Here is a 98,657-nt window from a genome sequence, read left to right on the forward strand (position 1 = left end):
TTTATCCGAATACCGCTTCTGCTTATTCTTACATTAGGCAGAATGCTGTGTCAGTGTCGGATTATAAACTGGATTTTGGATTGCAATATACGCAAGAATTTAACAAAAAACATTCAGCCACTATCGGAGCAGTATATTCTCCGAAGCATAAACTGAATAATGATTATACAGTAACGACGCAAGCTAGCTCAACTGTCAGTCAGGATTGGGATGCTACGCTTGAATTGCCTAATACTTTTGGCGTCGGCTTTACATATAACTATGACAAACGCTTGACTGTCGGTCTGGATTATAGTTTGCAGCAATGGTCAAAAACAAAGTTTGGCGTAAATACATCGGATGATGCTGTACGTGAAGATTTTGATGAAACATACACGTATTGCGACCGTCATAAAATATCAGTGGGTGCGGAATATATTCCCAATTTGATTGGACGTTCCTATTTATCCCACATCAAATATCGTTTGGGAGCTTATTATACGACTCCGTATTATAAGATTGGCGGTAAAGACGCAGCCCGCGAATATGGCGTAACAGCCGGTTTCGGTCTGCCTGTGCCTCGTTCCCGTTCCATCCTTAGCATCAGCGGACAGTTTGTTCGTGTAAGTGGACAGGAATCGACCTTTGTAAACGAAAATATCTTCCGCGTTAGCATCGGATTGACGTTCAACGAACGTTGGTTCTTCAAACGCAGAGTAGAGTAATTGAAATGAATGTAAGAAGAGAAAGAATAGACGACTATAATAATAACAACTAAAATTTAGATACAATGAAAATTAAAACGCTTGTGGCTATGTTGTTCCTTTCGGCAGGGGCAACCACTGTGGTAGCACAGGATGCGACTAACTGTAATTCGAACAGTAGTATCTCGCATGAAGCTGTGCGTGCAGGTAACTTTAAAGATGCGTATACTCCTTGGAAAGCTGTGTTGGAAAACTGCCCGACGCTTCGTTTCTATACTTTTACTGACGGATATAAAATTCTGAAAGGCTTGATGGGACAAATCAAGGATAGGAATAATCCGGAATATCAGAAATATTTTGATGAACTGATGAATACGCATGATTTGCGTATCAAATACACAGATGAGTTCTTGGCTAAAGGTACAAAAGTGTCTTCTGCTGATGAAGCTCTGGGTATCAAAGCTGTAGATTACATCGCTTTCGCTCCGAAAATTGATGTTAATCAGGCTTATCAATGGTTGAGCCAGTCGGTAAATGCAGTAAAAGCTGAATCTGCTGCCGCTACTATCTTCTATTTCCTGCAAATGTCTTTGGATAAACTGAAAACAGATCCTAACCATAAGGAACAATTCATTCAGGATTATCTGGCTGCTTCTGAATATGCTGATGCTGCTATTGCTGCTGAAACGAACGAAGCAAAGAAGAAAAACTTGCAAGGTATCAAAGATAATCTGGTTGCTTTGTTTGTAAACAGCGGAACGGCTGATTGCGAATCACTGCAAAACATCTATGGACCGAAAGTAGAAGCTAACCAAACAGATCTGGCTTACTTGAAGAAAGTAATCGACATCATGAAAATGATGAGATGTACGGAAAGCGAAGCTTATCAACAGGCTGCTTTCTATGTGTACAAGATAGAACCTAGTGCAGATGCCGCTACCGGATGTGCTTACCAGGCATTTAAGAAAGGTGACATCGACGGTGCTGTCAAATTCTTCGACGAAGCCATTGGATTGGAAACTGACAACGTGAAGAAAGCTGAAAAAGCATACGCTGCCGCAGCGGTATTGGCTTCTGCTAAAAAACTGTCTCAAGCAAGAGCATATTGTCAGAAAGCTATCGGGTTCAACGAAAACTATGGTGCTCCATATATCCTGATTGCCAATCTGTATGCAATGAGTCCTAACTGGAGCGACGAGTCAGCTTTGAACAAGTGTACTTACTTTGCAGTAATCGACAAACTGCAACGTGCAAAACAAGTAGATCCGAGCGTAGCTGAAGAAGCTAACAGCTTGATCGGTAGATATTCTGGTCATACTCCACAAGCTAAAGACCTGTTTATGTTAGGTTACAAGCAAGGCGACCGCATCACTATCGGCGGTTGGATAGGAGAGACTACAACGATTAGATAACCGTATGTTGCGAAAACGAAGAAACCGTTTATTGCATAAAAGCATGAGCATAACAATCACCTTCGGGGTGGTTGTTATGCTTCTTTTATTATCTTCCTGTGGCGGAAAACAGAAAGCTATGGGAGAGGCTATCACAGAACGTGATTCTCTTCCGGTGATGACCACATTGGGAGTTACTACCCTTATTTCCGATTCCGGAGTGACACGTTATAGGGTGAACACGGAAGAGTGGATGATGTACGACCGTAAAAAGCCTTCGTATTGGGCGTTTGAAAAAGGTGTGTATATGGAGCAGTTCGACTCTATCTTTAATGTAGAAGCCAGTATTAAAGCAGATACTGCCTATTATTATGACAAAGAAAGGCTTTGGAAGCTGATAGGGAATGTGGATATACAGAACCGCAAAGGAGAGCGTTTTAATACCGAACTGCTCTACTGGAATGAGGCCACTCAAAAAGTGTATTCCGACAAGTTTATACGTATTCAGCAACCGGACAGAATTATCACAGGACACGGCTTCGACTCGAACCAGCAAATGACTATATATACCATTCGTAATATTGAAGGTATTTTCTATGTGGACGAGGAAGCGAGTAGCGGTCCGCCCCAACCGGAAACAAAAGCACTGCCGGATTCAGTGAATAAAGATGCTGCGAAATAGGCGAAGTCATATCATTGTACCGTACCTCGTAAATCGTCTGATCGTAAATCAAAACTTATGAATATTTATATCTCTCTAATTATCACCATGGTCTTTTCCGCTTTCTTTTCAGGAGTGGAGATTGCCTTTGTGTCGGTAGACAAACTGCGTTTTGAGATGGAACGCAAGGGGGGAATTACGTCCCGCATCCTTTCTATCTTCTTCAAGAACCCGAATGAATTTATCTCTACCATGTTGGTGGGGAATAATATCGCACTAGTCATCTATGGTATTCTGATGGCACAGATTATCGGCGACAATCTGCTGGCGGGATTCATTGACAATCATTTCCTGATGGTGTTGGCGCAGACCGTTATTTCTACCCTGATTATCCTGGTGACCGGAGAGTTTTTGCCGAAAACAATCTTCAAAATCAATCCCAATCTGGTCTTGAATGTTTTTGCCATTCCGCTTATTGTTTGTTATGTGGTTCTCTATCCCATCTCCAAATTAGCCTCCGGCTTGTCTTGTATCTTCCTTCGCCTCTTTGGAATGAAAGTTAATAAGGATGCGTCCGACAGAGCTTTTGGAAAAGTCGACCTGGACTATTTCGTACAAAGCAGCATTGATAATGCCGAAAATGAAGAAGAGCTGGACACGGAAGTGAAAATCTTCCAGAACGCCCTCGACTTCTCGAACATAAAAATCCGCGACTGCATCGTTCCCCGTACCGAAGTGGTGGCTGTCGATCTGACTACCTCGCTGGACGAGCTGAAAAGCCGCTTCATAGAATCCGGAATCTCCAAGATAATCGTGTATGACGGGAATATCGACAACGTAGTCGGCTATATCCATTCGTCGGAAATGTTCCGTGCCCCGAAAAACTGGCATGAGAATGTGAAACAAGTGCCGATTGTGCCCGAAACCATGTCCGCCCATAAACTGATGAAACTCTTCATGCAGCAAAAGAAAACGATTGCCGTAGTGGTGGATGAATTTGGCGGTACGTCCGGCATCGTGTCTCTGGAAGACCTCGTTGAAGAAATCTTTGGAGATATAGAAGACGAACACGATAACACTTCCTATATCAGCAAGCAAATCGACGAACGCGAGTATGTGTTGTCCGCCCGCCTGGAGATAGAAAAAGTCAATGAGACGTACGGACTCGACTTGCCCGAGTCGGATGATTATCTGACAGTAGGAGGGTTGATCCTGAACCAATATCAGAGCTTCCCGAAGTTGCATGAAGTGGTCCGGGTAGGACGTTATCAATTCAAGATAATTAAGGTCACAGCGACAAAAATAGAACTCGTGCGATTAAAAGTCTTGGAATAATGACGATAATCAAGAAATTTTTAGCCAATAAATAGATGCATATTAGCATTTTTTGTATCTTCGTGCGCTAAAACGACAAAAGAAAGAAATAATAATAAACATAAATCGTATTAATCAAAATGGCAACGTTACAAAACATTAGGTCGAAAGGACCTCTATTGGTGATTGTTATCGGCTTGGCGCTGTTTGCTTTCATTGCGGGTGACGCATGGAAGGTGATGCAGCCGCATCAGGCACATGACGTAGGTGAGGTGAACGGAGACGCTCTTTCCGCTCAAGAGTATCAGAATTTGGTAGAAGAATATACCGAAGTGGTGAAACTCATGCGTGGGGTGACCGCCTTGAATGACGAACAAACCAATCAGGTGCGCGATGAAGTATGGCGTTCCTACGTAAACAATAAACTGATCGAAAAAGAAGCAAAAGCACTGGGACTGACTGTTTCTGCTGCTGAAATCCAGGACATCCTGAAAGCAGGCGTTCATCCTTTGTTGAGACAAACTCCTTTCCAGAATCCGCAAACAGGAAACTTCGACAAGGATATGTTGAACAAGTTCCTCGTGGAATATGCCAAGATGAGCGAATCACAAATGCCGGCACAGTATGCTGAACAATACAATAACATGTATAAATACTGGTCTTTCATTCAGAAAACTCTGATCGAGAGCCGTCTGGCAGAAAAGTATCAGGCATTGGTATCTAAAGCTCTTCTTTCCAATCCGGTGGAAGCACAGGACGCTTTCGACGCAAGAGTGAACCAGTACAACGTGTTGATGGCTGGTATTCCTTACTCTTCTGTAGTGGACTCTACAATCGTAGTGAAAGAATCGGAACTGAAAGACTTGTATAACAAGAAGAAAGAACAATTCAAGCAATATCAGGAAACTCGTGACATCAAGTACATTGATGTACAAGTGACTGCAAGTGCTGAAGACAGAGCTGCTATCCAGAAAGAAGTGGACGAAGCTACTGAACAGTTGGCTACTACTACGGAAGATTATACTTCTTTCATCCGCTCGACTGGCTCGGAAGCTCCTTATGTAGACTTGTTCTATAACAAAACAGCTTTCCCGTCAGATGTAGTTGCCCGTTTGGACTCTGCTTCGGTAGGTACTATTTATGGTCCTTACTATAACGGTGCCGACAATACAATCAACTCTTTCAAAATTGTAGCTAAAGCTGCTGCTGCCGACTCTGTCGAATTCCGTCAGATTCAGGTATACGCAGAAGATGCTGTGAAGACAAAGACATTGGCTGACAGTATCTACAACGCGATCAAAGGTGGTGCTAACTTTGCTGACCTGGCAAAGAAATATGGTCAGACTGGTGATGCAAACTGGCTAACTTCTGCACAGTACGAAGGTGCACAGATAGACGGTGATAACCTGAAATTTATCTCTGCTATCAACAATGCAGGTGTAAACGAACTGGTGAACTTGCCGATGGGACAAGCAAACGTAATTCTTCAGGTGACTAACAAGAAATCTGTAAAAGACAAATATAAAGTAGCTGTTATCAAACGTGAAGTAGAGTTCAGCAAAGAAACTTACAACCGTGCTTATAATGATTTCAGCCAGTTTATCGCAGCTAATCCGAGTGTAGAAAAGATGGTAGCTAACGCTGAAGAAGCCGGTTACAGACTGCTCGACAGAATGGATTTGAGTAGCTCTGAACACAATATCGGTGGTGTAAGAGGCACAAAAGAAGCGTTGAGATGGGCGTTTGATAAAGCAAAACCGGGTGATGTTTCCGGCTTGTACGAATGTGGCGAAAGCGATCACATGATGGTAGTAGGTCTGGTAGGCATTAAGCCGGAAGGATATCGTCCGTTGAAAGCAGTACAGGATCAGTTGAGAGCTGAAATCGTAAAAGATAAGAAAGCTGAAAAGATTATGGCTGACATGAAAGCTGCCAATGCAACTTCATTCAACCAGTACAAAGAGATGACTAATGCAGTCAGCGACTCTTTGAAGATGGTTACTTTTGCAGCTCCTGCATACGTATCAGCATTGCGCAGCAGCGAACCGCTGGTAGGTGCTTATGCTTCTGCAGCTGAAGTAAATCAGTTGAGCGCTCCTATCAAAGGTAATGCCGGAGTATTTGTATTGCAGGTATACGGCAAGGACAAACTGAACGAAACATTCGACGCAAAAGCAGAAGAAGCTACGCTGACTAACATGCACGCACGTTTTGCCAGCCGTCTGATGAATGATTTGTATCTGAAAGCAAACGTAAAAGATACACGCTTCTTGTTCTTCTAAACAAGTAGCAAGTAATAGATATTAGGCACGGATTACACGGATTTACGCGGTTTAAACTTTTGAGGGAACCGCGAAACCCGTGTAATCCGTGCCTTTTTTGTGGTCGTTTTTTTTGTTTATGGTCTTTGTTATCTGATTAAATTTCCATATCTTGCCAATCTTTATCAATTGGCTTTGCAAAATACTTCATTAACTAATACGAATCTATATTATGACTAAACAACTAGCCCAGTATTCAGTTCCCGCTGAAAATTCACGTGTTATCCGTGTATTCCTTTCGTCAACGTTCAGAGACATGGAGATGGAACGTTCTGCATTAGTCAAACTCTTTAAGGGTTTGCAAGTGAAGGCTGCCAGCCGTGGTGCCACCATTTCATTGGTTGATTTGCGTTGGGGAATCACAGAAGAAGATGCGAAAAGCGGCAAGGTTGTTGAAATATGCCTGAAAGAGATCGTTAACTCCCGGCCTTTCTTCATTGGTATGGTAGGCGACCGCTATGGATGGTGTCCCAGTTATGAAGATTTATCTCAAACTCTCAATGACAGCTTGGAATATCGTTGGATAGAAGATGACTTGAATCACCATTTGAGTGTGACGGAAATTGAAATGCAGTTTGGTGTACTGCGCAATCCCAATCCGTTACATGCCTATTTTTATATAAAACAGTCGGCAGATGATGAACTGTCTTGCCCTGAAGAGGAGTCTCTTAAATTGAAACGTCTGAAAGAGAGTATTTTGCAACAGGATCGTTATCCTGTGCAAGAGTATGATTCGCCCGATCAGTTGTGTAACCTTGTGGAAGCTGCTTTCACGGAATTGCTTGAACGGGAGTTTCCGGATGTACTGACCGTTGAAGATAATCAAGCATTGCAAGAACAACTGACGCGCAATGAACTCTTATTCAATTATCACCCAATACCTGAAGCAGATCAGGCGTTTACTGATTTTTTGGCGGCGGATGAACAGAGGTGTCTGGTGGTAACGGGCGGTTGCGGTCTTGGCAAGAGTGCTTTGTTGGCTCATTGGAGCGATTTGGTGAACAATGATATGCCGATGATTCCTATCTATCATCGCTTGGATAGTACTACATTGTCTTCTTATCCGGAAACGTTGGCGAGAATGTTAGCTTCTAAATGCCAGAACGCACTCAAGCATCAATCTTTGGGTGAAGAAAATTTGTTCGCGGCGGAAGTCTCAAAAGAACTGGACTCGACCCAAAGCACTGCCAAATCCATCATGGACGCCGTGAAAAACTCGGTTTTGATGGGAGATGCTGGCTTGAACACTTTTTCAGGGAACACACTTCGAAACCTCAAGGAGATTGAAGAAGATTTGAATTCTATCCAAAAGTTCAGTCAGTTGTGGAGTGCGCTGGGTGCATCAAGATACCCTATCATTCTGTTGATTGATGACATCAGTTATCTGAATCCGACTGAAGCATCCCTGTTTTCTTTATTTGCATCTATTCCCCCGAACGTGAAAGTCGTGTTGAGCTTTTCTGCGTCATCCACTGCCTACCTGCCCTTTGTTCAGAATGGCTACGCTCATTTCCAGTTGAATGGCTTTTCGCAGGCGGATGCCAAGTCGTTCTCAAAGCAATATTTGTCTACTTACTCCAAGGCTTTGTCCGCACAACAGGAAGATATTCTTGCTTCGTGGGTGCTGGCTAAACAACCGCGCTGTTTAAGTGTATTGCTCAACGAGCTGGTTTCGTTCGGTCAGTACGATGCTCTCAATGAATATATGAGTGGATATTGCCGGCTCAATGAGGTTGGGCAATTCTATGACAGTGTGTTACGGCGTTTGTCGGCTGATTATGGTTTCGAAGAGATTGGAAGAACGCTTCTGATGCTTTCACTTACTTTAGAAGGATTTACCGAAGATGAAGTGAAGAGCATGGCAGACATTAATCAGATACTTTGGTCGCAGTTGAGAGTGGAAATGAGCAGCTGGCTCACCAACAAAGGAGGACGATATTGCATTGGTGACACACAAATGGTAGAGGCGATCGAACGCTATTTCGCTCAAGATGACGAATGTATAGATGATAGTCGCCATGAAATTATTTCCGCTCTGCTGGATGAGGAAGAGATCCTTTCCCATCCGTTGACTTTTGCCGATTATAACTATCGCATGAAACAGTTCTGCTACCATGATTCGTATCGCTATAAAGTGGAGATTACCTATCAATGCTATAAGATGCAAGAATGGGATATATTGAAGGATTGGATTTGTGATGTGGAGATTTTCGAGATTCTGTATCGCACGAATCGTTCTCTGTTGGAAGATAGCTGGAAGGCGATCATGAACGACAATCCTGAAGTTACGCCTGAAGTCTATGCCGAATTGGACTTTGATGAGATCGATTCTTTTTTAATTCCTGTCATTGCTAATGATATGGCTACTTTCTTGAGCAGTTCTTTCCATCTGACGAAGGCGGCGGCTGCTGTGAGTGAGAAGAGTATGGAAGGTGCTGCCATGCCACTCATTGCCAAGTCGGTATTGAAGATGAATGAGGGATGCCGCTATGCCCGTAATGAAGAGTACGAAACGGCATGCGACTGTTTCCTGAAAGCATTGGTGATGCAGGAAAACATAGTACCGACTCCGGAACTGGAGATTGCCAACACCTGCCGAAATCTAGCTCTGGCATATTACTACAATGAGCAATACAATGAAGCAGTGACCTATCTGAATAGGGCGCTTGATTATCATGCGGCTTCTGCTGATGAGAAGAGTCAGGCAGAAGTCATTGAACTTTCCGAATATCTGGCTTATTGTGATTACTATAAGGATGAGGAAGAGAGTGCTGCCGAGAAATTCCGGAAAGTAGCTGAAATGCACGAGTCGTTGAATGGCAGGCTGTCCGGTGGAGTGGCTAAATGTTTGCGTATGCAGGGTAAATGTCTTTATTATATCAAACGATACGATGAAGCATGGATGCTGATGAATCAGGCGTTGGACATTGCTATACAGATAGATAGTAAAAAACAGATCGTCGCTTGTCATAAACAGTTGTATTATCTGTGCAGGGAATTCAAACGGATGATGAATGAACGTGGCGATGAGCAGGCATCTACTTTATTCTTCCGTGAGTCTCTTCTGCATGAAATGTATTTCAGCGAAAAACCGCGTCTGGCGGAACTGACTGTTCGCTACGAGGCATTGAGATGTGATATTATGCAGCAGTATTACATGAATAAAGACTATGATAACGTGATTCGTATTGCAACGTCTTTGGATTTTCACGATGATGCTGACCCTAATGCTTCCTGTCTGGTATATTATTACAAAGCACAGGCTTATGTGAAGTTGGAGAATTATCCAATGGCGAAAGAGGCTTTCTTCAGAGAGCTTGAACTGCGAAAGAAGTATTTGGGATGGGAGGAAGAAGATACGATTCTGGCTTGTCAGAACTTAGGGGTTTTGCACAGCTTTTGTAATGAACGGGAAGAGGCGCTGGCTTGTTTCCGTGAGGCGTACGGTCATGAAGTGAAAAAGAATGGCGAGGATTCTGAAATGGCGCAAAAGCTACTTCAATATATCAGCGTGGTTGAATCATAACGGAGGCATACTTCCCTTTTTTGTTAACTTTTACATTCCTGCTATACGGAAATCGACTTTATTTCCTTACATTTGCAGATATAAACTATCAACAGAAAGAAGAATGTCTAAATATCCCCTTTTAGGAATGACTCTTGTAGAGCTTCAATCATTGACAAAAAGACTGGGTATGCCCGGCTTTGCTGCCAAGCAGATTGCATCCTGGCTTTACGAAAAGAAGGTAGCCTCGATTGATGATATGACTAATTTGTCATTGAAACACCGGGAGTTGCTCAAGCAGAACTATGAGGTGGGAGCGGAAGCTCCGGTAGATGAAATGCGCTCTGTAGATGGTACGGTGAAGTATCTTTATAAAGTGGGTGAGAACCATTTTGTAGAGTCGGTTTATATACCGGATGATGACCGGGCAACGTTGTGCGTGTCGTCACAAGTAGGTTGCAAGATGAACTGTAAGTTCTGTATGACCGGCAAACAGGGGTATACGGCTAACCTGACCGCCAGCCAGATCATGAACCAGATTCATTCGCTGCCGGAACGGGACAAACTGACTAATGTCGTAATGATGGGAATGGGCGAGCCGCTCGATAACCTGGATGAGGTATTGAAGGCATTGGAACTACTGACCGCTACCTACGGTTACGCATGGAGTCCGAAGCGTATCACGCTTTCTACTGTCGGGCTACGGAAAGGATTGCAGCGTTTTATCGAAGAAAATGACTGTCACCTTGCCATCAGCCTTCACTCGCCGCTGACCGTTCAGCGTGCTGAATTAATGCCGGCGGAAAAGGCGTTTTCAATCACCGAAATGGTGGAACTGTTAAAAAACTATGATTTTAGTAAACAACGTCGACTTTCGTTTGAATATATTGTTTTTAAAGGGCTCAATGATTCGCAGGTCTATGCCAAAGAGTTGCTGAAACTTCTTCGCGGGCTGGATTGCAGGGTGAATCTGATTCGTTTTCATGCCATACCGGGGGTAGACCTCGAGGGAGCGGACATGGATACGATGACCCGTTTTCGTGATTATCTGACGTCACACGGACTTTTCACCACTATCCGTTCATCCAGAGGCGAAGATATTTTTGCCGCTTGCGGTATGCTGTCGACAGCGAAACAGGAGAAAAATAATGAAAGTTAATATATAAAACCGAACATCATGAAAAAGTACTCTTTTATTTTATGCATCGCTTTGGTAGCCTTTGTCGTTGCATCTTGTGGTCTGAAAGGAAATCACACCTCTAGTGGTCGTGCTTACGAGCTTTTGGTTGTAGTAGATCACGGTGTTTGGGATCGTGCTGCCGGAAGGGCTTTACATGATGCGCTCGATGCTGATATGCCCGGTTTGCCGCAGTCGGAACCTTCTTTCCGGATTATGTATACTTCACCGAAAGATTATGATTCTACGCTGAAGTTGATACGTAACATTATTATTGTAGATATACAGGATATATATACGAAAGCCTCGTTCAAATATGCGAAGGACGTGTATGCCAATCCGCAGATGATATTGACTATCCAGGCTCCGAACGAAGAAGAGTTTGAGAAGTTTGTGGAAGAGAACAAAAAGACGATTGTCGACTTCTTTACCCGTGCGGAAATGAACCGTCAGATTACGTTCCTGGAAGGGAAACACAGTAATTTCATTTCGCAGAAAGTGGACAGTTTGTTCGGATGCGACATCTGGGTGGATGCCGAACTGGCTAATTCAAAGACCGGGGATGATTTCTTCTGGGCTTCTACCAACACAGGTACTGCCGACCGTAACTTTGTGATGTACTCTTATCCGTACACTGACAAGGATACGTTTACCAAAGAATATTTTGTGCACAAACGTGATTCCGTGATGAAAGCCAATATTCCCGGATTCAAGGAGGGCGTTTATATGTCGACCGATAGTTTGTTGACCGATGTCCGTCCGATCAATGTGCAGAACAGCTACACAATGGAAGCACGTGGCCTGTGGCGTATGAAGGGCGACTTTATGGGTGGTCCGTATGTGTCTCATACTCGTCTGGACGAGAAAAACCAACGAATTATTACAGCAGAAATATTTGTTTATTCACCTGATAAAATGAAACGCAACCTGGTACGCCAGATGGAAGCATCTCTGTATACACTGAAACTTCCGAATGAAGTTCAGCAGAATCAGATTCCATTGGGAGAGGCATCTAAGGAAGCGGAACAAACTAATAAATAAAAACATGGAAGATAACAAGATAAGGATAGGTATCACCCAAGGAGATATTAACGGGGTGGGCTATGAGGTGATTCTTAAGACATTTTCCGACCCTACGATGTTGGAACTATGTACTCCGATCATTTATGGCTCACCGAAAGTAGCGGCTTATCATCGCAAAGCGCTGGATATACAGGCCAATTTTAGCATTGTCAACTCTGCTACCGAAGCGGGGTACAACCGTTTGAGTGTGGTGAACTGTACGGATGATGAAGTGAAAGTGGAATTTTCCAAACCCGACCCCGAAGCCGGTAAAGCTGCGCTGGGGGCTTTGGAACGTGCCATCGAAGAATATCGCGAAGGGTTGATAGACGTTATCGTAACAGCTCCGATCAATAAACATACGATTCAGTCGGAAGAGTTCTCCTTCCCCGGACATACGGAATATATCGAAGAACGTCTGGGCAATGGTGATAAGTCATTGATGATTTTGATGAAGAATGACTTCCGGGTGGCTTTGGTTACGACACATATCCCTGTCAGAGAGATCGCGACTACGATTACCAAAGAACTGATTCAGGAGAAACTGATGATATTCCACCGTTGCCTGAAACAGGATTTCGGTATCGGCGCTCCGCGTATTGCGGTGCTCTCTCTCAATCCTCATGCCGGAGACGGTGGTTTGTTGGGAATGGAAGAGCAGGAAGTGATTATCCCTGCCATGAAAGAAATGGAAGAGAAAGGAATCCTTTGCTACGGTCCTTATGCGGCCGACGGCTTTATGGGTTCAGGCAATTATACTCATTTTGACGGTATCCTGGCGATGTATCACGATCAGGGGCTGGCTCCGTTCAAGGCCTTGGCTATGGAAGACGGGGTGAACTATACAGCAGGCCTGCCGGTAGTACGTACTTCTCCGGCTCATGGAACGGCATACGATATTGCAGGCAAGGGAGTGGCTTGTGAAGATTCTTTCCGTCAGGCAATCTATGTTGCCATCGACGTGTTCCGTAATCGTCAGCGGGAAAAAGTGGCTCGTGCCAATCCGTTGCGTAAACAGTATTACGAGAAACGTGACGATAGTGATAAACTGAAGCTGGATACAGTAGACGAAGATTAAAAACGAGTGATGACGAGAGCAGAGATACAACAAGTGAAACAGCGTTTCGGTATTATTGGAAATACCGAAGCATTGTCGCGCGCCATAGATGTTGCCATTCAGGTAGCTCCTACCGATTTGTCTGTGCTGATTACCGGAGAAAGTGGAGTCGGAAAAGAAAGTTTTCCGCAGATTATTCATCAATATAGCCGGAGGAAGCACGGACAGTATATTGCTGTCAACTGTGGCGCTATTCCGGAAGGTACGATTGATTCCGAACTGTTCGGACATGAGAAAGGTGCGTTTACCGGTGCGATTGGCGAACGGAAAGGGTACTTTGGCGAAGCCGACGGCGGTACTATTTTTCTTGATGAAGTAGGGGAGTTGCCGATGTCTACCCAGGCACGTTTGCTCCGTGTACTGGAGAGTGGCGAGTTTATGAAAGTAGGTTCGTCCAAAGTACAAAAAACGGATGTGCGTGTGGTGGCAGCTACCAACGTCAATCTTTCACAAGCGATTGCAGAAGGACGTTTCCGTGAAGATTTATATTACCGGTTGAATACGGTGCCTATCCAGATACCGCCTTTGCGTGAACGTGGTGACGATGTACTCTTGTTGTTCCGTAAGTTTTCCGCAGACTTTGCAGAGAAATACCGGATGCCTGCTATTCAGTTGACGGAGGATGCGAAGAAAGAGTTGTTGGCTTACCCGTGGCCCGGAAACGTGCGCCAGTTGAAGAACATCACCGAGCAAATATCTATCATTGAAACCAACAGGGAGATCTCTGCTGCTATCTTGCAGAATTATCTTCCCGCACAAAATACGCAACGTCTTCCCGCGCTGATGGGAACGCGTGAGAGTAAAGGCTTTGAGAGCGAACGGGAGATTCTTTATTCCGTTCTGTTCGATATGCGCCAGGAAGTGGCGGAGCTGAAGAAGATGGTGCACAACCTGATGGCGGAACGTGCCGGACAGGTGGGGCAGGTAGGACAAATGGGAACGGTGGTTACTACTCCGGTAGTGACGGCGCATCAACCTTCGGTACCTGCTATCATTCACACCATGCAGCCCACGGTTTGCAAGGATGATGATGACATACAAGACACGGAAGAATATGTAGAAGAATCTCCTTTGTCACTGGACGAAGTGGAGAAAGAAATGATACGCAAAGCACTTGAGAGGCATCATGGAAAGCGGAAGAGTGCGGCCAAGGACTTGAATATTTCCGAGCGTACACTCTATAGAAAAATAAAAGAATATGAATTGGATTAAGAAAATAATACGCCCTTTGTTACTGTTCGGCTTGCCGTTGGTAGTCATTGCGTGCACTGTTTCCTATAAGTTTAACGGATCGTCTATCAATTATGATAAGGTAAAGACCATTTCGATAGCCGACTTCCCGATCAAGTCGGAGTATGTATATGCTCCGTTAGCAACCAAATTCAATGAGGACCTGAAAGATATCTTCATCCGGCAGACCCGTCTGCAACTGCTCAAGCCGAATCAGAATGCGGACTTGCAGATTGACGGAGAAATCACAGGATACAATCAGTACAACCAGGCAGTATCTGCCGACGGTTACTCTTCGGAGACGAAGTTGACTATTACCGTCAATGTACGTTTTGTCAACAACACCAATCATGCCGAAGACTTTGAACAACAGTTTTCTGCGTTCCGTACCTACGACTCTAGCCAGTTGCTGACTGCCGTACAGGACGGATTGATTGCTGAAATGTCTAAAGAGATCACCGACCAAATTTTTAATGCAACTGTAGCAAACTGGTAATATAAATGACTTCTGTTAACTTTCAACAATGGATTCAGCATCCCGAGACGCTGAATAGGGATACTTTGTACGAACTGCGCAATCTTCTTGCGAGGTATCCGTATTTTCAGTCACTTCGTCTGCTGTATCTGAAGAATCTGTATATTCTCCATGATATTAGTTTCGGTGGAGAACTGCGGAAAGCAGTTCTTTACATTGCAGACAGACGGCAGTTGTTCCGGTTGATTGAAGGTGACCGCTATGATGTGCAGGCACGGAAAAAGGGAGTACCTCTCACGGAGGTACTGAAAGACGAACCGTCCGTAGACCGCACATTAGCATTGATCGACGCTTTCTTGTCCACAGTACCCGAAGAGGTGACTGCCCGGACCAGCTTCGACTATTCGATGGATTACACCTCTTATCTTTTGGAGGAGACTCCGGCCACGGAACAGTCGGCCGAAGAAACGCCCAAACTCAAAGGCTACGAACTGATTGACGACTTTATAGAAAAGAGCGAGAGCGACTCTCCCCTCTGCATGAAACCTTTAAGAGAAGAAATGCCATCTTCGCCAACCTCTTCGGACGAACTTACCGAAGAAGAAACGATGAAGGAAGAAGAGGAAGATGACAGCTGTTTTACGGAAACTTTGGCAAAAATCTATGTTAAACAGCAACGATATTCAAAAGCTCTTGAAATAATTAAAAAATTAAGCTTGAAATATCCAAAAAAAAATGCTTACTTTGCAGACCAAATCAGATTTTTGGAGAAATTGATTATTAACGCTAATTCAAAATAACTAAAAATGTACTTATTATTCGTTATCTTAATGGTTATTGCAGCCTTGTTGATGTGTTTCATCGTGCTGATTCAGAACTCAAAAGGAGGCGGACTTGCTTCTGGTTTCTCTTCATCTAACGCCATCATGGGCGTGCGCAAGACTACAGATTTTCTGGAAAAAGCAACATGGGGCTTAGCTATCTTCATGGTGGTAATGAGCATTGCTACTGCTTATGTAGTTCCTCGCTCTGCTGTTGCTAAAGACGCAGTGTTGGAACAGGCACAGAAAGAACAACAGACTAACCCGTATAACTTACCCGCAGGTACGGCTGCGCCACAAACTGAAGCTCCTGCTACCAATGCACCTGCTACAGAAACTCCGGCACCGGCTGCTGAAACTCCTGCTCCTGCAGCAGAGTAATTCACTCTGTCGTCAGGTAAGACTTTGGGGTAAAACCATTAATGGGAAGGTGCAGACGGATGCTGCATTTCTTTGATATTTAAGTGCGGATTACGCAGATTACACGGATTTTCAATGTTCCGCGTGGTCAGTGTAATCCGCACTTAACTTTTTCTTGTAAAAACAATCTCTTTGTGATAGAAACAAACGAGATTTAACTACCTTTGTTGGCTGTATAAGATTATTAACTACTTTTTTAAATATAACAATGACAGAACATTTGAAACAGAAATTGAATGACTCCGCCGTACTCCGATGGAGTGTTCTAGCATTGGTCGCATTTACTATGCTATGCGGCTATTTCCTCACCGACGTAATGTCTCCTCTAAAACCCATGCTTGAGAAAGAACTACTATGGGACAGTCTTGATTATGGTTTCTTCACAAGCGCTTACGGGTGGTTTAATGTATTCCTATTGATGCTGATTTTCGGTGGTATCATTTTGGATAAGATGGGAGTTCGTTTCACCGGAATGGGGGCTTGCTTATTGATGGTGTTTGGTTGTGGATTGAAATACTATGCGATTTCTACTACTTTTCCGGAAGGTGCCATGCTCTTCGGATTCAAAACACAGGTAACCCTGGCTGCATTGGGGTATGCTATCTTCGGTGTAGGTGTGGAAATTGCCGGTATCACAGTTTCCAAGATTATCGTGAAATGGTTCAAGGGTAAGGAAATGGCGTTGGCTATGGGACTTGAAATGGCTACGGCACGTATCGGAACAACTCTGGCAATGGTGCTCACGGTTCCTTTGGCCGACTTTTTCGGATCTACGGATGAGAGTGGCACATTTCATACCAATATTCCTGCTCCGATTTTGTTTTGTCTGATTATGTTGTGCGTGGGTACGATTGCTTTCTTCCTTTATACTTTCTATGATAAGAAGTTGGATGCTTCTTTGGATGCAGAGGGATTGGAACCGGAAGAGCCGTTCCGTATGAAAGATATTGTGTATATCATTACCAATAAAGGATTCTGGCTGATTGCATTACTATGTGTATTGTTCTACTCGGCTGTATTCCCCTTTATCAAGTATGCTGCCGACTTGATGGTGCAGAAGTATAATGTAGATCCGAAGTTGGCGGGAACGATTCCCGGATTGTTGCCGATTGGTGCGATTATCCTGACTCCGTTGTTCGGCTCGCTTTATGACCGTATCGGTAAGGGAGCCACATTGATGATAATCGGATCAGTGATGCTTATTTTTGTGCATACGATGTTTGCTCTGCCTATACTGAATATATGGTGGTTTGCTACTATCATCATGATTATATTGGGATTTGCCTTCTCGTTGGTGCCTTCAGCTATGTGGCCGTCTGTTCCGAAGATTATTCCGGAAAAACAGTTGGGTACCGCATATGCATTGATTTTCTGGGTACAGAACTGGGGATTGATGGGTGTTCCTTTGTTGATCGGATGGGTGTTGAATACTTATTGCAAAGGTCCGGTAGTAGATGGTGCACAGACTTATGACTACACGTTGCCGATGGCTATTTTTGCTCTCTTTGGTGTGCTTGCTCTGATTGTGGCTTTGATGTTAAAGGCAGAGAACAAGAAGAAGGGATACGGTCTGGAAGAGGCGAATATCCAAAAGTAACTAGGAAATTCAATACCTAAAGTGACAAAGGAATTTTGTATCAAGGTGTAAACAGAAGAGTATCAGTATGAATACTCTGAAATAAAAAATAAGAAGTATGGCTGCCAAAGAGAAAATCAACCTGTTAGAGGTCATTCCCTGTCGCAGTGAACATATTACAGCAGAAAGGGAAGGGGAGACAATTGTGCTCTCCTTTCCCCGTTTTAAATATCCGTGGATGCAACGCTTCCTTGTGCCGAAAGGAATGTCGAAAGAACTTCATGTGAAATTGGAAGAACACGGTACGGCTGTATGGGAACTGATAGATGGAAAACGCAATGTTCGTGAGATTATAGAAAAACTCGCAGACCACTTTCAAAATGAAGAGGGCTACGAGTCGCGTGTGTCGGCTTATCTTTCTCAAATGCAGAAAGATGGATTTATAAAACTGGTGATACCAGTCGTATATAGGAACTTATTATTATTTATTTGATAAATACAGCCCAAAGTATGACGGCAATTGCTATCAGGACCCCCATGATAATAAGCGTTCCCCAAACAAAATAATTGCTGTCTTTCTCTTTCTTTTTCTCCGAGTCGTGGATGATACGCTCCATTTCTTCGGGAGTGGTGTTAGGTAGTGGATAAGGTTCGTTTGCACGGTTTAGATGCTTCAACTTATCGTTAGCACGTTCACGACGTAGGCGGGAAGCTTCCCGTCCCTCTTTTATTCGGCGTATCATGTCGAATGCATGTCCTTCACCAACCATATTCTTTGTTTTTTAGAAGTTCACTTCCTCGTTTTTCTATTTCCCTTCTTCTCTGTCCACTTTGAGCAATCCTCCCGTATTCGGATCAAAATAAACTTTGATGGTAGAATTCTTGTTGAACAAAACCGGAGCCAGATATTCTATCACACCGAATTGGGTAATAGGAAGCTCACCTTCGTAAAGTTTCTTTTTACCGTCAGTCAGTGTAACCATAGCTTGTCCGGGGACGTTGTAGGCGATTCCATCCAAATCTTTCTTCTTCTTATCGTCTTCCTGTGGTATCTTGACCGATTTCAGGTCTTTCAGACTGATATAAAACGGAGTTCCTGCCAAATCATTGTTGGCAACTACACCTAACTTCTTCGAGAAGCGGAAAGCAACTTCATTGTTGAATTCCTTGTCAGGGGTAAGGCGGACAGTGAATGTTCTCTCTTCTTTGTTGCAGGTGCCGGAGAACATTTGCGTCATGGCTTCTTCCTGTGCATTCAGATTGTCGAGCATAATCTTAAGCTGTGCTCCGTCTGAAGGCATATTATCAGCCTGTCCGCGCAATAAGGCATTTTTGCTTTCGCGGATGTTATAGATCTCTTTAGCCACCAGCTCGGCCATCTTAGCGGTGGAACTAGCCATCAGAATCTCTTCGGTCAGGAATTCGCGAGGATTCGCTTTCTTTTGGAGGACTGCGGGGGCGGGAGCAGCTTTTTTGCCTGCACTGCTATTGCTGTAAGGAACATTGATCGTTTTCACAATGCCATCCTCTGTCAGTTCCATGAGCGGTGCTACTGTCTTATCCTTCAATTTTACGAAATACGTAGTTTCGCTGTTGGGCACACCTACGGATTTCACTTTTACGCTAGCCAGTTCCCAGTACTCTTCAGGGTCGGCGGAGACGTTGGTCAGTCGTAGGTAACGATCAGCATATTTGCTGAATTCTCCCGGAGTATAGTTGACTTTGTTGGCTTTTATTTCAAGTTCTATTTGGGTTTTGGGAAGACTGTAAACCACTCCATAGTCTTTTCCTCGGGTAACCCCTGTCAGTACTTCGGTTTGTGCATAGGCGGACGTTGTCATAAGTAGTCCTGCTGCTATAATCAACTTTTTCATATTCGGTTCTTTTTAACTGGTTTTGAAAACAAAGTTAATGAAGTTATTGAAAAAAGGGTAAGTTCTTAACTTTTATTCGCTTACAAGTCGCCATGCTGTCGGCAGACAGGTGATAATATCGCTTGCGATCATTCCGATCATTCCTTGCTTCTTTTGAGCGACATCGCCCGCCAATCCGTGAATGTAAGTGCCGATTTTAGCGGCTTCCTCGGTGGGGTAACCTTGGGCAAGCAGTGCCAGGATTACTCCGGTCAGTACGTCACCGCTACCTCCGGTTGCCATTCCCGGATTTCCGGTTGGGTTGAAGAAACATTTACCTTCGGGGGTGATGATGGCGGAGTAGGCTCCTTTTAAAATAATGTGAACATGGGCGGCACGGGCCAGTTCGCAAGCCTTCATCAGACGTTCGTAAGAGTCCTGGCATTTGCCGGTCAGACGTTCCAGTTCTTTCGGATGCGGGGTGAGGATGGAACCCTTCGGCAGGTGGGTAAGGGTATGGCGGTGGTTGGCAAGGATATTAAGTGCGTCGGCATCCACTACAACAGGAGTCTGGCAATGTTCCAGTTGCTCCAATAAAGCAGCTTCCGTTTCCTCGTTTCGTCCCAGTCCCGGACCGATGCCGACTGCTTGATAGTCGTCCGTGTCGGTAGGTACGGCAAAACAGGTTTCGTTGATGTCGGTTTCTACGATTGCTTCGGGTATGGAGGTCTGCAAGATGTCGTTGTTGCACATTGGTGCATGAACAGTCAGCAACCCTACTCCCGAACGGAGGCAGGCGCGGGCAGCGAGAACAGAGGCTCCTGCCATTCCTTTTGAACCGGCAATCAATAGTGCATGACCGAAGTTTCCCTTGTGGGCAAACTGTTTGCGTGGCTTGATGAGTGAACGGATTTGCTCTATTTCCAACATTTCGTAGTTCGTTTCCATCTCTTCAATGCCGTCTTCGCTCAATTGGATATCCAACAATTCCCATTCTCCGACAAATTCCGTGTTCTCTGCGAAAAGAAAGGCGAGCTTCGGCAGTTGCAGACTGAAAGTTACGTCGGCACGGATAATATTAGCTTTTACGTTGAATGTATTTTCTTCTCCCATCAGTCCGGAAGGAATGTCGATGGCTACTACCATAGCAGGGGAGGAATTGATGTATTTCACTACGGCAGCGAATCCGCCGCTCAACGGTTTGTTCAGGCCTGAACCGAATAATCCGTCGATTACCAGATGGTCGGGCGTCAGGGCGGGAGGTACGAATTGGGTACTGATTTCGTGGAATTTTACTTCTTCCATCATTTCTACCAATTCTTTATTGGTCTGGCAGTCGGGTGAAAGTTCTCCTTTCGTGTTGAAGAGAAATACCTCGATTTTATATCCTTTTTCAGCCATCATGCGGGCTACGGCGAGAGCGTCTCCGCCATTATTCCCCGGTCCGGCAAAGATAGTGACCGGCGTTTCCGTATTCCATCTGTCTGTGATGGCTTTTGTTAATACGGTTGCTGCACGTTCCATCAGATCGATTGATGTAATAGGTTCGTTCTCAATGGTATAAGCGTCCAATTTCTTGATACTGCTGCTTGGAAATATTTTCATTGCGATGTTCTTTTAGTTTTCGGATTACAAATGTACATGATTCTTCTGACTTTTCCCGTTTGTTGTGGGAAGAAAACCATAATTGCAACTTTTAATTCATCATTAGTTCTATCTTTGGGTCAGAGAAATATCTGCTTTTGAACTATTAAGTGTTAGAATAACTCCGCCAAAAAATAATTCAATGCAGCACCATTATGAACTTACTTTTATTTCTCCTGAAAAAGATTTCTTCATTTCATTTCTCATATTCTCATTGTTTTTCGATAAACGAAAGCTAATCAAATAGATATCTTATGAGAAACACTTTTTCGAAACGGTATTTCTCATAAGTTCTCCCATATTTTGGCTCAAAAGCCACCTTATTCTCATAGTATTTCAGGGTATTTCTCATAGTCAAAAGCCATTTGTTCTTCCTTTTTTCTTTCAGCCTGCCTTATTTTTATCAGGAAATGAAGCTACTATTTAGATAAAATAGTGGCTTTTTGCTTGAAGATGCTCATTGGTCTCGATTGTCCCATATATTGTGGGAAAGTTTTCCTTCAATATACGGGAATACTTTCCCACAAAATAAGGGAATACTTTCCCAAGCCTTAGGGAATCTTTTCCCACAATATGTGGAACTAAGACACTGTGTATGGAAGCAAGCAAAAGGAATACATAGTTTTATTTATTCAATGTCAGCTTCCGGCACACTACACTATGAGAAATGAAGCAAAATCCGGGTTATTTTGCGAAGAAACTATGAGAAATGCCTGTTTTTAAATCATTTCTCATAGTCTATCTTATTAGTTTACTGCCACTTGTTTCTTATTTATGAGAATATGAGAAATGAAAAATCTTTTTCTGTAGAGGCGCTGATGGAAATTGTGTTTAGTTTATCGCCATACCTTCTTAAACAAATTTTTAATGCGGTTCCCCTTATTAAGCCTTTGATTATTTGCCGTTTCCGATAAAAATGTTATCTTTGGAGATAGATAATGTGCATCACATCATTTTCCAGTGCTCACAATGAAAATGAATTAAAATCTAAATAACGGATTGTTTAATCTTCTAAAGTTTGCATGATGGAAAAGACAAAAATTGGCTTGAATGCCGGGAAAGTATGGCGCATCTTAAATGAAAAAGGTGAACTTTCAATGTTCGATTTGTGCCGTGAATTAAGTTTGACGTTTGAAGACGTAGCTCTTGCTATTGGTTGGCTGGCCCGAGAAGACAAGATCTTTTTGAGGAAAAGAGAAGGAATGCTTTTTGCCAGTATCGAAAATGTCGAATTTACTTTTGGCTAAGGTGGTAGCTAACCTACATTTAAGATGGATCTCCACTTTATTATTTACACTGCTAAAAAGTAATGAAGTGGATCAGTAGGATTTTTTATGCTCGTTTTTACTATTCCCCCTATTATTCTGTTTGATAAGAGAAGCATCTAATCTACTTTTTCTGTACCTTTGCACCCCATAAACTACTAAACACATAAATTCATGAGTGCATTGAAAGGGCATCCGAAAGGCCTTTATTTGATTTTCGCGACAAGCACGGCAGAACGTTTCAGTTATTACGGTATGCGTGCGATCTTTATTCTTTTCCTGACGCAGGCATTATTGTTTGACAAAGAAGCGGCAGCATCCATCTATGGCAGCTATACCGGACTAGTTTATTTAACCCCGTTGATTGGCGGATACATTGCCGATAAATATTGGGGAATCCGTCGCTCCGTGTTTTGGGGAGCGGTAATGATGGCAGTCGGACAATTCCTGATGTTTATGAGTGCCTCCACTTTAGATAATACGAACCTTGCCCACTGGATGATGTATGGTGGACTCGGCTTCCTGATTCTAGGCAATGGTTGCTTCAAACCCACTGTCTCTTCTCTGGTAGGTCAGCTCTACGAACCCGGAGACAGGCGGCTGGATGCTGCATACACCATTTTTTATATGGGAGTGAATGTAGGCTCTTTTGCTGCTCCTTTGATTTGTGGTTATCTGGGTGATACCGGTGATCCGCATGACTTTAAATGGGGATTTCTTGCAGCCGGAATCATGACACTGTTCACCGTTGTTCTTTTCGAGACTCAAAAGAATAAATATCTTTTTTCTCCTTCCGGAGAACCGATTGGTATTATCCCCGATGCTAAACGTGAAAAGAAAGAAGACAAGGCCGACCATATCTCACACCCAAAGATGGACAAACGTACCAAAGTACGTAATACCCTTGTAATCACAATTCTTACCATTGCTTTAATAGCCTTCTTTAACTATGCATTTGAAGGCGATTGGGTGAGTATCGGCATTTTTACCGCCTGCATTGTTTTCCCTGTTCTGATCCTGTTAGACGGTTCATTGACCAAAATAGAACGCAGCCGTATTTTCGTTATCTATATAGTAGCCTTCTTTGTCATCTTCTTCTGGGCAGCCTACGAACAGGCGGGAGCTTCTTTAACTCTTTTTGCGTCTGAACAGACGAATCGTGACATTTTCGGTTGGGAAATGCCGGCTTCATGGTTTCAATCCTTCAATCCACTGTTTGTAGTTGTCCTGGCATATATCATGCCGGGTGTATGGGGTTTCCTGAACAAACGAAAGATGGAACCCGCTTCTCCTACCAAACAAGCGATTGGTTTGTTACTCCTTTCTTTAGGTTATCTTTTCATCTGTTTCGGAGTGAAAGATGCAGTTCCCGGAGTGAAAGTGAGCATGATTTGGCTGACAGGACTTTACTTTATTCATACCATGGGTGAAATAGCTTTGTCGCCTATCGGACTTTCAATGGTAAATAAATTGAGTCCGCTGCGTTTCGCCTCCCTGATGATGGGAATCTGGTATCTGTCTACTGCCACAGCCAATAAATTTGCGGGAATGTTGAGCGGGCTCTATCCGGAAGCCGGAAAAGTGAAGTCAATCTTTGGTTATCAGATTGCTACCATGTATGATTTCTTTATGGTATTCGTCGTAATGTCCGGTGTTGCTTCGTTGATTCTGTTCCTTCTCTCAAAGAAATTACAGAAGATGATGCACGGGGTAGAATAAAAAATCGTATTTTTGCAAGGTTATTTTTAAATTACCGGTTATGGATACCATTCAGATAAAAGACAAATTGTTTACCGTTTCCATTAAGGAACAAGAAATTCAGAAAGAAGTGATTCGCGTAGCGAACGAAATTAACCGCGATTTAGCAGGTAAGAATCCGCTTTTCCTTAGTGTGTTGAACGGTTCGTTCATGTTTACCGCTGATTTATTGAAGCATATCACCATCCCTTGTGAAATCTCATTTGTGAAGTTGGCGTCTTATCAGGGCATCACTTCCACCGGAGTGATTAAAGAGGTAATCGGCCTGAATGAAGACATTGCCGGACGTACCATTGTGATCGTAGAAGATATCGTAGACACAGGACTGACGATGCAGCGACTGCTCGAAACATTAGGTACACGCAATCCCGAAGCTATTCATATCGCTTCTCTGTTGGTGAAACCTGAAAAGCTCAAGGTAAACCTCAACATTGAATATGTAGCGATGGAAATCCCGAACGACTTTATCGTAGGTTACGGACTGGATTATGATGGTTTCGGACGTAATTATCCCGATATTTATACAGTAGTAGATTAATATTAAATAGGTACCAGTTTAAATGGTAAATAGTAAATCGTTAAATTGTAAATAACAAAATGTTGAACATCGTAATTTTCGGTGCTCCGGGTTCAGGAAAAGGAACACAGAGCGAACGTATCGTAGAAAAGTATGGAATCAATCACATCTCGACAGGAGATGTATTGCGTGCTGAAATCAAGAATGGCACAGAACTGGGTAAAACAGCTAAAGGTTACATCGACCAAGGTCAATTGATTCCTGATGAATTAATGATTGATATTCTGGCAAGCGTATTCGACAGCTTCAAAGATAGCAAAGGTGTAATTTTCGACGGTTTCCCAAGAACAATTGCACAAGCAGAAGCATTAAAGAAAATGTTGGCAGAAAGAGGACAGGACGTTTCTGTAATGGTTGACTTGGATGTTCCGGAAGAAGAACTGATGATACGTCTCATTAAACGTGGCAAGGATTCCGGTCGTGCTGATGATAACGAAGAAACAATCAAGAAACGTCTGCATGTATATCATTCACAGACTGCTCCACTGATCGACTGGTACAAGAACGAAAAGAAATACCAACACATCAACGGCTTGGGTACTATGGAAGGTATCTTCGCTGAAATCTGCGAAGCAGTAGATAAATTGTAATAATACAATATTATAAATAAATAAGTCAGTAGCCGGAGTGTTCTAATTAACTGCTCTAACTACTGACTACTTTAACTTTTAAAAAAAATATGGCTGAATCGAATTTTGTTGATTACGTAAAGATATACTGTCGCTCGGGTAAGGGCGGAAGAGGCTCTACGCACATGAGGCGCGAGAAATATTGTCCTAACGGAGGTCCCGACGGGGGCGATGGTGGAAGAGGAGGTCATATCATCTTGCGCGGTAACCGTAATTACTGGACATTGCTGCACTTGAAGTATGACCGTCATGCAATGGCCGGTCATGGTGAATCGGGGAGCAAAGGACGTAGCTTCGGAAAAGACGGTGCGGATAAAATAATAGAAGTACCCTGCGGAACGGTAGTTTATAATGCCGAGACAGGGGAGTATCTTTGTGACGTAACAGAAGACGGACAGGAAGTGATTTTGCTCAAAGGCGGTCGCGGCGGTCAGGGTAACTGGCATTTCAAGACGGCCACCCGTCAGGCTCCGCGTTTTGCGCAGCCGGGAGAGCCGATGCAGGAAATGACCGTTATCATGGAGCTGAAACTGCTTGCCGATGTCGGTCTGGTAGGTTTCCCGAATGCGGGAAAGTCAACTTTGCTTTCTTCCATTTCGGCTGCCAAACCGAAAATTGCCGATTACCCGTTTACTACACTCGAACCCAACTTGGGCATCGTTTCCTATCACGGTGGAAAATCCTTTGTGATGGCGGACATACCAGGTATTATCGAAGGTGCCAGTCAGGGAAAAGGTTTGGGACTGCGTTTCTTGCGTCATATCGAGCGTAATTCATTACTGCTGTTTATGGTTCCGGCAGACAGCGACGACATTCGTAAAGAATACGAAGTCTTGCTGAACGAACTGCGTACCTTCAATCCTGAAATGTTGGACAAGCAACGTGTGCTGGCCATCACCAAGAGCGATATGCTCGATCAGGAGTTGATGGACGAGATTGAACCTACATTGCCGGAAGGCATTCCACATGTATTCATATCTTCTGTTTCCGGTTTGGGCATCTCGGTATTGAAAGACATCCTTTGGGAAGAACTGAACAAGGAAAGCAATAAGATAGAGGACATCGTTCACCGTCCGAAAGACGTGACCCGTCTGCAACAGGAACTCAAAGACATGGGCGAAGATGAAGACATCGTTTATGAATATGAGGAAGATGGCGACGATGATATCGATTATGAGTACGAAGAAGATTGGGAAGAAGAATGATTTCTCTTACAAAACATAACGAGTTGAAGGGATATAAGTCATTAGATGCATATCCCGAAGTAGCTCATTTCGTAACTACACGTCACGGAGGTATAAGCACCGGAGCTTACGGCTCTTTCAACTGTTCGCCTTATACCAACGACTCATGTGTGAACGTCAATCGCAATCAGAACTGGTTGTTTCAGTGCATGAATCATCAGATAAAGGAATTATTTATTCCTGAACAGAGTCATGGTTGCGCCAGTCTGATTATCAATGAATCATTTTTTAAAGAATCATTGGAAAGGAGACGGCTACTTCTGCGAGGAATGGATGCTTTGATAACGAATGTGCCGGGATATTGCGTTTGTGTCACGACAGCGGATTGTGTTCCTGTATTGCTGTACGACAAAAAACAACACGTTGTGGCTGCCGTTCATGCCGGATGGAAGGGAACGGTGAAGCATATTGTCAGTCATGTGATGGACAACATGACTCAAAAGTTCGGGACGCAAGGCGAAGATGTAATAGCTTGCATCGGGCCGAGCATTTCGCTCGAATCATTTGAAGTAGGCGATGAAGTGTATGATGCTTTTGAAGAAAGCGGTTTCGATATGTCTCTTATTTCTATGAAGAAGAAGGAGACAGGCAAATATCATATTGATTTGTGGGAAGCCAACCGGATTGAATTACTGAATCGCAGAGTGCCTGCAGAGCAGATAGAAGTGGCTGGAATCTGTACCTATATTCATCATGATGAATTCTTCTCCGCACGTAGATTGGGAATAGATTCCGGTCGTATATTGTCGGGAATAATGATTAGAAAGTAATAATTAGTGTCCGTAATCGCAGGACGCTGATGATTGGTTTATGATAAGTTATGTTTGAAATAAAAGTATCTAAAGAAATAAAAGACGCATGCCCGGTTTTTGCCGGAGCCGCCGTGTATGCTGCGGTGAAGAATACTGCTTACAGCGAAGGGCTTTGGCAGGAAATCAATGCTTTTGCCGGGCAACTGACTTCCACTACACAGATGGAAGACATCAAACATCAACCTGTTATCTTTGCTACCCGTGAGGCTTATAAGCGTTGTGGCAAAGATCCCGGACGTTATCGCCCGTCAGCCGAAGCTCTACGCCGCCGCTTGATGCGTGGAATCCCGTTATATCAGATTGATACGTTGGTAGACCTTATTAACCTTGTGTCTCTTCGTACGGGACATTCGATCGGTGGTTTTGACGCGGACAAGATACAAGGTACGCGCCTTGAACTCGGTATCGGCAAAGCAGGAGAACGGTTTGAAGGTATCGGACGCGGTGTATTGAATATCGAAGGACTACCTGTATATCGCGATTCTTTCGGAGGAATCGGAACCCCGACAAGCGATCATGAACGTACGAAAATGGATCTCGGAACCACTCATATCCTAGCCATAGTCAATGGTTATAACGGAAAAGAAGGTTTGCGAGAAGCTGCTGAAATGATACAGACCTTATTAAGAAACTATACAGAATCGGATGGAGGCGAAATCGTATTCTTCGAATAATTAGAATGAGTGCTCTAAGAAAAAAGACATGAAAAACATACTTATCTTACTGACAGTTTTATTATTGCCACTGACTGCTGACGGGCAGGATAAACCTTCCTTCTCTGCCCGCGAAATGGCTGATGTACGGGTAGCTACTCCCGGATTATTTGCTAAAAGCAATCATATCTATCTGCATTTGGATTCTCTGAAAGACCATGAATATGCTTTCCCATTACCCGGAGGAAAAGTAATCTCTGCCTATGGAACTCGCGGAGGACATTCGGGAACAGACATTAAGACCTGTGCAAAAGATACGATTCGTGCTGCTTTTGATGGAGTGGTGCGTATGTCGAAACCCTATTATGCCTATGGCAATATCGTTGTAATCCGTCACGCTAACGGATTAGAAACACTTTATAGCCACAATTTCAAGAATCTGGTTAAAGCTGGTGATGTCGTAAAAGCCGGACAAGCTATCGGGCTGACAGGACGTACCGGTCGTGCCACTACCGAACATGTACACTTCGAAACCCGTATTAACGGGCAACATTTTAATCCGAATCTCATTTTTGACTTAAAAGAGAGAACATTGCGGAAAGAATGTATCAAGTGTACCAAGAACGGGAATAAAATCGTTGTGAAGACTCAAATTCCTGACAATCGGATTGCTCAAAATAAAAAGTAAAGGGCTATCAGTAGTTGATGAATAGCCGGGAGATTATGACAAATTATGGCACAAATTTTATGCAGACCGGCTTGTCTACTTTTATATCCTGCTGTACATCTGTTAATAGTCCTGTATCTGTATCTCTTTCATAAACTTGTATCACATTGCTATCTCTGCAAGCAACCAACAAGTATTTGCCATTAGGCGTGATGATGAAATTGCGTGGATGAATCCCTGTCAGTTGGTAGCCTGCTTTCGCCAACATTCCGTTATCCGGGTGAATACTGAATATGGCAATACCATCTGCTTTCAAACGATTGCTGGCATACAGGAATTTTCCATCCGGGCTGATATGAATGTCAGCACTTCCTTGTGCGTTTACCGTATCGGCAGCGATTGTCTGGATCTCTTTTAAATCTCCGTCTTTGTATTCAAAAGCGATTACTGTGCCCGATAACTCATTAATCAGATAGGCGTAATGACCGTTTGGCGAGAAAGTCAGATGGCGGGGACCCGAACCGGCTTTCACTTTAAAGGCAGCAGGCGATCCTTCTTTCAGAAATGCTTCCTTATTTTCTGCATTTGCAGCTGGGTTAATGATAAACTTATGTATTTGATCTGTACCCAAGTCATCGGCAAACAAGTATTTACCATCCGGAGTGATACGGACACAATGCAAATGCGGTTTCTCTTGTCTTTCCTTGTTTACTCCCGTACCTTTGAATTGTATAATATCGGAAGCGGGTAGGAGCGAGCCATCTTTTGCGATAGGGAAAACGGAGATGCTGCCGCCACTGTAGTTGGCGGTTATCACATTATTTCCACTGGCGATGATATAACAGGGATCTTCACCTCCCGTTTGCTGTGAATTTAATAGTTGCAAAGTACCTTTTTCTTTATTGAAGGCAAATGCATTGGCGGCAGCTTGCGTACTATTGAATTCACTGACTGCATAGACGAATTTCCCGTCGGCAGATGGAACAAGATAAGAAGGATTTTCAATTTCCGTTTCACTTAACGGAGTAGCAGTCCCGTCTTCTTCATTGAAGCGGTAGCTATATATCCCTTTACTGGTTCCTGATGTGTAAGTACCCACCAACATGGTTAGTTCGTTTTCTGTTATATCGGTTGTTTCCATAGGAGTCTTTTTTTTAGAAGTACAGCCACTGATGCTGATTCCGAATATGCAAACAGCGGCAAATGCTTTGAATATAGATGTTTTAGATAGATATGTCTTAATCATAAGTAGCTTATTATTGGTTGATTTTTCATGATGCTTTTTCACCTTAAATATAAAATAGCTCCGTAAAGATAGTGCTTTGATATAATATTTGCTAACGTCTTCTCGTAAATTAGAAAACATTTCCTATCTTTGCACTCTTGGAAAGCGTTCTAAACAATCGCTATTCTGTACGAATAAAAATTTGGGGTTGACTGGATTTGACAGCGGGCAGAAATGGTAGGTAAGCATGCAGTGGGTCGGTAATTTCCACTTAAATATCAGTTATCAAAATTTTATCTGGCGAAACTAATTACGCTCTTGCTGCTTAATCGAATCACAGTAGATTAGCTTAATCCAGGCACTAGGTGCCAGGACGAGACATCACTCGGAAGCTGTTGCTCCGAAGCATTCCGGTTCAGTGGTGCAGTTACATCGGGGATAGTCAAAGGCGGCCTCGCACTTTTGATGAAACTTTAGAGGATAAGGCAGGAATTGATGGCTTTGGTTCTGTTCCTGCACGAAAATTTAGGCAAAGATAAGCATGTAGAAAGCTTATGATTTCCTCGTTTGGACGAGGGTTCGATTCCCTCCAGCTCCACAATAAATGCTGATTTTAAGTATTTTATGAGATTTGCGCCCCGCTTTACATCCTAATAATGTAAAGCGGGGTGTTTTTGTTTTTTAGTATATGGCTTTTGGATAGCCTCTTTTTATTATGGAGTCATAAATGAAGCACTCCCACCTCGCGAACCATTTATTTTTATATCCGTATCAGGCAATAATCTTTTAGTACGCTCTATTCCCTCTTTAGTAATCTTTCCATATAAATTCAACGATCCGATTTTAGTCTTTGATATTTCATCAGGTATATCAATTGTGTCGATAAACTGGATATCCAACCTTTTTATTTCTTTGAGCTCCAACAGTACAGCCGGAAATTCTTTTACTCTGATATTGATGCCGCTTCCCCAACCATCCTTTTGAGCATCAGCACTCAATTTACTTTTTAATCCCTCCTTATTAACATCTTTCTTCCTGACCATCCAACCAATTTGCGGTCGCAGAGCAAAAGTCTTGCTGTTTTGTTCTAATCCAATGAAACCTGCCCAAAATTCTAATGGAGTTTCTTTGACAGCGTCGCCATATACTTCCTGATACTTTACATCTACCTTCACTATCTCATCAGGGAGACAATTTTTGCCTTCCAGCTGTTTCAGATTATTTCTTTTCCCTTCCTTATCATAAGGGAAAAACTTCACGATCCATCCATCAATAATGTTTGGGGCTCCGTATCGTTTCTGTGAATGATATTTAAACATGTTGCGCCAAAAGTCCTTATTGACTTCTCCTTTAGATGCTTTGACAAATTCTTCCAAAAGAGGTTCCAGTTCTGAAATCCACCAATCGAGTTTGTATTCTTTCAACCCTCTGGCTTTGTGCAGTAGTTTTTCCCAGTCCTCCGGTGTTCCTTCGAGAGTTATTTCAGGTATTCCACAGACAATGCGTATGATGATAAACTCAAAGTAAGGTTTTACAGCCTCCATGATTGTTATTTCGGAAGCAACTTTCTCTAAAGAGGTAGTCGTTGAAAAATTGCAGGTGAGCAGTTCGGTCAGATGCTTACCGGCGTATTGGGATATTTGTTCTGTAAATTGCGGAAAGATTTTCTCCCACGAAAGAGTAGGGTCTTCCAATTTTTTGTCTTCTCTTACAATTAAGGATAGTTTGCCGGAGAAATCAACAAGTTCATTTCTCATAGATTCCTGATTGGCATTGATATGGCGTGCAAATCCCTGGCTGATTAATAGCCAAATTATGTCCGGGGACAACACGAATGGCCTGTGATCTGCATAAGCCTGATACATACCGTTGAAAAAAGAATTAGGACCAAAAGAAACGAGACTGTCGGGAGATTCGCTCTTTGCAATGATATGATAAGGAACCTTGATATTCTTCTCTTTTATCTCATAAGGCTCTATGTTCATATCTGATAATATAAGACTTTCGTAAATTGCATTCGGGGAGTGTAGATGAAGTAATTCTTCAGGCTTTGAAAGCTTTTCGACCTTAAAAGTGATTCCATTTTGAGCGAATGTGGAAACACTGCAAAATATGAATAAGCAAAATAATGTGTTTTTCATAATCTTAAAGAGTTGTATGGTGGCACAAACTTATTAACTACCTCTATATTTTGAATAGACGATATGCAAATATAATATAATAAGAACTGTCTTTGACAAGATATTGAATGTTTTTTTGGCTTATATCTATAAAAATCATAAGCATATTATTTCTTGAACCGATAAGCAGGATTTATTCGGGAATTTATAGTAAGTTTGCTCTGCTAATCCTAAACAATGATGCAGAGAAAGATTATACATATCGACATGGATGCCTTCTATGCCTCTGTAGAACAGCGTGATAATCCAGAACTTCGTGGCAAGCCTTTAGCGGTAGGTCATGCAGAAGAGCGGGGAGTTGTGGCTGCTGCCAGCTATGAAGCCCGGCGTTACGGTGTCCGTTCCGCCATGGCTTCGCAAAAGGCGAAACGTCTTTGTCCCCAACTCATTTTTGTACCTGGCAGGATGGATGTTTATAAATCCGTTTCCCGTCAGATACATGAGATTTTCCACGAATATACGGATATCATCGAACCTCTGTCTCTGGATGAAGCTTTTCTGGATGTCACAGAAAATAAGAAAGATATTTCCCTGGCTGTGGATATAGCAAAGGAAATAAAGCAGAAGATTCGGGAGCAGCTCAACCTTGTTGCGTCTGCCGGAGTTTCTTATAATAAGTTTCTGGCTAAAATAGCTTCGGACTATCGCAAACCGGACGGCTTATGTACCATTCATCCGGAACAGGCCCTTGATTTTATCGCCCGTCTTCCTATCGAATCTTTTTGGGGAGTGGGTCCGGTGACTGCAAAGAAGATGCATTTACTTGGCATCCACAATGGACTTCAACTACGGAAATGCTCTCTTGAAATGCTGATAGCACATTTCGGAAAAGCCGGCGCACTGTATTATGAGTGCTCACGAGGAATTGACGAACGCCCTGTCGAAGCAATTCGTATCCGTAAATCCATTGGCTGCGAACGTACATTGGAACGTGATATTTCAGCCCGTTCATCGGTCATTATCGAACTATACCATGTGGCGGTAGAGCTGATTGAACGTCTTCAGCGAAAAGACTTCAAAGGCAACACGCTTACCCTGAAAATCAAGTTTCATGATTTTAGCCAGATAACCCGAAGCCTTACTCAATCGCAGGAACTCACCACCTTAGACCGGGTACTCCCACTTGCAAAAGAATTGCTTAAAAGCGTCGAATTTGAGCAACATCCAATCCGGCTCATCGGTCTTTCCGTCTCCAATCCAAAAGAGGAAGCCGATGAACAACACGGTGTCTGGGAACAGTTGAGTTTTGAATTTAGCGATTGGGATTGAAGGCGAAGAGGAAGAAATAGAGGAATGAAGAGTAAAGAATAGGGGATGAAAAAGAAGAGAATCAAAGAATGAAAAAAGAAAGAGGATAGAATATCCAAACAGATACTTTGTCTGAAGTAAAACAGATACTCTATTTGAAATAAAATAGAGCCTTTATTTGCCCTAAACAGAGCCTCTGTTTGGAATAAATAGAACCTCTATTTTCTCCAAAGGAAGCCTCTGTTTTCTAAAACTGTATCTTTGTTTTTCCGAAATGAAAACCCGGTTTCCGTGTGACTTAATTTGTTTTTATAGTGACTTAAATTGTTTCTACAATGACCTAATTTGTTTTTATAATGACTTAAAAGCCTAAAATATAGCAATTAAGAGTACTATTTTTGAACTATGTACTTTTTTGTCATCAGGTTCGTATGATTTACTCACCTCATTTTTTATCAGATACGTTATCTTTGCAATACTTAAATGAATGAAAATACCATGAATCGAATGAAACATTTATTTTGTGTTCTTTTACTAGCAGCTTTAGGAAGTTTTTCTTTCAAGGCAAACGCTTACACCGAACGCAATATGCTGCAAAAAGCGGTAGACAAAACTACGTTGAAAAACGTGTTGGTAATGAAACAAGCATGGGTGCCTTATCCTGCTTATACAGATCGCGCCGCCTGGGATTCTTTGATGGGCCCCAATAAGCAACGCCTCATCGAAGCCGGCGAAAAACTCCTCGACTATAAATGGCAACTGATACCTGCCACCGCTTATCTGGAATACGAACGCAGCGGTAACCGTAAAATAATGGAAGTCCCTTATGACGCCAACCGCCAGGCACTTAACGCCTTGATGCTCGCCGAACTGGCCGAAGGAAAAGGGCGTTTTATCGACCAATTACTGAACGGAGCATATATGAGCTGCGAAATGAATTCATGGGTTCTATCCGCACACTTGCCCCGTCAGAGCAGCAAACGTTCACTTCCCGACTTCCGCGAACAGATTATCGACCTCGGTTCAGGCGGATACGGAGCTTTAATGGCTTGGGTACACTATTTCTTCCGCAAACCATTCGACAAAATCAATCCTGTGGTATCTTTGCAAATGCGTAAAGCAATCAAAGAACGTATTCTCGATCCGTATATGAACGACGACGAAATGTGGTGGATGGCTTTTAACTGGAAACCGGGAGAAATCATCAATAACTGGAATCCCTGGTGTAACTCCAATGCCCTGCAATGTTTCTTACTGATGGAGAACAATAAGGATAAGTTGGCGAAAGCTGTTTATCGCTCCATGCAGTCAGTCGATAAGTTTATCAACTTCGTGAAATCCGATGGTGCCTGTGAGGAGGGAACCTCTTACTGGGGACATGCCGCCGGAAAGCTCTATGACTATTTGCAGATACTCTCTGATGGCACAGGCGGTAGACTGTCTCTGTTCAATGAACCGATGATTCGCCGGATGGGAGAATATATGTCCCGCTCATACGTGGGCAATGGTTGGGTGGTGAATTTTGCTGATGCATCGGCACAAGGCGGGGGCGATCCTTTGTTAATCTATCGCTTCGGTAAAGCTGTAAACAGCGATGAAATGATGCACTTTGCCGCATACCTGTTGAATGGAAGAAAACCGTATGCTACCATGGGAAACGATGCTTTTCGTTCGCTTCAATCTCTACTTTGCTGTAATGAGCTGGCAAAAGCAACTCCGAAACATGATATGCCGGATGTAACCTGGTATCCCGAAACGGAATTCTGTTATATGAAGAATAAGAACGGTATGTTTGTTGCCGCTAAAGGCGGATTTAATAACGAAAGTCATAACCACAACGATGTAGGAACCTTTTCTTTATATGTAAATACAATTCCTGTGATAATTGATGCCGGTGTAGGTACATATACCAAACAGACGTTCGGCAAGGACCGCTATACCATCTGGACCATGCAGAGCAACTATCATAACTTGCCGATGATTAACGGAGTACCGCAGAAATTCGGGCAGGAGTATAAAGCTACCAATACCGTTTGCAATGAGAAGAAACGGATGTTCTCTACGGATATAGCTACTGCTTATCCGGCAGAAGCGAAAGTGAAAAGCTGGGTTCGCTCTTATGCTCTTGATGATAAAAAACTTATTATTGGTGATATTTATACGTTGGATGAGGCTATTGCTCCTAATCAAATGAACTTTTTAACTTGGGGCAATGTGACTTTCCCGTCAGCCGGAAAAATCCGCATCGAAGTAAAGGGACAAAAGGTAGAAATGAACTATCCGTCGCAGTTTAAAGCCGAACTGGAAACAATCAAACTGGATGATCCGCGCCTGTCTAACGTATGGGGAAAAGAGATTTACCGCATCACACTAAAGACTGAAGAAAAGAAAGTGACTGGTAAATATGGATTTGTTATTCAACAAGTGAAGTAGGATGAAATAGATTTTTAAAGCTAGAAAAAATAAAGTATAAACAATTAAATCACAGTAAGATGAAAAAAGTATTATTTGCCGGGCTTTTGGTCCTTGCAGGAGTAAGCGTAAGTGCGCAGAACCTGATAAAAAACGAAAAATTCGCCACTGAAGTAAAGACTAAAGTGACTAATGCCAACAAAGCTACCGCAGGAGAGTGGTTTATCATGAATAATGAAGCTGACGGCGTAACTACTATTGCCTGGGAAGAAACAGGAGATGCCAAATATCCGAATGCAATGAAATTGGATAACTCCGGTGCCGAAAAGAATCTCTCTTGGTATAAAGCTTTCCTGGGACAACGTATTACCGATGGTTTGGACAAAGGTATCTATGTTCTTACTTTCTATGCAAAGGCTAAAGAAGCAGGAACTCCAGTCAGTGTATACATCAAGCAGACCAATGAGGAAAAGAACGATAATGGCAAGTACAATACTACTTTCTTCATGCGTAGAGACTATGACGCAGATGCTCAACCAAATGCTTCGGGCGCACAATACAATTTTAAAATTAAAGATGCCGGTAAATGGACTAAAGTAGTGGTTTATTATGATATGGGACAAGTGGTAAATGCTATTAGCAGCAAGAAAGCAAATGCTAACTTGGAAGTGTCTGATACAGACGATGATGCTGCTATTCTGAAAGATTGTTATGTGGCTATTCTTTCCCAGAACAAAGGTGGCGTTGTAGAAATCAGCGACGTGACATTGAAGAAGAAATAAAGAGCAAAGGATTTAATATAGTAGGTTAACAAAAAAATAGGGCAGTGAAGTAGTGATACTTCGTTGCCCTATTTTTTTTGTTATATGAATATAATGGAGAGTTCCGAATAAATAAATGTATGAAACAGTCAATCTCCCTTCGGGACTGATTTCATGCGATTTATTGAATTCCGAGTTTCTTCTTCAGTTCCTTAGGCAGAGAATCTTTGTGTACCATCACACAGATTGTTTTAGCACGTACATAGCTTTCAGACATATTCAGATAACCTCCGGATTTGTTGCTTTCCGCTCCCCAGGAATTCTTGGTGATATAATATTTAGTACCATTCTGATCTTTCACAATACCGGTGATGTGCATCAGGTGGTCGTCAGTTGTCACAAACTTCTCGTAACCATCCTGACGGATTTCCGGTGTTACGTTGATTTCCGGATAAGGATGCTCAAACTTGAACACTTCGTCCATTCGTTGATATTTTGGCATTTTCTCAAAACGGGCACGGTCAGTAGTCGAGTAATCTTTCACATCCTCCACTTGCGGGTTAATGGCGATTCCGTTCTTGAAAGAGAAACCCTGTTCGCTTACGTCACCGTCCCAACATACGGTATATCCTTTGTTCAGTGCATAGTCGATAACCCCGATCAGTTCGTCCAACGGAAGATTATACATCGGCTGGTTTTCCCAGTTGTCGGGAACTTCAGGTGAGAATGTCTCATAATAAGGCTTGTGAGTGAAACTAGTCAACTCAACGTAATCATCCATATTCAATCCCAGACTTTCAGTGAAAGATTGAGGAGTATATTCTTTTCCTTTATAAGTGAATTTTTCGGGAAGCTTGCCCAGATAAATGTCGAACAGATTATTAATAAGTGCATCAAATTGCGGAGTACGCTTTTTAGATTCAATATTTGCGTCTACCAATGCTTTGAGGTAGCGTGACAATGCTCCGTGATTGTGGTCTTTGTTATCGCCCAGCAATCCGGTGTACACTTCTTCCGGAACGATTCCCGCTTTCTTATAAGCGTTTTTGAAAGTGTGTGCCAAACTTCCTTCACCGATACTTCCTTTACCACGACGGAGATAATTGTCCTCCATCTGATTCATGTACTTTTGGCGGACGATAAACATTTCCGAGAGATCATATTCTCCTTTTCCCATTCGGAGCAGTTCCGACTCCATGAAAGAAGCGGTGGCAAAGCACCAGCAGGTTCCTGTGGAACCCTGATCTTTAACAGGCGTTGCTTGGTGGGATACAACGGTTGTGAACTCATAACCGGGTGTTTGTGCAAAAGAGGTTACGACCAATAATAGGAGCGCAACCGACATAAATAGCTTTTTCATAATGTGTTTTATTATCTTTCTTCTGCAAATGTATAAAAAAAGCGAAGATACTCGAAAGTTCCTCGCTCTATTTATTATAATTAGTGTGTTTATTTACATGGCAACCTGCTGTGACAGCAGTTTTTGAAGTTTACCGTTTAATGTTTGGCACATGGCACCATTTCCCATTGCTTGATAGCGTTTAATACGGTACTGTAACATCATAATTTTTTCATTTGCATTCTTTTTCATAATTTGTTTCCTCTTTTTTTGCCCTCCACGTTTTGAAGAGCGGTTTTACATCTTGTTTTCTCTAATAACACTGCAAAGATACAAATTGTTTTCGAATTATATGCTGTAAAACATAAAAATCTTCTTTTTCTTTTGAATTTTCTTTTTATAAGGGTTCGAACACGGTCTATATTACAAACCTGTTACAAAATTCCCGGATTTTCCCATCAATGACAATATTATTCTTATCTATCACATTTTTATGTACTTATCTAGGTATTCAGAAAATATTCTTCTATTTTTGTCAGTCAGCAACCTTATTAATAGAATAAACCAAACACTTATATGAAAACATTCACCCATCTTTTGTGCGTCCTGATTTTGTCGATTGTACTGTTTGCTTGTAACAATGCTCACTTCCTCAAAGAAGAATCCTACCGGAATCAAGTAGTTCAAGACTTTGAGCAGAAAAAACAGGCACTTCCTCATGGAGATTTATTTGCGATCTTTGGTGATTCCGCTCTGTCAGTGTACGAGCGCGAAGCATTGATGTTTCTCTACGCTTATATGCCGATAGGGGATGTGACGGACTATCCGGGAGATTATTACTTGGAGAATGTCCGGCTGTCGAAGCAGACACGTGACGAGATGCCTTGGGGCAAAGAGATTCCCGATGAAGTGTTCCGTCATTTTGTTCTGCCGATCCGGGTGAATAACGAGAATCTGGATGATTCCCGTCGTGTGTTTTATGGTGAACTAAAAGACAGGGTGAAGGGGCTGCCGATGAAAGACGCGATATTAGAGGTGAACCACTGGTGTCACGAGAAAGTGGTCTATCGTCCGAGTGATGCGCGCACCAGCTCACCATTGGCATCTGTCAAAACAGCGTATGGACGTTGTGGCGAAGAGTCTACATTTACGGTGGCTGCGCTCCGGGCAGTCGGTATTCCGGCACGGCAAGTGTATACGCCCCGCTGGGCGCATACGGATGATAACCATGCTTGGGTGGAAGCATGGGCGGATGGACATTGGTACTTCTTTGGAGCTTGTGAACCGGAACCGGTTTTGAACCTGGGATGGTTTAATTCCCCTGCCAGTCGGGGAATGTTGATGCATACCAAGGTTTTCGGACGTTACAACGGTCCGGAAGAGATTATGCTTGAGACGCCGAATTATACAGAAATCAATGTGATTGATAATTATGCCCCTACTGCCAAAGCTATCGTAACGGTGACGGATGCCGACGGTCAACCGGTAGCAGATGCCAAAGTCGAATTTAAGATATACAATTATGCGGAGTTTTATACAGTAGCCACGAAATATACAGATGCAGAGGGGAAAGCCAGCCTGACTGCCGGTAAAGGAGATATGTTGGTTTGGGCATCCCGCAACGGACAATTTGGTTATGCCAAAATCTCATTTGGAAAAGATGATGCATTGCAACTCTCTTTAAATAGGAAAGAAGGTGAAGTCTATTCCTTGCCAATGGATCTTGTACCTCCGGTGGAAGGAGCGAATATTCCCGAAGTCACTCCCGAACAACGGGTGGAAAATGATCGGCGGATGGTGCAGGAAGATTCAATCCGCAATGCGTATGTAGCAACAATGATGACGGAAAAACAGGCCAAAGAGTGGATAGATAAACTATATGGAAATACCTTACAACCGGAAAAGAAAGAAAAATTAGTAAACTTCCTGGTTGCTTCGCGAGGAAACCACCAAACCTTGAAAGACTTCCTTTCAGCTATCCGAAAAGAGAAAGACGCTGTTTCATGGGAAGAAATACGGGCTATATGGATATTAGAGAGTCTTTCGGCTAAAGATCTCCGCGATGTAACTCTGGATGTATTGAATGATCATCTGCTGACTAATATCTCGGATTGGGAGAAGATAGAGGCTGATTTATTTAAAAGAATGTACCTCAATCCTCCTCGTATAGCCAATGAAATGTTGACTCCTTATAAAAAGGTACTTCGTGAAGCCATTGAAAAAACAGTGTACCAGTCTGTGCCCGATAGCATGAAACGTGATCCCAAAGTATTAATAGAATGGTGCAGAAAAGAGATTAAAATCAATAATGAACTGAATTCCCAACAGATTCCTATCTCTCCGATGGGAGTATGGAAAGCACGGGTGGCTGATGAAAAGTCGCGTGACATATTCTTTGTGGCAGCTTACCGGAGCATGGGATGGGCGTCCGCTGCCTGGATTGATGAAGTGACCGGAAAGGTGCAGATTCTAAATGAAGAATTTGCAAAGGAAGATGTCAACTTCGATACGGCAGAAGCTGCACAGTCTCGAAAGGGAGTATTGCAAGCTACTTATACTCCTATCCGCTCTGTGGAAGATCCTAAATATTATTCGCATTTCACTCTTTCCAAGTTTAAAAACGGCACATTCCAGTTGCTTAATTATGACGAAGGAGAGACGGATATGGGGGATGGAACTACCTGGCGTAATTTGTTAAAATATGGGAGAGAGCTTGATGAAGGCTATTATATGATGGTGACCGGAACTCGGTTGGCAAGTGGCGCGGTGCTTTCCAACAGTACATTTTTTACTATAGAACCCGGTAAGACAACCACCGTTGACCTTGTGATGCGTGAAAGCAAAGATCAGGTGCAAGTGATCGGCAATTTTAATTCGGAAGCGACCTATCGTCCGGTTGACAGCACTGAACAGTGGAGTATTCTGCAAACCTGTGGACGTGGCTATTTTATAGTAGCTGTGCTTGGAGTAGGGCAGGAACCTACCAATCATGCGCTAAGAGATATAGCCGCTTTGGGCAATGACTTCGAACAATGGGGGCGTAAGATGGTCTTTCTTTTTCCTTCGGAAGAACAATACAAGAAATTTAATGCCGACGAATTCAAAGGACTTCCGTCTACCATCACCTACGGTATTGATGTCGATGATAGCATCCGCAAAGAAATTGTACAGGCTATGAATTTAAACAATTCTATTCTGCCGGTGTTTATCATTGCAGATACATTTAATAGGGTAGTCTTTGTTTCTCAAGGATATACAATCGGTTTGGGTGAGCAATTGATGAAAGTTGTACATGGGTTATAGAAAAGAGGAGGTATACAATAATCGTTAATTCTTGCCCTTAATGCGTTTTTTCGGAAAAGAATGATTACGTTTGCAGCAAATTATGACTAAGTACATTTTTTGCATATTAGCATGTGCATTTCTGGTATTGGGATTTAGTAATGTTTCCAATAAAGAATTGCAGGGATTCCAGAAAAAAACTGAAACCTCGTCTAATGACATGCGATATGAAGCAGTGTCATGCTGTTGCGTTTCTTCTGCCGGCTTCGACAAGCCAGGTAAAGATTCTCATTCGCAGTTTGTTGACGAGACATCCACTTGTAATGTTAGTGACTGCATTTTTGACAATATCTCTTTTCCGAGAAGCATTGTTCCTTTCAAGAACCTGAAGTTCAATACCAATACTGTCATTATACAGATATTGAGCTCTCTGAATGTTATGCTTCCGGAGAATCGTTTGGGGCATACCGGCCTTGATGTCAATTACACTAAATATTCGTGTAAGTATTACGTCTATACATTGGCGCATATTCTCATTTAGACTATATTCTTATCTTTGGGTAAGGTGAGGTGCCTATTCAGATCCTCCATCTACCATCATTTCCTTTATTTATTATCTTAGTTTTATTCATGTTAACATGGAAAACAAAGAATGTATTTCCTATGACTTGGAACAAAGGACGGATATTGATGTGCCTGTCTTTAAGGATTAAAATATTGTGTTCCCGTTGTGAAACGGGAGTTACGTCGTATAAAAGCAAGGATATATACCGAAGTGGTTTCAGGCAAGTGTTATCCGCCGATTGCTTCTATATGGTGATGAGGAAGGCCCAATGGGATTAACTTTCATGTGTGTCTAAATTTTGTAATGGTTTTACCATTGGGCGCCTCTTCTTTTTTTGAATAAGATTATACAACCTAATTTTTTATATTACTATGATTCATTTATTACTATCTACTCTTGCGATGATGGGGCTTACGTTCCTCATCGGTTTTTTTGTCGCTGCGGTCATTAAGTTGATTGCCTATGCGGCCGATTCATTTGATTTTTATAGTTCTCACCGTTTGGAGCTACTCCGTTTGCGACGCTGGCGTCAGCATCGGCAAAAGGTGGAGAGATTAGTCCGACAGATTCCCATTGCAGATGAAGATGCTTTGGGAGATTTCCGTGAAGATTACAGTAAGGGGATCGATAGAAACTTTACTGGTTATTCCGGCTATTATCATGGCGTGAGTCCGGGAGCTTCTGAAAATAATCTGATGAATTATTATTATTCACAGGATACCCGCGAATTCTTTCTTCGGGAAGAAGAGCAGGCACATGTCAATAAGAAGAACTCAAAGAAACTTACTAACAACAAACAATAAAAGAAAACTAATTTATGGAAAATATAGATTTTGCTACCTTGTTTCAAGGTATTGGTACAATGATGGCAAGCGGATGGGTGCTTGCTTCTGCAAGAGTTTTTTTAGTACTTCTCGGTTTGTTACTGATCTATTTAGGCTGGAAAGGTATACTCGAACCGATGGTAATGATTCCGATGGGATTGGGAATGGTAGCTATCAACTGCGGAACCCTCATTATGCCCGACGGTACACTGGGTAATCTCTTTCTCGATCCGATGCTTTCAGATACAGATCAATTAATGAATACTATGCAGATAGATTTCCTGCAACCTGTTTATACCCTGACGTTTAGTAACGGGCTGATAGCTTGTTTTGTCTTTATGGGTATCGGGACGCTTCTAGATGTCGGCTTCCTGCTTCAGAAACCATTTGCAAGTATATTCCTGGCTTTGTGCGCAGAGCTGGGCACTTTTCTGACAGTACCTATTGCTTCTGCTCTTGGTCTGACTCTGAAAGAAAGTGCATCTGTGGCTATGGTGGGTGGAGCCGACGGACCAATGGTGTTGTTTACTTCGTTGGCATTGGCAAAGCATCTCTTTGTTCCTATTACGGTGGTTGCTTATCTTTATTTGGGCTTAACGTATGGAGGCTATCCTTACTTGGTAAAACTTTTGGTTCCCAAACGCTTCCGCGCTATTAAGATGGTGACAAAGAAAGCTCCGAAGAATTACGATGCTAAAGTGAAACTGGCTTTCTCTGCTGTTCTTTGTGCTATTCTCTGTTTCTTGTTCCCGGTAGCTTCTCCTTTGTTTTTCTCTTTGTTCCTAGGTGTTGCTGTTCGTGAGTCGGGTATGAAACATATCTATGATTTTGTGAGTGGTCCGTTGCTTTATGGTTCCACTTTTATGTTGGGCGTACTGCTCGGTGTACTTTGTGATGCACATCTGTTGCTCGATCCGAAGATCTTGAAACTATTAGTATTAGGTATTGTAGCATTATTACTTTCCGGTATCGGAGGAATAATCGGAGGATATATCATGTATATTATTAAACGGGGTAATTACAATCCGGTAATCGGTATTGCAGCTGTTAGCTGTGTACCCACTACCGCGAAGGTTGCACAAAAGATTGTAAGCAAAGATAATCCGGACTCATTTGTTCTGGGAGATGCTTTGGGAGCTAATATCTCGGGCGTAATTACTTCGGCTATTATTACTGGTATTTATATTACGATAATTCCATATTTATAAATAAAAGTATAGCAGTTTCTTGAGATACTGTTGGTAATGATGCAAAAAAGAAATGGTGAACAAAAGCTTGAAGGCTGTATGTTCACCATTTCTGTCTTGTATTAGTACTATTATGAGACGATATCTCATCCCTTGTCGCCATATTTATCCATGTAAAGCGGCATCAATCGTTTCTTTTACTCTTCGTATGGAAGTTACATTTCGTTCGTATTCGTTGATGTGTACCGTGCCTCCCATGGAGACGGCTTCATTTTTGAATATCATTTCGCTCTGAATACTTTCACGTGCCGAAAAATGAAACTCGTTGATTCCGGTTTCTGCGGCAATGCGCGCGATATTATTTTCATTTACTCCGCATCCGGCGAGTAATGTGATTCTTCCGGTAGCCTGTTTCTGTAACTCTTCTAAAAGGGGGATTCCCAGTTCAGCCGTAGGTTGCTGACCGGAAGTCAGAATACGGTTGCACCCCAGTTTGATGATCTGTTCCAATGCTCTCTGCGGGTTACGGCATACATCAAATGCCCGGTGAAAAGTCACAGATAGCCCTTGAGCAGCTTCCATTAGTTTCTGCATTGCTGGCAAGTCTACTTCACCCTCTGCTGTCAGGCAACCGAATACCACTCCGTCTGCCCCTAATTTTCGTGCAATTTCAATATCTTTCAGCATTGTCCGGATTTCGATATCCGAATACAGAAAATCTCCTCCACGAGGCCGGATAATAACGTGTAGTCGGGTATGAGTCAGTACTTCCCTTGCGATGGCGATCTCACCATAGGAGGGCGTTGTTCCACCTTCCGGTATTCCGGCACACAGTTCCACACGGTCTGCTCCACCTTTCTGTGCGGCCAGGCAACTTTCCACTGAATTGGTACAAATTTCAAATTGATACTTTCCCATAGTCGTGATATTAAAAAAGGGCGAATTTCTTCGCCCTTATATGAATCTTCTTTTGAATCGTTACGTTATTTAGCGAAACTTACCGCACGTGTTTCACGGATGACGGTAATCTTCACTTGTCCCGGGTAAGTCATTTCATCCTGGATCTTCTTGGCGATTTCACCTGACAGGCTTTCTGTCTGCTTGTCGTCAATCTTATCTGCACCAACGATAACGCGGAGTTCGCGTCCTGCCTGGATAGCATACGTCTTTGTTACACCCGGATAAGCCATTGCTAGCTGTTCGAGATCGTTCAGACGCTTGATATAAGCCTCTACGATTTCGCGGCGTGCCCCCGGACGTGCACCGGAGATGGCATCACATACTTGTACGATAGGAGCCAGCAGACTGGTCATTTCTGTTTCGTCATGGTGAGCACCGATAGCGTTGCAGATATCCGGTTTTTCTTTGTATTTCTCGGCAAGTTTCATACCCAGCAATGCGTGTGGCAATTCTGGTTCTTCATCAGGCACTTTACCAATATCATGCAGCAAACCTGCACGTTTTGCTTTCTTCGGGTTCAGTCCCAGTTCTGATGCCATCACAGCACAAAGATTGGCTGTTTCGCGTGCATGCTGCAACAAGTTCTGACCGTATGAAGAACGATATTTCATCTTACCGATGATACGGATCAATTCAGGATGCAGACCGTGGATACCCAAGTCGATGGTCGTACGTTTACCCGTTTCGATAATTTCTTCTTCCACCTGTTTGCGTACTTTAGCTACCACCTCTTCGATACGGGCCGGATGGATACGTCCGTCAGTCACAAGCTGATGCAGGGCCAAACGGGCAATTTCACGGCGAACCGGGTCGAAGGCAGAAAGAACGATTGCTTCCGGAGTATCGTCTACAACGATTTCAACACCGGTAGCAGCTTCCAGAGCACGGATATTACGTCCTTCACGTCCGATAATACGTCCCTTGATTTCATCCGATTCGATATGGAATACTGTAACAGAGTTTTCAATGGCAGTTTCCGTAGCCACCCGTTGGATAGACTGGATAACGATACGTTTGGCTTCTTTGCTGGCAGTTAATTTAGCATCATCCATAATGTCGTTGATGAATGATTGTGCCTGCGTTTTAGCTTCTTCTTTCAGTGATTCTACCAGGCGTTCTTTGGCCTCTTCGGCAGACAATCCGGAGATTGCTTCCAGTTTATCGATTTCCTGCTGTTGCAGTTTATCGAGTTCTTCTTTTTTCTTGTCAACAATCACAAGTTGCGCTTCCAGATTCTCTTTTACCGCTTCGGCTTCCATCTTTTTACGTTGGATTTCTTCCTGACGCTGGCTAAGTACCATTTCACGTTGCTTCAACTTGTTTTCCGCTTGCTGAATCTTCTGATTCCGCAATGCTACCTCCTTTTCAAGGTCTGCTTTCTTATTCAGGAATTTCTCCTTCACTTCCAGCAGCTTGTTTTTCTTAATTACTTCCGCTTCCGTCTCCGCTTCTTTCAGGACATTATCGTATTTGGATTTCAGTACATACCGGAATAGTATATATGAAAGGACTCCTCCTACGATGAAGCAAGCAATTGCTGTTGCTATTATTGCTATCATTCTACATTTAATTTAAGTATATAAATAAAAACGCACCGCCAAATATCAAAGCAATTATTTTTGCTTGGATATTGTGCAGTGCGTGGTTGTTTTATCTCTTATCAGCGAATAGCCAGTCGGGATTTATTCTTCCTTAAAATAATCCTCCAGCAATTCTGTCAGTTCTTTTACCTTCTCCACATAGGGGCTGGTATCATTACGTTGCATCAATTGCAGTCTCTCTAACGAGAACTGATAGGCTACCATGGCAATAATTTTTTCGGGTTCCAGATTTTTATAGACTTCCCGATACTTATTAAGCCTGATATTTACCTGCTTGGCGGCTTCCCGTACCATTTGTTCTTCCTCGCGGTTGATGGTTAACGGGTAGTTTGAGTCTGCTATCTGCAGGTTTATCTTTATTTTATCGTTCATACATCTTCTTCTTATTCATTCAACAAAGCGATGCATTTATCGACTTCACGCACTAATTTTGACAATCGCAGCTTCGTCTCTTTTACGTCGCTGCCGTTAAGGCTGATTGCCGTAGCTGTTTTTAGGTTTGTATAGCTGACTTCCAATTCATCGTATTGAGCTTGTACCTTCTCGTTTTTCAGCTTTTCATTTTCGAGAAGCTTCTTCAACTCGGCATTTTCACGCTTAAGTTCATCGTGCAAATAAATCAAATGCCGTAGTTGCGTTTCAAAGGAATTCAATAACTTTTTTTCTTCTTCTGTCATCACTACACCAAAATTGTACACAAAAATACGATTAACTCTGATATTACAAAAACTTTTCGGGAGAAAATGTTCTTTTTAGCCTAAATTAGCTATGAACGGAGGGGAAAGTAGAGTATTGCATAGGAAGCAAATACAGCCTGCTTATAATATTATGGTATATTTTAAATTAATGCGAATTAGTAATTGAAAATGAATTGTCATTCATTTTTGTACGATTCTGAATCATTACAAAATCGATTAAATTTTTCTACTGGGTATTTATTTTCAATCTTTCTATTTCTTCTTTCACCTTTTCTCTGTCTCTTCGATGAATAAGGAGTTTGCGGGTGAAGAGTAACAATTTCACCATCTCTTCACCTGTAGCGAGTAGTTTCAAAAATAGTTTCAAGGCTTGAAACAATCTGTTTCACACCGAGAAACACTTCGTTTCGCTACTTGAAACAAAGTGTTTCCCGCCTTGAAACTTTTAGTTTCAAACAAGGTTGAAACTAATTACGAAATAGCTTTACTAATTTTACTCAATGGTGGAATCTGGAGGCTGCAATTTGATTTGATTCACGATGAAGAGCAGGTGAAGGGGCGGCTATTCACCTACAAACTGCTTGTTTATCGGCCATACAGAAGAAAAGTGAAGGAGCTGGAAGAATTGGACGTATTATAGAGAAAGAGCATTGAATGATTCAAAACTATATAAATCTGAATTCTTCTTTTTTGTTGGTATCGTAAAAGATTACTATTCAGCAAACTTTTGTAACTTCGGTATGTTTTTCAGGAAAGTATTAAGATATAATATCTGGTAGATAAGTCATTAATATACCTCCAAACGTGGCGTCGATGCACGCATTTTGATTTCCGCATCCAACACGATTGAATGATTGGGAGATGCCGGATCTTTGATTTTCTCTAAAATAAGTTCGGCAGCTTTTTTCCCCATCTGGTACAAAGGCGGTTCTACTGTAGTCAATTTGGGATAGACTATGTTGGAAAGTTCAGTTCCTGAAAAACTGGCTACGGCGATTTCTTCGGGTATTTTTTTTCCAAGTTCCCTCAATCTGTTCATAGCTCCAATAGCCAATGTTTCCGTAAAAGCGAAAATAGCATTGAAAGGAATATTTCTTTCCACTAATATATCCGCTGCTTTTTTCCCTTCTTCAAAAGTCATACCGGTTTTTATCAGCATATTATTCTTATCAAAAGGAATCCCGAATTTAGCCAAAGCGTCTTTGTATCCTCTGACACGTTCTATGGAGTTGTAAATATCGTCCGGTCCCTGTATATGAACAATCTGTTTGCGTCCGCTTCGGATCAGACTTTCTACGAGAAAGAATGACTTCATATAATCGTCCACTATTACTTGCGGAACTTCAAGTCCATAGGGAATACGATCATAGAACACCATAGGCATTCCCGCTTGCTGTAAACGAGCATATTCCTCCTTATTCCTTTTATAACTGCAAAGACAGATGATGATGCCATCCACCATGAATCCTTCCATCAGTTGCAGGTTCTCTTTTTCTTTTTCCGGATCTCCTCCCGACTCTGCAATAATCACCTTTATATTTTTGGTGTGAAGCACTTCTTGTATGCCGTTTATTACTCGTGAAGCAAACGGCGTAACCATTTCAGGAACGATCACCCCCACGGTATTGGTATGTCCGTATTTAAGGTTGATTGCTACAGGGTTTGGTCTATATCCCAATCTTTTAGCTGCTTCTATCACCTTTTCTTTCGTTTCTTTACGGATATTCTTGTCATCTCCCAATGCACGAGATACAGTGGAGACGGATATTGACAAATGTCGAGCGATGTCTTTTATGGTTATATACTTCATGCTGAATGATTGTTTAAATCAAAGCAAAGATATTGATTTCAAACAATAAATCCTAATATTGGAGTAAAATACGAATCCCATTTGCCTTTGTGTAATGCTTTTGTAACGTTTGCAGATTTTGGGAACGTTCCCGCAATCGTTTGCAGGCAAAAGAGTTAGGAAAAAACTTTTTTTCAAGCTCTTGTTCTTTATCTTTGCTACATCAACATGATGTCGAACTAAAGAAAAAGAACTATGAAAACACACCTCTTTTCTTATAAGTGCGGTCGAAAGCACATCAAAGTTTACCATCTATTTGAATTGGTAATAATTAAAGGATAAAAAACGGTCATGGACAAGAAAGTACGAAGTATAGAAATTTCGAAACGGGTTCCAATTGTGGGCAACTACGATGTAGTTGTCTGCGGTGGCGGACCAGCTGGTTTCATTGCGGCCATTGCGGCTGCTCGCAGTGGTGCGAAAACTGCTGTTGTGGAACAATATGGTTTTTTAGGTGGAATGGCTACAATGGGGCTTGTTACTCCTTTGAGTGTTTTCACCTATAATAATGAAAAGGTGATAGGCGGTATTCCATGGGAATTTATCGAACGGCTGGAGAAGATGGGAGGCTGTATCATTGAGAAACCTCTTGGCAATGTAGCTTTTGATCCGGAGCTTTACAAACTTTTATGCCAGCAAATGATGCTGGAAGCCGGCGTGGATATGTATATGCACTCTTACTTAAGCGGTTGCCAGGCAAAAGACGGCAAAATATCCTGTATCCTCTTTGAGAATAAGAATGGGACAGAGGCCATAAGTGCCGATATGTATATCGACTGCACTGGGGATGGTGACCTTGCCGCTATGGCGGGTGTTCCGATGCAAACAGATGATTGTAAACCGCTGCAACCTCTTTCCACCTATTTTATATTAGGCGGTGTGGATACAGATTCGCCCATGATAATCGATGCCATGCACCATAATAAACAAGGGCAGAATTGTCATTGCATTGCAGTTCGTGAGAAACTTCTAGCAATGAAAGAGAAGCTTGGCATCCCCGAATTCGGAGGTCCTTGGTTTTGCACCACTCTTCGTCCGGGCGAAGTAACGGTTAATATGACCCGTACTGCAGGAAATGCCATCGATAATAGAAATTTTACCGCAGCGGAATGTCGCTTACGGGAAGACGTATTTAAAATAGCACGAATCTTTAAAGAGAACTTTGAAGAGTTTAAAAACAGTTATGTGACGACCGTCGCCGTACATGCCGGTATTCGTGAGACACGTCGTATCAAAGGTGTACATACCATTACAGCAGAAGAATATGTGAATGCTTATAAATATCCTGATAGCATATCACGCGGCGCACATCCTATAGATATCCATGTGGCAGCAGGTGCGGAACAGAGCGTAACTTTCCTTAAAAAAGCGGCGTATGTACCTTATCGTGCTCTTATAGCTGAAGATTTCCCGAATCTGCTCGTAGCGGGACGCTGTATTAGTGCTGATAAGACTTCCTTTGCGTCACTTCGCGTTCAGGCAAGTTGTATGGGGGTAGGACAAGCCGCAGGAGTAGCAGCCGCACAATGTATAAAGGCAGGTGTGACCGTACAAAAGGCTGATATTCACAATCTCATAGAGGAATTGAAGAAACTTGGAGCAATTATATAAAGAAGAACCAGAATATGGAACAGTTAGATTATATTATTATTTTACTCTACTTTCTCGGACTGATTGCCGTGAGTGTTGTGATGTCCCGGAAAATTAAAAACTCCGAAGATATGTTTATTGCCGGGCGAAATTCTTCGTGGTGGCTGTCGGGAGTCTCTTCCTACATGACTATCTTCTCGGCAAGTACCTTTGTCGTTTGGGGAGGCGTTGCTTATAAATCGGGACTTGTTGCGGTAGTTGTTGCACTTTGTCTTGGCGTAGCATCGTTTATTGTCGGTAAATGGATCTCGGGCAAATGGCGGGAGCTACGTATCAAATCGCCGGGGGAGTTCCTTACCATCCGGTTCGGACATCGCACGGTAAGTTTTTACACGATTTCAGGAATTATAGCCCGTGCGGTACATACGGCAGTGTCTCTGTATGCGGTAGCGGTTGTGATGTGTGCATTAATCAAAGTCGATGGTGGCAGTATTTTTGCAAGTACGGGTATGATGGGCGATTCACCGATGGGTTATCTAAGTATTTGGTGGGCGCTTCTTATCCTTGGTGCCATCGCTCTTGGATACACCATTGCCGGAGGATTTCTTGCGGTACTAATGACTGATGTAATTCAGTTCGGAGTACTTCTGGCCGTGGTTGTATTTATGATACCTCTTTCATTTAACGCGGTAGGAGGCGTAAGTGCATTTATCGATAAGGCCAGTGAGATACCGGGATTCTTCTCGGGCACATCTCCGACCTATACATGGGGGTGGCTTTTACTGTGGATATTTCTCAATGTGTCTATGATTGGCGGTGACTGGCCGTTTGTACAGCGATACATAAGCGTGCCTACTACAAGAGACGCAAAAAAGAGTACTTATTTAATCGGAATTCTTTATCTCGTCACTCCTCTTATCTGGTATCTTCCTACCATGATTTATCGTGTGATGGAACCCGGACTTGCGCTTGATTTGGATGCAACCACAATGACTTTCAACGGCGAACACGCTTATGTGAATATGAGCAAACTCGTGCTTATGAAAGGAATGGTCGGTATGATGTTGGCAGCGATGCTATCGGCTACATTGAGTAATGTTTCGGGCATTTTGAATGTATATGCCAATGTATATACTTATGATATTTGGGGACACAAAGAGAAAAACCGTCAGGCAGATGAGAAAAAGCGTATCAAGGTAGGACGTCTCTTCACATTTGTCTTTGGACTTGTGATTATCGCTTTGTCAATGCTCATCCCGTTTGCCGGAGGTGCCGAAAAGGTGGTAGTAACCCTTCTTACTATGGTGATGTGTCCTTTATATATTCCGTCGATATGGGGACTGTTCTCGAAGCGGCTGACAGGCAACCAACTTATTTCTGCAATGATTCTTACCTGGCTCGTTGGTATTATGGCTCGCGTCATAATTCCCGCCTCCGTTATTAGTCCAAGCCTTATAGAGTCAGTTGCCGGTTGTGTACTTCCTGTACTTATCCTTGCAATTATGGAAGTTTGGTCGGCACGTAAAAAGTATGAAGACAATGGTTATCAAGCCATTTGTGAATATACTGATCCTGAAGCCGATCGTGAACCGACATTAAAGGAGAAGAAAGCGGTATTAATCTATTCACATTTGGCTGTTAACTGCTTCTGTATTACCATTGGTGTCGTTGCGCTCTTACTGATTGGTCTGCTTATTGCCGGCGATCCGAAGACCCTTGCGGTCAAAGGAATTGTGATAGGAAGTATCATACTGATGATTGCCATGATACTTGCTTATGTGATATACAGAATTATATATGCAAGACGTCTGAAAATGTCTAGCTAGTCAATTATTAATAACCCTAAATACTAATCAAATGAATCTAAAGATGTTATTGTTTGCAAGTGTGTCGCTTGTGCTTTTTGCATCTTGTCATAACTCGGATGATCCGTATATGACACTCGCGACAAAGACACTTGATGTAGAAGCAGAAGGTGGACTTTTCACTGTTGACCTTTCATCTAATGTCTATTACAGAGTCAATAACGATTGTCAGACCGATGGAAGCGATAGCCATTGGGCAGTTGTTGATTCGCATGAGACACAAGGTGAGATTACTAAATTTACAATCAAAGTCTCTGAAAATTCGTCGACTAGTTCACGTGTCGGTGCCATTCGTTTCATTGGCGATGATGTAACTCCTCTAAAGCTGGTTATTACCCAAAAGATGATTGTTCCGAAAGGTATCAGTCCTATCACCGAATCGATTGACGCAACTACAACAGAATCTTCGTTCAAAGTCTTTGGCGATAAGGAGTGGAAGGCTGTGTGTACAGATGCGGATGTGACCGTTTCTCCTGCAAATGGGGTAGGCGAATGTGATATTAAACTTACTTTCCCGGAGAACAAGACATTTGCCAAACGGACAATTAAAGTAACGGTAACCATCCAGGATGATACAGACTATACCTATACTCTTGTACAAGATGCTTTCTCGGGCATTTTGGCTGATTGGGACTTGAAGAGTTTAACTGCCAACACAAGTGGAACATTTGCTGATGATGAGGCACAATCGGTATTCCCGGGAACCAATGGCAAGTATATTGCTCCGAGTGCCGGAAGTGGTAAGATTGAGTATTGGGCATGTGACCGGACAGGTTATGTAGAGCAGAAAGTCGTATGCAGCCGTGCCGTGGGTGCTAATGGTGACCCGTATGTATCAGGAGCTATTCCGGGTGATTATTGGTATGTCTATGGGGATATGAAAGGTACGACCATTCCTGCCGGTACCAAGATACACTTCTATTTTGTGACCAAATTAGGAACGATGTGTTCCAACTACTGGATGATCGAATTCAAGGATGGAGAAGAATGGAAACCGGCTCTTCCGACTTCGACTCTTCAGGAAAGTGCGACAGAGACACTGTCGGGTGCACCTATCAATTACTCGGTGACTATTACCTACAACTTTGCGGGAATGTTGCTCGATAGCAGTAACAATGGCGCATATATCCCTGCCGAAGGAGTATTTACCACGACTAAGGATATGGATGAGATTGTGTTAAGATTCGGACAGGCAGGTCGTTTATGTCTTAATGGCGCCAAATTCGCTGGAAAGTATATCGACTGGACACATGCAAGCGGCCAGACACGTTTTTCAGCGCAACATCCGAGTAATCCTGAAACAGGTGCGGCAATCAAAGAGTATAACCAACATGTATTGCTTGAAATCGTAGAATAAAGAGTATGAAAAAAAGTATATTAAGCCTGTTATTGGCATGTTTCCTGCAAATCAATCTGGCTTTTGCACAGAATGTAATGAAGGGTGTCGTTAGCGATGCCAATGGTCCTCTTGTCGGAGTGGTGATCCACGATAAAGACAATGCAAAAGGTACTACCTCCGATATGTCGGGAAAGTATGCGCTCAATGGCGCTGAATCAGGCCATACAATAGAATTCCGTTATCTTGGTTATGTGACCGAGACTGTGGTATGGGATGGTAAAAGTGTAGTAAATATAAAACTTAAAGAGGATGCTGTACAACTTGAAGAGACGGTTGTTATCGGCTATGGATCTGTAAAGAAGAAAGATCTTACAGGTGCGGTCGGTGTAATCAACAGTTCGCTTATCGAGAAACAGAGCACGTCTCAACTTTCACAATCTTTGCAAGGACTGATTCCGGGACTGACGGTTACCCGTTCGAGCAGTATGCCGGGAGCGAGTGCTACGGTTCAGGTGCGTGGTGTGACAACAATGTCTGATTCGAGTCCGCTTATCCTTGTCGATGGTATGATGGTCAGTAGCCTCGACAATATAGCAAGCGAAGACGTACAGCAGATTACTGTACTTAAAGATGCAGCTTCTGCATCCATCTATGGTGCCCGTGCTGCTGCCGGTGTTATCTTGATAACGACTAAGGAGGCAACCGAGGGACAGCTTTCGATCGGTTATAACGGAGAGATTTCGTTGTCTTCTCCTACCGAATTTCCGAAATTCCTGACAGACCCTTATCACTACATGACAATGTACAATGAATGGTCGTGGAACGATGCCGGTAATCCTGCGGGAGGCGAGTTTGCCAACTATTCACAGGACTACATCGACAACTATGCTACCAACAACAGGTATGATCCCATTCAATATCCTATCTATGATTGGAAAGACGCTATTCTTTCGAATACCGCTATGCGCCATAAGCACAACTTGACCATGACGTATGGCAACAAGGTAATCAAGAGCCACACTTCCGCTACCTACGAAAATGCCGACGCTATCTATAAAGGTTCAAACCACGAAAGAATCTCTATCCGTTCGCGTAATAATCTGAAGATTAGTGATAAGCTCTCCGGTTCTATCGATTTCTCGGTACGTTATGCCACGAAAAATGACCCGACTTCCGGTAGTCCGATTCGTGCAGCTTATATGTATCCTTCCATTTATTTGGGACTTTATCCGGACGGCCGTGTAGGTCCTGGTAAAGACGGCAGTCTTAGCAATACGCTTGCCGCCTTATTGGAAGGCGGAGAGAAGAAGACTGTATCCAACACAATGACCGGTAAATTCTCGTTGAGCTATAAGCCCATAAAAGATTTGACCCTTACTGCCAATCTGACTCCTACCGTCGGAACTGTTTCGATCAAGGAGATGAAGAAAGCCATACCTGTTTACGATGCATACGAAACCGATGTTATGCTGGGATATGTTTCAGGATATACTTCCAATTCGTTAAGTGAAGAACGCCGTAACATCAAATCATTGGAGAAACAATTCATCGCTACATACGACAAGACCTTTAGCAAGGTACATAACTTCAATGCCATGGTCGGTTATGAAGATTATAGTTATACGTATGAAACGATGTCGGGATCGACCAACGATATATCTTTGTCTTCTTTCCCTTATCTTGATTTGGCGAACAAGAATGCTCTTGCCGTAGCCGGCAATTCTTATCAGAATGCATACCGTTCATTTTTTGGCCGTGTCATGTATAATTACGACAGCCGTTACTACCTCCAGCTCAATGCTCGTGAAGACGGATCTTCACGTTTTCACAAGGATCACCGTTGGGGATTCTTCCCGTCCGCATCGGTGGGTTGGGTCATCTCTAACGAGAAATTCATGCAAAACATAACCCCGATAAACTATCTGAAGTTCCGTGCCTCTATCGGTACGCTCGGTAACGAGCGGATTGGAAATTATCCTTACCAGACATACATATCGTTCAATAATGCCATTATGTATGACAGTGCAGGCTCTACGCCCCAATCTTCCATGTCCGCCGCGCAACAAGATTATGCGTATGAAAATATCCATTGGGAGAAAACACAGAGCTGGGATATAGGTGTGGATGCCGCTTTCTTTAACAATCGTCTTGACTTTAGCGCAGACTATTATTATAAGAAGACAACAGATATGCTCTTGTCAGTGGCAATCCCGTCGTTTACAGGTTATTCGGCACCTGACAGGAACGTAGGTAAAATGCATACCCGCGGTTGGGAAGTGAAACTCGGCTGGTCTGACCGTATCGGAGATGTAAGTTATGCGGTAAGTTTTAATATCTCTGATTACAAGTCTATAATAGATAATCTTAATGGCAAGCAGCAGTTTAACAGCGATGGTACCATTATTACCGAAGGCGCAGAATATAACTCCTGGTACGGATATAAGACTGCAGGTTTGTTCCAGACCGCAGAGGAAGTCAGTGAAAGCGCTCTGCTTTCGGCTTCTACCAAACCGGGTGATGTGAAATATGTAGATGTCAGCGGTCCGGACGGCACTCCTGACGGAATTATCAATGAGACATACGACCGCGTAGTGCTTGGCAGCTCATTGCCACACTATCTATATGGAGGTTCTATTAGTTTGGGCTGGAAAGGTCTCTCTTTCTCCCTACTCTTCAATGGTGTCGGGAAACAACTTTCACGCCTCACCGAGAGTATGATTCGCCCCATGCAGGGACAATGGCTTCCGGCTCCGTCAGTCCTTCTGAACGACAATGGCAGCCGTAATTATTGGAGTGTATATAACACTGCAGAGCAGAACGCGGCAGCCAGCTATCCCCGTTTGAGCCATCAGGGCGGTGAATACAACAACTACAAAATGTCGGATTACTGGCTCAAGAGTAGTGCATATATGCGTATAAAGAATATCAACGTTGGCTATACAGTTCCTAAAAAAATTGTCTCTAAAGTCGGAATCAAGGGACTTCGGGTGTACGTCAATATCGATGATCCATACTGCTTTGATAGTTATCTTTCGGGATGGGACCCTGAAGCAGGCGCTTCTACCTATATCACACGCACTTATACGTTTGGAGTGGATATCAAATTCTAATGGAGTATGAAAAAATTACATAATATGAAAAAAATACATGTATTGATTTGCATGATAGCTCTTCTATCTGTAACTTCTTGTGTGAACCTCGATCTGAATCCTCCTTCAGCCGCATCCAGTGAAAACTGGTTCTCGTCACCGGAGGAAGTTCGAATCTCGTTGAACGATTTTTATCGCAGTACCTTCTTTGTTATAGAAGAAGGTTGGACGCTGGACCGTAATACGGATGACTGGGCGCAACGAACAAACATTTATACCATTGCGGCAGGTTCACTGAATGCGTCTTCTACAAGTAATCCTAACATCAAGACTGTTTGGAGTTACACGTATAAGAACATTAGTCGTGCCAACCGAATTTTGGAGGCACTCGACAAACTTGAAGGCAAATATTCCACCACTGAACTGAATACGCTTCGTGCCGAAGCCCGTTTTTTCAGAGCGTTTGCTTATTCACGTTTGATTACTCTTTGGGGAGATGTTCCTTTCTACGTGACTTCGATTACTCCGGAGGAAGCATTTGAGATGGGGCGTACCGACAAAGCTGTCGTTCTGAAACAGATTTATGAAGATTATGACTATGCCGCAGAAAATTTGCCGGTCGCAAATAATAATAGCGGCGCCACCCGTGTGGACAAAGGAACGGCTTATGCTTACAAGGCTCGTACCGCTCTCTATCAACACGACTACGGGACTGCCGCAAAGGCTGCGCAAGACTGTATGGATCTGGAAGTATATGACTTGGCCCCTGATTATGGAGAACTTTTCCGCGACAAGACAAGAGGAAGCAAAGAAGTTATCTTCTCTGTTGCTCACTCAAGCGACCTTGAGTTGGATGAAAACGGTAAACCTACTACACAGGCTATCGGTTCCTTTATTGCTCGTTCGGCAGGCGGTACACATAACGCACAACCTTCGTGGGAACTTCTTGCTGTCTACGAAATGACGAATGGCAAGACGATTGATGAACCGGGCAGTGGCTTTGATCCTCACGATCCATTTGCCAACCGTGATCCCCGTTGCCTGGAAACATTTGCTGCTCCCGGCAGCCGTATCTATGGTATTGAGTGGAATCCTGCGCCAAACGCACTCGAAATAATGGACTATACGCAAAATCGTATGATTACAAATAAAGATTCCAAAGGCGGTTCGGATGCTTCCAACTGTGCTTACAATGGTTGTTGCCTGCGCAAAGGCGCGCAAGAATCATGGCGTACTACTTTGTATAACGACAACCCTGTTATTCTCATGCGTTATGCCGATGTCTTGTTGATGTATGCCGAAGCTAAGATTGAACTGGGGGAGATTGACGCTACTGTCATTGCTTGCATCAACGATGTCCGTGCCCGTGCTTATGGCACCACCCGTACACAAACCAACGACTATCCGTCCATCACGACAACCGATCAGACGGCATTGCGCAAAGTGCTCCGCCGTGAGCGTCGTGTGGAGTTTGCATGGGAAAATCTGCGCTATTTCGACTTGCTTCGTTGGCATCAGTTTGAGAATGCTTTCGGACACAATATGTACGGATTTACCCGTACAGCCAACAGGGCAAAGGAATACTTTGCGGCAGGCAACTGGTTTTGGCCGGAGACTCCGACATTTGACAAAGACGGATTTCCTTCTTTTGAAGCGATGGCCGACGGAACCTATATCGTCCAGCATGGTGAACGTAAGTATGATGAGAAGATTTATTTGTGGCCATTGCCAAGTGATGATGTATTGATAATGAATGGAAAACTTGTTCAAAATCCAGGGTACTAACTTTATTAAATAAATGATATTATGAGCATTGGAGAAATTTTATTGCGCAGTCGCTATCAACCATTGAAAAGGGTGTTGAGCTATGATGTATTCAACACCGGCTTTAACGGCTGGATGACATTGATGCCTAACTTTACGGAATATCCCGATTTTGATGTTCCCAAGACATTGGTCAATAAAGACCAGTGGCCACCGGTCATGCTTAGTTCCGCTACTTTCAGGTATCTGGGCACTCACGGGGCTATGTCCGGCACTTACTCTCTTAAACTTTCGACAAGACCTGTTGCCGCTCCTTATACGGAGATTCCGGCGGAAGGTTGTCTGGGACATGCCATTAAGCGGCTTTCGTTCTCTCGTCCGGGCTGCAAATATTTGCAGATAGAATGTTGGTTTACATACACGGCGGAGCAGGATGTGGTGGATGGCGGTGACCGTCCGCAACCGGGTTTGCATGAGAGTTCCATCCGCGATTTTGGTATGGGATTCGATGTACAGGAGGGTGGAAAACGTTACCATGTAGGAATTCGCTATCTCAATGCAGTAGATGGCAAATTAATGCAGAAGTGGCAGTATGAACATTCCAATGAAGACATAACCGACCGCGATTGGGCTTATGGACTTGACGGAGACTGGTGTAAGAGGGGAGTCGATCCCTGGTGGTTCGGCCGCCGTTATCCTAATGGCGACCACGATGGATTCAAGGATTTGAAAGATGGTCATCAGAAACTCATTTACAATGAGACCGACTGTAAACTCAATTGGCAATACATGCGTCTGAAACTTGACACAGAGCTTCGTGAATATGTAGAGTTCCAATGTCAGGACAAAATTTGGGATATGCGTGGCATTGCAGCCGATACCGTTGACGGATATGGACGCATCGACAATCTTATCAATCCTCTTTTCTGGGTGGGTACTGATACCAATCGTCGTGTATTCTTTTATATAGATTCTGTTGTTGTTTCACAAGAATAAAAGGAGGAATGTAATATATGAAAATGTTTAATGATTCCCATCTTGAGGTAAAGAAGTTCTTTAAAGGCACTTTCTTCACTCATCCTTACGAGGCTGGTTGGGCAGATGAGGCTATATTCTTTGTTATGGTTGAGAAAATAGAAGGAGATCCCGTATTCGAAGGTCGTGTACAACTATCGCAAGACGGTATACATTGGGCTGACGACGGTAGTGAGCCTGTAATCTTCAAAGGACTTGGCCAACATATTATAAAGGTAAATTCAAATTTTGGTAATTATATTCGTCTTGCCGTCAGCATTGAAGGCGGAGAGATGTTTTTAAATCTTCATATAGCATGCAAAGGTTAATATTTATATTTAGTCTGTTCATTCTTGCGATTGTAGGATGCAGTTCCAATGAGTCTCACTCATTTTTGATTCGTCCGGATGGAGGTGGGGAAGATGCTGCCACTGAAATAGAGGTAGGTAAAACGATTCCTGCCTGGCAGGAGGGTGTGATGGATATTCATTTCATCAATACGACTACCGGTGAAAGCATGTTTGTAATATTCCCGGATGGTACGCAAATGCTTATCGATGCCGCAAGTTCGAGTGTTACGACCAACTCTAATAGTAATACGACCAACACCGGTATCCGTAGTCGTTGGGATCCGACTCTGACTTCTACCCGTGGTTCACAGATTATAACTGATTACATTCGTAAGTGTATGGTATGGACAGGTAACAGTACGATTGATTATGCTGTACTTACCCACTTCCATAATGACCACTTCGGCGGTTATACTTCTTCCTTGCCGAAATCTTCCAACTCCGACACTTATTCGTTGATAGGTTTTGCCGAGATTTTCGACAATTTCAAGATTGGTACGCTGCTTGATCGTGGCTATCCCGATTATAACTATCCGTTCAATATGGCGACAATGGCAGACAATGCTCCAAGTTGCAGCAACTATATCAATGCAGTGAAATGGCATGTCGCCAATCAAAAGTTCGATGCTGCGATATTCAAAGCAGGGGCGAATAATCAGATCGTTCAGAAGTATAATCCTGCAAAGTATCCTACTGCAAAGGTGCAAAACGTGGCAGTGAATGGAGAGATCTGGACAGGTTCGGGCACTACCACAAAGAAGACATTCCCTGAACTCTCGGAGATTACATACGAAAACAGTAAGAACATTACCTCCAGTGACAATTGTCCGCCGGAGAATATAACCAGTTGTGTGATGAAAGTTTCGTATGGCAACTTTGATTTCTTTGCCGGTGGTGACCTTCAGTATAACGGACGTTCGAGTCATGCGTGGAAAGATGCCGAACTGCCCTGTGCAAAAGCAGTGGGTCAGGTGGAACTATTGAAAGCTAACCATCACGGTGTAACCAACACCAATCAGGTAGATGCTCTGAAAGCACTCAATCCACAAACGATTGTTGTCAATTCGTGGGTAGATTGTCATCCCCGTACCGATATCCTGAATTCGATGGAGACAACACTCCCTGCGTGTGACATGTTTATCACTAACTTCTGGCAAGGCGATCGCCCCAGCGGAGTAGACGACCGGGTTACGGCGGAAGAGGCTGCGAGAGTAAAGGGATATGATGGACATATTGTAGTTCGTGTGACCGATGGGGGAAACAAATACAGAGTTGTGACAATCACAGATTCTGACGGGGCAATGACTGTTAAGACTATTTCCGGTCCATATACAAGCAGATAATGAATACAAAATATTATGATGTAATAGTAGCAGGTGCAGGTCCTGCCGGGATATGTGCGGCTGTAGCCGCCGCCCGGCAAGGAGCACGTGTTGCTCTTATCGAAAGATACGGAGTCATCGGAGGTAACCTGACCGCCGGGTATGTCGGCCCTATTCTCGGTAGTGTAAGCAAGAACACGATGCGCGATGAGGTTTGTGCTATTCTTGGCGTCGAAGACAATGACTGGATTGGTGAACATGGAAATGCTCACGATTTCGAAGAGGCAAAACTTACATTGGCAGAATTTGTCGCCAGGGAAAAGAACGTCGATGTCTTTTTGCAATGTTGCGTGTCGGATGTTATTCGTGACGGAAAGGTGGTAAAAGGCATAAAGTGTGCAAGTAACGAGGGGACGCTCTGTTTTGAAGCCGCGGTTACAATTGATTGTACCGGTGATGCCATAGTATCTTTTCTTGCCGGTGCAAAAATAGAAAAAGGACGTGCTGACGGACTCATGCAGCCTGTAACCCTTGAATACACCATTGATGGCGTAGACGAGTCGAAAGGAATTATCTGCATTGGAGATGTAGACAATGTTCAATTGAATGGCGAGTGTTTTCTTGATTGGTGTAAAAAGAAAGCCGATGAGGGCAAACTTCCCCGGATGCTTGCTGCCGTGCGTTTGCATCCGTCGGTCAGACCGGGTTGCCGTCAGGTAAATACGACACAAGTCAATAGGGTGGATATAACTTCGGTAAGCTCTATTTTCACCGCCGATCTTGAACTTAGGCAACAGATACGCCTCCTGACTCAATTCTTGAAAGAAAATTTGCCGGGTTACGAAAACTGTAGAGTGATCGGAAGTGGTACAACAACCGGAGTGCGCGAAAGCCGCAGGGTGATGGGCGACTATGTGATCGATGCCGATGAGATGGCGGAAGGCTGCCGTTTTGCCGATGTGGTGGTACATAAAGCATTGTTCATTGTCGATATACATAATCCTGACGGAGCCGGACAGGCGGAACCGACCATCCAATATTGCAAACCATACGATTTGCCGTATCGTTGTTTTCTCCCGTTGGGCTTGGAAGGGCTTCTGGTGGCGGGACGGTGTATATCGGGTACTCACAGAGCTCACGCTTCCTATCGTGTCATGAGTATTTGCATGGCGATGGGAGAGGCAGTTGGTATTGCTGCTGCCATGAGTGCGTCGCAGCACTGTACTCCGCGGGCTCTCGATGTAGGAGAGTTGCAGAAACGGCTTGAGTCGTTAGGCGTAGAGCTGTTCGATTAACGTAGAACATAATCATACTTTAAATTTATAGAGCATACTTATGAAAAAGATATATTTGTCTGTCGTGTGCTTACTGATCTCTATTCCCCTTATCGCCCAGTTGTATGTAGAGCCGGAGAAAGAGGTAGAGTGCTCTGTCTTCCTGGCAAAGGAAGGACGGGGGCGGGCACAGCAAGGACTTGAAATATGGGATGATTACATATTCTCGTGCGAGGATGGAGGACACGTGAATATCTATGATTTCAAAAGTGCCGATCCGAAACCTGTGGCAGGCTTTGAGTTGGCGTCCTCCCATCCGGACAACCATGTAAATAATGTATGCTTTGGCGTCGAGACAAAACGCGGAGCATCGTTTCCTCTCTTGTATATCACAAACGGGAAGGTAGGAAGCGAGTTGGAATGGTTGTGTTTTGTGGAGAGCATCACCCGTCGTGGAAAACGTTTTAGCAGCGAAATCGTACAGACAATTGAACTCGATGGCTCGAAGTGGGCGGAGAAAGGGTATGTCCCCATCTTTGGAGCGCCAAGCTGGCTGGTCGATCGGGAACGGGGATTTATATGGATATTTTCGGCGCGTAAACGTACTGTGGCGAAGGTGACAAAGCATGCATGGGAAAACCAGTATGTCGCCACCAAATTCCGCATACCGTCGTTGAGTGAGGGCGCAAAGGTGCGGCTCGACGAGAATGACATTCTCGATCAGGTGGTATTCCCCTATGAGGTATGGTTCACGCAAGCGGGCTGTATGCATGATGGTAAAATCTATTTCTGCTTCGGAGTTGGGAAACAGGATGACAGCCGTCCTTCCTGCATCCGGGTGTACGATACGGATAGGCGGACGATTACTGCCCGGTACAATGTGCAGGAACAGGTTATTTACGAACCGGAAGATATTGTGGTTAAAGACGGGGTTATGTATGTCAATACCAATACGAATGCGAAAAAGACGTCTGATCTTCCTTGCATATTCAAACTCTCTCTTCCGAAAGAAAAGCCGGTGGCCGAAAATCCTCTCGACGAGATACGCAGGGATCCGGAACGTGCGGGCGGCGTGTATTATGTGACCGATCTTTCACATCCGGTTACGCCGGCACCCAAAGGATATACGCCTTTCTATATAAACGGCTATTTTCGTCACGGAGCGCGTCAGATAGACGATGAGGTGACTTATCCTGCCATATACGGCGTATTGGAGAAAGCTCATGCCACAAACAACCTTACCGATTTTGGGAAAGCCTTGTACGAACGTCTTGAACCGTTCAAGAAGAATGTGTTTTACAAAGAAGGCGATCTGACGCAAATCGGTTATCGTCAGACAAGGGAGATAGGCCGGAGGATGGTACAAAATTATCCGGAAGTATTTGAAGGCCATCCCTATTTGAAGACTAACGCAACGAATGTGCTTCGGGTGGCGGCCACCATGCAATCTGTAAATTCGGGCATTTTGTCGCTGCGTCCCGGGCTTGAATGGGCGGAGATAGACAACTCCCGTTCGTTCCTTGCCACACTGAATCCATACGGTAACGTATGTCCCGACAGGAGTCCGCTTGATAAGTATATACTCGGTAAAGAAAACAGTTGGTATAAGAAATATCGTTCATATATAGATGAAAAGTTGGATGTGGATGCTTTTTTTACAAGACTGTTTATAGATGTTACGCAAGTAGAAAGTGAGTATGACAAGTACGACCTGATCCATCGTTTCTGGTTAATGGCGTCGCTGATGCAATGCCTCGACCGCCAAGTACCTATATGGGATATCTTTACAGAAGAGGAAATATTGACTTGGGCAGAAATCGAGAACTATAAGTATTTTGCGCAGAAAGGTCCTGAACCGGTATCTCACGGGCGTAGTTGGGGACTTGCATCCCGCACGTTACGCCATTTGTTAGACGAATCTGCCGAAGATCTGGTTCGTAAGCGTCATGGTATCAATCTCAACTTCGGACACGATGGCGTTCTGATGGCCATCTTGACAAATCTGCAAGCCGGAACGTGGGCGCGGGAGGCTAGTAATTCCAAAGAAGCGTTGCGGAGTTGGAAGTACTGGGATATTCCGATGGGTGCGAATCTTCAGATGATCTTTTACCAATCAGAAGGCAATCCGGACGTTTTAGTTAAGTTTATGCTGAATGAAAAAGACCTCCGGTTGCCGTTGGAAGCGGTTGAAGCATCTTATTACAAATGGAATGAGGTTTATAAATTCTATATAGAACATTGCGACAAGGTGGAAAAATCACTTGCCGAAACATTGAAATTATCGTATGAAGACTTTTAATTATAATCGTGCTGAAATAAAGGCCGGAATAGTACATTTCGGCGTTGGAAACTTCCATCGTGCACATCTCGAAGCTTACACAAATCTATTACTTGAAGATCCTTCACAAAGATGCTGGGGGGTATTCGGAGCCATGATTATGCCTACGGACGGGGTCTTGTTCAACGCCCTCAAGAAAGACGACGGCATATATCAGTTGACGACATGCAGCCCTTCCGGCGAACAGGATAGTATGCTGATTGGTTCGCTTGTAGAACTGGCATGGGGGGAAATAGATAGTGAGCCTATCATCGCTAAAATAGCATCGGAGGAGATAAAAATCATCTCTCTCACCATTACCGAAGGGGGATATAAGGTTGACTTTAACAAGTCGCGCAGTGTGTTCTGGTATGTAGCCGAAGGACTCAAACGTCGGATGGAGAAAGATTTGCCGATTACGATTCTTTCGTGTGACAACATGCAGATGAACGGCAATGCCGCCAAATGTGCGTTTATGTCATACTTCGAAGAGAAATATCCCGAGGTGGCAGCGTGGGCGAAAAAGAAAGTGACGTTCCCGAATTCGATGGTAGATCGAATCACTCCCGTAACAAAACCGGGTAAGGTTACAGATGTGTGTTGTGAAGACTTTATACAATGGGTGATTGAAGATAATTTCATTGCAGGCCGTCCTGCATGGGAGAAGGTAGGAGTTACATTCACCCATGATGTGACCCCGTATGAAATCATGAAATTAAGTCTTCTCAATGCGTCACATACTCTTCTTTCTTATCCTGCCTATATGGAAGGATTCAGGAAGGTCGATGCTGTAATGGCAGACGAGAGGTATCGTGCAATGATAAAGCTGTTTATGAACAGGGACGTTACTCCTTATGTTCCGGTTCCCGAAGGCGTTGACCTTGAAGCGTATAAAGACCAGCTTATCGAACGATTTTCAAACAAGGCGATCAGCGATCAGGTATCACGGCTTTGCGGCGATGGCATTGCTAAGTTTGCGGTTTATGTGGTACCCATACTCAAACAGATGTTGCAGGATGGGAAGGATATTTCGATAGAGGCTTTCCTGATAGCTGTTTATTGCAAATACCTGATAGGTGCGCGCACCGAGTCCGGTGAAAATATAGCTATCTCCGAACCTCACATCACCCCGGCGGACAGGAAGTTGATTTCCGGAGGATCGCCGGCCGAGTTCTTGAAAATATCACCTTTTGTGTCATTGGGACTGGACAAATATCCTGTGTTTATGGAAAAGTATGAGCAGTTTTATGCTATGCAGGTAGCGGAAGGGTTGAAGGTCTTATTACAGTAAACAACTAAAAAATACAAGGCAATGAAGAAGTTTTTCATAACGGTTGTTCTGTCGCTTTCGTGCATATTGTCGGTTTCGGCACAAAAACAGACGGAGGCGTCAACGCTTAACCTGATAGGTAAGCCGTTTGAATCGACTCCCAATCCGTATCATAGAGTCGATACATTGGTTTATAAAGGTTTTAACAGGACGGAGAATCGACAACTCCGTTGCTCTGCCGGTATGGCTGTGTTGTTTAAAACGAACACGCGTAATATACAGATTACGACAAAGTGGGGATATGTATATTCGAGCCATTCAACCATGCCGATCTCTTATAAAGGATATGATCTTTATATCAAAAATGCAGACGGTCAATGGCAGTATGCGGCAAGCGGTTCATTGAAAGCGTATAAGGGCGAGAAAACCGAGACATTCACGCTCATTGAGAATATGGATGGTACGATGCACGAATGTATGATGTATATGCCGATGTATTCGGAGGTCATTTCTTGTAAGATAGGGATAGATGACGATGCTGTTATCGAACCGTTGAAGTCCGATTTTCGTCACAGGATAGCGGTATATGGCTCTTCGTTTACGCAGGGAGTGAGCACGGATCGATCCGGTATGAGTTATCCCATGCAATTTATGCGTAATACTGGTCTTCAAGTCGTGTCGCTCGCAACAAGCGGACGTTGCCTGATGCAGCCTTACATGCTCGATGTTCTTGCGGAAGTCAAGGCTGATGCCTTTATATTCGATACTTTTTCAAATCCTGACGCAGAACTGATAAGAGAGCGCCTGATGCCGTTTATCGATCGGCTTATAGCGGCACATCCGGCTACTCCGTTGATATTTCAGCGTACTATCTATCGTGAACGACGTTCATTCGATACAGTTCTTGATGCGAAAGAACGGGCTAAGGCGGCAACCGTAGAGGAGTTGTTTGCAAAAATCCGCACGAACCCGAAATATAAAGACGTTTATCTGATTACGCCTGATGCTTCCGATGCGCATGAGACATCGGTCGACGGAACTCATCCAAGTAGTTATGGATATGCACTTTGGGCGAAGTCAATAGAGACTCCGGTAATAGAAATTTTAAGTAAATATGGTATAAAATGAGACAAGCGGTATTAGTAGAACCAAAACATATTGAATTTCGTGAAGTTGAGGCGCCTAAGGCGTCGGACCTGAAAGAACATCAGGTACTTCTGAATATTAAGAGAATTGGTATTTGTGGAAGTGAGATACATTCTTATCACGGATGTCATCCGGCAACTTTTTATCCGGTAGTTCAGGGGCATGAATATTCGGCAGTGGTAGTCGCTACGGGGACGGCGGTTACGATCTGCAAGGCGGGTGACGTTGTCACCGCACGTCCGCAACTTGCGTGTGGGAAGTGCAAGCCTTGTCAGCGGGGAGAGTATAATATTTGTGAAGAGCTAAGAGTGCAAGCCTTTCAGGCAAATGGAGCTGCGCAAGACTTTTTTGTGGTTGATGATGACAGGATTGCGGTATTGCCTGAAGGTATGTCACTTGATTATGGGGCTATGATAGAACCGGTGGCAGTAGCTGCGCATGCAACCATGCGTGGCGGGGACTTGAAAGGTAAGAATGTGGTTGTATCGGGTGCCGGAACGATCGGTAACCTCGTGGCGCAGTTCGCTAAGGCAAGAGGAGCCAAACGGGTTCTTATTACCGATGTAAGTGATTTCAGACTTGAAATCGCTCGTAAATGTGGCATAATAGATACGCTCAATGTAGCTAAGACGCCGCTCAAAGAAGGAGCGAAGAGGCTTTTCGGGGATGAAGATTTTCAAGCTGCGTTTGAGGTTGCCGGGGTTGAGTCGAGTATTCGTTCGCTTATGGAGTGTATCGAAAAAGGGAGTACTATCGTTGTTGTGGCGGTATTTGGCAAGGATCCGTCGCTTGATATGTTCTATTTGGGAGAGCACGAACTGAAGGTGAACGGAACGATGATGTATCGCCATGAAGATTATCTTACGGCTATCGATCAGGTAAGTTTGGGAGCTATCCGTCTCGAACCGCTTATTTCAAATCATTTTCCGTTCGAGCAGTATGACAAGGCATATAAATTTATAGACGAGAATAGTGCAACATCCATGAAAATAATTATTAAACTATAAAACCATGAAAATAATAGGTATAGGAGAAGTTGTTTGGGATTGCTTCCCGGAAGGTAAGAGACTTGGCGGAGCGCCTATCAATTTCTGTTTTTTTGCAAAGGAGTTGGGAGCAGAATCATATCCCGTTACGGCAATAGGTGGCGACGAACTCGGTGATGAAACATTTACGGTGCTTAAAGAGACCGGACTTGATTTAGGATATATTTCCCGTAATATTTTGCCGACAGGTAAAGTGCTTGTGTCGTTGAATGAGGCCGGTGTACCGCAATATGAGATTGTTGAGAATGTTGCTTGGGATGCTATCGAGTGTAGTCCTGCGACCATGAAACTTGTCAGCGATGCAGATGCTGTTTGTTGGGGCTCTTTGGCACAACGAAGTGAAAAGTCACGTGCTGCAATCTTGAGACTCATAGATGCCGTGCCGGATACCTCTTTGAAGGTGTTTGATATTAATATCAGGCAACGTTTTTATTCGACAGACTTGATTGTGGAATCCTTGCAAAAGGCAAATGTGCTCAAATTGAATGAAGACGAATTGCCGTTATTGATTTCTCTTCTTTCCCTTTCGACTGATTTTGTGGAAGCTATCGCAGAACTCATTGCTCGTTTCTCGCTCAAATATGTTATATTCACACAGGGGGCAGTACGTAGTGGCATATATGATGTAAGTGGGGAAGTGTCATCCATAAACACACCTAAAGTCGAGGTGGCCGATACTGTAGGTGCAGGCGACTCGTTTACTGCTACCTTTGTTGTGAACATACTTAGAGGGACGTCGGTTGCTGAATCACACCGCAAAGCGGTAGATGTATCGGCATATACTTGTACACAAAGGGGGGCTATTAATCCGTTGCCGGATAGTAAAAAGTAATATTGGGTACTCCACATAAGGAAGTTTCGTACTTGGTTTGAATGATTCTTCAAACCAAGCGTGATGAATATGCCTTGTTTTTATTAAATGCGGTTTAATCTCATTAATTAACCGCAAAATTTGCGGCTTATCATACCTCTTTTAACCGCATTTTTATAGATAACTCCAATTTAATAGTTATTTTTGCAGAAATAACTGATGGTATGTTTATCCATGAAATAGAAAATTGGAGTTCATTCAGATGGAACGCTGAAAGATTGTCAGATGCGATAGCCCTGACAAACAGGGCTATCGGATATCTTGTTGGAAGGTTAAGTACAATTGGATTTGATAGTCAGATGATCGCTACGGTGGAAGCTGTGACGCATGATGTTGTTGCATCTTCAGAAATTGAAGGAGTAACTTTGAATACAGCAGAGGTACGTTCTTCCGTTGCCCGAAAATTAGGTGTAGCTGTACCCGATGTGAAAGAACCGACGCATTATATTGATGGAATGGTCGAGATGATGCTTGATGCTATAATGAATTACGAAACTCCGTTAACACATGATAGATTATTCGGATGGCATTCCGCACTTTTCCCAACAGGTAAAAGTGGCTTTTCTGATATTTTAGTGGGAAGTTATCGTACTGAAGCTATGGAGGTTGTTTCCGGTACATTTGGGCGGGAAAGAATACATTATCGTGCTCCCGGGCCGGAACGTGTATATGACGAAATGGATAAATTTCTTTTATGGTTTAATGCCCCCAATATAGCTCCGTCATTATTAAAGTCTGCAATTGCTCATTTCTGGTTTGTATGTATCCATCCGTTTGACGATGGGAATGGTCGTATTGCGAGAGCTATATCAGATATGGTATTATCCCAGACAGATCGCAGTAAATTGCGATTCTTTAGTATGTCTATGCAGATTAATAAGGAAAAGAAGGCTTATTATCGTATGCTGGAACAGGCTCAACGTGGAAATGGTGATATTACAGAATGGTTAGAATGGTATCTGGCTTGTCTTAAACGGGCTATTGATGAATCCAATGGCTTGTTAAGCGGCATATTGAATAAAGCGATTTTTTGGAAAACTCATTCGGGGAGCATTATAACTGAAAGACAACGAATGATCCTCAATATATATCTGAATGGCTATGAAGGAAAACTTACTGCAAAAAATTGGAGCAAGTTGGCCGAAGTTTCATTAGATACAGCTACTAGGGATGTGAAGGATTTAGTGGCAAAGGGAATTCTTTCGCCTATACAGGGGCGTGTCAGGGATGTGTCATATACATTAAATTATGTAGAATCAGATACTCAAATATCTGATTTTACAGATTCTGTACTAATAAATCGTGATGGAAAAGACTATATTTCTTCTATATATAAGAAACAAAAAACTGTAGAGGAAAGAATTTCTTCATTGGACAAAATGCGTTTTGAACAAAAGGAGATGTCAATTAATGATTTAGTATATAAGTATTTTGCATATCTTATTGAATGATTATTCCCCCCTCTTATGCCATTTATTGAAGTATTTTTGGGGCGTTAATTATTCAAATAACAATCCCACGAAATCTCTTTCTTATTGAAATCAATTTTAGCCTCAACAGATACTCCGACAGCTTCACCATTCATTACCGCAGGTTGCCATTTCACTTCAGTACTAAAAAAACGTCCGGGAAAAGTTTGCTCTTCTATGAAATATCCCAGTTGAATCCCGGATAAATCATGCACATATTTCAAGTCGGAGAACTTTCCGGTTTTATCAATATTAAAGTTTAATTGCAATACTCCCATTATTGAAAATATTGCGGCATCCGGAAATTCCAGTTTTTCCACATGATTGGCAGTCCGGCTATAAATATGCATGGCAACTTGGTGTAGATACCTTGTCAGATTATATCTTTTGGAATATACTCTTTGATTCATTTCTCCCCATTCAGGAGCTTTGTCCAACATAACAGGTTTACCTTTCAGGTTAAGTGGAATGATAAACTGTTGCTTCGAGTGTGCTCTAGCTCTATTTTCTTTTGACACTTTCCAAGGACCGGACTTAGATACCAATCGTTGTATTTCGTTGGCGAAAGCTACATTAGCGGGCTTTTCAACAATTATGTTACTGATTTTACCTTTTGGGCTTACTGCAAAATCAGTGACAATTTCAATTTGAAGCGGAGTAGTATTGGCATAAACTAGATTGCTGAACAAGATGTCCTCCTCATTGAGATTGGCACTAAATGGTATATCTCTGTGGAGTAATTGATTTTCCAACCATTTTGGGAAACTGACTTCAGCATCTTTTCTTTTAAATAAAACTTCGGCATCTTTTCCCTTAGAGGAAGTCTCTAAATTACTTTGCGCATTTAAAGAGAAATATCCTCCCCATGCAATGAACAGCAATAAAACCGTTCTTCTTACTGTACTCATAATCATAACGAATAGTTTTATAGTTTTGTGTTTATGTATCCAACATCCAAATATATGTATAATTTTTGATTAATGGGAATAATGTTCAGCAATTATTTTTTATCTATGTTTTTTTGGAGATTATGTACGACTAGGGTGGCTTATCTCCAATAAAAATTCTATTTTTGCATATTCATAAATCAAGAGAAACCCATGTTGAAAATATTAATAACCTACGCCGTCCAAGGCGAATTTGTAGAGATTAAATGGCCGGATATAGAACCTTACTACGTTCGTACAGGCATTGGTAAAGTTAAATCAGCCTTTCATCTGGCAGAAGCAATCCGTCAGGTACAACCGGACTTGGTGCTCAATATCGGAAGTGCCGGAACAGTCAACCATCAGGTAGGGGATATTTTTGTATGCCGCAAGTTTGTAGACCGTGATATGCAGAAAATGAAAGAGTTCGGATTGGAGTGTGAGATCGATTCATCAGCTCTGCTCGAAGAAAAAGGTTATTGCACGCATTGGACGGAACATGGAATCTGTAATACGGGAGATGGCTTCCTCACCGAGTTGACTCACGTTAGCGGAGATGTTGTAGATATGGAAGCATACGCACAGGCATTTGTCTGCCGTTCAAAAGAAATCCCGTTTATTTCCGTGAAGTACGTGACTGACATAATTGGCCAGAACTCCGTGAAACATTGGGAAGATAAACTTGCCGATGCACGGCAGGGACTATCGCATTACTTTAACGTCTTGAAAGAAAGAATATGATAAGTGACTCCTGCGGCTATCAATCCCAGGAGAATCTTTACCCATATAAAAGGAATCAGGAAGAAAATGCAATAAAGCATCGTTCCCCACATTAATACGAGAGAAATTATTTTGGCACGGAGAGGAATCGCCTTGTTTTCGCGGAAATTGCGGATATAAGGACCGAAGTGCCGATGGTTGAGCAGCCAGTTATATAATCGGGGCGACCCTTTGAAATAAAGGGCAGCGGTGAGCAATAGAAAAGGGGTAGTAGGCAGTAGCGGCAGAAAGATGCCGAGAATACCGAGCGCAAGGGAAATACTACCTAAAACAATATATAGAGTTTTCATGCGGCAAAGATAGTGCAAAAAAAGGGAAAAAATAACACTCTTTGCTGGATGAAAACTCTATTTTATATTACCTTTGCCGTTGCATCGAGGTGACATTAGATGCGTGTAACTATTAAAATACATACACTCATGTTTACAGTAATCAAACGCATGGAGATTTCGGCTTCTCATAAGCTGGTACTCCCGTATCGCAGTAAATGCGCCAGTTTACACGGTCACAACTGGATTATCACCGTCTATTGCCGTTCCGCACGGCTCAACTCCGAAGGAATGGTGGTAGATTTCACCCGCATCAAAGAAGTGGTCACGGAGAAACTCGACCATCAAAATCTGAACGAAGTACTCCCATTTAATCCCACAGCGGAGAATATCGCCCGGTGGGTATGCAAACAGATTCCTCAATGCTATAAAGTAGAAGTGCAGGAATCGGAAGGAAACATTGTCATCTACGAGAAAGATCCCGTCGGCGCAGAAGGACAAGAATAGCAAACCAAACAAATTTTGATGATGAGAAAGATTAATGAAATCTTTTACAGCTTGCAGGGCGAAGGCTACCATACCGGAACTCCGGCCATCTTCGTCCGTTTTTCCGGCTGCAACCTGAAATGTGACTTTTGCGACACACAACACGAAGAAGGAAAAATGATGACCGACGATGAAATAATCGCCGAAGTGAAAAAATATCCTGCCGTCACCGTTGTCCTTACGGGCGGCGAACCTTCCTTATGGATAGACGATGAATTGATTGACCGTTTGCACCAAGCAGGCAAATATGTGACCATCGAAACCAACGGTACACGCCCCCTGCCGGCAGCTATCGACTGGGTGACCTGCTCCCCCAAACAAGGGGTGAAACTTGCCATCGACCGGATGGATGAAGTGAAAGTGGTCTATGAAGGACAAGATATAAGTATTTTTGAACTACTTCCGGCCGAACATTTTTTCCTCCAGCCTTGTTCTTGTAATAACACTGCTTCAACAGTGGACTGTGTAATGCGACATCCCAAATGGAGACTCAGCCTGCAAACACACAAATTAATCGACATCCGTTGAACAAAATAGACGGGTGATGCGGAAGAAGCTTAAATTATTACAAAATATAGTATGAAAGTAGGTTTGTTTATTCCTTGTTATATCAATGCTATTTACCCCAATGTGGGAGTGGCATCGTATAGACTATTGAAAAGTTTGGGAGTAGACGTCGATTATCCGTTGGATCAGACTTGTTGCGGACAACCGATGGCAAATGCCGGTTTTGAAGATGAATCGATGAAATTGGCACTCCGTTTTGACGATCTGTTTCGGGAATACGATTACATCGTCGGTCCTTCCGCCAGTTGTGTGGCATTTGTGAAAGAGAATCATCCGGGCATTCTGGAGAAAGAAGGACATGTTTGTCAGAGTGCGGGAAAGATTTATGATATTTGTGAGTTCATTCACGATGTCTTGAAACCTTCCAAAATTCCTGCACGCTTTCCTCATAAAGTCAGTATTCATAATAGCTGTCATGGGGTGCGCGAACTGTTGATTTCCGCTCCCACCGAACTGAACATCCCTTATTACAATAAATTGCGTGACCTGCTCAATCTGGTAGAAGGCATCGAAGTATTCGAGCCCAGCCATATTGACGAGTGTTGCGGCTTTGGCGGAATGTTTGCGGTGGAAGAGCAGGCAGTCTCCGTCTGCATGGGGCGTGATAAGGTAAAAGATCACATCGCTACCGGAGCCGAGTATATTGTCGGAGCGGACAGTTCTTGCCTGATGCACATGCAAGGTGTCATCAAACGGGAGCATCTGCCTATTCAGATTATCCATATTGTAGAAATTCTAGCGTCGCAATCATGAGTACAAAACATTCAAAGGCTGCCGAAAAGTTCTTGCAGGACAGCAAGATGGCAGCATGGCATAATGAAACCCTTTGGATGGTCCGTGCCAAAAGGGACAAGATGAGCAAGGAAGTTCCCGAATGGGAAGAGTTGCGCAACAAGGCTTGCGAGTTGAAACTATACTCCAACAGCCACCTCGAAGAACTTCTGTTGGAGTTTGAGAAGAATGCTACCGCCAACGGCGCCATCGTACATTGGGCAAAAGATGCCGATGAATACTGCGCCATCGTCTACGAAATACTGAATGAGCATAACGTCCACCATTTCATCAAGAGCAAATCCATGCTCGCCGAAGAGTGTGGATTGAATCCTTTCCTGATGGAGCGTGGCATCGATGTCGTAGAGTCCGATTTGGGCGAACGCATCCTGCAACTGATGCATCTCGAACCGAGCCACATCGTATTGCCTGCCATCCACATCAAACGGGAACAGGTAGGCGAACTATTCGAAAAGGAGATGGGCACGGAAAAGGGAAACTTTGATCCTACCTACCTGACTCATGCCGCACGTAAGAACCTGCGCCATCTCTTCCTCAATGCCGAAGCCGCCATGACAGGCGCCAACTTTGCCGTCGCTTCAACCGGTGATATTGTGGTCTGCACCAATGAAGGAAATGCCGATATGGGTACTTCCTATCCGAAACTGAACATTGCCGCTTTCGGTATGGAAAAGATCGTCCCGGATCTGGACGCATTGGGTGTGTTCACCCGATTACTCGCCCGTTCGGCCACCGGACAACCGGTGACAACATATACCTCTCATTACCGCCGTCCCCGAGAAGGCGGTGAATATCATATTATCATCGTAGACAACGGCCGGAGTGCCTTACTGTCCAAGTCCGACCATATCAAGACACTGAACTGTATTCGTTGTGGTGCGTGCATGAACACCTGCCCGGTGTACCGCCGGAGTGGAGGCTACTCTTATACGTACTTCATCCCCGGACCTATTGGCATCAACTTGGGTATGGCTCACGCTCCGGAGAAGTATTATGATAATCTTTCAGCCTGTTCTCTGTGTATGTCCTGTTCCGATGTCTGTCCGGTGAAAGTAGATTTGGCAGAACAGATTTACAAATGGCGTCAGGATTTGGACGGACTGGGGAAAGCCAATACGGGAAAGAAGATCATGTCCGGCAGTATGAAGTTCCTGATGGAGCGTCCGGCATTGTTCAACGCAGCCTTGTGGGCAGCCCCGGTGGTAAATGGCCTGCCTCGTTTCATGAAATACAACGATCTCGACGATTGGGGAAAGGGGCGTGAACTGCCGGAATTTGCCAGCGAGTCGTTCAATGAAATGTGGAAGAAAAACAAAGTACAGGGAAAGGAGGAATCCAAATGAGTAGTAGAGAAGAAATATTAGCCAGCATCCGCCAGCATACGCAGACGCGTTATGATAAACCGGATATTGCGGATATGAAACGATTGTCATATCCTGATAAGATAGAACAGTTCTGTGCAATCAGCCGTGCGGTGGGTGGTACGGCAGTTGTATTGGGTGAAGGGGAAGATGTGAATACAGTCATAAGACGGACTTATCCGGATGCTATGCGCATTGCTTCCGTATTGCCGGATATTTCCTGCGCTACATTCAATCCCGATAATTTGGATGATCCGAAAGAGTTGGACGGCACAGATGTTGCTGTAGTGAAAGGAGAAATCGGAGTAGCCGAAAACGGAGCCATCTGGATACCGCAGACGGTAAAATATAAAGCGATTTATTTTATCTCGGAGAAGTTGGTCATTCTGCTCGACCGGAATAAAATTGTAAATACCATGTATGACGCCTACCGCGAACTGGACGGACAGGAATATCAGTTCGGAACGTTCATCTCCGGTCCGTCAAAGACTGCCGATATTGAGCAGGCTTTAGTGATGGGAGCGCATGGGGCACGAGACGTGTTAGTGATATTAACCTAATGTTTCCGTGTTGATTATTCTAAAATAAATTTGGTTTCAAAACAATGGAGTTTTATATTTGTTAGTACAAACGAAATGGAGACTCCGTTGACGCTTAAAAACAGAGGCTCTATTGATAAGAAATAGAGCCTTTGTTTCATATAAACAGAGCTTCCGTTTAATGTAAATAGAGGCTCTGTTTGGATAAAGTCCGGTTTCCATCGGATGTAATAGAGTCTTTTGGAGAATATAGTCGAATCTCCTTTGATGTAAATAGAATATCTGTTTCTGTTTGTCCATAGTAGATAAATGAATTTGTAGGATAAGAGTAGTAAAACGTTTAATTATAAATTATATGTATGCCAATAAAGTAAAGAAAATAGCCGCCGTCCATGACCTTTCGGGAATGGGGCGCGTATCTCTGACCGTCGTCATTCCTATTCTTTCATCCATGGGTTTTCAGGTCTGTCCGCTTCCTACGGCTGTATTATCCAATCATACGCAATATCCCGGTTTCTCCTTCCTCGACCTGACGGACGAGATGCCGAAGATTATTGCCCAATGGAAGAAACTGGAGGTAGAGTTCGACGCTATCTATACCGGATACTTGGGTTCTCCGAGACAAATTCAGATTGTTTCTGATTTTATCAGGGACTTTCGTCGGCCGGACAGCCTGATCGTTGCCGATCCGGTGTTGGGAGATAACGGACGGTTATACACCAACTTTGATGGAGAGATGATAAAAGAGATGCGCCACTTAATCACGAAAGCAGATGTGATTACCCCCAATCTGACGGAACTGTTTTATTTATTGGATAAACCCTATAAAGCAGATAACACGGATGAAGAGCTGAAAGAATATCTTCGTCTTTTGTCCGACAAAGGGCCGCAAGTGGTTATCATCACCAGTGTTCCTGTACATGATGAGCCTCATAAAACGTCTGTCTATGCTTATAACCGTCAGGGAAACCGCTACTGGAAAGTGACCTGCCCTTATCTGCCTGCACATTATCCCGGCACGGGCGATACTTTTACAAGTGTCATCACCGGCTCTTTAATGCAGGGAGACAGTCTGCCGATGGCATTGGACCGTGCCACACAGTTTATTCTGCAAGGTATTCGTGCCACTTTCGGGTATGAATATGATAACCGCGAGGGTATTCTATTGGAGAAAGTGCTTCATAATTTGGATATGCCAATACAGATGGCTAGTTACGAACTGATTTAAGATAGGCTTTGTGTTGTTATTACTATGCCAATAGGTTGGCACAACAATGCCACCTTGTTTGCATGTCTGTGCCACTGTGTTGGCACAAATGTGCCTTCTTATTGGTATTTATTAAGTTCAGAATCGTACTGTTACTCTTGCCGGGAGTTTTCCACTTGTCCACTTAGGTCCTTCTTTGACAAGCCGGATGGCTTCTTTATCAGCGAATTCGCATAATCCATGAATAACAGTGATATTTTGTGGCTTTCCTTCTTCATCAACAAAGAAAGAAAGGACTACCTCCCCCTTAATATCTTTACAGTTATCATCCGTTGGACGAACGAGATTCTCTTTCAGGTATTTTTGATAGCTACGTTTACCGATGACAGGTTGCGGAGTAATCTCTTTCTTTGCCTGTTCCTTAACCGTCACAACATTTCCGGTAGTTGTTGACTTCTTATTTTTCTTAGCGCCGTATCCCACTACCACCACTTCATTGAGTGCCTGTTTGTTTTCGTTCATGGCAATGAGCATCGTCCGGCTGGTATCTATCCGGATTTCTACCGGATTATATCCGATATACTCCGCTGTCAATCGTTTCTTATCATCCTTTTTGACTAACGAAAATTCTCCATTCATATTTGTGATGGTTCCGATATTCGTTCCTTTATATGTCACACTGGCTCCGATAAGCGGTTCTCCTTTTTCGTCGGTCACTCTCCCTTTAATCATGTTCTTTTGAGGAAGGATAGTCGCTACCTTAGCCAACTTCATTTTCTTATCCGATTCAGATTCGAAAGTATCCATCGTTGCTACTACTTCTTGCAATGCGGCAGTCTCTTCCGACACTTCCTCCATTACCGGCACAGTTGCCACAGGCGGCGTATCTTGTTGTGGTTGGGAAGTCGCTTGGATTTTGGCAATCATATCTTTCTTCTCCGCTTGTTTCGCAGTAATTTCGGAAACAGGAGTAGAATCTTCGGAAGCAGGAGTGGAATCTGTTTTTACCTTTGCGGTAGCCAATGCGATTTCCTTTTGTGGAGTTGCCGGAACTGTTGGAGTTGCGGGAATGGCCGGAGTAGGCGGAGCTGCGGGTTCAGCCAACTTGGAGGAAACACTCTCTTTGGCAATGAACACTTCGTCCGTCATACTCTTTTTCAGGAACAGGAAATAACTGCTGATACCGAATCCGATAGCCAGACAGGCAGCGATGCTCCAAGTGATAGCACGGGTGTTCTTTTTCTTTGCCGAATGAGCTGAAACCTGCATCCGCAGTTTCTCGATCCGTTGTTCGTGATTTCCCTCCACCTGGCTGTAACCATCCATAGCATCGGCCAGGAAAGGATCCTGCATCGACTCTCGTTCCAGTCGGTGGGCCTCTTTTCCTTTGCGGAGTCCTCGTATGTAGTCCAATAGTTTCATAGGGCTTGTTTCTTAATACAAATTTTTAAATTTCGCTTTCCGTTCTGGATATAGCTTTTCACATTGTTCAGAGTAAATCCGGTCTGTTCCACAATGTCGGCATACGACATCTCTTCGAGGAAGAAACGCGTAATACTGGTCCGTTGTTCTTCGGGCAACTTTTCGAGACAGTGATGTAATGCCTTCAGTTGTTCCTCCGAACTTTCCTCTTCACTTAATAGATGCAGAAATTCGTCAGATTCCATAATATTAACCGTATAATCTAACGGAATTTCTTTATTTTCCTTCCGTAAAAGTTGCAGGCAATGATTCTTCGCCACCCGGTAGAGCCATGGCTTGAAAACTTTTATCTCATAATTTCCCAGTTTAGGCAATAAATCTTCAAACAACTGCATGACTGCTTCCTGTGCCCGGTCTTCATCATGCAGGTATTTCAGGCAAAGCCCGTACAGTAACGGGATATATCGGTTATATAATTCACCGAAATATTCCGTATCGCCGGACTTCGTATAGTGTATCAGTAATTCCTCGTCCGATAGTTTCGATATGTTTCTTTTGAAAAACAACATCTATTCCTCTTCTTCGTCGATAACGACTTGATATTTTTCTCTCATTCTTTCAAAATCACCTGTTATCTGCTCCAATATTTCATGTGTATCCGTGCTCTTTACCAAAGCGGGCATACCATAATAGATAGATGCTTTGTATGGCAACAGGATCATCTTTCCTTTGGGTAAAGAGCGTCCCATACCGGTCATGAATACAGGAATATATTTCACTTCAGGTCGTAGCGACAGGATACGGGCAATGCCGGATTTTATTTTTCCCATCTGCTCCGGTTTCCCTCTGGTTCCTTCCGGAAAGAGAATCAGTGAATACCCGGCATCGATGGCTTCAAGCATCTTACGGATCGGATCGTGCTCCGAATTTTTTTCCCCTTTTCTTCTGATAAGAAGCGTATTGATGAAAAAGTTGCTGATGGAAGCCTGAAAGCGGGTTTTCCCGAAATAGTCTTCTGCTGCTACGGGTTTGACTTTCCACAAAAGATCGCCGGGCAGGGAAGCCAACAGGCTTAGGGTGTCCAGGTGGCTGTTATGGTTGGCAAGGATAATGAATTGCTTTTCCTTTTTAAGGAAGCGGCAATCGGTGAACTGAACCCCTACGATTAATTTCAGGAACCATTGGAAAACACCTTTATATATAATCTGCATCGCAGCAGCTTGCATGAATCTTTTTTCCATTCTCTCCGTTTAATATGCAATGTAATAAACTAAATGAAAAAATACAGGAGCAGTGTAGGACAGCGAATCTATCCGGTCGAATACTCCTCCATGACCGGGAATACTGTTCCCCATATCTTTAATTCCTTTATCTCTCTTGATAGCGGAGATGACCACGTCTCCCGAGAAGCCGGCAATCGCAAGGAGGGCGCTAACCAGAATAACGTTGGGAGCGGAGAGGGGAGTCAGGAAACCGAGAAAGTAACCAATGACAGTGGTACTGATGACACCACCCAGGAAACCTTCCCACGTCTTGTTCGGACTTACTTTCGGAAGAATCTTATGCCGTCCGAGAAGTTTGCCCCAGATAAATTGCATGATATCATTGATTTCCGTAAGGAATACAAGGAACAACAGCAGGCCCCGTCCTCCGGAACTGAATCCAGGCAGTTCGGGAAGCGACAGGAGATAAGCGAGGTGGCTGATACCGAATACCGAAAGCATCAGAATCCATTGCAAGAGTGCCATTGACTTGGTGATTCCGTGTGTGTCTCCCTTTAAAACCAGCCGTAAAGGCAATACGAGGAACATGACTACCGGAATGAAGATGATGAATGCTCCATACCAGGCAAGGTAAGCCAGATAATATTGAATGGGGATAGACAGTATGCCCCAAAACAGTGCTCCGCGATCTGCCTCTCTGAATCCCAATACAGAATAAAGTTCTCTGAAAGCAATGAAAGAGAGAAAGGCAAGGAAGAAATAAGAAATGTTATAGCTGATAAATACAGCGCCGATAAACATACCCGCCATAATCCACCATGAGCGCGTGCGTGCGGCGAGTTCGCTGATATTTGTTTTCGGAGATATCTTTTTTACGAGGAAAAGAATAAGGCTTGCCGTAACAAGCAATCCGATGATAAGCGAGATGACAATAATCAGTTCATCGCTTAATGTAGGGAATATTTTATCCAGTAGATTTTTCATTTTATTTCAGTGTTTGTTGTGTGTGACATGAGGTACAGGCGATGTATCAGTGTCGCGATAAGACCGATGTTGATAATGATTAGAGCGATGAAGCATACCATCCGGTCGTATCCTGAATGGATGGTGCAGGTGGCGACTACAAAGGTCAGTGTCAGCAATGCCATGCGGTGTTGTTTGGCCATCGGACCATTAAAGAAATGCTGATGTGTTTTATAGGCTCCTATCCAGCGGAAATAAGCTGTCATAACAGCAAGAAGGGCGCCCAGCCATCCCAATTCGACTCCGAATCCACCTGCTACATACCCGACGGGAATGATGAATAATGCATCGGCAAAACGGTCGGGCATATCGTTATAAAGATCTCCGTTGGCGCTTTTCTTTCCTCCTTCAATGGCAACCATCCCATCGAACAGGTTGCAGAGCAACCGCGACTGCATACAAACGATGAACAGAATATAGGCTACATATTTATTGAAGCCGGGATAAATAACTGTGCCAATCAGCAGGAGGCAACCTACCATAGCGAAGAATACACTCATCATGGAAATTTGATTGGGAGTGACACCCCAACGAGTTAGTTTGCGGGCAATGTTATTAGCCCAGGCCGTGTTTCGCGAGGCTATTTCCCGCCTTCCGTCGACTTCGTTTTTCATATTTGTGATATGTTTATGATTCGCAAATATACACATCATCTGATGAGTGGCAAAGGAATAAGGGAGAATTTTGAAAGGACTCTTTTTTCTGCCGGATAAAAAAAGTTCAAGTCATTTATGGAATCAGTGTGAAATCTGCATCTCTATAGTAAAAGCGAACTATTAGTAACATTTTAAATAATGAAGTTATGAAAACAAATCAATTCAGAGCAATGATGCTCGTACTGCTGATGGCAGTTGTTTCTTTAGGGATGGTGAACGCGCAAGCTATTACCGTGTCGGGTACTGTGACGGATGCAAAGGATGGAACTCCGCTTGTTGGCTGTTCGGTACAGATAAAGGGTACTACGAAGGGTACGGTAACGAATATGAATGGCCGGTACACGATACAGGCTAAGAAAGGGGAAACGTTGTTGTTCCAGTATATCGGGTATAAGCAAGAGAGAAGGGTGGTAAAATCGGCCACGCTGGATGTGAAGATGAAAGCTGACGAACTGGCATTGGAAGAATGTGTGGTGGTAGGATACGGCCATGAGACAAGAGCTGCAAAAGTAATGTCTACTGCTTACAGGGCAGTATGTCCGACTCCGGGAATCATGTATGATGCTGCAAATGCGGAAGAATACGGAGAGTTTCAGGAGAACGGCTTCAAGAGTGTGACGGATGCTCCGCTTTCTACTTTCTCTATTGATGTAGATGCCGCTTCTTATAGTAATATGCGTCGTTTTATCAATAAAGGTGAACTGCCTCCGATTGATGCTATCCGTACGGAAGAATTAGTGAACTACTTTTCTTATGATTATCCGAAGCCGACAGGAAGTGATCCTGTGAAAATTACGATGGAATCCGGAGTCTGTCCCTGGAACACAAACCATCGTCTTGTACGTATCGGCCTGAAAGCAAAAGAAATCCCGACGGATAATCTGCCTGCATCTAATCTGGTATTCCTGATTGATGTCTCCGGTTCTATGTGGGGAGCCAACCGCTTGGATTTGGTGAAGTCATCTCTCAAATTATTGGTAAATAACTTACGGGATAAAGATAAAGTAGCGATTGTAACTTATTCAGGCAGTGCCGGTGTGAAACTGGAAGCAACTCCGGGTAGCGACAAACAGAAGATTCGCGAAGCGATAGATGAATTAACGGCTGGTGGTTCTACGGCAGGTGGTGCAGGTATCTTGTTAGCGTATAAAATAGCCAAGAAGAATCTGATCTCTAACGGCAATAACCGTATCATACTTTGCTCCGATGGTGATTTTAATGTGGGTGTTTCTTCCGCTGAAGGATTGGAACAATTGATTGAAAAAGAACGTAAGAGTGGAGTATTCCTTACCGTACTGGGTTATGGCATGGGTAATTATAAAGATAAGAAGATTCAGGTGTTGGCTGAAAAGGGAAATGGCAATCATGCTTATATAGATAACTTGCAGGAAGCCAACCGTGTTTTGGTAGGCGAATTCGGTGCTACGCTGCATACAGTGGCAAAAGACGTCAAACTGCAAGTCGAATTTAATCCTTCCCAAGTGCAGGCCTATCGTCTGGTTGGTTACGAAAGTCGTCTGTTGAAAGACGAGGACTTTAATAATGATGCTAAAGATGCCGGAGATATGGGTGCGGGACATACAGTGACAGCCTTTTACGAAGTGATTCCTACGGGAGTAAAGAATGAATATGTAGGTAAAATAGACGACTTGAAATATCAGAAGAAAGAGAAAGTGTCCGTGAAGCCGACAGGCTCTAATGAACTCCTGACTGTGAAACTGCGTTATAAAGCTCCGGATAAAGATGTCAGCAAGAAAATGGAACTTCCTTTCGTAGATAATAAAGGAAATAATGTTTCTTCCGATTTCCGCTTTGCTTCTGCAGTGGCTATGTTCGGACAGTTACTCCGGGAGTCTGACTTTAAAGGAAATGCCAGTTACGACAAAGTGATTGATCTGGCTAAACAGGGACTGAATAACGATGATAAAGGATATAGAAGAGAATTCATTCGTTTGGTTGAGGCTGCTAAAGGATTAGAAAGAACAAATAAGAACTAGGAAAGCAAACAGGAGTCATTGGAAATGTACATCATATTATTATGCGTAATATTCACTGATATGAATAAACGTACAATTCCAGATAGATAATCCTAGAAAATAATAGTGACGGTATATGCTTGGGATAGTGACGCTATCACTGTTGTATACCGTCACTATCTTTGCCGGATACCGTCACTATAATTAATTTCGTCCGAAATTCGTCTGACCTAAAACGAAAAATAGCCATAAACTTATCGTTTACAGCTATTTAACTCTGCACGGGAGGAGAGGCTCGAACTCCCGACACCCGGTTTTGGAGACCGGTGCTCTACCAACTGAGCTACTCCCGTGTTTGCGGCTGCAAAGGTAGTAGAAACTTCTGAATCTCCAAACATTCGGGTAAATAAGTTTTGAATTATTTTAATTTTTCCCACTCATCGGGCTTGAAACCGACCAGAACGAAGCTGTCTGTCACTACCAATGGGCGTTTCACCAATTTACCGTTCGTTGCCAAGAGTGCTATCTGTTCTTCCTCACTCATAGCAGGCAGCTTCTCGCTTAGTTTCAGCTCTTTATATACTAATCCGCTCGTGTTGAAGAATTTCTTCACCGGTAAACCGCTACGTGGAATCCATGCTTTTAATTCTTCAACTGTAGGATTTTCTTCTACAATTAATCGGTTTGTAAACTCAATGTTATTTTCTGTTAACCATTTCTTGGCTTTCTGGCATGTGCTGCATGCCGGGTACTGCAAAAATAATGTTGCCATATTCATTTATAATTTAATTCTTACTATGTAATACTTAATACTTAACACTTAATACTTGATACTTAATACTTAATACTTGATACTTAATACTTAATACTTACCACTTAAACCTCACCTCAATATCTGCAAATCCTGAAACATAATCCGGTAAGCGGCTGCTTTCTTATCCAACGCCAGTGGATATGCTCTTGATGATGAAGGCATCCGGTAAAGCCGCATGGCGCGTCCTTCAAAAACGAACTCGGAGTAATCGCCTACTTTCGGCTCTTCTATTTCGAATTGCTGTCGGAGAGTGTCCGTTGCTTTTTGCCCGGTAGTGACGATGGCTTTGCATTCGGGAAGTTGTCGCAGCAATGCTGCTACATCGGTAGCCTCCACTACTTCGAGAAACTTATCCGATGCGTTATCCTGCAACCGGCGGATGGATGAAGCGGTATCAAACAGGGCAATTCCCTTTTCGTTCAAAAAGTCTATGATTTGCTCACGACAAAACGATTTTAGTGTTGAATTCAGAAAGTGATTCTTATCATTAAAGAATAAGATTCCGTATATACGCCACATGTCATTGTTTAGGTTTGGATAATAAAAATCCATCGACCATCTTTTTTTCTGTGGCGGGAAACTGCCCAGCATAAGCAATTTTGATTTCGCTGGGAGAAATGGTTCTAGCGGATGTGTTTCGATTTCCATGTTATCGTTCATTTTAATTTCGTACAAAAATAGTGATAATGTTTATTTCCCTCAAAATCAATGAGAAAAAATGCTAGATTTAAAATATTTAGTTATTTTTGCGGTGTGATGAACAAACAGTATCTTATTATATCATTGAAAAAAGAAATTTTAGTAAGTTGTTTCTTAATGAGCTTATTTTTCCTGGAGGGTGGGAATTGTTATGCTTCGGAGCAACAACTGTTAAGAGGGACGATAGAAACTCCTTCTGACAATTATACCGTGAGAGGGCGTGTTATTGATGTCTATGGTGAACCACTAATCGGTGCTACAATACGAGAAAAAGGGGGAGCCAATGGTACTGTGACCGATATTGATGGACGATTCTTTTTATCTGTTCCGGATAGTGCTGTCTTGCAGGTTTCTTTTGTAGGTTACAAGACTTTAGAAGTCAATGTGACAGGTCGGACTATGCTTGAAATACGCCTTCAGGAAGACGCGGTGATGCTTGGCCATGTCATCGTAACAGCCTTGGGAATTGAAAAGGATGAAGCTACACTGGCTTATTCTGCGCAGAAAATCAAAGGTGAGGAACTGAATCGTGTAAAAGAAATAAATATGATTACTGCCCTGGCAGGAAAAGCGGCCGGTGTACAAATCAATAAAAACTCTTCCGGTATGGGCGGTTCTGCCAAAGTCAGTCTCCGGGGAATCCGTTCGGTGTCCGGTGATAATCAACCGCTGTATGTGATAGACGGAGTGCCGATGTCGAATACCTCTTCCGAGCAGGCTTATTCGGCAATTGGAGGTACGGCGAATGCCGGCAACCGTGATGGAGGAGATGGGATTTCTAACCTGAACCCGGAAGATGTGGAAAGCATCAGTATCTTGAAAGGTGCTCCAGCAGCAGCTTTATATGGTAGCATGGCTGCTAACGGGGTCATTCTTATCACTACTAAAAAAGGAAATTCTGTCGGGCAAAGGAATATTAATTTCTCTACGGGACTAACTTTCGAGAAAGCATTCAGCCTGCCTAAAATGCAGGATCGTTACGGTGTCAGTGATGTGGTAGACAGCTGGGGTGAGAAAGATAATCTGACGGCTCATGATAACCTGAATGATTTTTTCCGTACCGGATTGACCTCAATGACTTCTGTGTCCGTCAGCTATGGAAATGAAACTCTACAAACTTATTTCTCCTATGCCAACACCACCGGAAAGGGGATTATGGATAAAAACAAGCTGAAGAAACATAATATAAACCTACGCGAAACAGCTACCATGTTCAACAAACGTCTGAAACTGGATGGTAATGTGAATGTAATGAAACAGACTGTTGAGAATAAGCCGGTATCGGGAGGCTTTTATATGAATCCGTTGGTAGGGCTTTATCGTTTTCCTCGTGGTGAGAATCTGTCTTATTATAAAGACCATTTTGAAACCTATGACGAAGAACGGAATTTGAATGTGCAAAACTGGCATACATTTACCGAAGACTTCGAACAGAATCCATATTGGATAGTGAACCGTATACAAAGTAAAGAAACGCGTACGCGCATTATCCTTTCCCTTTCGGCAAACTTTAAGATAAATGATTGGTTGACTATTCAAGCTCGTGGCAACATGGACTACTGGGCTGATAAGTTGCGTCAGAAATTCTATGCATCTACCGCTACTGCCCTGTGTGGAGCGAACGGTCGATATATTGAAATGGATTATCAGGAAACGCAGATGTATGGTGATGTCATGGCGATGTTTAAGAAAACCTGGGGAGATTTTACACTGGATGCGGCTATTGGCGGTAGTATAAATGATCGAATCAGAAACTCGACCCGTTATGATTCTAAGAATGCTTCTCTGAAGTTTGCTAATGTATTTAATATTGCCAATATCATCATGAACAGTTCTGCCAGTATTGACCAGAAAATAGATGAGCATCGTCAGCTTCAATCTATTTTCGGTACAGCACAGATTGGCTACAAGGAAAAATTATTTCTTGATTTGACAGCTCGTAATGACTGGGCATCAACCTTGGCTTATACTGAACATGAGAAAGCGGGATTTGCTTATCCTTCCGTTGGTCTTTCCATATTGCTTGATAAATGGGTGAAGCTGCCCGAATGGATTTCTTTTGCGAAACTGCGTGGTGCCTATAGTAAAGTGGGGAACGATATTCCTGTATTTGTCACTAATTCCACTTCTCATATCGGTGCCGGTGGCGAGATACAGGCAAATGATGCAGCTCCTTTCAAAGATATGGAGCCGGAAATGACTCATGCCATGGAATTCGGAACGGAATGGAGATTCTTCCAACATCGGTTAGGAATCAATCTGACCTATTATCGTACCAATACTTATAATCAGTTTTTCAAACTTCCTGCTCTTGCAGGTGATAAGTTTGCTTACCGGTATGTGAATGCCGGAAATATCCAAAACCAAGGATGGGAAGTGACACTGAACGGAACTCCAATGCTAACTTCTGATTTCACCTGGAAAACTTCCATCAATTTTTCTGCTAACAAGAATAAGATCGTGAAGCTGCACGACGAATTGAAAGAATTAGTCTACGGGCCTACGAGCTTTTCTTCCAGTTATGCAATGAAACTGGTGAAAGGTGGTTCTATCGGTGATATCTACGGTAAAGCCTTTGTACGTGATGCCGCAGGAAACATTGTTTATGAAACAGAAGAAGATTACAAAGGACTTCCATTGGTGGAAGGTGACGGAAATACGGTGAAAGTAGGAAATGCCAACCCTGTCTTTATGATGGGATGGGATCACACATTCTCTTACAAAGGATTCAGCCTTTATTTCCTGCTTGACTGGCGTTACGGAGGAAAAGTCCTTTCGCAGACACAAGCGGAAATGGATCTCTATGGCGTATCGGAAATTACGGCTGATACACGCGACAGAGGATATGTGATGCTTGAAGGTCAGCAGATCGATAATGTGAAAGGATTCTATAAAAATGTAGTGGGCGGGCGTGCCGGAGTGACAGAGTATTATATGTATGATGCCACTAATTTACGGTTGCGCGAAGTATCGTTGAGCTACAATTTCTCAAAGAAGTGGATACAGAAAACGAAGGTTCTGAAAGATGTGCAGCTTTCGTTTGTGGCCCGCAATCTATGTTTCTTATATAAGAAAGCTCCTTTTGATCCGGATTTGGTACTTTCCACCGGAAATGATAACCAAGGGATTGAAGTATTCGGAATGCCTACAACCCGTAGTTTGGGCTTTACTCTGAAATGTGAATTTTAAAGGTAGGAGAGAGAAATGAAGAGAAAATATGTATATCTATACTTGCTGGGCTTACTGCTCTTTTCTGTAGCATGTACCGGTAATTTCCGTGATTACAATACCGACTTGTCCGGAATCACGGATGATGACCTGATTATTGACGACAATGGTTATGGAATCCGTTTGGGCATTATTCAGCAGGGTATTTATTTTAATTATGATTTCGGAAAAGGGAAGAACTGGCCTTTCCAGCTGATACAGAATCTGAACGCAGATATGTTCGGTGGATATATGCATGACGGCAAACCCTTGAACGGAGGTTCGCATAATTCCGACTATAATATGCAGGATGGTTGGAACAGCGCCATGTGGACGCATATGTATTCTTATATTTTCCCGCAGATATACCAATCGGAGAATGCTACCCGGAATACACATCCTGCTTTGTTCGGGATCACGAAAATATTAAAGGTAGAAGCCATGCATCGTGTGACGGATTATTATGGTCCCATCATTTATAAGAATTTTGCGAATGCAGAAAACCACTACCGTCCTGATAAACAAAAAGATGTTTATTATGAGTTTTTCAATGAACTCGATTCTGCCGTGGTTGCCCTCACCGGTTATATAGAGGAGAAACCGGAATTTAATGGATTTGCACGTTTTGATATTTTGTTGGATGGTAAATACCCTTCTTGGGTAAAGTTTGCCAATTCGTTGCGTTTGCGTCTAGCTATGCGTATTGCCTCTGTTGCCCCCGATAAGGCACGTGCTGAAATACAGAAAATAAAAGAAAACGATTACGGCTTCTTTGAAGCGGAAACAGGCGGAGCCGTTGTTTCTACCAAATCCGGATATACCAATCCATTGGGAGAACTTAACCGTGTGTGGAATGAAACTTACATGAGTGCGAATATGGAATCAATCTTGGTGGGATATAATGATCCCCGTCTTGGAATTTATTTCGAACACTGTACGGATGAAACCCTGAAAGGACAATATCGTGGAATTCGTCAAGGGACATGTTTTGCTCATAGTCATTATTCCGGATTGTCGAAGCTGTTTGTCAAGCAAAGCACCGATGCGCCTCTGATGACTGCTTCGGAAGTTTGGTTTCTGCGTGCCGAAGCTGCATTGCGCGGGTGGACGGATGAAGATGAAGAAACCTGTTATCAGAACGGTGTAACTACTTCTTTCCATCAATGGGGAATCTATGGCGTAGAAGATTATCTGCAAAGTGAACGGACCGCCTCCGACTTTATAGACACGTATGATGAAGAAAATAATATAGAAGCCCGTTGTAAAGTCTCTCCCAAATGGAATCGCCTGGATGATAAGGAAACGAAACTGGAGAAGATCATTACGCAGAAGTGGATTGCTATGTTCCCGGAAGGTTGCGAAGCTTGGGCAGAACAAAGACGAACAGGGTATCCCCGTTTATTTCCCGTACGATTCAACCATAGCAGAAACGGTTCTATCGACACGGAGATTATGGTGCGCCGTCTAAACTTCCCCGGTACCTTACAGACGGAAGACCCGGAGCAATATTCCGCGCTTGTGGAAGCTTTAGGAGGAAACGATCATGGAGGTACAAGGCTTTGGTGGGACACGGGAAATAATAACCTGGAATAAAAAAAAATAAAAGTAGTGTGTTTATATGTGTAGCTTTAACTATTTTTGCATCTTCATTTAAACACATTTACTTATGAAACAGATTATCTCTGCTCTTTTCCTTTGTATGTTGCTCTCTGCCGTACCGGGATTGCAGGCGCAAAACATCCAGTTACATTATGATTTTGGACGTTCTTTGTATGATAAAGATTTGCAAGGTCGTCCGCTGTTAACTTCCACAGTAGAGAAGTTTCATCCTGATACTTGGGGAAGTACTTATTTCTTTGTCGATATGGATTATACCTCCGAAGGTGTCGCTGCTGCTTATTGGGAAATAGCCCGTGAAGTGAAATTCTGGAAAGGTCCTTTCTCTGCGCATCTTGAATATAACGGTGGATTATCCAAAGGTATGTCTTATAAAAATGCTTATCTGGCAGGAGCCACGTATACCTTTAATAATGCTTCTTTTTCCAAAGGCTTCACACTGACCGCCATGTATAAGTATATTCAGAAACACTCATCACCCAACAACTTCCAGTTGACAGGTACATGGTACGTAAACTTCTGCCGTAACCTGCTCACTTTCTCCGGCTTTGCCGACTGGTGGCGTGAAGAAACGAACTACGGAAAGACTATCTTCCTCTCCGAACCACAATTTTGGGTAAACCTGAATCAAATCAAGGGAGTAAATAAAAACTTCAATCTAAGCGTTGGCTCCGAAGTCGAATTGAGCAATAACTTCGGTGGTCGCGATGGCTTTTATGTGATCCCGACGCTTGCTCTGAAATGGACGCTGAACTAAAAAAATCGAACCAAAAATCGAACCAAAAAACGGATTAAAAAGCGAGTTAAAAGAAATAGAGTAAAAAGAAGTCAGGCTAAAAGAATCCGAACTTCAGAGGAATCTCCGTTTATCCCTTTGTGGAACTTACAAAATATATAGAACAACCTATTAAATGAAAACTGATTTAATCTACGGCGTAGAAGACCGTCCCCCTTTTAAAGACGCCCTGTTTGCGGCTTTACAACATCTCTTGGCTATTTTCGTGGCAATTATCACACCGCCGCTTATCATAGCGAGTGCCTTGAAACTGGATGTAGAAAAGACAAGCTTTCTAGTTTCCATGTCCCTTTTTGCTTCGGGAGTATCTACCTTTATACAATGCCGTCGTTTCGGTCCGATAGGAGCAAAGCTGCTCTGCATCCAGGGAACCAGTTTTTCTTTTATCGGTCCTATCATCGCCACAGGAATGGTAGGCGGATTGCCGTTGATTTTCGGTTCCTGTATGGCTGCCGCACCTATCGAAATGATTGTCAGCCGCACATTCAAATATTTGCGTAATATCATCACTCCGCTGGTTTCCGGTATTGTCGTACTGCTTATCGGATTGAGCCTGATAAAAGTAGGTATCGTATCTTGCGGAGGTGGATATGCAGCTATGGATAACGGTACGTTTGCTACCTGGGAAAACCTGTCTATTGCAGCACTGGTACTTCTTAGCGTCTTATTTTTCAACCGTTGTGGGAACAAATACCTGCGCATGAGTTCCATTGTACTCGGACTTTGTCTGGGTTATGGTTTGGCATTTGTTTTGGGAAAAGTGGATATGAGTGCATTGAATGTAGAAATGCTGATGAGCTTTAATATTCCCCAACCTTTTAAATATGGTGTTGATTTCAATGTGTCTTCTTTCATAGCCATTGGTCTGGTCTACCTGATAACTGCCATCGAAGCAACAGGTGACGTGACTGCCAACTCTATGATTTCCGGACTTCCCATTGAAGGAGATTCCTATTTGAAACGAGTTTCCGGTGGAGTAATGGCAGATGGATTCAACTCCTTCCTCGCTGGTATATTCAACTCTTTCCCCAACTCCATCTTTGCACAGAATAACGGTATTATCCAACTGACCGGAGTAGCCAGCCGCTATGTCGGTTATTATATCGCAGCAATGCTCGTTCTTTTGGGATTATTCCCTATCGTAGGTGCCGTATTCTCCTTAATGCCCGATCCTGTATTGGGTGGTGCAACCTTACTAATGTTCGGTACAGTAGCAGCGGCAGGAATCCGTATTATCTCCTCACAAGAAATAGGCCGTAAAGAAACTCTGGTATTAGCAGTCAGCCTTTCCTTAGGCCTAGGAGTAGAATTAATGCCGGACGTATTACAACAAGCCCCGGAAGCAATTCGAAGTATCTTCTCTTCAGGGATCACCACCGGAGGCCTAACTGCAATTATTGCAAATATAGTAATACGTGTAAAAGAATGATGAATAAGTATTAAGTATTAACCGACAAGTATCAATCAACAAGTTTAAGTATTAATCGACAAGTATCAAATAGCAGGTATTATCCAGCAGCTTCGGTAATACTTATTACTTAATACTTAGTACTTATTACTTAGTACTTATTACTTAATACTTAGTACTTATTACTTAATACTTAGTACTTATTACTTATTTCTAAATTACTCATTTTATCAGTAGTGCGGAAGGGGAAATCAGGATACTCGTAAAGACTGAAGCGAGGTTCGGTTTCTCCTTTCGTATAATTCCAGATAGAAGCATAATCTTCCGGATCTTCTCCCATCTTGGCTAATTGGCGCAGATAAGCAGCCAGTGATTTATTTTCTACGATGTAAATCTGTCCCATCTGGTCGATAATCGGGCTATGATGACGAGTGCCGTCATGTTCGAAGCGTAGAATCCGTTTTCCTTCTTCCGTTAGTCCTACCAATTGGAAGGTCATACTCTTACCGATAGCCGGTAAATTCAATACACTGCGATCCGTAGCAAGGAAAGGCAAATGATGTTTTCTCATGAAACGTCTTAATTGCTTGGCAACATCTTCTTTCGTCTCCTCTTCCGTTCCGACTTTCGTCTCTAATATTTTGTATAATTCCTCCGCCTGTTCCGGTGTCATCCGACCATAAAACTTTTCCTCCTGTTGTTCCTGCATCGAACGGCTGTTGGGAGCAAATACTGCATAATTCTCATTGAATCCCTTCACCGAGAAAGTATAATAACATACCACGCCCAATGAATTGAGCACCTGGCGAAGCCGTGTCGTATGTCCCCGACGCGAAGCAGCCACTGTATATACCAACTGATTCGTGATAATCCATCCGGCAGAAAGAATCTTCCGAATCGCCTCTTTAGCTTCAGGCGTGACCTCCAGCGGTGTTTGAAAATGAGTCTGGATAATAAACTGTTTCACCCCGATAGCCGAAGCCTTTTCTTTGAATTCCCGCAGAATATCCACCAATCCGTCATTGATACGCATCGGCAAATAAGCCAATAACCGTGACCCCAGCCGTACTCGTTGCAATTCCGCATATTTCTCTCCTTCCGGTCGTTCGAGATTTGCCTTCTGTTTGCGTACTGCCATCCGATACACCGCATCCAAAATATTCTGAAGCGTCTTATTCTGACTCATCAGCGCATCGCCCCCTGTAATCAGAATATCCCGCAACTGTGTATCCTCTTCAAAATAAGTCATCAACCGGCGCAACTTACGATCCCATGACTCCTTCGGGCGTAAAGACTCAAACTCGAAATTCAACCGTTCGCTTTGGAAATCATACATCCGCTGGCAAGAAGCACAAAGTCCCCCGCAAGCCCTTCCCATCGTGTCAGGAATGAGAATAGCCACCTCCGGATACCGGCGATGAATATTATGCCCGTCCGGCAGAAGCCATCCCGCAGCATTAGGTTTACCAACCTCTACAATATCCTCCTTTTCCCACGCACGAATATTTCCATACGTCTCCACCAACCGTGGCGAATACAGAATATAACTCCGGATAGCCTCGTCATTATACCCATATCCCGTGATATTGAGTAACGATAAATAATAAGGAGTTGCAAAAAACGGCATCCCCTTCTTTCGTGCCCGATAAAGCAAATACATCGTCTCCGAAGAAAGAGAATTCCCCAAGAACCGATTCAGTTCTCCCGGACTCTTCACAGCCATCGCCAAATGAAAGCGGAAATCATTCCACCACTCACTCACCAACCTGTATTTCTCCTCATAACTCATTCCCTCCTCAAAGTGGAAACGAACCGAAGGCTTCGACTTCCTGTTCTCAATCTTCTGAATCAGCAAGTGCAACATCCGCTCCTTATTCTCATCCCGTATCTCCCGTACCTCTTCATCCAGCCCGGTTTCCCACCGGTCATTCCGACTTTTGATACGCTGCGGTGACGGCAAAGGCATAACTTCTCCCTTCAACCGTTTGAACATCTGAAAAATTTCAATAAACAAATCCGTCGGCATCTCCATATTCTCCAACGTCCCCGTCAGAAACTCATAAAGCAGCCGAATAGTCTGTACTGACATATCCTGTCCCGTAGACAGTTCATGGACATTCTGCCCATCATAATGGAGTAAGAGTCGAATTTGCTCCCTCGCCTCCTCCGCAGCTTCGTTTTCTATCCTGCAAGTCTCCAACAACCGCAGTATTCCAGTCTTGAAATCCTCAACAGTAGAGCTCTTATCCGCTATCTCCACTATCTCCGGAATCTCCTGACCATAGATTTGTTTCAACTGTGAAAAAGTAAGTGTAAGCATTTTCTTTTGTTTCATAAGCAATCTATCAATTTTTAAATTATATAATAAGCATTTTAAGTTTGAACGACCTCCCTTCCCCCCGAACTATATGTCTCAAATCCCGAACAGCATTTCATCCCCTAAGTATCCTCCATCCATAACCTACCAACATAATCATCAAAGCGCAACATAATACACAATCACACCGCATAGCACTCTACACTGCATAGCACTCCACGCCGCATGGCCTCCCGGCCTCGTCTGCACGGCGTCAAGCGGAGGTTTCATTCCCGGCGTTAAGAAGGGCAGACTGTTTGAGCGAAGCGAGTTTCTGCCCTTCTTAACGCCGGGGATGAGACCGGAGTAGCCGGGCAGACGCAGCCTTGATTTTTTCTTTTTGGTACTTTTTCTTTTGTATCAAGACAAAAGAAAAAAGTACATAAAGATAACAAAAAAAGCGGAAGTACAAAACCCCCGCTTTCTCTATCATATTAATCTTTACGCTTTTCTAACATTTAACGCGACTTATTTTTTTGTTTCCGTGTCGTCATCCTTCCGTTTCGGTTCCTTCTTGGCAAGTAGAACGATATTATACACATAATCCGTCATCCACTGCTCCGAGTATCCCAGACGCTCTTTGTATTGGCGGATAGCCGCAGCCGTCTTATGCACATCATCCGCTTTCCATACCATTTTGGTGCAAACATCATGCACCGTCTTCTGCGTCATGCCATACAGAGCCTTTTTAAAGATCGACGGCATACGGAACTTCCACTGCATCAGATTTCCCATCAACATCATCAGATCATTAGAAAATCCCTGATACATGAACAAATAAGATTGAATATCATTTTGAGTGCGGCAGTTACGTTTTACGGAAGCGTCGATTTCCTTGAAGAAATTCTCATTCAGGCCATAATCCTGCATTAGCATTTTGCGTGACGCAGACTTTTCGGCCAATCCCAGTTTACCGTTTTGAGTAGGCACTTTAAACAAACGTTTGAAGTTAGCTACGTCCGGCAAGAATCGGATATTGGTGATACCTAAGTTTGTGGCGATCACTGACTGGAAATACACCCGGGTCAGTGAAATGAAATCTTCTACATTGCCGACTTTCGTTTCATCGGATTTTTTCTTGAATAAACCAAATAAGCCCATTGTTATATTTACAATTTTACAATTTACAATTTACTATTTGAGTGCGTGGAAGGTATATAATATAACTACCATCTGTCAATTTCCGTGCAAAGGTACAAAAACAGTTGGTTTTCACCAACATTCCAAGTCCTTTTCGATGTCCGGCATAGACTCTTTCTTAAAAACAGGACTTTGGATACCGGCTTTCTTTTGCGCCCGGTAATCATTTAATAGGCGGATCGCATATTTTCCAAGGAAGAGGATAGCGATCAGATTGCAGATAGCCATTAATGCCATAGTGACATCTGCCAAGCTCCATACCATATCCAATGTGGCAAGTGAACCGAAGAGCACCATACCGCCTACTAATATCCTGTAACCATGAAGCACCCACTTCCGGTGAGTGATAAAGCGGATATTGGCCTCCCCGTAATAATAATTTCCCAGAATACTGCTGAAAGCGAAAAAGAAAAGAGCCACAGCAACGAAGACGCTGCCCGAAGAACCGATCTCGTTCGTCAATGCCTGTTGAGTCAACTGCACTCCATTGGTCGATCCATCCAGCGGAGCACCACTAAACAGAATGATAAAAGCCGTACAAGTACAAATCAATAATGTATCCGTAAATACTGCCAAAGTCTGTATCAATCCTTGTTTCGCGGGATGACTGACATGAGCCGTGGCAGCCGCATTCGGAGCCGATCCCATACCGGCCTCATTGCTGAAGAGCCCTCTCTTGATACCTTGTATCAATGCCATGCCGACTCCTCCTGCCAGTGCCTGTTCCCAGCCGAAAGCATGACTGATAATCAGAGCGATGACACCCGGTAAATGAGTGATATTGAGTATAACAATCACCAGCGCCAGCCCCACATATCCCAATGCCATAACCGGCACGATAATGCTGCTGACACGGGCAATGCGTTGAATACCTCCGAAGATGATAACCAACGTCAGCAATGTCAGTACCCCTCCCAATATAATATGATTGAACCCGAAAGCATGCTCCGCAGCAGCACAGATGGTATTGCTCTGTACAGAATTGAAAGCAAAACCGAAAGTGATGCTTATTAATATGGCAAAAAGCATTCCCATCCACGGTTGTTTCAATCCCTTCTTCATATAATAAGCAGGACCTCCGATGAATGAATCCTTTCCGCGTATTTTGTATAATTGCCCTAAGGTAGACTCGATGAAAGCACTCGAAGCCCCTAACAGTGCGATGACCCACATCCAGAAAATAGCTCCGGGACCGCCGATAGCGATGGCGGTAGCCACTCCCGCAAGATTTCCCGTACCCACACGGCTGGCGATAGAGATAGCGAATGCCTGAAAAGAAGATACATGTTTCTCTCCCTGCTTCCCTTTGCCCGCAGATTCGCTTAACAGTACGATCATTTCGCGAATCATGCGGAATTGTACGAAGCGTGTCCGTATACTGAACCAGACAGCACATCCCAATAACATGATAATCAGAATATAGGTCCAGAGTATGTCGTTAATCTCGTTGATAAAGGTCATAGTTAAGTATTAAGTATCAAGTATTAAGTATTGTTTGTGGTTATTCGTTTTTTATTCGGAAGTAGAATTTATGATTTTCGAATACGGGTTCCACAATATCATAACGAACAAATTTGGCGAGCAGATGTTCAGCGGCACGTCGTGAAAGTCCGGTTTGGCGACAGTAGCGGTTGAGTGAGAGTAAAGTGCCATGCTCCAGTTGTTCGAGCAGGAGCTGTTCACGTTCGGTGTAACGGATCAGTTCGCCACGGGGGCTGTCGCTCTGTTGCCATACACGGAGATGTATAGGTGTTGCCAGAATATTTTCATCCTTGATGCGGAGATAGGCTAGAGGTTTCCCGGTTTCGTCTTTGGCGTAAACCGGTTTATGCGGAGTTTCTTCGATGGTCGCTACCAACACTTGCCGTCCCTCCACTATATATGTTTGCAATGTGTATTCCACTTCCGGCACGCAATAAAGTTGTGCGGCGGCTTCAATCATATATTTTTCTTCTTCGGAGCGTACTCCCGCGATTTTTCCATTGTCTTTTACGCCAATAAGTAATCTTCCTCCGTCCGTGTTGGCAAAAGCCGAGAGTGTTTTGGCAATTTTGCGTGCGTCGGAAATTTCGAATTTAAAGTCCTGTTGCTGGTGCTCCCCTTCAGCAATCAATGCATGTATATAATCGGTATCTGTAAGCAGTTTCATGGCTACAAAGGTAGGTAAAAATGGTGAAAAGCCCCTTTTTTAGATATTTTTCGAAGATTATTTCAAAAAAAATATTGATTTTATGCTTTTATTTCGGGAAACAGTGTATTTTTGCGGCACATTATTAACGAAAAAAATAAAAGGATTATGAAAGAATTGGTAGAAAAGGTAGCAGCTCTGTATGCTGACTTCTCAAAAGATGCTAACGCACAGATCGAAAACGGTAACAAAGCAGCAGGAACTCGCGCTCGTAAAGCTTCTTTGGAAATCGAAAAAGCAATGAAAGAATTCCGTAAAGCATCTTTGGAAGCTTCTAAGAAATAATTTAGAAGACTACTAAGATATCAAAAGAGGCTGTCTAAACTTGTTAGACAGCCTCTTTTATTATAATACATGAAAATATATACGAACTTTAAACGGCTCACCCGATAATCATTGGGGGTATGCATAAATCTTAGCCAGTCTAAAGAGG

General features: G+C 43.2%; 83 protein-coding genes, 1 tRNA gene and 1 other RNA gene (1 of these 85 running past the window's edge). 59 read left to right on the plus strand and 26 right to left on the minus strand.

The window, feature by feature from the left end; genetic code table 11:
* The 15 genes from KTR06_RS00830 to KTR06_RS00900 all read left to right on the plus strand — a co-directional run.
* Window positions 1-704, plus strand: the 3' portion of a protein-coding gene (locus KTR06_RS00830) for an OmpP1/FadL family transporter (protein ID WP_087318636.1). 574 nt of this gene lie to the left of the window's left edge; 704 of the gene's 1,278 nt are visible here — the last part of the coding sequence; its start codon lies beyond the left edge, outside the window; it ends in the stop codon at window positions 702-704.
* Window positions 705-769: 65 nt separating this feature from the next.
* Window positions 770-2,095: a hypothetical protein gene (locus KTR06_RS00835; RefSeq protein WP_008017009.1), complete on the plus strand. Its 1,326-nt coding sequence runs from the start codon at window positions 770-772 to the stop codon at window positions 2,093-2,095.
* 43 nt (window positions 2,096-2,138) lie between these two features.
* Window positions 2,139-2,756 carry an LPS export ABC transporter periplasmic protein LptC gene (gene lptC, locus KTR06_RS00840; protein ID WP_008771162.1) on the plus strand — a complete coding sequence of 206 codons (618 nt, stop codon included), beginning with the start codon at window positions 2,139-2,141 and terminating at the stop codon, window positions 2,754-2,756.
* 57 nt (window positions 2,757-2,813) lie between these two features.
* Window positions 2,814-4,070: a hemolysin family protein gene (locus tag KTR06_RS00845; protein ID WP_004314044.1), complete on the plus strand. Its 1,257-nt coding sequence runs from the start codon at window positions 2,814-2,816 to the stop codon at window positions 4,068-4,070.
* A gap of 119 nt (window positions 4,071-4,189) precedes the next feature.
* The gene (locus KTR06_RS00850) at window positions 4,190-6,331 is read left to right on the plus strand and encodes a peptidylprolyl isomerase (protein WP_008017005.1); all 2,142 of its coding nucleotides are present in this window, start codon (window positions 4,190-4,192) and stop codon (window positions 6,329-6,331) included.
* A 211-nt stretch (window positions 6,332-6,542) separates the two neighbouring features.
* Window positions 6,543-9,896, plus strand: a complete 3,354-nt coding sequence (locus KTR06_RS00855; protein WP_217289858.1) for a DUF4062 domain-containing protein — start codon at window positions 6,543-6,545, stop codon at window positions 9,894-9,896.
* A gap of 103 nt (window positions 9,897-9,999) precedes the next feature.
* Window positions 10,000-11,034, plus strand: a complete 1,035-nt coding sequence (rlmN, locus tag KTR06_RS00860; protein WP_008017001.1) for a 23S rRNA (adenine(2503)-C(2))-methyltransferase RlmN — start codon at window positions 10,000-10,002, stop codon at window positions 11,032-11,034.
* Window positions 11,035-11,052: 18 nt separating this feature from the next.
* The gene (locus KTR06_RS00865) at window positions 11,053-12,093 is read left to right on the plus strand and encodes a DUF4837 family protein (protein ID WP_004315823.1); all 1,041 of its coding nucleotides are present in this window, start codon (window positions 11,053-11,055) and stop codon (window positions 12,091-12,093) included.
* A gap of 4 nt (window positions 12,094-12,097) precedes the next feature.
* A complete protein-coding gene (pdxA, locus tag KTR06_RS00870; protein ID WP_004315824.1) occupies window positions 12,098-13,192 on the plus strand; it encodes a 4-hydroxythreonine-4-phosphate dehydrogenase PdxA in 1,095 nt (364 codons plus the stop codon).
* Between the two features lie 9 nt (window positions 13,193-13,201).
* Entirely contained in the window at window positions 13,202-14,443 is a 1,242-nt protein-coding gene (locus KTR06_RS00875) for a sigma-54-dependent Fis family transcriptional regulator (RefSeq protein ID WP_217289876.1), read from the plus strand.
* Window positions 14,430-14,957, plus strand: coding sequence for an LptE family protein (gene lptE, locus KTR06_RS00880; RefSeq protein WP_004309799.1), 528 nt, complete (start codon window positions 14,430-14,432; stop codon window positions 14,955-14,957). Before KTR06_RS00875 ends, lptE begins: the two co-directional genes overlap by 14 nt.
* Window positions 14,958-14,962: 5 nt before the next feature.
* On the plus strand, window positions 14,963-15,736 hold the full coding sequence (locus tag KTR06_RS00885) for a tetratricopeptide repeat protein (protein WP_217289859.1): 774 nt from the start codon (window positions 14,963-14,965) through the stop codon (window positions 15,734-15,736).
* Between the two features lie 6 nt (window positions 15,737-15,742).
* Complete coding sequence (gene secG, locus KTR06_RS00890) at window positions 15,743-16,138, plus strand: preprotein translocase subunit SecG (protein ID WP_008020992.1); 396 nt, start codon at window positions 15,743-15,745, stop codon at window positions 16,136-16,138.
* 247 nt (window positions 16,139-16,385) lie between these two features.
* Complete coding sequence (locus KTR06_RS00895; protein WP_004309797.1) at window positions 16,386-17,774, plus strand: MFS transporter; 1,389 nt, start codon at window positions 16,386-16,388, stop codon at window positions 17,772-17,774.
* Between the two features lie 97 nt (window positions 17,775-17,871).
* Window positions 17,872-18,246: a PqqD family protein gene (locus KTR06_RS00900; protein WP_120067924.1), complete on the plus strand. Its 375-nt coding sequence runs from the start codon at window positions 17,872-17,874 to the stop codon at window positions 18,244-18,246.
* Here the strand turns inward: KTR06_RS00900 and KTR06_RS00905 are convergent.
* The 3 genes from KTR06_RS00905 to KTR06_RS00915 all read right to left on the minus strand — a co-directional run bounded on the left by KTR06_RS00905 (window position 18,239) and on the right by KTR06_RS00915 (window position 21,211).
* Window positions 18,239-18,523, minus strand: coding sequence for a hypothetical protein (locus KTR06_RS00905; RefSeq protein WP_004301893.1), 285 nt, complete (start codon window positions 18,521-18,523; stop codon window positions 18,239-18,241). The genes KTR06_RS00900 and KTR06_RS00905 overlap by 8 nt on opposite strands.
* Window positions 18,524-18,559: 36 nt before the next feature.
* On the minus strand, window positions 18,560-19,627 hold the full coding sequence (locus KTR06_RS00910) for a DUF4831 family protein (protein ID WP_195564138.1): 1,068 nt from the start codon (window positions 19,625-19,627) through the stop codon (window positions 18,560-18,562).
* A gap of 72 nt (window positions 19,628-19,699) precedes the next feature.
* Window positions 19,700-21,211: an NAD(P)H-hydrate dehydratase gene (locus KTR06_RS00915; RefSeq protein ID WP_217289860.1), complete on the minus strand. Its 1,512-nt coding sequence runs from the start codon at window positions 21,209-21,211 to the stop codon at window positions 19,700-19,702.
* 1,061 nt (window positions 21,212-22,272) lie between these two features.
* On the opposite strand from KTR06_RS00915, the gene KTR06_RS00920 reads away from it, so the two are divergent.
* The 8 genes from KTR06_RS00920 to KTR06_RS00955 all read left to right on the plus strand — a co-directional run bounded on the left by KTR06_RS00920 (window position 22,273) and on the right by KTR06_RS00955 (window position 28,876).
* Entirely contained in the window at window positions 22,273-22,497 is a 225-nt protein-coding gene (locus KTR06_RS00920) for a winged helix-turn-helix domain-containing protein (protein WP_004301899.1), read from the plus strand.
* A 192-nt stretch (window positions 22,498-22,689) separates the two neighbouring features.
* Window positions 22,690-24,234: a peptide MFS transporter gene (locus tag KTR06_RS00925; RefSeq protein ID WP_004325025.1), complete on the plus strand. Its 1,545-nt coding sequence runs from the start codon at window positions 22,690-22,692 to the stop codon at window positions 24,232-24,234.
* 40 nt (window positions 24,235-24,274) lie between these two features.
* Complete coding sequence (gene hpt / locus KTR06_RS00930) at window positions 24,275-24,811, plus strand: hypoxanthine phosphoribosyltransferase (protein WP_004308350.1); 537 nt, start codon at window positions 24,275-24,277, stop codon at window positions 24,809-24,811.
* 59 nt (window positions 24,812-24,870) lie between these two features.
* Window positions 24,871-25,440: an adenylate kinase gene (locus KTR06_RS00935; RefSeq protein WP_120067520.1), complete on the plus strand. Its 570-nt coding sequence runs from the start codon at window positions 24,871-24,873 to the stop codon at window positions 25,438-25,440.
* Between the two features lie 89 nt (window positions 25,441-25,529).
* Entirely contained in the window at window positions 25,530-26,684 is a 1,155-nt protein-coding gene (gene obgE, locus KTR06_RS00940) for a GTPase ObgE (protein WP_120067519.1), read from the plus strand.
* On the plus strand, window positions 26,681-27,493 hold the full coding sequence (gene pgeF, locus KTR06_RS00945; RefSeq protein ID WP_195310728.1) for a peptidoglycan editing factor PgeF: 813 nt from the start codon (window positions 26,681-26,683) through the stop codon (window positions 27,491-27,493). Before obgE ends, pgeF begins: the two co-directional genes overlap by 4 nt.
* A gap of 50 nt (window positions 27,494-27,543) precedes the next feature.
* Window positions 27,544-28,209, plus strand: a complete 666-nt coding sequence (locus tag KTR06_RS00950; protein ID WP_120067517.1) for a B3/4 domain-containing protein — start codon at window positions 27,544-27,546, stop codon at window positions 28,207-28,209.
* A gap of 28 nt (window positions 28,210-28,237) precedes the next feature.
* On the plus strand, window positions 28,238-28,876 hold the full coding sequence (locus KTR06_RS00955; RefSeq protein ID WP_217289861.1) for a M23 family metallopeptidase: 639 nt from the start codon (window positions 28,238-28,240) through the stop codon (window positions 28,874-28,876).
* A gap of 43 nt (window positions 28,877-28,919) precedes the next feature.
* On the opposite strand, the gene KTR06_RS00960 is transcribed toward KTR06_RS00955, so the two are convergent.
* On the minus strand, window positions 28,920-30,101 hold the full coding sequence (locus KTR06_RS00960; protein WP_217289862.1) for a lactonase family protein: 1,182 nt from the start codon (window positions 30,099-30,101) through the stop codon (window positions 28,920-28,922).
* 183 nt (window positions 30,102-30,284) lie between these two features.
* Here KTR06_RS00960 and ssrA point away from each other — a divergent pair.
* Window positions 30,285-30,681: a transfer-messenger RNA gene (gene ssrA, locus KTR06_RS00965) on the plus strand.
* Between the two features lie 112 nt (window positions 30,682-30,793).
* On the opposite strand, the gene KTR06_RS00970 is transcribed toward ssrA, so the two are convergent.
* The gene (locus KTR06_RS00970; protein WP_120067514.1) at window positions 30,794-32,221 is read right to left on the minus strand and encodes a DUF4419 domain-containing protein; all 1,428 of its coding nucleotides are present in this window, start codon (window positions 32,219-32,221) and stop codon (window positions 30,794-30,796) included.
* A gap of 216 nt (window positions 32,222-32,437) precedes the next feature.
* Here KTR06_RS00970 and dinB point away from each other — a divergent pair, with 216 nt between their 5' ends.
* The 3 genes from dinB to KTR06_RS00985 all read left to right on the plus strand — a co-directional run bounded on the left by dinB (window position 32,438) and on the right by KTR06_RS00985 (window position 36,702).
* The gene (gene dinB / locus KTR06_RS00975) at window positions 32,438-33,529 is read left to right on the plus strand and encodes a DNA polymerase IV (protein WP_120067513.1); all 1,092 of its coding nucleotides are present in this window, start codon (window positions 32,438-32,440) and stop codon (window positions 33,527-33,529) included.
* A gap of 477 nt (window positions 33,530-34,006) precedes the next feature.
* Complete coding sequence (locus KTR06_RS00980; protein WP_120067527.1) at window positions 34,007-35,941, plus strand: heparinase II/III family protein; 1,935 nt, start codon at window positions 34,007-34,009, stop codon at window positions 35,939-35,941.
* A gap of 59 nt (window positions 35,942-36,000) precedes the next feature.
* Window positions 36,001-36,702 carry a DUF4627 domain-containing protein gene (locus KTR06_RS00985; protein ID WP_004320741.1) on the plus strand — a complete coding sequence of 234 codons (702 nt, stop codon included), beginning with the start codon at window positions 36,001-36,003 and terminating at the stop codon, window positions 36,700-36,702.
* Window positions 36,703-36,862: 160 nt separating this feature from the next.
* Here the strand turns inward: KTR06_RS00985 and KTR06_RS00990 are convergent, their stop codons facing one another.
* A complete protein-coding gene (locus KTR06_RS00990; RefSeq protein ID WP_120067512.1) occupies window positions 36,863-38,041 on the minus strand; it encodes a C1 family peptidase in 1,179 nt (392 codons plus the stop codon).
* Between the two features lie 93 nt (window positions 38,042-38,134).
* Window positions 38,135-38,272, minus strand: a complete 138-nt coding sequence (locus tag KTR06_RS00995; RefSeq protein WP_004301914.1) for a hypothetical protein — start codon at window positions 38,270-38,272, stop codon at window positions 38,135-38,137.
* 324 nt (window positions 38,273-38,596) lie between these two features.
* Between KTR06_RS00995 and KTR06_RS01000 the strand changes: the two genes are divergently transcribed.
* From KTR06_RS01000 to KTR06_RS01015, 4 genes are all read left to right on the plus strand, one after another.
* The gene (locus KTR06_RS01000; protein WP_055235861.1) at window positions 38,597-41,323 is read left to right on the plus strand and encodes a transglutaminase domain-containing protein; all 2,727 of its coding nucleotides are present in this window, start codon (window positions 38,597-38,599) and stop codon (window positions 41,321-41,323) included.
* A gap of 82 nt (window positions 41,324-41,405) precedes the next feature.
* Window positions 41,406-41,843 (plus strand): hypothetical protein, encoded by a 438-nt coding sequence (locus KTR06_RS01005; protein WP_008645296.1) that lies wholly within the window; start codon window positions 41,406-41,408, stop codon window positions 41,841-41,843.
* Window positions 41,844-42,238: 395 nt separating this feature from the next.
* Window positions 42,239-42,670, plus strand: a complete 432-nt coding sequence (locus KTR06_RS01010) for a hypothetical protein (protein ID WP_008021027.1) — start codon at window positions 42,239-42,241, stop codon at window positions 42,668-42,670.
* Between the two features lie 14 nt (window positions 42,671-42,684).
* A complete protein-coding gene (locus tag KTR06_RS01015) occupies window positions 42,685-43,899 on the plus strand; it encodes a sodium ion-translocating decarboxylase subunit beta (protein ID WP_004308326.1) in 1,215 nt (404 codons plus the stop codon).
* Window positions 43,900-44,043: 144 nt separating this feature from the next.
* Here KTR06_RS01015 and KTR06_RS01020 read toward each other — a convergent pair whose 3' ends face one another.
* From KTR06_RS01020 to KTR06_RS01040, 5 genes are all read right to left on the minus strand, one after another.
* Window positions 44,044-44,796: a copper homeostasis protein CutC gene (locus KTR06_RS01020; protein WP_055235860.1), complete on the minus strand. Its 753-nt coding sequence runs from the start codon at window positions 44,794-44,796 to the stop codon at window positions 44,044-44,046.
* A gap of 65 nt (window positions 44,797-44,861) precedes the next feature.
* Window positions 44,862-46,397, minus strand: a complete 1,536-nt coding sequence (gene rny, locus KTR06_RS01025; protein ID WP_004313412.1) for a ribonuclease Y — start codon at window positions 46,395-46,397, stop codon at window positions 44,862-44,864.
* A gap of 123 nt (window positions 46,398-46,520) precedes the next feature.
* A complete protein-coding gene (locus tag KTR06_RS01030; protein ID WP_004304741.1) occupies window positions 46,521-46,811 on the minus strand; it encodes a cell division protein ZapA in 291 nt (96 codons plus the stop codon).
* An 11-nt stretch (window positions 46,812-46,822) separates the two neighbouring features.
* Complete coding sequence (locus KTR06_RS01035; RefSeq protein ID WP_004304743.1) at window positions 46,823-47,137, minus strand: hypothetical protein; 315 nt, start codon at window positions 47,135-47,137, stop codon at window positions 46,823-46,825.
* A gap of 787 nt (window positions 47,138-47,924) precedes the next feature.
* Complete coding sequence (locus tag KTR06_RS01040; protein WP_004313409.1) at window positions 47,925-48,947, minus strand: LacI family DNA-binding transcriptional regulator; 1,023 nt, start codon at window positions 48,945-48,947, stop codon at window positions 47,925-47,927.
* Window positions 48,948-49,277: 330 nt separating this feature from the next.
* Here KTR06_RS01040 and KTR06_RS01045 point away from each other — a divergent pair, with 330 nt between their 5' ends.
* The 15 genes from KTR06_RS01045 to KTR06_RS01115 all read left to right on the plus strand — a co-directional run bounded on the left by KTR06_RS01045 (window position 49,278) and on the right by KTR06_RS01115 (window position 70,694).
* Complete coding sequence (locus KTR06_RS01045) at window positions 49,278-50,597, plus strand: FAD-dependent oxidoreductase (RefSeq protein ID WP_004313408.1); 1,320 nt, start codon at window positions 49,278-49,280, stop codon at window positions 50,595-50,597.
* A gap of 14 nt (window positions 50,598-50,611) precedes the next feature.
* Window positions 50,612-52,402 carry a sodium:solute symporter family protein gene (locus KTR06_RS01050; RefSeq protein WP_015532506.1) on the plus strand — a complete coding sequence of 597 codons (1,791 nt, stop codon included), beginning with the start codon at window positions 50,612-50,614 and terminating at the stop codon, window positions 52,400-52,402.
* A gap of 31 nt (window positions 52,403-52,433) precedes the next feature.
* Window positions 52,434-53,798 (plus strand): BACON domain-containing protein, encoded by a 1,365-nt coding sequence (locus KTR06_RS01055; protein WP_134993232.1) that lies wholly within the window; start codon window positions 52,434-52,436, stop codon window positions 53,796-53,798.
* 5 nt (window positions 53,799-53,803) lie between these two features.
* Window positions 53,804-56,890, plus strand: a complete 3,087-nt coding sequence (locus tag KTR06_RS01060) for a TonB-dependent receptor (protein WP_134993231.1) — start codon at window positions 53,804-53,806, stop codon at window positions 56,888-56,890.
* Between the two features lie 24 nt (window positions 56,891-56,914).
* On the plus strand, window positions 56,915-58,654 hold the full coding sequence (locus KTR06_RS01065) for a RagB/SusD family nutrient uptake outer membrane protein (RefSeq protein ID WP_217289863.1): 1,740 nt from the start codon (window positions 56,915-56,917) through the stop codon (window positions 58,652-58,654).
* A gap of 21 nt (window positions 58,655-58,675) precedes the next feature.
* On the plus strand, window positions 58,676-59,629 hold the full coding sequence (locus KTR06_RS01070; protein ID WP_217289864.1) for a DUF6772 family protein: 954 nt from the start codon (window positions 58,676-58,678) through the stop codon (window positions 59,627-59,629).
* Between the two features lie 17 nt (window positions 59,630-59,646).
* A complete protein-coding gene (locus KTR06_RS01075; protein ID WP_004304776.1) occupies window positions 59,647-59,976 on the plus strand; it encodes a hypothetical protein in 330 nt (109 codons plus the stop codon).
* Window positions 59,964-61,340 (plus strand): ComEC/Rec2 family competence protein, encoded by a 1,377-nt coding sequence (locus KTR06_RS01080; RefSeq protein ID WP_032855797.1) that lies wholly within the window; start codon window positions 59,964-59,966, stop codon window positions 61,338-61,340. The genes KTR06_RS01075 and KTR06_RS01080 overlap by 13 nt, the downstream gene beginning before the upstream one ends.
* Entirely contained in the window at window positions 61,340-62,614 is a 1,275-nt protein-coding gene (locus tag KTR06_RS01085; protein ID WP_118419015.1) for an FAD-dependent oxidoreductase, read from the plus strand. The genes KTR06_RS01080 and KTR06_RS01085 overlap by 1 nt, the downstream gene beginning before the upstream one ends.
* 40 nt (window positions 62,615-62,654) lie before the next feature.
* The gene (locus KTR06_RS01090; protein ID WP_217289865.1) at window positions 62,655-64,892 is read left to right on the plus strand and encodes a histidine phosphatase family protein; all 2,238 of its coding nucleotides are present in this window, start codon (window positions 62,655-62,657) and stop codon (window positions 64,890-64,892) included.
* On the plus strand, window positions 64,879-66,201 hold the full coding sequence (locus KTR06_RS01095) for a mannitol dehydrogenase family protein (RefSeq protein ID WP_217289866.1): 1,323 nt from the start codon (window positions 64,879-64,881) through the stop codon (window positions 66,199-66,201). Before KTR06_RS01090 ends, KTR06_RS01095 begins: the two co-directional genes overlap by 14 nt.
* 21 nt (window positions 66,202-66,222) lie before the next feature.
* Entirely contained in the window at window positions 66,223-67,308 is a 1,086-nt protein-coding gene (locus KTR06_RS01100) for an SGNH/GDSL hydrolase family protein (protein WP_217289867.1), read from the plus strand.
* Window positions 67,305-68,333, plus strand: a complete 1,029-nt coding sequence (locus KTR06_RS01105; protein ID WP_117684244.1) for a zinc-binding dehydrogenase — start codon at window positions 67,305-67,307, stop codon at window positions 68,331-68,333. Before KTR06_RS01100 ends, KTR06_RS01105 begins: the two co-directional genes overlap by 4 nt.
* A gap of 4 nt (window positions 68,334-68,337) precedes the next feature.
* Complete coding sequence (locus KTR06_RS01110) at window positions 68,338-69,204, plus strand: carbohydrate kinase (RefSeq protein ID WP_117808938.1); 867 nt, start codon at window positions 68,338-68,340, stop codon at window positions 69,202-69,204.
* 203 nt (window positions 69,205-69,407) lie between these two features.
* Entirely contained in the window at window positions 69,408-70,694 is a 1,287-nt protein-coding gene (locus KTR06_RS01115; RefSeq protein ID WP_120067506.1) for a Fic family protein, read from the plus strand.
* Between the two features lie 44 nt (window positions 70,695-70,738).
* Here the strand turns inward: KTR06_RS01115 and KTR06_RS01120 are convergent, their stop codons facing one another.
* On the minus strand, window positions 70,739-71,626 hold the full coding sequence (locus KTR06_RS01120; RefSeq protein ID WP_120067505.1) for a hypothetical protein: 888 nt from the start codon (window positions 71,624-71,626) through the stop codon (window positions 70,739-70,741).
* A gap of 186 nt (window positions 71,627-71,812) precedes the next feature.
* Here KTR06_RS01120 and KTR06_RS01125 point away from each other — a divergent pair, with 186 nt between their 5' ends.
* Window positions 71,813-72,379, plus strand: coding sequence for a nucleosidase (locus KTR06_RS01125; protein WP_118408606.1), 567 nt, complete (start codon window positions 71,813-71,815; stop codon window positions 72,377-72,379).
* On the opposite strand, the gene KTR06_RS01130 is transcribed toward KTR06_RS01125, so the two are convergent.
* Window positions 72,349-72,708, minus strand: coding sequence for a YbaN family protein (locus KTR06_RS01130; protein WP_004304786.1), 360 nt, complete (start codon window positions 72,706-72,708; stop codon window positions 72,349-72,351). The genes KTR06_RS01125 and KTR06_RS01130 overlap by 31 nt on opposite strands.
* A 129-nt stretch (window positions 72,709-72,837) precedes the next feature.
* Between KTR06_RS01130 and KTR06_RS01135 the strand changes: the two genes are divergently transcribed.
* From KTR06_RS01135 to KTR06_RS01160, 6 genes are all read left to right on the plus strand, one after another.
* The gene (locus tag KTR06_RS01135) at window positions 72,838-73,194 is read left to right on the plus strand and encodes a 6-carboxytetrahydropterin synthase (RefSeq protein ID WP_004304787.1); all 357 of its coding nucleotides are present in this window, start codon (window positions 72,838-72,840) and stop codon (window positions 73,192-73,194) included.
* Between the two features lie 21 nt (window positions 73,195-73,215).
* The gene (locus tag KTR06_RS01140; protein ID WP_004304788.1) at window positions 73,216-73,761 is read left to right on the plus strand and encodes a radical SAM protein; all 546 of its coding nucleotides are present in this window, start codon (window positions 73,216-73,218) and stop codon (window positions 73,759-73,761) included.
* 51 nt (window positions 73,762-73,812) lie between these two features.
* Window positions 73,813-74,553 (plus strand): (Fe-S)-binding protein, encoded by a 741-nt coding sequence (locus tag KTR06_RS01145; RefSeq protein WP_004304789.1) that lies wholly within the window; start codon window positions 73,813-73,815, stop codon window positions 74,551-74,553.
* Window positions 74,550-75,935 (plus strand): lactate utilization protein B, encoded by a 1,386-nt coding sequence (locus tag KTR06_RS01150; RefSeq protein ID WP_217289868.1) that lies wholly within the window; start codon window positions 74,550-74,552, stop codon window positions 75,933-75,935. The genes KTR06_RS01145 and KTR06_RS01150 overlap by 4 nt, the downstream gene beginning before the upstream one ends.
* Window positions 75,932-76,513 carry an LUD domain-containing protein gene (locus tag KTR06_RS01155; RefSeq protein WP_217289869.1) on the plus strand — a complete coding sequence of 194 codons (582 nt, stop codon included), beginning with the start codon at window positions 75,932-75,934 and terminating at the stop codon, window positions 76,511-76,513. The genes KTR06_RS01150 and KTR06_RS01155 overlap by 4 nt, the downstream gene beginning before the upstream one ends.
* 334 nt (window positions 76,514-76,847) lie before the next feature.
* The gene (locus KTR06_RS01160; RefSeq protein WP_004304792.1) at window positions 76,848-77,720 is read left to right on the plus strand and encodes a pyridoxamine kinase; all 873 of its coding nucleotides are present in this window, start codon (window positions 76,848-76,850) and stop codon (window positions 77,718-77,720) included.
* A 117-nt stretch (window positions 77,721-77,837) separates the two neighbouring features.
* On the opposite strand, the gene KTR06_RS01165 is transcribed toward KTR06_RS01160, so the two are convergent.
* Genes KTR06_RS01165 through KTR06_RS01185 form a run of 5 tightly spaced genes read right to left on the minus strand, consistent with a single transcriptional unit; the run spans window position 77,838 to window position 81,981 of the window.
* Complete coding sequence (locus KTR06_RS01165) at window positions 77,838-79,121, minus strand: energy transducer TonB (protein ID WP_217289870.1); 1,284 nt, start codon at window positions 79,119-79,121, stop codon at window positions 77,838-77,840.
* Entirely contained in the window at window positions 79,118-79,690 is a 573-nt protein-coding gene (locus KTR06_RS01170; RefSeq protein WP_004325078.1) for an RNA polymerase sigma factor, read from the minus strand. Before KTR06_RS01170 ends, KTR06_RS01165 begins: the two co-directional genes overlap by 4 nt.
* Complete coding sequence (locus KTR06_RS01175) at window positions 79,691-80,347, minus strand: lysophospholipid acyltransferase family protein (RefSeq protein WP_182429335.1); 657 nt, start codon at window positions 80,345-80,347, stop codon at window positions 79,691-79,693.
* Between the two features lie 24 nt (window positions 80,348-80,371).
* Window positions 80,372-81,328: a phosphatidate cytidylyltransferase gene (locus KTR06_RS01180; protein ID WP_008016953.1), complete on the minus strand. Its 957-nt coding sequence runs from the start codon at window positions 81,326-81,328 to the stop codon at window positions 80,372-80,374.
* Entirely contained in the window at window positions 81,325-81,981 is a 657-nt protein-coding gene (locus KTR06_RS01185; protein WP_004325081.1) for a CDP-alcohol phosphatidyltransferase family protein, read from the minus strand. The genes KTR06_RS01180 and KTR06_RS01185 overlap by 4 nt, the downstream gene beginning before the upstream one ends.
* Window positions 81,982-82,169: 188 nt before the next feature.
* On the opposite strand from KTR06_RS01185, the gene KTR06_RS01190 reads away from it, so the two are divergent.
* Entirely contained in the window at window positions 82,170-84,020 is a 1,851-nt protein-coding gene (locus KTR06_RS01190) for a VWA domain-containing protein (RefSeq protein WP_217289871.1), read from the plus strand.
* A gap of 259 nt (window positions 84,021-84,279) precedes the next feature.
* Here the strand turns inward: KTR06_RS01190 and KTR06_RS01195 are convergent.
* From KTR06_RS01195 to KTR06_RS01205, 3 genes are all read right to left on the minus strand, one after another.
* Window positions 84,280-84,352, minus strand: a tRNA-Trp gene (locus KTR06_RS01195).
* 65 nt (window positions 84,353-84,417) lie between these two features.
* The gene (locus KTR06_RS01200; protein ID WP_004308288.1) at window positions 84,418-84,771 is read right to left on the minus strand and encodes an arsenate reductase family protein; all 354 of its coding nucleotides are present in this window, start codon (window positions 84,769-84,771) and stop codon (window positions 84,418-84,420) included.
* Between the two features lie 111 nt (window positions 84,772-84,882).
* Entirely contained in the window at window positions 84,883-85,461 is a 579-nt protein-coding gene (locus KTR06_RS01205) for a uracil-DNA glycosylase family protein (protein ID WP_049703251.1), read from the minus strand.
* Window positions 85,462-85,569: 108 nt separating this feature from the next.
* On the opposite strand from KTR06_RS01205, the gene KTR06_RS01210 reads away from it, so the two are divergent.
* The 4 genes from KTR06_RS01210 to KTR06_RS01225 all read left to right on the plus strand — a co-directional run bounded on the left by KTR06_RS01210 (window position 85,570) and on the right by KTR06_RS01225 (window position 92,561).
* A complete protein-coding gene (locus KTR06_RS01210) occupies window positions 85,570-88,701 on the plus strand; it encodes a TonB-dependent receptor (protein ID WP_217289872.1) in 3,132 nt (1,043 codons plus the stop codon).
* Between the two features lie 15 nt (window positions 88,702-88,716).
* Complete coding sequence (locus tag KTR06_RS01215) at window positions 88,717-90,312, plus strand: SusD/RagB family nutrient-binding outer membrane lipoprotein (protein WP_121960033.1); 1,596 nt, start codon at window positions 88,717-88,719, stop codon at window positions 90,310-90,312.
* A gap of 73 nt (window positions 90,313-90,385) precedes the next feature.
* Window positions 90,386-91,093 carry a DUF5020 family protein gene (locus KTR06_RS01220; protein WP_008021077.1) on the plus strand — a complete coding sequence of 236 codons (708 nt, stop codon included), beginning with the start codon at window positions 90,386-90,388 and terminating at the stop codon, window positions 91,091-91,093.
* Between the two features lie 154 nt (window positions 91,094-91,247).
* Complete coding sequence (locus tag KTR06_RS01225) at window positions 91,248-92,561, plus strand: nucleobase:cation symporter-2 family protein (protein ID WP_008021078.1); 1,314 nt, start codon at window positions 91,248-91,250, stop codon at window positions 92,559-92,561.
* 172 nt (window positions 92,562-92,733) lie between these two features.
* On the opposite strand, the gene KTR06_RS01230 is transcribed toward KTR06_RS01225, so the two are convergent.
* The 4 genes from KTR06_RS01230 to KTR06_RS01245 form a co-directional block, all read right to left on the minus strand.
* Window positions 92,734-94,875, minus strand: coding sequence for a KamA family radical SAM protein (locus tag KTR06_RS01230; protein ID WP_217289873.1), 2,142 nt, complete (start codon window positions 94,873-94,875; stop codon window positions 92,734-92,736).
* Between the two features lie 489 nt (window positions 94,876-95,364).
* Window positions 95,365-95,997, minus strand: coding sequence for a hypothetical protein (locus KTR06_RS01235; RefSeq protein WP_004314086.1), 633 nt, complete (start codon window positions 95,995-95,997; stop codon window positions 95,365-95,367).
* A gap of 111 nt (window positions 95,998-96,108) precedes the next feature.
* Window positions 96,109-97,497: a sodium:alanine symporter family protein gene (locus tag KTR06_RS01240; RefSeq protein WP_217289874.1), complete on the minus strand. Its 1,389-nt coding sequence runs from the start codon at window positions 97,495-97,497 to the stop codon at window positions 96,109-96,111.
* 40 nt (window positions 97,498-97,537) lie between these two features.
* Complete coding sequence (locus KTR06_RS01245) at window positions 97,538-98,185, minus strand: helix-turn-helix domain-containing protein (RefSeq protein WP_004314088.1); 648 nt, start codon at window positions 98,183-98,185, stop codon at window positions 97,538-97,540.
* 147 nt (window positions 98,186-98,332) lie between these two features.
* Here KTR06_RS01245 and KTR06_RS01250 point away from each other — a divergent pair, with 147 nt between their 5' ends.
* Window positions 98,333-98,509 (plus strand): histone H1, encoded by a 177-nt coding sequence (locus tag KTR06_RS01250; protein WP_004301965.1) that lies wholly within the window; start codon window positions 98,333-98,335, stop codon window positions 98,507-98,509.
* Window positions 98,510-98,657 lie beyond the last annotated feature (148 nt).

Source organism: Bacteroides sp. MSK.20.12 (assembly GCF_019052435.1).
Taxonomy (GTDB): domain Bacteria; phylum Bacteroidota; class Bacteroidia; order Bacteroidales; family Bacteroidaceae; genus Bacteroides; species Bacteroides xylanisolvens.

Excerpts from the sequence above, each read along its gene's own strand:
- KTR06_RS01000 (WP_055235861.1), top strand. The coding sequence starts at position 38,597 with ATGAAAACATTCACCCATCTTTTGTGCGTCCTGATTTTGTCGATTGTA.
- KTR06_RS01055 (WP_134993232.1), top strand. The coding sequence starts at position 52,434 with ATGAATCTAAAGATGTTATTGTTTGCAAGTGTGTCGCTTGTGCTTTTT.
- KTR06_RS00995 (WP_004301914.1), bottom strand. The coding sequence starts at position 38,272 with ATGAAAAAGAATGCAAATGAAAAAATTATGATGTTACAGTACCGTATT.
- KTR06_RS01175 (WP_182429335.1), bottom strand. The coding sequence starts at position 80,347 with ATGCAAGCTGCTGCGATGCAGATTATATATAAAGGTGTTTTCCAATGG.
- hpt (WP_004308350.1), top strand. The coding sequence starts at position 24,275 with ATGGATACCATTCAGATAAAAGACAAATTGTTTACCGTTTCCATTAAG.
- KTR06_RS00845 (WP_004314044.1), top strand. The coding sequence starts at position 2,814 with ATGAATATTTATATCTCTCTAATTATCACCATGGTCTTTTCCGCTTTC.
- rny (WP_004313412.1), bottom strand. The coding sequence starts at position 46,397 with ATGATAGCAATAATAGCAACAGCAATTGCTTGCTTCATCGTAGGAGGA.
- KTR06_RS01190 (WP_217289871.1), top strand. The coding sequence starts at position 82,170 with ATGAAAACAAATCAATTCAGAGCAATGATGCTCGTACTGCTGATGGCA.
- obgE (WP_120067519.1), top strand. The coding sequence starts at position 25,530 with ATGGCTGAATCGAATTTTGTTGATTACGTAAAGATATACTGTCGCTCG.
- KTR06_RS01045 (WP_004313408.1), top strand. The coding sequence starts at position 49,278 with ATGGACAAGAAAGTACGAAGTATAGAAATTTCGAAACGGGTTCCAATT.
- KTR06_RS00915 (WP_217289860.1), bottom strand. The coding sequence starts at position 21,211 with ATGAAAATATTTCCAAGCAGCAGTATCAAGAAATTGGACGCTTATACC.
- KTR06_RS01220 (WP_008021077.1), top strand. The coding sequence starts at position 90,386 with ATGAAACAGATTATCTCTGCTCTTTTCCTTTGTATGTTGCTCTCTGCC.
- KTR06_RS00955 (WP_217289861.1), top strand. The coding sequence starts at position 28,238 with ATGAAAAACATACTTATCTTACTGACAGTTTTATTATTGCCACTGACT.
- KTR06_RS01010 (WP_008021027.1), top strand. The coding sequence starts at position 42,239 with ATGATTCATTTATTACTATCTACTCTTGCGATGATGGGGCTTACGTTC.
- KTR06_RS00885 (WP_217289859.1), top strand. The coding sequence starts at position 14,963 with ATGACTTCTGTTAACTTTCAACAATGGATTCAGCATCCCGAGACGCTG.
- KTR06_RS01185 (WP_004325081.1), bottom strand. The coding sequence starts at position 81,981 with ATGAAAAACGAAGTCGACGGAAGGCGGGAAATAGCCTCGCGAAACACG.
- lptC (WP_008771162.1), top strand. The coding sequence starts at position 2,139 with ATGAGCATAACAATCACCTTCGGGGTGGTTGTTATGCTTCTTTTATTA.
- KTR06_RS01085 (WP_118419015.1), top strand. The coding sequence starts at position 61,340 with ATGAATACAAAATATTATGATGTAATAGTAGCAGGTGCAGGTCCTGCC.
- KTR06_RS00950 (WP_120067517.1), top strand. The coding sequence starts at position 27,544 with ATGTTTGAAATAAAAGTATCTAAAGAAATAAAAGACGCATGCCCGGTT.
- KTR06_RS01210 (WP_217289872.1), top strand. The coding sequence starts at position 85,570 with ATGAACAAACAGTATCTTATTATATCATTGAAAAAAGAAATTTTAGTA.
- KTR06_RS00925 (WP_004325025.1), top strand. The coding sequence starts at position 22,690 with ATGAGTGCATTGAAAGGGCATCCGAAAGGCCTTTATTTGATTTTCGCG.
- KTR06_RS01015 (WP_004308326.1), top strand. The coding sequence starts at position 42,685 with ATGGAAAATATAGATTTTGCTACCTTGTTTCAAGGTATTGGTACAATG.
- KTR06_RS01130 (WP_004304786.1), bottom strand. The coding sequence starts at position 72,708 with ATGAAAACTCTATATATTGTTTTAGGTAGTATTTCCCTTGCGCTCGGT.
- KTR06_RS01150 (WP_217289868.1), top strand. The coding sequence starts at position 74,550 with ATGAGTACAAAACATTCAAAGGCTGCCGAAAAGTTCTTGCAGGACAGC.
- KTR06_RS01165 (WP_217289870.1), bottom strand. The coding sequence starts at position 79,121 with ATGAAACTATTGGACTACATACGAGGACTCCGCAAAGGAAAAGAGGCC.
- KTR06_RS00935 (WP_120067520.1), top strand. The coding sequence starts at position 24,871 with ATGTTGAACATCGTAATTTTCGGTGCTCCGGGTTCAGGAAAAGGAACA.
- KTR06_RS00905 (WP_004301893.1), bottom strand. The coding sequence starts at position 18,523 with ATGGTTGGTGAAGGACATGCATTCGACATGATACGCCGAATAAAAGAG.
- KTR06_RS01240 (WP_217289874.1), bottom strand. The coding sequence starts at position 97,497 with ATGACCTTTATCAACGAGATTAACGACATACTCTGGACCTATATTCTG.
- KTR06_RS00970 (WP_120067514.1), bottom strand. The coding sequence starts at position 32,221 with ATGAAAAACACATTATTTTGCTTATTCATATTTTGCAGTGTTTCCACA.
- KTR06_RS01160 (WP_004304792.1), top strand. The coding sequence starts at position 76,848 with ATGTATGCCAATAAAGTAAAGAAAATAGCCGCCGTCCATGACCTTTCG.
- KTR06_RS01215 (WP_121960033.1), top strand. The coding sequence starts at position 88,717 with ATGAAGAGAAAATATGTATATCTATACTTGCTGGGCTTACTGCTCTTT.
- rlmN (WP_008017001.1), top strand. The coding sequence starts at position 10,000 with ATGTCTAAATATCCCCTTTTAGGAATGACTCTTGTAGAGCTTCAATCA.
- KTR06_RS00960 (WP_217289862.1), bottom strand. The coding sequence starts at position 30,101 with ATGATTAAGACATATCTATCTAAAACATCTATATTCAAAGCATTTGCC.
- KTR06_RS01060 (WP_134993231.1), top strand. The coding sequence starts at position 53,804 with ATGAAAAAAAGTATATTAAGCCTGTTATTGGCATGTTTCCTGCAAATC.
- KTR06_RS00920 (WP_004301899.1), top strand. The coding sequence starts at position 22,273 with ATGATGGAAAAGACAAAAATTGGCTTGAATGCCGGGAAAGTATGGCGC.
- KTR06_RS00980 (WP_120067527.1), top strand. The coding sequence starts at position 34,007 with ATGAATCGAATGAAACATTTATTTTGTGTTCTTTTACTAGCAGCTTTA.
- KTR06_RS01110 (WP_117808938.1), top strand. The coding sequence starts at position 68,338 with ATGAAAATAATAGGTATAGGAGAAGTTGTTTGGGATTGCTTCCCGGAA.
- KTR06_RS00985 (WP_004320741.1), top strand. The coding sequence starts at position 36,001 with ATGAAAAAAGTATTATTTGCCGGGCTTTTGGTCCTTGCAGGAGTAAGC.
- KTR06_RS01075 (WP_004304776.1), top strand. The coding sequence starts at position 59,647 with ATGAAAATGTTTAATGATTCCCATCTTGAGGTAAAGAAGTTCTTTAAA.
- KTR06_RS01080 (WP_032855797.1), top strand. The coding sequence starts at position 59,964 with ATGCAAAGGTTAATATTTATATTTAGTCTGTTCATTCTTGCGATTGTA.
- KTR06_RS01135 (WP_004304787.1), top strand. The coding sequence starts at position 72,838 with ATGTTTACAGTAATCAAACGCATGGAGATTTCGGCTTCTCATAAGCTG.
- KTR06_RS01250 (WP_004301965.1), top strand. The coding sequence starts at position 98,333 with ATGAAAGAATTGGTAGAAAAGGTAGCAGCTCTGTATGCTGACTTCTCA.
- KTR06_RS00865 (WP_004315823.1), top strand. The coding sequence starts at position 11,053 with ATGAAAAAGTACTCTTTTATTTTATGCATCGCTTTGGTAGCCTTTGTC.
- KTR06_RS01145 (WP_004304789.1), top strand. The coding sequence starts at position 73,813 with ATGAAAGTAGGTTTGTTTATTCCTTGTTATATCAATGCTATTTACCCC.
- KTR06_RS01245 (WP_004314088.1), bottom strand. The coding sequence starts at position 98,185 with ATGAAACTGCTTACAGATACCGATTATATACATGCATTGATTGCTGAA.
- dinB (WP_120067513.1), top strand. The coding sequence starts at position 32,438 with ATGATGCAGAGAAAGATTATACATATCGACATGGATGCCTTCTATGCC.
- lptE (WP_004309799.1), top strand. The coding sequence starts at position 14,430 with ATGAATTGGATTAAGAAAATAATACGCCCTTTGTTACTGTTCGGCTTG.
- KTR06_RS01065 (WP_217289863.1), top strand. The coding sequence starts at position 56,915 with ATGAAAAAAATACATGTATTGATTTGCATGATAGCTCTTCTATCTGTA.
- pdxA (WP_004315824.1), top strand. The coding sequence starts at position 12,098 with ATGGAAGATAACAAGATAAGGATAGGTATCACCCAAGGAGATATTAAC.
- KTR06_RS01235 (WP_004314086.1), bottom strand. The coding sequence starts at position 95,997 with ATGGGCTTATTTGGTTTATTCAAGAAAAAATCCGATGAAACGAAAGTC.
- KTR06_RS00900 (WP_120067924.1), top strand. The coding sequence starts at position 17,872 with ATGGCTGCCAAAGAGAAAATCAACCTGTTAGAGGTCATTCCCTGTCGC.
- KTR06_RS00855 (WP_217289858.1), top strand. The coding sequence starts at position 6,543 with ATGACTAAACAACTAGCCCAGTATTCAGTTCCCGCTGAAAATTCACGT.
- KTR06_RS00875 (WP_217289876.1), top strand. The coding sequence starts at position 13,202 with ATGACGAGAGCAGAGATACAACAAGTGAAACAGCGTTTCGGTATTATT.
- KTR06_RS00895 (WP_004309797.1), top strand. The coding sequence starts at position 16,386 with ATGACAGAACATTTGAAACAGAAATTGAATGACTCCGCCGTACTCCGA.
- KTR06_RS01120 (WP_120067505.1), bottom strand. The coding sequence starts at position 71,626 with ATGATTATGAGTACAGTAAGAAGAACGGTTTTATTGCTGTTCATTGCA.
- KTR06_RS01180 (WP_008016953.1), bottom strand. The coding sequence starts at position 81,328 with ATGAAAAATCTACTGGATAAAATATTCCCTACATTAAGCGATGAACTG.
- KTR06_RS01090 (WP_217289865.1), top strand. The coding sequence starts at position 62,655 with ATGAAAAAGATATATTTGTCTGTCGTGTGCTTACTGATCTCTATTCCC.
- KTR06_RS01040 (WP_004313409.1), bottom strand. The coding sequence starts at position 48,947 with ATGAAGTATATAACCATAAAAGACATCGCTCGACATTTGTCAATATCC.
- KTR06_RS00835 (WP_008017009.1), top strand. The coding sequence starts at position 770 with ATGAAAATTAAAACGCTTGTGGCTATGTTGTTCCTTTCGGCAGGGGCA.
- KTR06_RS01225 (WP_008021078.1), top strand. The coding sequence starts at position 91,248 with ATGAAAACTGATTTAATCTACGGCGTAGAAGACCGTCCCCCTTTTAAA.
- KTR06_RS01115 (WP_120067506.1), top strand. The coding sequence starts at position 69,408 with ATGTTTATCCATGAAATAGAAAATTGGAGTTCATTCAGATGGAACGCT.
- KTR06_RS01200 (WP_004308288.1), bottom strand. The coding sequence starts at position 84,771 with ATGGCAACATTATTTTTGCAGTACCCGGCATGCAGCACATGCCAGAAA.
- KTR06_RS00990 (WP_120067512.1), bottom strand. The coding sequence starts at position 38,041 with ATGAAAAAGCTATTTATGTCGGTTGCGCTCCTATTATTGGTCGTAACC.
- KTR06_RS01205 (WP_049703251.1), bottom strand. The coding sequence starts at position 85,461 with ATGGAAATCGAAACACATCCGCTAGAACCATTTCTCCCAGCGAAATCA.
- KTR06_RS00850 (WP_008017005.1), top strand. The coding sequence starts at position 4,190 with ATGGCAACGTTACAAAACATTAGGTCGAAAGGACCTCTATTGGTGATT.
- KTR06_RS01100 (WP_217289867.1), top strand. The coding sequence starts at position 66,223 with ATGAAGAAGTTTTTCATAACGGTTGTTCTGTCGCTTTCGTGCATATTG.
- secG (WP_008020992.1), top strand. The coding sequence starts at position 15,743 with ATGTACTTATTATTCGTTATCTTAATGGTTATTGCAGCCTTGTTGATG.
- KTR06_RS01005 (WP_008645296.1), top strand. The coding sequence starts at position 41,406 with ATGACTAAGTACATTTTTTGCATATTAGCATGTGCATTTCTGGTATTG.
- KTR06_RS01230 (WP_217289873.1), bottom strand. The coding sequence starts at position 94,875 with ATGAAACAAAAGAAAATGCTTACACTTACTTTTTCACAGTTGAAACAA.
- KTR06_RS00910 (WP_195564138.1), bottom strand. The coding sequence starts at position 19,627 with ATGAAAAAGTTGATTATAGCAGCAGGACTACTTATGACAACGTCCGCC.
- KTR06_RS01125 (WP_118408606.1), top strand. The coding sequence starts at position 71,813 with ATGTTGAAAATATTAATAACCTACGCCGTCCAAGGCGAATTTGTAGAG.
- KTR06_RS01170 (WP_004325078.1), bottom strand. The coding sequence starts at position 79,690 with ATGTTGTTTTTCAAAAGAAACATATCGAAACTATCGGACGAGGAATTA.
- KTR06_RS01155 (WP_217289869.1), top strand. The coding sequence starts at position 75,932 with ATGAGTAGTAGAGAAGAAATATTAGCCAGCATCCGCCAGCATACGCAG.
- KTR06_RS01105 (WP_117684244.1), top strand. The coding sequence starts at position 67,305 with ATGAGACAAGCGGTATTAGTAGAACCAAAACATATTGAATTTCGTGAA.
- KTR06_RS01020 (WP_055235860.1), bottom strand. The coding sequence starts at position 44,796 with ATGGGAAAGTATCAATTTGAAATTTGTACCAATTCAGTGGAAAGTTGC.
- KTR06_RS01140 (WP_004304788.1), top strand. The coding sequence starts at position 73,216 with ATGAGAAAGATTAATGAAATCTTTTACAGCTTGCAGGGCGAAGGCTAC.
- KTR06_RS01095 (WP_217289866.1), top strand. The coding sequence starts at position 64,879 with ATGAAGACTTTTAATTATAATCGTGCTGAAATAAAGGCCGGAATAGTA.
- KTR06_RS01030 (WP_004304741.1), bottom strand. The coding sequence starts at position 46,811 with ATGAACGATAAAATAAAGATAAACCTGCAGATAGCAGACTCAAACTAC.
- pgeF (WP_195310728.1), top strand. The coding sequence starts at position 26,681 with ATGATTTCTCTTACAAAACATAACGAGTTGAAGGGATATAAGTCATTA.
- KTR06_RS01050 (WP_015532506.1), top strand. The coding sequence starts at position 50,612 with ATGGAACAGTTAGATTATATTATTATTTTACTCTACTTTCTCGGACTG.
- KTR06_RS01070 (WP_217289864.1), top strand. The coding sequence starts at position 58,676 with ATGAGCATTGGAGAAATTTTATTGCGCAGTCGCTATCAACCATTGAAA.